Below are 110,183 nucleotides of genomic sequence, written 5' to 3'. Positions count from 1 at the left end.
TCGTCGGTGCCCAGCCAGTGCACGGCGTCCGGCGGCGAGGGCGCCGGGTGGCCGAGGCGCTGGTCCAGGGTGTCGTGGGCGAAGGGGATCGGCGGCCACAGCATCCAGCCCTCGGCCTCGATCGCCTCCCGGGTATAGGGATCGCGGTAGTCCGCCGGGGTGGGCAGGAAGCCGCCGAAGGCGGTATCCGGGTAGTCCACCAGCAGGGGGGCGTACCACTGCCCCTGGTAGTGCACCACCAGGGGCCGATCGTTGGCCACCAGCTCGGCGCCCAGGCTGATGACGAACAGCACCATGAAGACCCACAGCGAGACCCGGGCGCGGCGGTTGCCGCGGAACACCGCCAGGCGGCGGCGGGCGATGGGTGAGAGGCGATCGGCGAGGCGATTCATGCTCAGGACTCCCGGGTCGCGAAGTCGATGCGCGGGTCGACCCACACATAGGTCAGATCCGAGATCAGCTTCAGGATCAGGCCGATCAGGGTGTAGAGGTAGAGGGTGCCGAAGATCACCGGGTAGTCGCGCTGCATCACCGCCTCGAAGCCCAGCAGGCCCAGGCCGTTGAGCGAGAAGATCACCTCGATCAGCAGCGAGCCGGTGAAGAAGATCGCCACCAGCGCCGAGGGCAGCCCGGCGATGATGATCAGCATGGCGTTGCGGAAGACGTGGCCGTAGAGCACCCGGCGGTCGCCGGCGCCCTTGGCCCGGGCGGTGAGCACGTACTGCTTGTGGATCTCGTCGAGGAAGCTGTTCTTGGTCAGCATGGTCAGGGTGGCGAAGCTGCCGATGGCCGAGGCCAGCACCGGCAGGCTGATGTGCCAGAAGTAGTCCTTTACCTTGCCCCAGGCCGAGAGCTCGGCGAAGTCCGGCGAGGTCAGGCCGCGCAGCGGGAAGACCTCCCAGTAGCTGCCGCCGGCGAACAGCACGATCAGCAGGATGGCGAACAGGAAGCCGGGGATGGCATAGCCGACGATCACCAGGCCCGAGGTCCAGACGTCGAAGGGACTGCCGTGGCGCAGGGCCTTGCGGATGCCCAGGGGGATGGACACCAGGTAGACCAGCAGGGTGGTCCAGAGCCCCAGCGAGATCGACACCGGCAGGCGTTCCAGCATCAGGTCGGTGACCGGTTCGCCGCGGAAGAAGCTCTCGCCCAGGTCGAAGGTGGCGTAGTCGGCGAGCATGCCCAGGAAGCGCTCGTGGGCCGGCTCGTCGAAGCCGAACTGGGTCTCCAGCCGCTCGATGTAGGCCGCCGGCACGCCCCGGGCGCCTCGGGACTCGCCGCCGGCGGTGTCGCCGCCGCCGCTCTCGAGCCGGGTGCTGGCCTGGGTCGACAGGCCCTCGAAGCGGGCCAGCATCTGGTCGATGGGGCCGCCCGGGGCGGCCTGGACGATGATGAAGTTGAGCAGCATGATCCCCAGCAGGGTGGGGATCATCAGCAGGATGCGGCGCAGTACATAGGCGGCCACGGCGTGTCCTTAGCAATCATGTCCGGATGTCGTACGATCAGGGGGCGAGGAGAGGTGTAAGGGGTGAAGGGTAAGGCGTATGGAAGCCCGATCAAGGCTTACGCTCTGACACACCTCACACCTCACACCTCACACCTCACACCTCGCACCTCGCACCTCGCACCTCGCACCTCGCACCTCGCACCTCGCACCTCGCACCTCGCACCTAACACCTCGAGCCCCGCTCACCGATTGCGCTGGCGGGCCTCGATCGCCTCGGCGCGCTCGGGCTCGATCCACCAGGCGTCGAGATCCAGGTTGTACTCGGGGAAGGGCTCCCGCCAGCCGAACTTGTCCCAGAGGGCGATGCGGGTGCTGTCCAGGTGCCACTGGGGGATGACGTAGAAGCCCCAGCGCAGCACCCGGTCCAGGGCCCGGGCGGCGGTGTCCAGCGCATCGCGGGAATCGGCGGCGATCAGCTCGTCCACCAGGTCGTCGATCACCGGGCTTTCCAGGCCGATCAGGTTGCGGCTCTGGGGGGCGTCGGCGTACTCGCTGCCCCAGAACTCGCGCTGCTCGTTGCCGGGGTTGGCGGACTGGGGGAAGCTGCCCACCACGATGTCGAAGTCGAACTCGCGCAGCCGGTTCAGGTACTGGTTGACGTCGACGATGCGGATGTCGCCCTGCACGCCGAGCCGGGCCAGGTTGCGCAGCAGCGGCTGGACGACCCGCTCGAACTGGGTGTCGAACAGCAGTACCTCCAGGGTCAAGGGCTCGCCGGTCTCGGCGTCCACCAGGGTGCCGTCGTCGCGATGGGTGTAGCCGGCCTCGCGCAGCAGGGTCAGGGCCCGGCGCAGACGCGGGCGCATCGCCTCGGGGTGGTCCACCGGCAGGGGCTCGTCGAAGACCCGCTCGGGCAGGGCGTCGCGGTGCGGCTCGAGCAGCGCCAGCTCGTCCTCCCCGGGCAACCCCTCGGCGGCCATCGGCGAGTTCTCGAAGTAGCTGTGGGTGCGCTCGTAGGCGCCGTAGAAGAGGTGCTCGTTGAGCCAGTCGAAGTCGAAGGCCAGGTTCAGGGCCTCGCGCACCCGCACGTCCTGGAAGGTCTCGCGGCGCAGGTTCATGACATAGGCCTGCATCCCCGCGGGCTGGCCGTCGGGCACCGCCAGACGCTCGACGAAGCCGGCCTCGGCGGCGGGGAAGTCGTAGGCGGTGGCCCAGTTGCGGGCGCTGGTCTCGATGCGCAGGTCCAGGTTGCCGGCCTTGAAGGCCTCGAGCGCCACGGTCTGGTCGCGGTAGTAGTCGAAGACCAGCCGGGCGATGTTGTGGCGGCCGCGGTTCACCGGCAGGTCGCGGCCCCAGTAGTCGTCGACCCGCGCGTAGACGATCCGCCGCCCCGGGTCGACCCGCTCGATGCGATACGGCCCCGAGCCCAGCAGGGCGTCGCGGGTGGGCCGCTCGAAGTCCCGGTCCGCCCAGTAGTGGGCCGGCAGGATCGGCATCTGGCCGAGGATCAGCGGCAGCTCCCGGGACTCGCTGTCGGCGAGGTCGATATGCACGGTGTCGGCGTCCACCGCCCGCACCGCGCGGACATCGTCGTAGTAGGCGGCGTAGAAGGGCTGGCCCCGTTCGGTGAGGGTCTCGAAGCTGAACACCACGTCGTCGGCGTCGACCGGGTGGCCGTCGTGGAAGCGCGCCTCGGGGTGCAGGTCGAACTCGATCCACTGGCGTTCCGGATCCAGGCGGATGCCGGAGGCCAGCAGGCCGTACATGGTGAAGGGCTCGTCGGGGTTGGCGACCATCAGGGTGTCGTAGATGGCGTTCAGGCCCGAGGCCGGCGTGCCCTGGACGATGAAGGGGTTGGTGGAATCGAAGCTGCCGTTGGCGCCGCGGGCGAGGGTGCCGCCGACCGGTGCCTCGGGGTCGGCATGGGGAAAGTGCGCGAAGTCCGCCGGCAGGGCCGGCTCGCCGTAGAGCGCCAGGGCATGGCGGGTGGGGACCTCCGAGGGAGAGGCGGCCAGGACGGGGCTGGCCGCCAGGGCCGCCAGGGCCGCCAGCAGCGGGACGGTCACACGCATCGGTCGGATTCCTTGTGCCGAGGCGGAGCGGGCGCCTCGGGGCGCCCGTCCGGGGATCATCTACCGGAAAGTGTCAGCTGCTGGCCGGGTTGTAAAGCGTCGGGCCGGTCGATGTCGTTCCAGCGGGCCAGGTCGGCGACGGCCAGGGCATGGCGGGAGGCGATGCCCGAGAGGGTGTCGCCGCGCTGCACCACGTGCACCTCGGGCACCGCGCTGTCGGCGGGGGCCGGACGCGACAGGGCCGCCACCAGGCGCTCGGCGCGATCCGTCGGCACCAGCAGTTCGCGCACCTGCCCGGGGCGGGCGATGTCGCCGCGCAGGCCGGGGTTCAGTCGGCTCAGGGTCCCGGTCGAGACCCCGGCGTGGCGGGCGGCCTCGTCGAGGCGCACCGGGCGGGTCACCGGGACCCGGGCGAAGGCCGGGCCGCTGTCGATGGCCGGCAGCCGGACGCCGTAGCGCTCCGGGGCCTCGATGATGGCGGCGATGGCCAGCAGCTTGGGCACGTAGTCCATGGTCTCGTCGGGCAGGGCGAGGTCCCAGTAGTCGCCGTCGAGTCCCCGGGCCAGGGCTCGGCGCCGGGCCCGGTTCACGGTGCCGGCGCCGGCGTTGTAGGCGGCCAGCGACAGCTCGATGTCGCCCTCGTACCACTGGGCGGCCTGATCCTCGATGTAGTCCAGGGCCGCCCGGGTGGAGCGCACCACGTCGAGGCGGCCGTCCCAGCCGCGGCCGCGGCGCAGGCCCAGGGCATCGCCGGTGCGCGGCATGATCTGCCACAGGCCGGCGGCGCCGAAGCGGCTGCGCGCCTCGGGATCGAAGGCGCTCTCGACGAAGGGGATCAGGGCGATCTCGCCGGGCAGCCCGCGGGCCTCGACGCGCTCCAGGATCCAGGCCAGCCAGGGGCGCGCGCGTTCGGTGATCTCGCGGATGTTGTGGGGGCTTTCGCTGTATTCGTCGATCCAGTGCTGGACCCGCTCGTGGCCGGCGCCCTGGCGCCACTGGTCCTGCCAGCGGAAGTTGGCGCGCAGCCGGGACCAGGCGTCGGCGGATTCCAGGTCCAGCTGGTCCCAGAAGTGGCGCCCCCCGGCGGGCTCACCGCGCGAGCCGCTGGTGAAGGTCGGGGTGTCGGCGCCGAGCTGGCCGGCCGGCAGGCTCGACGCCTTGGTGTAGGCGCCGGCGAGCAGCGCGCCGGTCAGGGCGATCGTGCTGGCGAATCCGAGGAGTCGTCGGCGCGATGTGTGATAGGTCATGCAGGGCCTCCGAGGCGCATGCGCGGATGCCGACGCTCGGCGGAACGCTGCGCCCGACGGGTGGGTCTCAGAAGGAGTCTTTCCAGGCGCGCAGGGTGGCGAAGGTGGCCAGGGCGTCGTCGCTGTCGCCCCGAGCGGCGGCGGCGCGTCGCACCCCCGGCTCGTCGCAGCGCAGGAAAGGGTTGATGCGCCTTTCCCGCCCGATATGGCTGGGCAGGGTGGGGCGCTCGAGCTCCCGAGCCCGCCGGCACTCCTGCTCGGCGGCATCGATGTCGGGGTTGTCGGGATCCGCGGCCCGGGCGAAGGCGAGGTTCGCCAGGGTGTACTCGTGGGCCGCGAACACCAGGGTGTCCTCGGGCAGCGCCGCGAGACGCGTCAGCGAGGCATGCATCTGTTCGGGGGTCCCTTCGAACAGGCGACCGCAGCCGGCGCTGAACAGGGTGTCGCCGCAGAACAGCAGCGGCGGGATACCGGCGGTGAAGAAGGCGATGTGGTCCAGGGTGTGGCCGGGGACCTCCATCACCTCGAACAGGCGCCCCATCACCCGCACCTCGTCGCCGGCGCCGACGCGCTCGTCGATGCCCTCGATGGCCGGGTTGTGCGGGCCGATGACCCGGGGGGCATAGCGCGCGATCAGCTCGGGCAGGCCGCCGACGTGGTCGGGATGGTGATGGGTGATCATCACGCTGCCCAGCTTGAGGCCCTCGCGCTCGAGCGTCTCGATGACCGGGGCCGCATCGCCGGGATCGACCACGCAGACGTCGTCGCTCGTGTCCTGACGCAGCATCCAGATATAGTTGTCGCGAAAGGCGGGAATCGGTGTCACGCTCAACATGGGCTCGGGGTCCTCGCGCCTGGCTCGCTCGAGCCGGCGGGCGCCGTGAATCATCGGGGTTCCACAAAACGGGCTACTTTGGAGAGAAGCGCGGATCATGTCAAATTCGCAGGATGCGATGGCCATGGCGCGGCGGGTCCGGGAGGGTCGCCGCTTCTGGGCGACGCCGCCGGGGCGGGGGCTCTGGCATGCTCAGCGGGCCTGCCTGGGCCCGCTGTGCGAGCGCTGGTTCGGCGTGCACGGCCTGGAGATGAGCCTGGCGCCCACCCTCACCGATATGTGCCCGGTGCGCCATCCCATGCGCTGGGCGCCGACCCGGGAGCTCGCCGAGGCCGAGAGCACCCTGGTCTGCCCCCCCGATGCGCTGCCGTTGCCGGATGGCTGCCTGAGCCTGGTGGTGGTGCATCACCTGCTCGAGGTGGTCGCCGATCCCCACCACCTGCTCCAGGAGGCCGCGCGGGTCACCGCCCATGACGGCCATCTGCTGCTGTTCGGCTGGAATCCCCTCGGCCCCGGCGGCCTGGCCCGGCTGTGGCCCGGCCGGCGGCGCCACCTGCCCGGGCGGGGGCACTGGCGGACGCCGGGCCGGCTGGCCGACTGGCTGGCGTTTGTCGACTTCGAGTCGCAGCGGGTAGACTACTGCGGCTTTCGCCTGCCCGGCGGGCAGGCTCACAACGCCATGCTCGAGACCCTGGGCCGGCGGCACAACCTGCCGCTGGGCGAGAGCTTCATGATTCATGCCCGGCCCCGCGCCCAGCTGATCCAGCCCCGACGCGGCCGGGTGGTCTTCCCGGCGCCGCTGGCCGGCTCGACCCTGGGCAGCGCGTCCGGCCGGGCCCTGACCGGAGAGGGCGAGCGAGGGTGAGCGATACACCACAGGACGGGACAAGGCCCGAGGTGACCATCTACACCGATGGCGCCTGCCGGGGCAATCCGGGGCCGGGAGGCTGGGGCGCGCTGCTGATCAGCGGGCCCCACGAGAAGCCCCTCAAGGGCGCCGAGGCGCGGACCACCAACAACCGCATGGAGCTGATGGCCGCCATCATGGCGCTGCGCGAGCTCAAGCGGCCCTGCCGGGTGGCGCTGTGGACCGACTCGGAATACCTGCGCCGCGGCATCACCGAGTGGATCCATGGCTGGATCAAGCGGGGCTGGAAGACGGCCTCCCGCCAGCCGGTCAAGAACGCCGAGCTGTGGCGCGAGCTCCACGAGGAGACCCGCCGCCACGACATCGAGTGGCACTGGGTCAAGGGCCACAGCGGCCACCCCGGCAACGAGCGGGCCGACGGCCTGGCCAACGAGGCCATCGACGAGATGCAGGCCGGGGCCTGAGGTCCCGGCGCGACCCTGAACGCCGAGCAGGAGAGGCGAGCCCATGCGCCAGATCATTCTGGATACCGAGACCACCGGCATCGATCCCCGGGACGGTCACCGCCTGATCGAGATCGGCGCGGTGGAGATGGTCAATCGCCGGCTGACCGGCAACACCTATCACCAGTTCATCAATCCCCAGCGCGAGATCGACCCCGAGGCGATGGCGGTCCACGGCATCACCAACGAGCGGGTCGCCGACGAGCCGCTGTTCGCCGAGATCGCCGACGACTTCTGGGCCTTCATCGAGGGCGCCGAGCTGGTGATCCACAACGCACCCTTCGACGTGGGGTTCATCGATCACGAGCTGGGCCTGCTCAACGCCGCCCGCGGCGAACCCCGGCTGGGGCCGGTGGCCGAGCACTGCCGGATCCTGGACACCCTGGTGATGGCGCGGGACAAGCATCCCGGCCAGCGCAACAACCTGGACGCGCTGTGCAAGCGCTACGAGATCGAGAACGGCCACCGGGTGCTGCACGGCGCCCTGCTCGACGCCGAGATCCTCGCCGATGTCTACCTGGCGATGACCGGCGGCCAGACCGCCCTGACCCTGGACGCCTCGGCCGTCGATGACGGCGAGGCCGACGCCGGCGCCGGGCCCAGCCTGCGGCGGGTGTCGCTGTCCCCGGGACAGCTGCGCGTGCAGGCCCCGGACGAGGCCGAATGGCAGGCCCATCGCGACAAGCTGGCCCGGATCCGAGAGGCGGCGGGGGAGTGCCGCTGGGACGGCCTGGAGGGCTGGCCCGGCCGGGAGGCGCCCTGATGCTGCGCCGCGAGCTGCCGGTCGAGGCCGCGGCCGGCGCGGTCATCCGCCTGGCGGCGGGGCGCATCGCTCCGGGGCCGGACGGCGGCCCGCTGCAGCCCGAGCAGCCCTGGACGGCGGCCATGCAGCCGCTGTGCTGGTGGCGTGACCGGCCGGTGGCGCTGTCGGTGGAGGACGCCGCCGGCGACGACTGGCCGGACGGCCGGGCCTGGCTTGCGCGGCTGCCGGAGTCCTGGTTCGCCCTGGTCTCCACGGCCCTGCAGGTGGGGGCCTGGCTGCGCCATCATCGCTTCTGCGGCTGCTGCGGGGCCCCCGCCTCGCGGCTGGATCGCGAGTTCGCCATGCACTGCGCGCGCTGCGGGCACCGCAACTATCCGCGTATCTCGCCGTGCATCATCACCCTGGTGACCCATGGCGAGGCCATGCTGCTGGCGCGCAGCCCGCGCTTCCCGCCGGGGCGCTACTCGACCCTGGCCGGCTTCATCGAGCCGGGCGAGTCCGCCGAGGAGGCGGTGCGGCGCGAGGTCTTCGAGGAGGTCGGGCTGACGGTGGGGCGGCTGCGCTACTTCCAGAGCCAGGCCTGGCCCTTCCCGCATTCGCTGATGCTGGGCTTCTTCGCCGAGGCGGCGAGCCGGCGGATCCGCATCGACGAGCGGGAGATCAGCGACGCGGCCTGGTTCGCCCCGCGCCGCCTGCCCCGGCTGCCGCCGCCCTATTCCATCTCCCGGGCGTTGATCGAGACCCACCTGGCCGAGGTCGGCGCCCGGGCCTGAGCTCCGGCGGCGCTCAGGCTCCCGGGAAGAGGCTGCCCAGGCGGGTGGCCAGCATGACGTTGCCGGTGGCCTTGAGCCGGCCGCTCATGAAGGCACTCATGCCGCTGATCTCGCCGCGCATCACGCCCTTGAGGGTGTCGGTGCTGAGGCTCAGGCTGACCGACGGCTCCTCGTGGGCGCCCTCGTGGATCTCGAGCTCGCCGTCCCGCACCACCAGGTGGTAGTCCCCGGCGTCGCTGAAGTGGAACTGGAAGACCTCGTCCATGCCGCGGGCGGCCTGGGGGTCGAAGCGGGCATGCAGCTTGTCGAGGGTGGTGTCGGACATGGAGGGCTCCGGGAGTCGTCGGGGAATCGATCCGCGAGCGTAGGGAAAACCGCGGACGCGATCAAGCGCGCTTGTCGCCGCCGGTGGCGGGGGGCAGGATGGAGGCCCCAACCCCCGAAGGAGAGACGCGGTGAACGAATGGCTGACGGATTTCGGCATGTTTCTGGCGCAGCTGCTGGCGGTGGTGGTCGTGGTCGGGCTCGCCGCGGCGGCGCTGATCCGCGCCCGGGGCGGGGAGGGCGAGCGCAGCCGCCTGCGGCTCGAGGAGCTCAACGGCGAGCGCCGTCGCCGGCGTCGCCGCCTGCAGCTGGTCGCCAGCCCGCCCGGGGCGCGCAAGCGCCTGCGCAAGGCCTTCCGTCGCGATGACAAGGCTCGCGGCAAGGCCGGTGGCGGCGCGGAACGCACGCCGCTGGTCTGGGTCCTGGATTTCCACGGCGACCTCAAGGCCAGCGGGGCGGGACGCCTCGCCGAGGAGGTGTCGGCGCTGCTGGACGTCGCCGAGGCCGGCGACGAGGCGGTGATCCGGCTGGAGTCGCCGGGCGGGCTGGTCCACGCCTACGGCCACGCCGCCGCCGAGCTGGACCGGCTGCGCGAGGCGGGCATGCGGACCACGGTGTGCGTCGATCGGGTCGCCGCCAGCGGCGGTTACCTGATGGCCTGCGGGGCCGATCGGCTGCGGGTGGCGCCCTTCGCGGTGCTGGGCTCGATCGGCGTGGTGGCGCAGCTGCCCAACGTGCATCGCCTGCTCAAGCGCCACGACGTCGATGTCGAGGTGCTGACCGCGGGGCGCTACAAGCGCACCCTGACGGTGCTCGGCGAGAACACCGAGGAGGGCCGGGAGAAGTTCCTGGAGGACCTGGAGGCCGTGCACGGGCAGTTCAAGCGCCACGTGGCGGCGCGGCGCCCGGGGCTGGACATCGAGGCGGTGGCCACCGGCGAGGTCTGGTACGGCGAGGCGGCGGTCGAGAAGGGGCTGGCGGACGAGGTGGGGACCAGCGAGGCCTATCTCCGGGAGCGCCTCGACCAGGCCCGGGTGGTGTCGCTGCGCCTGGAGCGCCGGCGGAACCTGGCCGACCGGCTGGGGCTGGCGGTGTCCCGCGGCGTCGAGCAGGGCCTGGAGCGGGGGCTCGAGGCCCTGGAGGCCCGCGGCTGGCAGAAGCGCTGACGCCGCTCAGTCGTCGGGCAGGCCCAAGCGGTTCAGGGCCTCGAGGATGATGCGCGCCCGCTCACCCTGCAGCGAATAGTAGATGGTCTGGGAGGACCGCCGCGTGGTGACCAGCGCCTCCCGGCGCAGGATCGCCAGATGCTGGGACAGGGCGGACTGGCTCAGGGCCAGTCGCTGGTTGAGCTCGGTGACCGAGAGCTCCGTGCCGTCGAGCAGGCACAGGATTCGCAGCCGGTTGTCGTTGGCCATCGCCTTGAGCAGGGCGCTGGCCTGGTCGATGACCGGGTCTCCCCCCTCGAGCAGGCGTGCCGCCTGGCCGTGCGCATGGTTCATGGTGCTTCCCCCGCGCTGATGGGGCGGCTGGTGGCCCTCCCTCGCCGCGTTCAGGCCCCGGATGTCGTCTCGTGCCGGTCCCGTTCCCCTCCGGGGCCGGGCCCGTGCTGCTTTTCTGATTCAGTCATTACTCAATAATAGTCCACGCCGGCCGGCGTCACCGGCCGTGGGGCCCATTCGGCACTTCTTGTCGACAATGTTCGTGCGCCGTTCGTCCTTTTGTCGAAGATTAGCCCTTCGTCTGAGGTTTTTGCCTGTCTCGTGATCTAGAGTGTCAACAATTCGGCAAGCACACTCACACAACAAACAGGCAGGCGTGTCATGTCCGCATATCGCAGCGAATACCGGCGTTCCATCGAGCATCCCGAGGCCTTCTGGGCCGAGCAGGCCCGGCGGCTGCCCTGGGTGACGCCGCCCGGCACGGTGCTGACCTACGACGACCAGGGACATGCCCGCTGGTATCCCGACGGCGAGCTCAACCTCTGTTACGCCGCCCTGGATCACCACGTCGAGCAGGGGCGGGGCGAGCAGCCGGCGGTGTTGTGGGATTCCCCGGTCACCGGCGGGCGGTCGACCCTGAGCTACGCCGCACTGCGCGACCGGGTCGCGCGCTTCGCCGGGGCGCTGCGCGACCTGGGCGTGGAGAAGGGCGACCGGGTGGTCATCTACATGCCCATGGTGCCCGAGGCGCTGGTCGCCATGCTGGCCTGCGCCCGGCTCGGCGCGGTGCATTCGGTGGTCTTCGGCGGCTTCGCCCCCCACGAGCTGGCGGTGCGCATCGAGGACGCCGAGCCCCGGGTGGTGGTGGCGGCGTCCTGCGGCATCGAGGTCGACAAGGTGCTGCCCTACAAGCCGATCGTCGACGCCGCCGTCGAGCAGAGCGCCTATCGGCCCGAGGCCTGCGTGATCCTGCAGCGCGAGCAGTGCCAGGCCGAGCTCGGCGAACGCGACCACGACTGGGCGAGCCTGGAGGCATCCGCCGCGCCGGCCGAGTGCGTGCCGGTCAAGGCCACCGATCCCCTCTATATCCTCTATACCTCCGGCACCACCGGTAAGCCCAAGGGCGTGGTGCGCGACACCGGCGGCTACGGGGTGGCGCTGCACTATTCCATGGAGGCCGTCTACGACATGGCGCCCGGCGAGGTGTTCTTCTCGGCCTCGGACGTGGGCTGGGTCGTGGGCCATTCCTATATTGTCTACGGGCCCTTGCTGCGCGGCTGCACCACCCTGGTCTACGAGGGCAAGCCGGTGCGCACCCCGGACGCCGGCGCCTTCTGGCGGCTGATCGCCGAGTATCGCGTCAAGGCCTTCTTCACCGCGCCCACGGCCTTCCGGGCGATCAAGAAGGAGGACCCGGACGGGGCGCACCTGCGCGAGCACGACATCTCCTGCCTGAAGGCCCTGTATCTCGCCGGCGAGCGCCTGGACCCGCCGACCTTCCACTGGCTGGAGGACCTGCTGGCGCTGCCGGTGGTCGACCACTGGTGGCAGACCGAGACCGGCTGGCCGATCGCCGCCAACCTCCAGGGGCTGGAGCCGATGCCCACCAAGGCCGGCTCGGCCACGGTGCCGGTGCCGGGCTTCGACGTGCGGATCCTCGACCGCGAGGGGCGGGATGCCCCGGCGGGTGAGCAGGGCAGCGTGGTGATCCAGCAGCCGCTGCCGCCGGGCTGCCTGGCCGGGATCTGGCGCGATCCCCAGCGCTTCCACGGCGCCTACATGGCGGCCTTCCCGGGCTACTATCTGACCGGCGACGCGGGGTATCTGGACGAGGACGGCTACCTGTTCATCATGGGGCGCACCGACGACGTCATCAACGTGGCCGGCCACCGGCTGTCCACCGGCGAAATGGAGGAGGTCGTCGGCGGCCACCCGGCGGTGGCCGAGTGCGCGGTGATCGGCATCCACGACGCCCTCAAGGGCCAGGTCCCGGTGGGACTGGTGATCCCCAAGGACGGCTTCGACGGCGACGAGCTGGCGCTGGAGAACGAGCTGATCGCCCGGGTGCGCGAGCGCATCGGCCCGGTGGCCTGCTTCAAGCAGGTGCTGGTGGTGGACCGCCTGCCCAAGACTCGCTCGGGCAAGATCCTGCGCAAGCTGCTGCGCCATATCGCCGACGGCGAGGAGTTCGGCGTGCCCTCGACCATCGACGACCCGGCAAGCTTGACCGACGTCCACGAGGCGATGAAGGCGCGCTCCCTGGGCAGCGCCGAGCAGGCGCGCCACGTCTAGGCCGGCCGGCGGGGGACGTTTGGCGGGACTCGGGCGGGCGCGTATAATGCGCGCCCGTCCGCCGGAGCCCCGGCCTTGCGTTCGACGAGGGTTCCCTCACCCCTCCCGCCAAAAAGGTCTGCCATGTTCGAGCTGTCCCCCGCCCAGACCCGCCGCTGCCTGGCCTGGCTGGTCGCCTTCCACATCCTGGTGATCGCCGCCAGCAACTACCTGGTCCAGCTGCCGTTCACGCTGTTCGGGCTGCATACCACCTGGGGCGCCTTCAGCTTCCCCTTCATCTTCCTGGCCACCGACCTGACCGTGCGGCTGTTCGGCAAGGAGCCGGCGCGGGCCATCATCCTGCGCGTCATGTTCCCGGCGCTGGTCATCTCCTACGTGGTGTCGGTGGTCTTTCCCCGCGGCGACTTCGCCGGCCTGGGAGCGCTGGGCGAGGCCAACCTCTTCGTGGCGCGGATCGCCCTGGCCAGCTTCATGGCCTATGTGCTGGGTCAGCTGCTCGACGTGTCGGTGTTCGACCGGCTGCGACGGCTCAAGGCCTGGTGGGTGGCGCCGGCCATGTCGACCCTGCTGGGCAACCTGGCCGATACCTTCGCCTTCTTCTCCATCGCCTTCCACCGCGGGCCGGATGCCTTCATGGCGTCTCACTGGCCGGAGATCGCCTGGGTGGACTACGGCATCAAGCTGGTCATCAGCCTGGCCTTCTTCCTGCCGCTCTACGGCGTGCTGCTCAATACCCTGACCCGGCGCCTGGTGGATCTCACCGGCAATGACGACCTGGCCCCGGAGCCGGCCCGGGCCCGCCACTGACATCCCGACAAGGAGGCCGCAGATGCCCCTCGCCCTCAACCATCTCGACACCGGCGGCGACGGCGTGCCGCTGGTGGTGATCCATGGCCTGCTCGGCAGCGCCGACAACTGGCGCTCCCACCTCAAGCAGTGGCAGGCCGAGCGCCGGGTGATCGCGGTGGACCTGCGCAACCACGGCCGTTCGCCCCATGCCCCGGGGATGGCCTACGCCGACCAGGCCGCCGACGTGCTGGCGCTGCTCGATCGCCTGGAGATCCCCCGGGCGCACCTGCTGGGGCACTCCATGGGCGGCAAGGTGGCCATCAGCCTGGCGCGCCTGGCGCCGGACCGGGTCGCCTCGCTGATCGTCGCCGACATCGCCCCCCAGGCCTACGGCCATGGCCATGACAGCGTCTTCGCCGCCCTGCGGCGCGTCCGCGAGGGGCGCCCGGCCAGCCGCGGCGAGGCGGATGCGCTGATGGCCGAGCACGTCGACGAGCGCGCCACCCGGCTGTTCCTGGCCACCAACCTGGTGCGCGGGGAGGACGGCGCGCTGGCGCTGCGCATCGGGCTGGACGAGATCGAGGCCGACTATCCGGCCATCATGGCGCCGCCGGCCGGGGAGGGCGCCTACCAGGGGCCGACCCTGGTGGTGCGGGGCGCTCGCTCCGCCTACGTGACCGACGCCATGCTCCCGGCCCTGCGTGAGGTGCTGCCCCGGGCGGAGCTGGAGACCCTGGACGCCGGGCACTGGCTGCACGCCGAGCGCCCCGAGGCCTTCCAGGCGGCCGTCAACGGCTTCCTGGCCCGCCAGGCAGGCTGAGGGCTCAGCGGTTGGGGTCGATGGCCAGCCGCGCGACCGGGGTCGTCGCCGAGACCAGGCCCTGCTCGTTGAGGAAGCGCTCGAAGTCGGCGTAGCGGCGCGCGTGCAGGGCGGCCGGCGTCAGCGTCAGCCGCGCCAGGGCCGCCGGCCAGGCGGCCCGGTTGGTGGGCGTGTCCAGCGCCGGCTCGGTGGCCGCCAGCAGCGCCCAGCCCTGCTCCGGATGCTCGACGAGCCAGGCGGTGGCCTCCTCCAGGGCGTCCACCAGCCGCGTGATGGCGTCCCGCTGGCGGACCAGCCGCTCGCGGTTGGCGACCAGGATCAGGCCGTCGTGGCGCGGCACGCCCATGGCGTCGGTGGTGTAGGTGCGGGTGGCCAGGCCCTCGTCGGCGAGGGCTCGGGGCAGCAGGTAGCGCACCGCGCCGATGACCCCGTCGACCCGGCCCTCGCGCATGGCCTCCTCCAGCCGGAAGTGCAGGTCCGGGCTGTCCAGCGCCTCGCGGGGAATCTCGTGGCGAGCCAGCAGGCTCGCCAGCAGCACCGCCTCGTCGTCCAGGTCGGCGTGGCCCAGGCGGCTGCCGGCCAGCTGCCCCGGCCCCTCGATGCCGGCGTCCTCGCGCACCACCAGCGCCGCCAGCGGCACCCCGACCAGGGTCGCCACCCGCACCAGCGGCTGGCCGCGATCGACCATCAGGTGCAGCAGCGGCTGGCGGGTCAGCGCCAGGTCGACGCGCTCGGCGGCGAGCAGCTTGGTGGGGACGTCGGGGTCGGCGGGGGCGCGCAGCTCGACCTCGAGACCGCGGCTGGCGAACAGGTCCCGGGCCTGGGCCACGTAGAGGGCGGCATGCCGGGGGCTGGGATACCAGTCGAGCATCACGCTCAGGCGGTTGACCGGGGGCGGCGCGATGGGCTCGGCGGGCCCCACGGCCACCGCCGGCGCCGTGGGCCGGGTCGGGGTGTCCACCGCCGGGCCGCCGGTCAGGCCGTGGAAGGCCGCGATCGGGTCCGGCGTCGCCTCGGCGGGCGACAGGTCCGGCACCATGACCTCGGTGCCCAGGGGCGGGTAGCCCGCCTCGGGGGGCGTCGGGGCGTCGGCCAGCCCGTGGCCCGGCAGGGCCAGCAGGGCGACGAGGGCCAGCGAGGCCCGCACGCGGGGCGGGGCCGAATGACCGGAAGTTGCGCGCATGTGAATGACTCCAGCGACGCCCCGGCACGGCGGTGCCGGGGCGGGGGCAAGACGCGCCTAGTCTAGCGAGCCCCGCTCCCGCCTGGCCAGCGCGGCGATCAACGGGGCGTCGCCATCGCGAGCGCCCGCGCGGCGTGCGATACTCCCGACACTTCCTGAGGCAGGATGCCATGGACACGATCAACACCCTCTTCCTGCTCGGCGGCTTCCTGATCGCCCTGAGCGTGCTCGCCAGTCGGCTTTCCACCCTGGTCGGCGTGCCCCTGCTGCTGATCTTCCTGGGGCTCGGCATGCTGGCCGGCGAGGAGGGCGTGTTGGGCATCGAGTTCGACGACTACCCGCTGGCCTTCCTGATCGGCCACCTGGCGCTGGCGATGATCCTCCTCGACGGCGGCCTGCGCACCCGGCTCAAGACCTTCCGGGTCGGCTTCCGCCCGGCGCTGTCGCTGGCCACCCTGGGGGTCTTCGTGACCAGCGCGGTGGTGGGCGGCATCGCCATGTGGGTGTTCGGGCTCGGCCCGGTGGAGGGGCTGCTGGTGGGCGCCATCGTCGGCTCCACCGACGCCGCGGCGGTGTTCTCGATGCTCGGCGGTCGCGGCATCAACCTCAACGAGCGGGTCGGGGCCACCCTGGAGATCGAGTCCGGCACCAACGACCCCATGGCGATCTTCCTGACGCTGATGCTGGTGGAGGTGCTGGTCGGTGACATCGGCGGCTGGCTCTCCACCGGGCTGTTCTTCGTGCGCCAGTTCGGCCTGGGGATCGCCATCGGCCTCGGCGCGGGCTGGCTGATCGCCCGCCTGCTGGCCTGGCTGGACCTGGCGCCGGGGCTCTACTCGCTGCTGGCCCTGGCGCTGGGGCTGTGTGTCTTCGGCCTGACCAGCGTCCTGGGCGGCAGCGGCTTCCTGGCCATCTACCTGACCGGACTGATGATCGGCAATCGCCCCGGCCGCCACCTCAACTTCATCCTGCCGGTCCATGACGGCCTGGCCTGGCTCAGCCAGATCGGCCTGTTCCTGGTGCTGGGCCTGCTGGTCACGCCCAGCGAGATGATGGCCTATGCGCTGCCCGCGGCGGAGGTGGCCCTGGCGCTGATCTTCGTCGCCCGACCGCTGGCCGTGGTGGTCTCGCTGTGGCCCTTCTTCCGCTTTCGCTGGCGGGAGGTGGCCTTCATCGCCTGGGTGGGCCTGCGCGGGGCCGTGCCGATCGTGCTGGCCATCTTCCCGGTCATCGGCGGGGTCGAGAACGCCTCCCTGTACTTCAACGTGGCCTTTGCGGTGGTGCTGCTGTCGCTGCTGATCCAGGGCGGCACCCTGCCGTGGCTGTCCAGGCGGCTGCGGGTCGAGATCCCGCCGAGCGTCACGCCCAACCGGCGCGGGCCGCTGGGCATCCAGGCCGACAACGACTACGAGATGTTCGTCTACCGGGTCGAGAGCGCCGACCTGGAGGACGTGCCGATCCGCCTGCTGCGCTTTCCCTCCGGCGCCATGATCGCCGCGCTGTTCCGCGACGGCGTGATGCTGCATCCCCAGGGGGCCACGCGGCTGTGCCGCGACGACGTGGTCTGCGTGATCGGCCGCGGCGACGACCTGGCGGCGCTCAACCGGCTGTTCAACGGCGATGCCACCCTGCGCCGCCAGAGCGCCTTCTTCGGGGCCTTCAACTTCGACGGCGAGGCGCGGCTCGGCGACATCGCCGAGGCCTACGGCCTGACCCTGAGTCCCGGCGAGCAGGACATGACCCTTGCCGACTTCATCTCGCTGCGGGTGGGCGGCCATCCGGTGGTGGGGGACGACGTCGACTGGCACGGCATCCACTGGGTGGTCAACGAGATGGACGGCAACCGCATCACCCGGGTCGGCCTGCGCCTCTACTGAGCGCCGCGGCACGCATGGAACCCCCGGGCGCCTCCGGCCGCCTGAGGGAGAGGAGGAGCCATGATCCGACACGCGCCGAACCCCCGCGGGCGAGACTTCTTCGTCGGCGACCTGCACGGGGAGTACGATCGACTGATGGCCGCCCTCGAGGCCGTCGACTTCGATGTCGCCCGCGACCGCCTGTTCCCGGTGGGCGATCTGATCGATCGCGGCCCGCGCTCCCGGGACTGCCTGGGCCTGGCCCTGGCGCCCTGGTGCTTCGCGGTGCGCGGCAACCACGAGCAGCTGGCCCGGGAGGCGCTGTTCGGGGACGACGACGCCATGGCCCTGTGGGTGATCAACGGCGGCGGCTGGGCCCTGGAGGAGGATCGGGCGTCGCTCGCCGCGTTGCTGGAGGCCGCCCTGGCCCGACTGCCCCTGGCGCGCGAGATCGAGGTCGACGGCCGGCGCATCGGCCTGGTGCATGCCGAACCCCCGGCCGACTGGGCGGACATCGAACGCTGCGATCGCCACCGGCTGATCTGGGGGCGGGATCGGATCCGGCGGGGCGATACCACGCCGGTGCGCGGCATCGAGGCGGTGGTGGTGGGGCACACCATCCTCGAGGCCCCGATCACCCTGGGCAATGTCCATTACCTGGATACCGGGGCCTTCGCCACCGGGCGCCTGACGCTGGTCGAGGCGCGCGAGCTGCTGGCGACCGGGGACGCTACTCGCTGACGACGCGATTCCGGCCCTGCGCCTTGGCGGCGTAGAGGCGCGAATCGGCGGCCTCGAACAGCGTCTCGAAGTCCAGCGTGCAGGGGTCGCCGTCGGCGACGCCGGCGCTGATGGTGACCTCGATGCTGGCCCGTTCCACGGTTACCGGCGTACCCCCGACGGCCTGGCGCAACGCCTCGGCACGACGCCGGGCATCTCGGCCGTCGCAGCCGAGCAGGACGACGCAGAATTCCTCGCCGCCCATGCGCGCGACGATATCCTCCGGGCGCACCGCCGCGAGCAGGCGCCGGGTCACGGCGACGATCACCTGGTCGCCCGCGGCATGCCCATGGCTATCGTTGACGCGCTTGAAGTGATCGATATCGACAAGGATCAGGGAATACCGACCCTGCCCCCGACACAGCGCCTGCCGGGCTTCCTCGAAGCGTTGCCGGCAGTGGCGCCGGTTGGACAGGCCGGTCAGGCTGTCCCGGTTGGCCAGGGTTTCGATCCGGCGGTGGGCGGTCTCCCGGGAGTGCTCCTGATAGAAGGCCGCGGTGCCGAAGCCGGCCATGGCTCCCAGCAGGTTGACCAGGGCGGCGTTCGAGGCCAGGGCCGGCCAGGTGCCCCGATACAGCAGGATGATGGCCAGGATGATGCCGCAGAACCCGAGGTAGACCGGCAATCCTCGACGTGTGCCCAGCAGGAAGAAGTTGATCAGGGCGAAGAAGGTGACCCATACCATCGCGAAGGGCCTGGCCTCGACGTACCAGTAGAAGTAGGCCGATAGCCCGCCGCTGGCCAATACCGTGACCCAGGCCGAGCGTTCGACATTGAGGGTGATCCGGATGTCGACCAGCGCCAGGGCGACGAGGGCGAACACGCCGAGCTCCACCATGGCCAATGCCGTGGCGTCGAACACGAGGAGGTTCACCAGGGCAAAGGTCAGTGAGATCAGCGCGATGATCAGCAGGAAGCAGTTGGCGAGCTCGGCCCGGCGGGGGTCCGCTCCTCGTCGGGCATCGGCCTTCACCAGCAGCCAATCCCCCCAGTTTGCTATCTTCATCGGTTCCCCGTGTCGCCGCCGGTCGCGTATCTTGATGGCGGGGCGTCGGCCGTGCCCCCTGGTGCCGGCCGATCATGCCATGCTTTCGTGGCCGGGGCGAATCGGCCCCGGCGCGCTCGCCTGTCCCGCCGGGGCCATCGAGGCGCGACGGAAGGCGGCGTTCTGATACGCCGCATCGCATGCCGTCATCGGCCGGCCGGTGTCCCCAGGCGGGGGCGCTGGTAGGCTTCATGATCGAGGAGGTGCCGGTCATGGCTTGCCGTGCCACGGATTGGCGTCGATGATCGAGCGCTGTGAAGGATCCGCGCTCGACTGCCCGGACACGAGAAAGGGGATCAGCGAATTCGCTGATCCCCTTGGAAGAAGGTGGCGGAGGGACAGGGATTCGAACCCTGGGAAGGCGTTAACCTTCGCCGGTTTTCAAGACCGGTGCATTCAACCGCTCTGCCATCCCTCCGGCTCACGGCGGTGTACTTTACCAGCATTTGCCAAAAGGTCAAGACGATTGTGCGATCAAGATGTTAGCGACCCCGCTCCGCGTCCTTCCGCTTCCGCCGACGCCCGCCCGGTTGCGGCCGTGGCCGCGGCCGTCGTCCGCGACGGGCGGGTGCTGCTGGTGCGCCGCCGCCATCCGCCGCATGCCGGCCGGCTGGCGCTGCCCGGCGGCAAGGTGGCGTTCGGCGAGCCGCTGGACGACGCGGTGCTCCGGGAGCTGCGCGAGGAGACCGGCCTGGCGGGGGTATCCCGGGGCCCGCTGACGGCCCTGGACATCCTCGACCGCGGCGAGGATGGCGCGCTACGCAGCCACTATGTGCTGGTGGTGATGCGCGTCGACGCCGACGAGGGGGAGGCGGTGGCGGGGGACGACGCCGTCTCGGTCCACTGGCTGGGCCGCCATGACCTGGCGGTCGCCGGGGGCGACGTCACCGATACCACCCGCGCCCTGGGGCGGTGGCTGCTGGCCCCCGGCGAGGCGTGGACCTGACGTGGAACCCTGCCGGGGCCGCCACTTGCGTCGGGAACCCCCAGGCGGCATCCTGTGTCCATTGCCAGGATCAACCAAAGGGAGCACTGGATCGATGGCTTACCAAGATACCCGAGTGACCACTCAGCAGACCGGGGCGGTCAGCACCAACAAGGTGCTGCGCAACACCTACGGCCTGCTGGCGATGACCCTGCTGTTCTCCGCGGTAACCGCCGGCGCGGCGATGGCCATGGGCATTCAGCAGATCAACATCCTGGTCTTCTTCATCGGCGCCTACGGCCTGATGTTCCTCGTGCACAAGACCGCCAACTCCGCCATGGGCCTGCTGGCGACCTTCGCCTTCACCGGCTTCATGGGCTTCACCCTGGGGCCGATCCTCAGCGCCTACCTGACGCTGCCCAACGGCGCCCAGCTGATCATGACCGCCCTGGGGCTGACCGGCCTGACCTTCTTCGGCCTGTCCGCCGTGGCCCTGGTGACCCGCAAGGACTTCAGCTTCCTCGCCAACTTCCTGATGGCCGGCGCCATCGTGCTGATCCTCGCCATGGTCGCCGCCCTGATCTTCCAGATCCCGACCCTGTCGCTGATGGTCTCCGCGGGCTTCGTGCTCTTCGCCTCCGCGGCCATCCTCTACCAGACCAGCGAGATCGTTCACCGGGCCGGCGAGACCAACTACATCCTCGCCACCATCACCCTCTACGTGTCGATCTACAACCTCTTCGTCAGCCTGCTCTCCCTGCTGGGGATCATGAGCCAGGACTGACGACCGCGGCATCGAGCGCGACGGCTGGCCCCGCCCTGGCGGGGCCAGCCTCTTTGTACGAGGACTGTCATGCGATACGGGATCCTGCTGATGGGCGCCCCCTACAGCGACCAGGCCAGCCATTCGGCCCTGCGCTTCGCTCGGGCGCTGCTGGCCCGGGGGCACGCCCTGGAGGCGGTGTTCTTCTACCACGACGGGGTGTACAACGCCGCCCGGCTGGCGGCGCCCCCCCAGGACGAGCCGCACCTGGTGGACGCCTGGGCGGCCCTGCATGCCGAGCATGGGGTGAGCCTGGAGGTGTGCATCGCCGCGGCCCTGCGCCGCGGCCTGCTCGACGAGCGTGAGGCGGCGCGTCACGGCAAGGCCGGCCACAGCGTCGAGGCCCCCTTCGAGCTGACCGGGGTGGGGCAGCTGATCGACCTCGGCCGGCGCTGCGATCGCCTGGTGACCTTCGGCCCCTGAGGAGAGCGGCATGAGCCACGACCACGATAGCGCCGACGGCGAGCTGCTGGTGATCCTGCGCCATGCGCCGCACGGCAGCAGCTGGCTACGCGAAGGGCTGGACGCGGCCCTGGTGGCGGCGGCCTTCGGCCAGCGCGTCTCGCTGCTGTTCATGGGCGAGGGCGTCATGGCCCTGGTGGACGGCCAGGAGGCCGGCCCCCTGGGACAGAAGGGCACGGCGCCGACGCTGCGGATGCTGGAGATGTACGATATCGACGCCCTCTGGGTCGAGCGCGAGGCGTTGGCGGCCCGGGGCCTGGACGAGGCGGCGCTGATGCTCGCGCCGCGCTGCCTGGAGGCCCCGGGCATCGTCGAGCTGATCGATGCCCACGACCTGGTCCTGACCTTCTAGCCGTTTGCCGGAGCCGATGACCATGAAGCTGCATATCCTGAACCGTTCGCCGGGCGTCAGCCGGGTCCACGAGCAGGCGCTGGCCGCCATGGGCCCCGACGATCGGCTGCTGCTGATCGAGGATGGGGTCCAGGGGGCGCTGCCGGGGCTGGCCGGCGCGTTCGCCGCCATCCCCGGGCGGCTGTTCGCGCTGCACGAGGACCTGGCGTCGCGTGGCCTGCTGGCGCGCTGCGACGCCGCCGTGCAGACGGTCGACGCGGACGGCTTCGTGGCGCTGACCGAAGAGAGCGAGCAGACCCTGAGCTGGTACTGAGACATGGCAAGCACCGAAATATACCGTTATCTCGACCTGGAGGGTCATCGCGTGGGCCTGGATCCGGAGGGCTACCTGGTCGATCTCGCCCAGTGGTCGCCGGCGGTCGCCGAGGCGCTGGCCGAGGAGGAGGGGCTCGCCCTGGAGGCGGCCCACTGGGAAGTGCTCGAGGTGCTGCGCGACTTCTACGCCCGCTACGAGATGGCCCCGGCCATGCGCCCCCTGGTCAAGGCGGTGGGCCAGGCGCTGGGCCAGGACAAGGGGCGCTCGATCCACCTGATGCGGCTGTTCCCCGGCAGCCCCGCCAAGGTCGCGGCGCGCCTGGCGGGGCTGCCCAAGCCCGCCAACTGCCTGTGACATGAACTTCCTGGCGCACGGCTGGCTGGCCCGGGGCGGCAGCGACGACTTCCTCTACGGCAACCTGATCGCCGACGGCGTCAAGGGCGCGGACCTGTCGACCTGGGCGCCGGTCGTGGCGGCGGGCATTCGCCATCACCGCCGGGTGGATGCCGTGATCGATACCCATCCGCTGCTGCTGGCGACCCGAGCCCGGGCGCCGCGTGACGGCCGGCGCTTCGCCGGCATCGCCCTGGACCTGATGTGGGATCACTGCCTCGCCCGACGCCTGGCCCCGGCCGAGCGGGATGCCTTGGTGGAGCGCTGCTACGGGCTGCTTGCCACGCGTCCGGCCCCGGCGCGGCTGGCCGGCATGATGCCGGTGCTGGTGCGCCAGGACTGGCTGCGCGGCTACGCCGACTTCGCCTTCACCTGCCGGGCCGTGGCCGGCATCGGCCGGCGCCTTCGCGGTCCCAACCGGCTGGCCGCGCTGCTGCCCTGGCTGGAGCGCGACTACGATCGCCTGGTCGAGACCTTCGAGCGGCTGTGGCCGGAGCTGGAGGCCGAACTCGCCGTGCCCCCGAGCTCAATCCCCCCGCAGCCATAGGCAGTCGACGGCGTCCCCCGGGGCCACCCGGCTCGACGGCGGAATGTCCGCCAGGGCGTCGGCGCCGACGCAGGACGACAGCACCCCGGAGTTCTGGTCGGCGAAGGCGCGGGCGACGATGCCGTCCGCCCCGATATCGAGGCTCACCCGCATGTAGTGACGCCGCGGGCCGGTGGTGGTCGCGAAGTCCGCCCGGGCGCGCAGCCGTGGCAGGCTCGCCAGGGCCGGGCAGCCCAGCAGGGCGCCCATCAGGGGGCGCAGGAACAGCCAGGCGCCGACGAAGCCGGAGACCGGGTTGCCGGGCAGGCCGATGAAGCGCGCCTCGCCCTCGGCGCGCGGCAGCCGCCCCAGGGCGAGGGGCTTGCCGGGGCGAATCGCCAGCCGCCAGAGGTCCAGCCGGCCCAGCGCCTCCACGGCATGGCGCACATGATCCTCCTCGCCCACGCTGACGCCGCCGGTGGTGATCACCACGTCCGCCGCCGCGGCGGCCTCGCGGAGCAGCCGGCGGGTGGCCTCGGCCTCGTCGGGGACGGCCTCGACGAGCACCACCTCGGCCCCGAAGCGGTTCAGCAGGCTGCGCAGCATCGGCCGGTTGGAGTTGTAGATCTGGCCCGGGCCCAGCGGCTGGCCGGGTTCGACGATCTCGTCGCCGGTGGACAGCAGCGCCACCCGGGGGCGGCGTCGGACGGTGACCCGGGTGATGCCCTGGCCGGCCAGATGGCCGAGGGCCGCGGCGTCCAGGCGGGTGCCGGCGGCCAGCAGGCGCTGTCCGGCGGCCACGTCGCGCCCCCGGCGTCGCCGGTTGTCGCCGGCGGGCAGGTCCGGGGGCGTGCGCACGCGCTCGCCGTCGACCTCGACCCGCTCCTGCATCGCCACGCAGTCGGCGCCGGCGGGCAGCTCGCCGCCGGTGAAGATGCGCGCGCAGCTGCCGGGGGCCAGGGGCGCCGCCGGGGCGCCCGCCGCGATGCGTTGGCTCACCGGCAGCCAGCGGCCGGCATCGGCATGGTGCAGGGCATAGCCGTCCATGGCGCTGTTATCGAAGGGCGGCACGTTCAGGCGCGCCATGACGTCCTCGGCGAGCACCCGACCGTCGGCCCGCTCGGTGGCGAGCGGTTCGCCGTCGAGCGGGCCCACGTCCTCAAGCAGGGCGGCCAGCGCCGCCTCGACGGGTTCAAGCGTGGACATGCCGGCCTCGCTCGGGAATCACCAGGTTGGCGAAGTTGCAGGGCTTGTGCCGGCTGTCGAGCTGCTCGGCGAGGATGCCGTCCCAGGCGGTGCGGCAGGCCCCGGTGGAGCCCGGCAGGCAGAACACCACGGTGGCGTTGGCCAGCCCGCCCAGGCAACGGCTCTGCACCGTGGAGCTGCCCACCTCGTGCCAGGACAGCTGGCGGAACAGCTCGCCGAAGCCCTCGATGCGCTTGTCGAGGAGCACCGAGACGGCCTCGGGGGTGGAGTCGCGGCCGGTGAAGCCGGTGCCCCCGGTGGTGAGGATCACCTGGACGGCGGGGTCGGCGATCCAGGCGGCGACCACGGCGCGGATGCGGTAGACGTCGTCCGGCACGATGCGACGCTCGGCCAGTCGATGGCCGGCGGCCTCGAGCCGCTCCGCCAGCGCCTGGCCGCTGCGGTCGGTCTCCTCGGTGCGGGTGTCGGAGACCGTCAGCACCGCCGCCGTCAGGGGAATCATCGCCTCGCTCATCGTTCCTGGTCCTGCTTGGCGGCCTGGCGGGCCTCGAAGGCGGCCTTCTGCTCCGGCGTCGCCTCGGCCTGGTAGCGGGCCTTCCATTCCGGATAGGGCATGCCGTAGACGTACTCGCGGGCCGCCTCGTAGTCCAGCGACTCGCCGCGCTCCTCGGCGGCGGCGACCAGCCACTTGGAGAGGCAGTTGCGGCAGAAGTCGGCGAGGTTCATCAGCTCGATGTTCTGCACCTCCTTGTGCTCGTCCAGGTGGCGCAGCAGCCGGCGGAAGGCGGCGGCCTCGAGCTCGGTGCGGGTGGTGTCGTCGAGGTGTTGCATGGGGCTGGCTCCATGGTGGTTCTGTCCAGAGGGCTCCAGCTTAACAAAAGTCACGGGCGCGGGTCGGCCCGGGGCGACGTCAACGCGGGGGACGTGCCATCCTGAGGGCATCCCGCCCGAGGAGTATGCCGATGCCGCGGATCGCCCTGAGCCATGCCCGCCTGCCCGCGACCCTGGAGATCACCGTGGTCGACGAGTTCGGCCGACCGCGGGCCCAGCCGATCGCCGCGGAGCGGGCGCTGACCGTCTACCTCAATCGTCGCGAGATCGTCACCCTGATGACCCTGGGCGCCGATCCCGAGGCCCTGGTGGTGGGCTATCTGCGCAACCAGGGCCTGGTCGAGCGCCTCGAGGACCTCCAGGCGGTCCAGGTGGACTGGGAGGTGGAGGCCGCCGCGGTGGTCACCCGTCGCGAGCCCGCCGACCTCGCGACCCGGCTGGGGCAGCGCACCGTGACCACCGGCTGCGGCCAGGGCACGGTCTTCGGCCGCCTGCTGGAGGCCACGGACCTGTCGCGCCTGCCGGACACCACGCTGCGCCAGTCGGTGCTCTATGCGCTGCTGGAGAACCTTGGCGCCTACAACGAGACCTATCGCAGCGCCGGGGCGGTGCACGGCTGCGCCCTGTGCCGCCAGGCGGCGGTGCTGGACTTCGTGGAGGACGTGGGGCGCCACAACGCCGTGGACACCCTGGCCGGGCGCCAGTGGCTGGCCGCCGACCCGGGGCCGGCACCGGACATCTTCTACACCACCGGCCGGCTGACCTCGGAGATGGTGCTCAAGGTGGCCCAGATGGGCATCGCCGTGCTGGTGTCGCGTTCCGGGGTGACCCAGAAGGGAGTGGAGCTCGCCGAGCGCTTCGGCGTCCTGCTGGTCGCCCGGGCCAAGGGGAGACGCTTCCAGGCGATCGGCCCCGAGGGGCGCCTGCGCTGGGACGCCGTGCCGCCGCGGCGCCCGGGGGATCGGTGCTGAGGCTCTACTGGGCGTCCCGGGGCGTGCACACCGAGAGCACCACGGCATCCTCCTCGCTCACCGAGACCAGGGCGTGGCCCATGTCGCTGTCGAAGTAGATGCTGTCGCCCTTGACCAGGTGCAGCGGCTCGTAGAACTCGGAGAACAGCTGGATCTCGCCCTCCAGCACCATCAGGAACTCCTCGCCGTCGTGGCGCACCCATTCGCTGAACTCCTCGAAGCGCCGCGCCCGGACGATGGTCTTGAAGGGGATCATGCGCTTCTGGGCCAGCTCGCAGCTGAGCAGCTCGTGCTCGTAGGTGGGCGTGGGATGCTGCTGGCCGTCGCCGCGGCGGGTCAGGTCGCGCCGGCCCATGGTGCGTGACTGGGGGCGCGGCTGGGAGAGCAGCTGGGGCAGGTCGATGTCCAGGCCACTGATCAGCTTCTGCACGGCGCTGAAGGTCGGCGAGATCTGGTCGTTCTCGATCTTCGACAGGGTGGAGCGGGCCAGGCCCGTGCGCTCGCTGACGTCGCCGAGGGTCCACTGGTTGGCCAGGCGAATCTCCTTGAGACGCTCGCCCAGCCGCAGGGGCTCGACGAAGGGCTTGCGGCCGGAGGCGATGCGCAGCGCGGCCTCCTGGTCGTTGGTGGCGGACATGCGGGTTCACTATCGGAAACGGGGTTTCCCCCAGCCTACCATATCCGCGGGGGCGAGCGGCGCCATCGGCGACGCCGATCGTGCCGCGGGCGACATCCCGGTGACGGGCGGCGGAGTTTCCCGGGGGGCGGAAAACCTGACGGCCCGGTCAGTCGAAGGGCAGCCCCATCAGGGCCCGCAGGTGGGCCTCGACGCCGCGGCCCAGGGCCTCGGGATCGTAGCCGCCCTCGAGCACCGAGACCAGGCGGTTGTCGGCGTAGAGGGCGGCGATCTCCATGGCCAGGCGGGTGACCCAGTGGTAGTCGGCGTCGCCCAGGTTCAGCTCGGCGAGGGGATCCTCGCGATGGGCGTCGAAGCCCGCGGAGACCAGCACCAGCTCCGGCTTGAAGGCGTGCAGGGCCGGCAGCCAGTCGTCTTCCACGGCCCGGCGGAAGGCCGCGCCGTCGGTGCCCGCCTCGAGGGGGGTGTTGACCACGTTGCGGGCTTCGCTGCGCAGGTAGCGCCAGGGGTAGAAGGGGTACTGGAAGCTGGTGCAGACCAGTATCTCCGGGTCGTCCTTGAAGATGTCGATGGTGCCGTTGCACTGGTGGACGTCGAAGTCGAGGATGGCGATCCGCCGGGCGCCGTAGCGCGCCCGGGCGTGGGCGGCGCCCACCGCCACGTTGTTGTAGAAGCAGAAGCCCATGGCGTCGGTGGCCTCGGCGTGGTGCCCCGGGGGGCGCACCGCGCAGAAGACGTTGTCGGCCTGGCGGCGGAACACCTGGTCGACGCCACGCACCACCGCGCCGGCGGCGTGGCGGGCGGCCAGCAGGCTGTCCGGGTTCATCAGGGTGTCGCCGTCGAGGGGCACGATCCCGGCCTCGGGCAGGCATTTCTCCAGGGCGCGCAGGTGGCGCAGGGGATGCACCCGGGCGAGTTGCTCCTCGGAGGCCTCCGGGGCGTCGCCCTGCATGGCCTGCTGGAGCAGCCCGGCGCGCATCAGCCGGGCCCGGATGGCCTCCAGGCGATGCGGGCTCTCGGGGTGTTCCGGGCCCATGTGGTGCAGGTGGCAGTGGGGATGGGTGAGGTAGGCCGTGATCATGCGGGGGCTCCGGATTGACTGATCTCACCCTAAGCGCGGGCGGGCCTTGCAGGACAGTGTCAATAAGTCGTACACAGGGAGGTGTTCGAGCCACCCCATGGAGCCGTCCGATGAGCACCCGTTTCCTGCATCACTTCTTCGAGCCGCGCACCGTCGCCGTGATCGGCGCCTCGGAGAAGCCCCACTCCATGGGGGGGCTGGTGATCCGCAACCTTCAGGAGGGCGGCTTCCCCGGGCCGCTGTGGGCGGTCAACCCCAAGGGCTACGAGACGGTGTACGGGGCGCCCTGCGTGTCCCGGGTCTCGCGCCTGCCCGAGGTGCCGGACCTGGCGGTGATCTGTGCGCCGGTGGCGGCGGTGCCGCGGCTGATCGGCCAGCTCGGGCGCTTCGGGGCGCGGGCGGCCCTGGTGCTGTCCGGCGGGGCGCACCTGGACGACGAGCGGGACGGCGAGGACTCGATCCGCAGCCGCATGCTGGCGGCGGCGCGGGAATCGGGGATCCGGGTGCTGGGGCCGGAGTGCATGGGCCTCATCGTGCCCGGTCGCCGGCTCAACGCCTCCTACGCCAGCCAGCCGGTGCGGCGCGGACGGGTGGCCTACCTCGGCCAGTCGGGCATGCTGGGCAACGCCATGATCGACTGGGCCGCCGGGCGCGGCATCGGCTTCTCGCACCTGGTGACCCTGGGCGACAGCGTGGACGTCCTGCTGCCGGACCTCATCGACTACATCAACCAGTTCGCCCCGACCCAGGCGCTGCTGCTGCACCTGGAGCGGGTCCTCGATGCCCAGCACTTCATGACCGCGGTGCGCGAGGCCTCGCGGCACCGCCTGGTGCTGGCCATCAAGAGCGGGCGTACCGCGGCCTCGGACATCTCCGGGCTGCCGCCCACCCCGGGCATCGCCAATCGCGACCAGGTATTCGACGCGGCCTTCGCCCGGGCCGGGGTGGTGCGGGTGGACGACTCCGACGAGCTGTTCGATGCCCTGGAGACCCTGTCGCGGATGAAGCCCCTGAAGCGCGATCGCCTGGCGGTGGTGTCCAACGGGCTGGGGCCGGCGATGCTGGCCATCGACAAGCTGCTCAGCGCCGGCGGGCGCCTGGCCGAGTTCACCGCGGCGACCCGGGCCGCGCTGCGCCGCGACGACGTGGACGTCAGCAAGCCCGGCGAGAACCCGGTGGACCTGGGCGGCAACGCCGGGCCCGAACGCTTCGTCGAGGCCATCGAGCTGGTGGCCGCGGACCCGGGGGTGGATGCGGTGCTGGTGGTGCATGCCCCGACCCGCCTGGCGCCGTCGGTGGACACGGCCCGGGCGCTGATCGACGCCCGCAAGCGCTTCCGCCGCAACCTGCTGACCAGCTGGATGGGCCTGGAGGAGGCCCTGAAGGCGCGCCACGCCTGCAACGAGGCGGGCATCCCCACCTACCTGTCGCCGGAGAAGGCGGTCAAGGCCTTCATGCACATGGTCGACTACCAGCGCGTCCAGGCTCTGCTCCAGGAGACGCCGCCGAGCCTGCCCTTCGCCACCACCGGCGAGAGCCGCGCGGCCTGTCGGGCGCTGATCGAGACGGCGCGCGGCGAGGGGCGCGAATGCCTGCACCACTCCGAGGCGGCGCGGGTGCTCGAGGCCTACGGCATCCCGGTGGCGCCGAGCCGCTACGTGGCCGATCCCGAGCAGGCCGCCTCGGCGGCCGGCGAGTTCGCCGGGCCGCTGGCGCTGAAGGTGGTCCACGACGGCAACTGTCGCCCCTTCCGCTATCGCCAGCACCCGCACAAGCTCTCCGCCGGGCTGCTGCAGGACCTGGTCGGCCCCGAGCAGGTGGCCGAGGGCGTCACCCGCCTGGGCGACAAGGTGGCGGAGAAGTTTCCCGAGTTCCGGGTGCGCGAGTATTGCCTGCAGCCCATGCAGCGGGGCAAGCACTCCATGCAGCTGTGCGCCGGCATCACCCGGGACCCGGTCTTCGGCCCGGTGATCGTGTTCGGCATCGGCGGCTACAAGGTCAACATCCTCGCCGATCGCCAGGTGGCCCTGCCCCCGCTCAACATGAGCCTGGCGGCGGACCTGGTCGATCGCACCCATGCGGCGCGGCTGATCCGCGAGCACTCGCGGGACCCGGAGCGGGACCTGGCGCGCATCGGCGAGCTGCTGGTGACGCTGTCGCAGATGGCCACCGACCTGGTGGAGCTGCGGGGGCTGGAGCTCAACCCGCTGCTGCTCAACCGCGATGGCATGGTGGCGGTGGACTTCGCCATGGACCTGGGCCGGCCGGCGCGCTTCGCGATCATGCCCTACCCGGAGGAGCTGCGGGAATGGGTGACCCTGAACAACGGCTGGCGCGTCGAGGTGCGCCCGATCCGCGCCGAGGACGCCCCGCTGATCACCGGCTTCCACGAGCGGCTCTCCGAGGAGAGCATCCGCTTCCGCTACTTCCACAACAAGGCCGACCTCACCCAGCGCGACCTGTCGATGCTGTCGCACATCAACTACGACCGCCAGATGGCGTTCATCGCCGAGCGGCCGCTGGAGGCGGGGGGCAAGGAGATGCTCGGGGTGGTGCGGGTCTGGAACGATCCGGACAACATCCGCACCGAGTTCTCGATCATCGTCCGCGATGACCTCCAGGGGCTGGGCATCGGCAGCCTGCTGATGAACAAGATGATTCGCTACTGCCGTAGCGTGGGGACCCTGGAGATGGTCGGCAAGATCATGGTCGACAACCATCCGATGCGCACCCTGATGAAGCACCTGGGCTTCACCCAGCGCTTCAACATGGAGGAACAGGTGGTGGATGCGGTGCTGCGGCTCAACGAGCCGGAAAGCGAATGGCAGCGTCACCGCCTGGAGAGCCTGCCCGACTGAGCCGTCGGCGTGGCCGGCGGGCCGCCCCGAGCCGGCGGCGGCCCGGGGCCGGCATCCGGCGGGATCAGGGCGCCAGGCGGAAGCGCTGCCAGTGGCCGTCGCGGCGCTCGAAGCGGATGCGGTCGTGCAGCCGGCTGGGCTGGCCCTGCCAGAACTCGATCATCTCCGGCACCAGCCGGTAGCCCCCCCAGTGCACCGGCCGCGGGATCTCCTGGCCCTCGTAGGCCTGCTCGAAGCGGGCCTCGCGTTCCTCGAGCCAGTTGCGGTCGGGGATCACCACGCTCTGGGTGGCCACCCAGGCGCCCAGCTGGCTGGCGCGGGGGCGGCTGGCGAAGTAGGCGTCGGACTCCTCGGCGCTGACCTGCTCGACCACGCCCTCGACGCGGATCTGGCGCGACAGCGAGGGCCACCAGAAGACCAGCGCGGCCTGGGGCACGTTGGCCAGTTCGCTGCCCTTGTGGCTGTGGTAGTTGCTGTAGAAGACCATCCCCCGCTCGTCGGTGCCCTTGAGCAGTAGTACCCGGGCATGGGGGTGGCCCTGGCTGTCGACGGTGGCCAGGGTCATGACGTTGCCGTCGCTACCCTCGGCGTCCAGGGCCAGGGCCAGCCAGTCGTCGAACATGGGCATGGGCTGGTCGGGCAGCTCGGCCTCGTCCAGTCGGCCTCCCTCGTAGTCGCGCCGGATGTCGGCGATGTTGCGTGTCATGGCGTTCTCCTAGAATGGGGTGTCATGGTGGCCGGTTGTCGGGGCGAGCTCAACCGGCCGCTCGGCTCGACCAGGGGCATTCGTTTCATCTTACGGCATCCAGCCGACCTGGATCATCGCCATGTACAGGCCGGTGCCGCCGATGATCGACAGCAGGGCATGGCGACGCCACAGGTGCAGCCCGACCACGGTCAGGGCCGCGATCAGCATCGGCCAGCCGTCCGCGGCGACGTTGAGGCGCCCTTCGGCGAGCGGCCGGAAGTCGCGCAGGGCGTAGATGACCAGGATCATCATCACCGCCGGCGGCAGGTAGCGCCCCAGGTGCAGGATCAGCGGGTGATCGGCATGGCGCGACAGGGCGACGAAGGGCAGCACCCGGGTCGCGAAGGTCGCCAGGGCGCAGACGCCGATGAAGGTCAGCAGGGCGACGAGGCTCATGCGGTGCCCTCCCGGCGCGGCGTGACCGACCGATAGTGGGCCAGCAGCACCAGGCTCGCCGCGCCGATGGCGCCGAGCAGGAGGTGTCGCTCGGGCAGCAGCGCCAGGGCGCCGAGGCCGGTGGCCAGGGCGATCACGAAGGGCAGGGCGCGGCGCAGGCGGCGGGCCTGCTCCAGGGTCAGGACGATGAACAGCGCCGTCAGCGCAAACTCGATGCCGCGGCTGTCGAAGGTCAGGGTGGCCCCGGCCAGCGCCCCGGCCAGGGAGCCCAGCACCCACCAGGCCTGGTTGAGCAGGCTGACGCGAAAGGCCAGGGCGTGGTCCTGTCGCGCCTCGCCCGCCTGGCCGGTGAGCAGCGAGTAGGTCTCGTCGGTGAGCGCGAAGATCAGGTAGGGCTTGCGCCAGCCGGCGCCCTCGAAGCGCTTGAGCAGCGACAGGCCGTAGAAGAGGTGACGCGAGTTGAGCATCAGGGTAGCCACCGCCACCTCGGCGAGGCCGGCCCCCGCGCCCAGCAGCGCCACGGCGAGGAACTGGCCGGCGCCGGCATAGATGACCAGCGACATCAGCAGCGCCCCCCAGACCGGCACCCCGACCTCGATAGCCAGGATGCCGAAGGCCGCGCCCAGCGGCAGGTAGCCGAACATGACCGGCAGGGTGGCGCCGAACGCCTCCTGCCAGACCCGGCGATGTGGCATCGGTGACCTCCCTGTTGGCCGATGGTGAGGCCGCTAGTATAAGAGGATGCGACCGCGCATGTCCCTATGCGTAGCGAATATTGCTGCGAAAGATGGTGAGAGCAGGATGCCGGGCGGTCATGGCCGCCCGGCCGCTCAGCCCGCCCGGAGCTGGCGGCTGCGGAAGCGGGCGTAGCCCATGCAGCCGGTGAACAGGGCCAGCGAAACCAGCGCCTCCGCCAGCCCGCGCAGCCCCTGCCCGGGCAGGGTCGCCACCATCACCCCCTGAGTGAAGTAGAGCAGGCTGACGAAGGCCAGCCAGGCGTGCCCCCGGGCCCGGCGTGCCAGGATCGACGGCAGGAAGAGCACCAGCGGCAGCACGAAGGCCACCAGCGGCCCCACCGGGCTGCCGTCGCTCTGCACCGCCAGGCCGCGATAGAGCATCAGCGCCAGCAGCACCCCATAGCTGCCGATCACCAGGCGCCGGGCGCCGGCGGTCAGGGTGTCCAGGCCCCGGCGAGCCTCCAGATCCTCGAGCCAGCGTCTCATCGGGCGTCTCCTTGCGGTCGGGCCAGGGTCAGGGCCAGGTGCGCCAGCCGGCGTCCCTGGGCGTGGGCCAGGCGGCGCTCGGCGTCGTCCAGCGGCCGGTCGCTGCGCTTGCCCGCCAGGTGGCTGGCGCCGTAGGGGGTGCCGCCGCCCTGGGTCTCCATCAGGGCGGTCTCGCTGTAGGGCAGGCCGGCGTAGACCATGCCGTGGTGGAGCAGCGGCAGCAGCATGCTGATCAGGGTGGTCTCCTGGCCGCCGTGCAGGCTGGAGGTGGAGGTGAAGGCGGTGGCCGGCTTGTCGACCAGGGCGCCCCCCAGCCACAGCTCGCTGGTGGTGTCGAGGTAGTGCTTGAGCGGGGCGGCCATGTTGCCGAAGCGCGTGGGGCTGCCCAGCGCCAGGCCGGCGCAGTGGCGCAGGTCGTCGAGGTCGGCGTAGATCGCGCCCTGCTCGGGGATCTCGGGATCCACCGCCTCGCAGGTCGGCGAGACGGGGGGCACGGTGCGCAGGCGGGCCTCGATGCCGGGGCGCGACTCGACGCCGGCGGCCAGGCGCTCGGCCATGGCCCGGGTGGCGCCGGAACGCGAGTAGTAGAGGATCAGCACATAGGGTAGGGAGGCGGACATGGGGCTTCCTGAGGTCGGGGGAGATCAGTCGAGCAGGCCGAGCACGTCTTCCGGCGGGCGGCCGATCACGGCCCGTTCGCCGTCGTCGGCGATGGGGCGCTGCATGATCCGGGGGTGCGCGACGATGGCGCGAACCACCTGGTCGGGATCCGCGATGTCGGCGTCCAGCGCCTTCCACTCCGCCTCGTTGGTGCGCACCAGAGCGCGGCCATCGGCGTCGAGGCGGCCGAGCAGGTCGCGCAGCTCGGCCTCGTCCAGGGGGGCGTCGAGGTAGCGGCGGACGCGGACGTCGGCGCCGCGCTCCTCGAGCAGGGCCAGTGCCTGGCGGGACTTGGAGCAGCGGGGATTGTGGAGGAGGGTGATCATGGGCGAGTCCTTGTGTCGCGCGGGATGAACGCGGCTCATTGTAGGCCGCCGCCGAATCCCGTCACAACCGGGCCTGCTTAGTCCCCGCGGCGATGGCCGGGCAGGGGGCGCTCGATGGCGCCGACACCGACATGATCGCCAGCGCCATGCCGGTGACCATCACCGCCAGGGGGGGGGGACTGCCTGCAGAGTGGCAGATGCCCCGTCGACGGTTTTATACCGTTATCTATTGGTCGCCAACTCGTGTAGCGCCCCCGCTCAGGTATCCAGCCGGCGATAGGTCCAGGCACGACGGCCGTCGGCCAGGGTGACGCGGACGCGCTCGTAGCGCACGCCGAGGCGCTCGTAGCGATCCAGCCGGGCCAGCTCCTCGGCGTCGACGGTCAGGCGCAGGCCTTCCACCTCGCATCCGGCGCAGGGGACCAGATCGAGCCCGGTGCGGCGGAAGCCCGGCAGGGTCGCCGGCGCCGGATCGCCCGTGCGGCCGTAGACCAGCCAGCGAACCGGGGCATGGGTCAGGGTGCCGTAGACGAAGAGGGCGTGCGGCCCCTCGCCGACCGGCGCCAGGTGGTCGGGGCGGTCATAGGTCCAGGGGCTGAGCATCGTCAGCCATAGCCAGGCGGCGATCGCCGCCGGCATGGCGAGCAGGGGCAAGCCGATCAGCAGGCGCGCAGAGGGCATGGCGAGGGCTCCAGGGTGGAGAGGACAGGAGACCCTGCCCATGTCATCGCGACGGTGAGGTTCGCCATGGCTACCACTCCTGGTCCCAGCCTCCGTCTCCGACCGTCTCGCCGCCGGGCCGGTCGCGCTCGGTGACATGCAGTTCGAGGTCGAGGGCTGCCAGCAGCTTGAAGAGGGTCTCGAGCCGGCTGCGCTCCGGGTGGTGCTCGAAGCCGGACACCGTCGCCTGCTTGATGCCGATCCGCTCGGCGGCGGCCTGCTGGGTGAGGTGGCGACGCCTCCTGGCATCCTTCAGGGAATGCGCGAGCATCTCGGGGGAGGTGATCTTCATGATATCCTCTATAGCGGATATTCAAGCCTACCCCGGGCGGCAAGGGGCGTCCAGGCGGCGGGCCGCGGCGGCCAGGACGAGACGCCGGCATCGCCTCGACATGCGATGGTCTCGGTGTCCTGATGCGGGGCGTTGAGCCTCGGCGGGCGCATTGGCTCGGCCGGCAGGACGCCGCGCCCAGGCAGAGCGGCGCCCTGGCGAGCAGTGGCGACGCGGCCCGGCGGCCTCAAGGGGACGCCAGGGGGCTGCCGTCGCCCCCCCGATACAGGACACCGGGCACTTTGCTAGGATGAAGCCTCTCCCCAGCTGGCCAGGAGGTGTGCCATGACGAGCCCTCACGACGACGCCGACTTTCGGGCCCTGATGGGGGACGTGCGCCCCCTGACGAGGGGGCATGACCGGGTCCATGCCGGTCAGCCGCGGCGCACGCCCAGCGAGGCCCAGCTGGCCCGCCGGCGGAGCGCCGCCGGGGGCGGGGAGGCCGAGGACAGCCTCTCCGACGACTTCGTCGACCTGGTGCCGCCCTTCGATCCCCTGGACTTCCGCCGCGACGGCATCCAGCGGGGCGTGGTGGATCGCCTGCGCCAGGGCGGCTACCCGGTCCAGGCCAGCCTGCATCTGCTGCGCCGGCCCGTGGAGGAGGCCCGCCGCACGTTGCCCGCCTTCCTGCACGACGCCGTCGAGCACGACCTGCGCTCGGTGCTGATCGTCCATGGTCGGGGGCATGAGATCGACAGCGCCCCGAACGTGCTGCGCTCCTACCTGGCCAAGTGGCTGCCCGTCTTCGAGCCGGTCCAGGCCTTCGTCTCGGCGAGCCAGGCCGACGGCGGCCTGGGCGCCACCTGGGTGATGCTGCGCAAGAGCGAGCGGGCGAGGGCGGCCAATCGGGAGCGCCAGCAGAAGCGCCGCGGCTGATGATCGAGCCGCGCCGTCCTGACAGGCGACGTCGCGGCGGCTGGAAACGACGAAGCCGGCCCGAGGGCCGGCTTCGCGCGTTCGACGGGGCGATCGCGTCAGGCGGCGGCGGTCTTGTGAGCCTCGCGCAGGCGACGCCGGAACAGCGGTTCCTCCTGATCGGTGCCGGGCTGGTAGCTGCGGCTGAAGGTGTCCAGCGCCTTGAGGGCGTCCTCGGCGATCTGGTCCTCGCGCAGCGAGAAGGCATCGAAGCCGCAGCGCGACATGTAGAACAGCTGGTCGATCAGCACGTCGCCGATGGCGCGGATCTGGCCGCGGTAGCCGTGCCGCTCGCGGAGCAGCCGGGCGATGCTGTAGCCGCGGCCGTCGGTGAACTTGGGGAAGTCCACGGCGACCAGCGGCGCGGCCTCGAGCTCGCGGGCCAGCTCGGCGGTCATCTCGGTGTCGCTGGGCAGCCAGGGGGCGAGATCGTCGCCCTTGGAGGATGCCTGCCAGTCGGCGAGCGGGACCAGGGCCGGCCGGCCCTCGGGGCGCTCCGCGGCCGTCTCGCAGCGCTGCCATTCATCGCTGACGAGCTGGCGTCCGACGATCAGGGGGCGAGGGGTCGTCTCAGGCATAGACACGCTCCTTGAAGGGTTTGAGGCCGATGCGGCGATAGGTGTCGAGGAAGGTCTCGTCGGGGGTGCGCTCGCCGACATAGACCTGCAGCAGCTTGTCGATGACGTCCGGCACGTCCTCGCGGTAGAAGGAGGGGCCCAGGATCTTGCCCAGCGAGGAGGCGTTGCCCTGGCTGCCGCCCAGCGAGATCTGATAGTACTCCTCACCCTTCTTGTCGACGCCGAGGATGCCGATGTGGCCCACGTGATGGTGGCCGCAGGCGTTCATGCAGCCGGAGATGTTGAGCTCCAGCGGCCCCAGGTCATAGAGGAAGTCGAGATCCTCGAAGCGTTCCTGGATGGCATGGGCCACCGGGATCGACTTGGCGTTGGCCAGGCCACAGTAGTCGCCCCCCGGGCAGCAGATCAGGTCGGCCAGGGTGCCCACCGTGGGGTTGGCCATGCCCAGGGCGTCGAGGCGCTGCCAGAGCGCCTCCAGGCGATCCACCGGCACGTCGGTCAGCACCAGGTTCTGCTCGTGGGTCACGCGCAGCTCGCCATAGCCGAACTCGTCGGCCAGGTCGGCGATGGCGGCCATCTGTTCGGAGGTGACGTCGCCGGGCGAGTGTTCGCGGCGCTTCAGCGACAGGGTCACGGCCTTGTAGCCGGGCACCTTGTGATCGGTGACGTTGTTGGTCACGAAGCGGGCGAAGGCGCGGTTCTCGGCGCGCAGGGCCTCGTAGGCCTCGATCGCCTCCTGGTCGATCTCGCGGCGCTCCGGGTCGACGAAGTGCTCGGCCACGGCGGCCACGGCGTCCTCGGTGAGGGTCTGGGGGCCGTCCTTGAGGTGCGCCCACTCCTCCTCCACGCGGCGGCGGAATTCGTCGACGCCCAGCGCCTTGACCAGGATCTTGATGCGCGCCTTGAACTTGTTGTCCCGACGCCCGAACTGGTTGTAGACCCGGACCAGGGCCTCGAGGTAGGTCAGCAGATGCTGCCAGGGCAGGTCTTCGCAGACCACGCTGCCGATCATCGGCGTGCGGCCCAGCCCGCCGCCGGCCAGCACCTTGACGCGGACCTCGCCGGCCGCGTCGCGCCACAGGCGCAGGCCCACGTCATGCACCTGGATGGCCGCGCGGTCCTCGTCGGCGCCGGTCACGGCGATCTTGAACTTGCGCGGCAGGTAGGCGAATTCGGGGTGGAAGGTCGACCACTGGCGGATCAGCTCGCACCAGGGGCGCGGGTCCACGCTCTCGTCGGCGGCGATGCCGGAGAACTGGTCGGTGGTGGTGTTGCGGATATCGTTGCCGCTGGTCTGGATGGCGTGCATCTGCACGCTGGCCAGCTCGGCCAGGATGTCCGGCACGTCCTCGAGCGCGGGCCAGTTGAGCTGCAGGTTGGTGCGCGTGGTGAAGTGGCCGTAGCCGCGATCGTAGCGCGCGGCGATCTCGCCGAGCTTGCGCAGCTGGTAGGAGGCCAGCATGCCATAGGGGATGGCGATGCGCAGCATGGGCGCATAGCGCTGGATATACAGGCCGTTCTGCACGCGCAGGGGCAGGAATTCCTCGTCGCTGATCTTGCCCTCGAGGTAACGGCGCATCTGGTCACGGAACTGGGCGACGCGTTCGTCGACCAGGGTCTGATCATGATTATCGTAGCGGTACATTCAGCGCTTACCTGCAACTGGGAAGTGGTGAAGCTTGGCGACTACCTTAACGGGCCGCATTTATTCTATAAAAGAATAAATCTTCATAGTTTATATTCGAAATGGAATGAGCGCCGGGGCGCTCATACCGCGAGTCGCTGCCAGCGCCGGCGCTGCCAGATCGCCATGAAGCCGGCGGAGTTGAGGCAGCGGTAGCCCAGCTGGACCCACCAGATGCCCAGCAGGCCGGCCCCCTGGTGCACGCCGACCCACCAGGCCAGGGGCAGGAACACCAGCCACTGCAGCGCCAGGGTGATGGTCATCACGGTGCGCTGGGCGCCGGCCCCCAGCAGGGCCTGGGCGAACACCAGGGCCGCGGCGTCGAGCACGATCATCACCGCGGTGAGCTGCAGCGGCAGCCGGCCCAGGGCGATCAGCGCGGGGTCGTGCAGGAAGAGGCCCAGCACCGCCTCGGGGAGGGCAGTCATCGGCAGGGCGATCAGCGCCAGGCAGGGCCAGGCCAGGCGCACCACGTCCCAGCCCCAGCGATGGGCGTCGCGGTGGTCCCGGCGCCCCAGCGACTCGCCGACCAGGCTCATGGCCGCCATGCCCAGGCCCACGCCGGGCAGGATCAGCAGCAGCGAGAGGTTCACCAGCACATGGCCCACGGCCACGCTGGCGGTGTCGATGCGGCCCAGGATCCAGAACAGCACCGCATAGCCGGCGGCGAACCAGATCTGCTGGAAGGAGTGGGGCACGGCCAGGCGCAGGGTGACGGCGAAGGTCCGCGAGCGGGGTCGGCGGCCGAGGAAGCCGCTGTCCCGGGCGTGACGCAGGCTGAAGATCGCCCAGATGGCCAGGCCGACGAACAGCGACAGGCTGGTGCCGGCCCCGGCGCCGGCCGCCCCCATGGCGGGCAGGCCGGCCAGGCCGAAGATCAGCCCGACGCTGGCCACCACGTTGACCAGGTGCATGACCAGGATGATTCGCAGGTAGAGGCCGGTCTCCTGGACGCCGTTCCAGTAGCCGCGGAAGCAGAAGATCATCGCCACCGGGATCAGCGACACCACCCGCCAGCGGAAGTAGTCGACGGCCAGCGCGTTGACGGCCGGATCCTGATTGATCAGCCCCAGCAGGGCCGGCGCCTGCCACAGGCACAGCAGGGTCAGGGGGCCGGCCACCGCCAGCGCGATCGCGAGGCCGGCATTCAGCGCCAGGGCGCGGCGGCTCCAGTCGCCCTCGCCGTGACGCCGGGCGGTCTGGGCCTGCACCCCGGAGGACAGGCCGAAGACCACCGCGGTGATCAAAAAGATCGCGTAGCCGCCGATGCCCACGGCGGCCAGGGGCGCCTCGCCCAGCCGGCCCACCAGGGCGGCGTCGATCAGGTTCAGCAGGCTCTGGGTGAGCATGCCGCCGATGATCGGCAGGGCGAGGCGCAGGATGGTCTGGCGGCGAGCGGGATCAGGCAGCATGCCGGCTTCCGTCGTTCGGCAGGGCGTGGCGCAGGATGGCCTGGCGGCGAGCGGGATCGGGCCGCAGGCCGGTGTCCATCGATCGGCGGGAGGCGTCGGTCAGCATGCCGGTGTCCATGAGTGGCGGCGCCGGGCCCGCGAGGCGGGCCCGGGGCGAGATATCAGTCGGGGTCGTAGGAGAGCACCGGCGCGAGCCAGCGCTCCAGCTCGGCGAGCGTCATGCCCTTGCGGCCGGCCAGCGCCTCCACCTGGTCGCGGGTGATCTTGCCGGTGGAGAAGTACTTCGACTGCGGATGCGCGAAGTACCAGCCGGAGACCGCGGCGGCGGGCCACATGGCGAAGCTGTCGGTGAGCTCGAGGCCGGCGTTGGCCTCGGCCTCGAGCAGCCGGAACAGGGTGGCCTTCTCGGTATGGTCGGGGCAGGCCGGATAGCCCGGCGCCGGGCGGATGCCGCGGTACCGCTCGGCGATCAGCGCCTCGTTGTCCAGCGCCTCGTCGGCGGCGTAGCCCCAGAACTCCTTGCGCACCCGCTCGTGCATGTGCTCGGCGAAGGCCTCGGCGAGACGGTCGGCCAGCGCCTGGACCATGATGGCGTTGTAGTCGTCGCCGGCGGCCTTGTAGCGTTCGGCGAGCGCCTCCACGCCGTGCCCGGTGGTCACCGCGAAGCCGCCGATCCAGTCCGGCTTGCCGGAGTCCTTGGGGGCGATGAAGTCGGCCAGGCTGTAGCAGACGCCCTCGCGGTTCTTGGTGGTCTGCTGGCGAATGTGGTGCAGCCGCTCGATCACCTCGCTGCGCGACTCGTCGGCGTAGACCTCGATGACGTCGTCGTCGACGCTGTTGGCCGGCCACAGGCCGATCACCCCGCGGGCCTGGACGAGACGCTCGTCGATCAGCCTGGCGAGCATCGCCCGGGCGTCGGCGAACAGGCTGCGGGCGGCCTCGCCGACCACCTCGTCGTCGAGGATCTTCGGATACTTGCCGGCCAGCTCCCAGCTCATGAAGAAGGGCGTCCAGTCGATGCGCTCGACCAGGGCGTTCAGGTCGTAGTCGTCGAAGACCTTGAGCCCGGTGAAGCCTGGCGCCGGCGGCGTGTAGGCGTCCCAGTCGTAGGCCGGCTTGCGCTCCCGGGCCTGCGCGTAGCTGAGATCGGCCGCCTTGGGACGACGCTTGGCGTTGCGCTCGCGCACCTTGTCGTACTCGGCGCGGATCTCGGCCACATAGTCGTCCTTCAGCGCCGGGGAGAGCAGCTTGCCGGCCACGCCCACGGCCCGGGAGGCGTCGGTGACGTAGATCACCGGGTGCGCGTAGCCCGGCTCGATCTTCACCGCGGTGTGGGCCTTGGAGGTGGTGGCACCGCCGATCAGCAGCGGCAGCTCGAAGCCCTGGCGCTGCATCTCCTTGGCGACGTGGACCATCTCGTCCAGCGACGGGGTGATCAGCCCGGACAGGCCGATGATGTCGGCGTTCTCGTCCCGGGCGGTCTGCAGGATCTTCTCGGCGGGCACCATCACGCCGAGGTCGATCACCTCGTAGTTGTTGCACTGCAGGACCACGCCGACGATGTTCTTGCCGATGTCGTGGACGTCGCCCTTGACCGTGGCCATGACGATCTTGCCCTTGGCCTGGGTATCGGCGGTCTTCTCGGCCTCGATGTAGGGGATCAGGTAGGCCACCGCCTGCTTCATGACCCGCGCCGACTTGACCACCTGGGGCAGGAACATCTTGCCGGCGCCGAACAGATCGCCGACCACGTTCATGCCGTCCATCAGCGGCCCCTCGATCACCTCGATGGGGCGCGTGGCGCGCTGGCGGGCCAGCTCGGTGTCTTCCTCGATATAGGCGGTGATGCCCTTGATCAGGGCGTGTTCGATGCGCTTCTCGACCTCCCAGCTGCGCCACTCGAGGTCTTCCTTCTTGGCGCCGCCGGAGCCGTCGCCCTTGTATTCGTCGGCGATCTCCAGCAGCCGCTCGGTGCTGTCGCCGCGCCGGTTCAGGACCACGTCCTCCACCGCTTCGCGCAGCGCCTCGGGCAGGTCGTCGTAGACCGCCAACTGGCCGGCGTTGACGATGCCCATGGTCAGTCCGGCGCGGATGGCGTGGTAGAGGAACACCGAGTGGATCGCCTCGCGCACCGGGTTGTTGCCGCGGAACGAGAAGGACACGTTGGAGACCCCGCCGGAGACCATGGCGTGGGGCAGGTGCTCGCGGATCCAGCGGGTGGCCTCGATGAAGTCGACGGCGTAGTTGTCGTGCTCCTCGATGCCGGTGGCGATGGCGAAGATGTTGGGGTCGAAGATGATGTCTTCGGCGGGGAAGCCGATCTCGTCGACCAGCAGACGGTAGGCGCGCTGGCAGATCTCGGCCTTGCGGGCGAAGGTGTCGGCCTGGCCCTGCTCGTCGAAGGCCATCACCACCACGGCGGCCCCGTAGCGCATGCACTTGGTGGCCTGCTCGCGGAAGGCATCCTCGCCTTCCTTCATCGAGATGGAGTTGACCACCGCCTTGCCCTGGATGCACTTGAGGCCGGCCTCGACGATCTCCCACTTGGAGGAGTCGACCATGATCGGCACCCGGGCGATGTCGGGCTCGCCGGCGATCAGGTTGAGGAAGCGCACCATGGCCTCCTCGGATTCCAGCATGCCTTCGTCCATGTTGACGTCGATGACCTGGGCGCCGTTCTCGACCTGCTCCAGGGCCACCTCCAGGGCGGTGGTGTAGTCCTCTTCCTTGATCAGCCGCTTGAAGCGCGCCGAGCCGGTGACGTTGGTGCGCTCGCCGACGTTCACGAACAGCGAGTCGTGGGCGATGTTGAACGGCTCCAGACCCGACAGGCGGCAGGCCAGCGGGCGCTCGGGCACCTCGCGGGGTGCGGTGCCCGCGATCGCCCGGTGGATGGCGGCGATGTGCTCGGGGGTGGAGCCGCAGCAGCCGCCGATGATGTTGACCAGCCCGCTGTCGGCGAACTCGGCGACGATGGCGGCCATCTCCTCGGGAGTCTGGTCGTACTCGCCGAACTCGTTGGGCAGGCCGGCGTTGGGGTGCGCCGAGACGAAGGTGTCGGCCTTGTCGGAGAGCTCCTGCAGATAGGGGCGCAGCTCCTCGGCGCCCAGGGCGCAGTTGAGGCCCACGGAGAGCGGCCTGGCGTGGCGGATCGAGTTCCAGAACGCCTCGGTGGTCTGGCCAGAGAGGGTGCGGCCGGAGGCGTCGGTGATGGTGCCGGAGACCATCACCGGCAGGCGCTCGCCGCGATGCTCGAACAGCTCTTCCAGGGCGTAGATGGCGGCCTTGGCGTTCAGGGTGTCGAAGATGGTCTCGATCAGGATCAGGTCGCTGCCGCCGGCGATCAGCGCCTCGGCGGCTTCCCGATAGTTGTCGCGCAGCTCGTCGAAGGTGACGTTGCGCTTGGCCGGGTCGTTGACGTCCGGCGACAGCGAGGCGGTCCGCGAGGTCGGCCCCAGCACCCCGGCGACATAGCGCGGCACGCCGGTCTCCTCGGCCACGGCGTCGCACACCGCCCGGGCCAGGCGCGCCGACTCGCGGTTGAGCTCGGGCACCAGCGCCTCCATGCCGTAGTCGGACTGGGACAGCCGGGTGCTGTTGAAGGTGTTGGTCTCGACGATGTCGGCGCCGGCCTCGAGGTAGTCGCGATGGATGCGCGTCACCAGGTCCGGGCAGGTCAGCGCCAGCAGGTCGTTGTTGCCCTTGAGCTCGGTGGGCCAGTCGGCGAACCGCTCCCCGCGGAACTCCTCCTCCGACAGCGCGGCGTTCTGCAGCATGGTGCCCATGCCGCCGTCGAGCATCAGGATGCGCTGTCGAAGGCTGTCGGTGAGGGTGTCGGTCAGGGGAGTGGGAACGGCGGCCATGGGTCGGGTCAATCTCCAGCGTGAAAGCGTCGGGGCGCGGTGGACGGCGCGATCTCTTGTGGCGTGGGGCGTCCGTCGGGCCGGCGCGGGGCCGGGCAGGCCCCGTATCCTAGCAAAAGCCGCGCCGCCGCGGCAGGGGCGCGCGCCGCTAAAACCCAGCGCGGGGGTCGGGATTGTCAGGGCTCGGGCAGTCGCTTACCATGACCGCAAACCCTCATTCCGGCCGTGCCGGGCGCCGCCCGACGCGGCCCGATCAGCGAGAGCACCATGAGCGAGAGCATCCAGATCACCGACAGCGCCCAGGACTACCTTGCCGAGCTGCTGGCCAAGCAGAACGTCGAGGGCATCGCCGTGCGCATCTTCATCACCCAGCCCGGCACCCCCTATGCCGAGACCTGCCTGGCCTACTGCCGGCCCGGTGAGGAGGAGCCCAGCGACGAGCGCCTGGAGCTCGAGAAGATCGCCGTCTACCTGGAGAAGAACAGCATTCCCTTCCTCGAGGAGGCGGTGGTCGACTTCAACGCCGACCGCATGGGCGGGCAGCTGACCATCAAGGCGCCCAACGCCAAGATGCCCAAGGTCAATGCCGACAGCCCGCTGTCCGACCGCGTCAACTACGTGCTCTACAGCGAGATCAACCCCGGCCTGGCCGCCCACGGCGGCGAGATCAAGCTGATCGAGCTGACCGAGGACCAGGTCGCCGTGCTGGCCTTCGGCGGCGGTTGCCAGGGCTGCGCCGCGGTGGACCTGACCCTCAAGGAAGGTGTCGAGAAGACGCTGATGGAGCGGATCCCGGAGCTCGCCGGCATCCGCGACGTGACCGACCATACGGATACCACCAACGCCTACTACCGCTAGGCCATCCCGAGGCGGGCGCCGGCCGGCGCCTGCGCGCTCACCCCTCGGTTCGACCCGGGTCCTCGGGCCCCGCCTCGGCGGGGCCCGAGGCGTTCCGCGCCGCCTCCTCCAGCTGCGCCTGGGTGTCGCGGATGCTTTCCAGCGACGACCAGAGTTGATCCTCCAGGCGCGCCTCCAGGGTCTCGATCCGCGCCTGGCGTGACGCCAGGGCCTGGCGCGCCTCCTCCAGGCGGGCCGTCAGGCGCTCTCGCTCTTCCTCCAGCGCGCGGCGGGCCTGCTCGGCGTCCCGCGCCGACTGCTGCTCGCCACGGCGCCGCTGCTCTTCCCCCTTGAGCGCCTCGCGCAGCGCCTGCTGTTCCGCCTGTGACGCCTCGAGGCGCTTCTCGAGCTTGGCCTGGTGGGCGGCATGGGCCTTGTCCGCCGCCTGGCGCTCCTGGCGCGCCTCGTCGACCAGCCCCATCAGCCGGGCCTCCGCGGCCTCGTGGCGCTGCTCCTCCTGCTGGAGTCGCTGGCGGCCGGCTTCCTCCTCCTCGGCCAGCGCCTGGCGATGCGCCCGGGCCTGGGTCTCGAGCTGCTCCTGCAGCTCGTCCAGCCGCGCCGCCAGGCGCTCGCGTGCCTCGCGCTGACGCTGGGCGTCGGCCGTCAGGGTCTCGTGCTCCGCCTGCAGGCGCGCCAGCTCGGCGGTCCGCTCGGTGAGGCGCTCGTCGGTGCGCGCCAGGTGGGCCGAGAGGGCGGACTCGCGCTGTTCGGCGTCCTCGGCGCGGCGGGCGTCCTCGGCGGCCGACTCCCGCGCCTCGGCGACCTTGTCGTCGGCCTCCCGGCGGTAGTGGGCCAGGGCCTCGTTGGCGGCCTCCTGAGCCTGCTGCCAGAGCGTCTCGGCGAGCTCCTGGAGGGCGGCCGGCATGCCCCGGGGCGGCGGCACGTCGCGGTTCTCCTCGCGCCGCTTGCGCCACTCCCGCAGGTGCTCGCTGATGGTGGTAAAGCTGCCGGTGCCGAGCGCCTCGCGAATCTTCTGCACGCTGGGCGCCTCGCCCCGCGCCATCAGCTCGTCGATCGCCCGTTGCACATCCTCGTACCGCACCCCGCTGCGCGCCATGCCGTCCTCCTCGATCCGGGAATCGCCCCTCCGGGCGTGGTGGGCGCCACTATACCCCGGCAGGGCCGCCAGATAAAGATAATTACATAATACGTAAAACGTAAAATACATTATTTTTCTGGCAGGAAAGTCAAGATTACGCGGCTTATCTTGATTATCTGGCACGTAACGCCGATACTGGCGCCGGCCGAGGCAGGTGGTTGAAGGGAAAGGCCAAAATGACGGAGCGGCAGGGCGGGCACGGGCCGTCCGGCGCCCGTCGGGGACAGGCACAAGGCGCAGGCGGCGATGGACGACAGAGGCAACACCGACGAGGGCGACATGGGGCAGGGCGACCTGACGGCGCGGGTCCGGGCCCTCGACGTGGCGCTGGGCCACGGCGAGCTCGCGGCCGAGCCAGCGCAGCCGCCGTCCCCGGGGCGGGTGCATATCGCCGCGACCTCGGATGCCGAGGCGGTGGCCCAGTGGCTCGCCGAATATCGCGCCAGCCCGCATACCCGGCGAGCCTATCGACGCGAGGCGGAGCGGCTGCTGCTGTGGCTGGGCGAGCAGGGGAGGCGGCTGGCCGAGGTGCGTCGCCAGCATCTCGACGCCTTCGAGGCGTTTCTGGCCGACCCGCAGCCGCGGGCGCGCTGGACGGGGCCGACCCGGCCGCGTCACGACCCGCGCTGGCGGCCGTTCCGCGGGCCGCTGTCGCCGGCCAGCCGGCGACAGTGCCTGGTGATCCTCCAGGGGCTCTTCGCCTGGCTGGTCGAGGCCGGCTGGGTCGACCACAACCCCTTCCGGCTGATGCGCGACAAGCGCCGCCGCCTGGACAACCGCCAGGGCCGGGTCGAGCGCTACCTGGAGCGTCCGCTGTGGGACTGGCTGTGGGGCTGGCTGGATCGCGCGCCGCCGGCGGAGGCCGCGCCGCGGGAGCGCTTCGCCTACGAGCGCCGGCGCCTGGCCTTCGGCTTCGCCTACCTGCTCGCGCCGCGGATCGGCGAGATGGCGGCGGCGCGGATGAATGACTTCCACCGTCGCGAGGGGCGCTGGTGGTGGCACACGGTGGGGAAGGGCGGCAAGGCGGCGAGCGTGCCGGTGCCGCCGGACATGATGCGCCTGCTCGGCGAGTGGCGCTCGTCGCTGGGGCTGCCGCTCGAGCCGGCGCCGGACGAGGCGACCCCGGTGCTGCGCGGCCTCGACGGGCGGCGCGGGCTGGGCGAGAACCGCCTCTACCGGCTGATCCGCGAGGCCTTCGAGGCGGCCGCCGAGGCCCTGGAGGCGGCGCAGGGCCGGGAGAGCGCGCGCGAGGTGGCGCTGCTGCGCCGGGCCACGCCCCACTGGCTGCGCCATACGGCGCTGACCCACCAGGCTCAGGCCGGCGTCGAGCTGCGCTACCTGGCCGAGACGGCGCGGCATGCCCGGCTCGACACCACGGCCCGCTACCTGCATGCCGAGGATGCGGAGTGGCATCGCCAGCAATCGCGCCACGGCCTGTCGCCGGGGGCGGACGACGACGGCGACCAGCCGTTATAATGCCGGCAATCGTATCGAGGAGTGTTGCATGACCACCATGACCGCCGAACAGGCCCAGCAGGAACTCGTCGAAGAGTTCGAGATGTTCGACAACTGGATGGACCGCTACCAGTACATCATCGACCTGGGCAAGCAGCTGCCGGCCTTCCCCGAGGCGTGGAAGACCGACGAGCGCAAGATCCAGGGCTGCCAGTCCAACGTCTGGATGCATCATGCCCGCGACGGCGAGCGCCTGCAGTTCCAGGCGATCTCCGACGCGGCGATCGTCTCCGGGCTGATCGCCGTGCTGATGCGCATCTACAACGATCGCCGCCCCGAGGACATCCGCGCCACCAGCCCGCACTTCCTCAAGGACCTGGGGCTCGACAAGCACCTGTCGCCGACCCGCAGCAACGGCCTGAATGCCATGCTGGAGCGCATCTACCGGGTCGCCGAGCAGGAAGCCGCCTGACCCCAAAGGGCGCCGGCGCCGGGCCGGGCCCGTTTCGGCATGCGCTGCCGCGGCTTCAACCGGCCATGAAGGGCCCGCACGCATGACTCGATCGCGTGCGAGCCCTTTTCCGGCGGCAACGCCGGGACAGCGGACAGGGAAGGCCGGCGCTATCGCGACGGCGTGTCGCGCGGCTCGTCGTCGGGATCGCGACAGCGAAAATGCGCGTCGAGCTCGGGGTCCTCGCGGCACAGCCGTTCGCTGGGCCCGCCAGGGACCGGGTCGAGACCACCCGCGGCGCCGGGGTGGCAGCGGAGGATGCGCCGGGCGGCGAGCCCGCCGCCCTTGAGCGGGCCGTGGACCCGCAGCGCCTCCGCGGCGTAGTGGGAGCAGCTCGGCCAGTAGCGGCAGCGCGGGCCCAGCAGCGGGCTGAGCAGCAGCTGGTAGGCCTTGATCAGGCCGAGCAGGGGCGCGACCAGCAGCCGGGTCGCGCGCCGGGGGAGGGCGGCCACGGCTCAGGCCTTGCCGTACAGAGCCTCGGGGTCGACCAGCGGCGCCGAGGCGATGCGCGCCTGGCCGCCCTCCAGGGCCACGTAGAAGCAGCTGCGCCGGCCGGTGTGGCAGGCCGGGCCGGTCTGCTCGACCTGCAGCAGCAGGGTGTCGCCGTCGCAGTCCAGGGCCGCGCCGCGCAGGTGCTGCTGCTGCCCGGAGGACTCGCCCTTGCGCCACAGCTTGCCCCGCGAGCGGGACCAGTAGCAGACCCGGCCGCTGGCCAGGGTCTCCTCCAGGGCCTGACGGTTCATCCAGGCCATCATCAGCACCTCGCCGCTGTCATGCTGCTGGGCGATGGCCGGGATCAGGCCGTCGTCGTTGAAGCGCACCGCCTCGAGGATCGCCTCGAGGGGCCAGCGGCTGTCGCGGTCGGCGCCTTCCAGGCGCTTGAAGGTGTCGGTCATGGCGACTCCGGATCAGGAGGTGGCGGTCGCCGCCCGGCAGGCTTCGCAGCGGCCGAGCAGCTCGATGGTCTGGCGCTGCACCGCGAAGCCCAGCTCCCGGGCGCGGCGCCCCAGCTGATCGTTGATGTCGTCCAGGTGCAGCTCCTCGACGCGCCCGCAGTCGCGGCAGATCAGCAGCTGGAAGCCGTGGGCGTGCTCGGGGCAGGGGCAGGCCACGTAGGCGTTCAGCGACTCGATGCGATGCACCAGGCCCTGGTCGATCAGGAAATCCAGGGCGCGGTAGACCGTGGGCGGACGCGCCGAGGCGTGCTCGGCGGCCAGGCGGTCGAGCAGGTCGTAGGCCTTCAGGCCGCCCCGGGTGTCGGCGATCATCTGCAGCACCCGCTGGCGGATGGGGGTGAAGCGCACGCCGCGGCGACGGCACTGTCGCTCGGCCTGCTGCATCAGGGCGCGGGAATCGGTCATGCGGGCCATGCAGTCAGCGGAGTGAGCCCCGTATTCTACGCGCCCCGCCTCCGCGGAGCCAGCCGGCCCTCAGGCAGTGGCCGGGCTGGCGGTGCCCGGCAGCTCGCTGCGCCGGGCGAAGTGGTGGCGGGCGAAGGCGACACGCTCGGTCGGCGCGATCCCCTCGGGCTGGCGTTCGATCAGGTCCAGGCGCGGGCGCAGCCCCTCGCCGTTGGCCATCTGGATGGCCAGCCCCGGTCGGGCGTTGAGCTCCAGCAGCATGGGGCCATGCCGGCGATCCAGCACCATGTCGGTACCCAGGTAGCCCAGCGAGGTCATCTCGTAGCAGCTGGCGGCCAGGTTCAGCAGGGTGTCCCAGCCGGGAATCCGCAGGCTCGCCAGCTCGTGGCCGGTATCCGGGTGGTCGGCCCGGGCGCGGTCGAACTGCACGCCGCGGATCGCGGTGCCGCTGGCGATGTCGATGCCCACGCCCACGGCGCCCTGGTGGAGGTTGGCCTTGCCGTCGGAGGCGGCGGTGGACAGCCGCATCATGGCCATCACCGGGTAGCCCTTGAAGACGATGACCCTAATGTCGGGGACGCCCTCGTAGGTGTACTCGGCGAAGCTCGCGTCGAAGTCGATCAGCGCCTCGACGACGGCCACGTCCGGCGAGCCGCCCAGCGAGTAGAGCCCGGAGAGGATGTTGGAGACGTGGCGCTCGACGTCCTCCAGGCTCAGGTGCGCGCCGCTGGGCTTGACGAAGCGGTCGCCCTCCCGGCGCTCGATGACCAGGATGCCCTTGCCGCCGCTGCCCTTGGCCGGCTTGATCACGAAGCCGCCGTGGGCGGCCAGCATCTCGTGGAGGTGCTTGACGCCGAACTGGGTGGTCACCGTGCCGATCAGGTCCGGGGTGGTGATGGCATGGCGCTGGGCGAGCAGCTTGGTCTTGAGCTTGTCGTCCACCAGCGGGTAGAGGCGGCGATCGTTGTAGCGGCCGATATAGCGGATGTTGCGGCGGTTCATGCCGATGATGCCCTTGGCGCGCAGTCGGCCCGGCGAGGTCCACATGGGCTCAGTCCTCCGTCACCGGCTTGAAGCGACGCAGCTCCAGCAGCCGGTAGCCGGTGTAGTTGCCCAGCAGCAGGATCAGCGCCATCAGGATCAGCTGGACGCCCAGGAAGTTGAAGGTGATGTGGCGGATCCAGGGATTGTTCATCGCCAGATAGGCCAGCACCGCGGTGAGCAGGCTGCCGCCGCCCTGCACCAGCACCTCCTTGGGCCCTTCCTCCTCCCACAGGATCGACATCCTCTCGATGGTCCAGGAGAGGATGATCATCGGGAAGAAGGTGATCTGCAGCCCGGCGTTGAGGCCCATCCGGAAGGCCAGCACCGAGAACAGCGAGATGATCGCGATCACCGTGATGATCACCGCCGTGACCCGGGCCACCAGCAGCAGGTTGAGGTAGGAGAGGTAGTTGCGGATCACCAGGCCCACGGCCACCACCAGCAGGAAGCCGACCAGGCCGGTGATCAGGGTGGTCTGGATGAAGGCCAGGGCGATCAGCACCGGCATGAAGGTGCCCGAGGTCTTGATGCCGACCAGCACCCGCAGCAGCACCACCACCAGGGCGCCGATGGGCAGCAGCAGGATGGTCTGGAACAGCGCCTGCTCCTCGAGGGGCAGGCTGTGGATCGAGAAGTTGAGCAGGGTGCCGGCATCCTCGGCCAGCTGGCTGCGCACCGCGGCGGCGGCGGGCTGGTTGCGCGAAATCATCGAGAAGGTGACCCGCGAGCTGGTGCCGCCCTGGACCTCGAGCACCGACTGGCCGGCGCTCTCCCACAGCAGCAGGTTGTCCGGGCGGCCGCGGCGGCCGCTGGCGGGATCGAAGAGCGCGCTGTCGTCGCCGTCGTGGACCTGGATCCAGGAGGTCAGCGTCTGACGCCGGCGACCGTTCTCCAGCAGCAGGCCGCTGACCTCCCGGGCGGGCACGCCGGCCTGATCGAGCAGGCGCAGCAGCAGCGGCACGCGGTCGAACTGGGTGAGCAGCAGCCGGGCGTTCTCGCCCCGGCGCTCGTCGCTGAAGTCGCGGATCAGTTCCCGGGCGAAGGTGAAGGCATCGGCACTGCGCGCCCAGGCCCGGTCGATGACCTCCTGGGCGGCGGTGTCGTAGGGCGGTTCCCAGACCACGTTGCGCGCCGCCGTCGGCGGCGGCACCTCGGAGGCTCGGGCCTGGGGCGCCACCAGCACCTGGGCCCCGTAGTAGAGCTGCTGGTCGCCGCTGGCCTCGCGCACCGACCACAGCGCCCGCCGGGCGCCGTTCTCGTCCAGGTAGGTGAGCCCGTAGCCCGGCGAGGCGGTGTGTTCGGTAAGCACCCGGAAGCCGGGCTGGGTGGAGGGCAGGGCCATCTCGACCCGGGCGGGGCCGCCCTCGGCGCGGAAACTCACCTGGGCCTCGATCTCCCAGACCTGGCGCTGCTCGCCGGGCGTCCAGGGCACCTCGAACTGGACATGGCGATGCACGCTGAGCGCGATGCCGGCGACCAGCAGCAGGGCGACGATCAGGTAGAAGGGCAGTCGGGACATGGGGACTTCCTTGGCAGCGACGCGAGGCCGGGGGCTCAGGGCGCCGCGGTCTCGGCGTCTCGGGTCTCGGGGGCGTCGCCGGCGTCCGCTGCCGGCGGGGCGGAGAACTCGGGGCGGTCATGGACGTGGCGGCGGGCCACGTCGATGATGGCGATATCCATCAAAAAGCGTCGCCCCAGCAGGACCGGGTAGTCCAGGTGGGTGCGATCGCTGAGGGTGAACTCGACGCTCTCGCGCAGCGGGCCCAGGGCCATCAGCAGCCGGATCACCGGGCGCGACTGCTCGCCGGTGGCCTGGACGATCCGGACCCGGCGCTCGACCGGCGCCTCGATCCATTCGCCGCGCACGCGCTCGACGACGCTGTCGCCGTCGGTCAGCCCCAGCTTGAACCGCACCCAGTCCTCGCCGTCGCGCTCGAAGGGGGTGATCTCGGTGGCCGACAGCGAGGAGGTATTGGCGCCCGAATCGATGCGCGCCTCGAGGTGGGTGCCGACCTCGGGCAGGCCGATCCACTCGCTGCGTCCGACCAGGGTCTTGTTGTCGAGCCGGGCATCGGCGGTCGGGCAATCGCCGGCCGCGGCGGCCCGTGGGGTGTCCTCGCGCAGCCCGGCGACGTCGCGTCGCGCCTCGCGCAGCAGGTGGCCGAGCTCGCGCACATCGGCGGTCAGGGCCAGCTGATCCCGGCGATACTGGGCCAGGTCGGCGCGACGGGTATCGCAACGCTCGGCCAGTCGCCGCTCGAGACCATCGATGCGTGCCTCGAAGGCGCCGGGCGTCAGGGGCTCGACGGCCGGTTCGCGATCCCAGGGCGCCACGCTGCAACCTCCGAGCAGGAGCGAGCCGGCAAGCAGCGGAAGCAGCGAGAGACGAATCGGCATGTCGTGGACATCCTCGGGGGTGACGGGTGGGGAAACGCGAAGCGCGGCGACGAACTGCCGGGATGATAAGGAGCCGGGCGCGGCCTGTCCATGTCGCGCGAGGCCGACAGGGGGCGTCGCGACACGGCTTCGCCCACCCCTTATTTAACATAATATATATTCTACGAAATCCTGGGCGGCAGGCGGGGATGGCAATGTCCGATGCGCTGAGCTAACGTTCATTGGACAAATTCGATTCATGGCACATGGCAATGTACAAGAAACTCCGGTATCACCTGGCGGCCCTGCTGGCCGTGCTGTGGCTCGGCGGCTGCGGCAGCCTCGATCCCGCCCACTACGCCGGCACCACGCCGCGCCTGGACATCGCCGAGTACTTCGCCGGCCGGACGCGCGCCTGGGGCATGGTGCAGGACTATCGCGGCGAGGTGCGGCGCCGCTTCACGGTCGACATCGACGGCAGGCTCGAGGACGACACCCTGATCCTGGACGAACGCTTCCGCTACGCCGACGGCGCGACCGATCGCCGGCGGTGGACCTTCGAGCGCCGCGGCGACGGCCGCTGGCGGGGTCGCGCCGACGACGTCGAGGGCCCGGTCGAGGCGCGCCAGGTGGGCCATGTCTTCCATATGCGCTATCCCCTGGCGGTCGACGTCGACGGCCGCGCCATCACCTTCCAGATGGACGACTGGATGTACCTGCAGCCCGACGGCAGGCTGATCAACCGCACCGCGATGCGCAAGTTCGGCCTGACCCTGGCCGAGATCACCCTGGTCTTCGAACGCGGAGCCTCGACCAAGGAGTGATGGGCGCCGCGCCCGCGATCGGGCAGCCTGAATATCAGAGAACTACCATATAGTCATCGCCCACCCGTGACGCCCACGAGGACATGCCATGGACGACAAGGCTCGGATCAGTACCGGATGCGACGGCCTGGACCATATCCTGAACGGCGGCCTGCCGCCTCGTCAGGCCTACATGATCCGGGGCGGCCCGGGTCACGGCAAGACTACCCTCGGCCTGCAGTGCCTGGCCGCCGCCGGCGCCACCGGGACGCCGCTGTATATCGGCTTTCAGGAAACCGAGTCCCAGCTGCGCGACAATGCCGCTCGCCAGTCGCTGCCCCTCGAGGGCGTACGGCTGCTCAGCCTGGTGCCCGACGAGCGGCTGTTCGCCGAACAGCAGCACTATGACATCTTTCACCCGGCCGAGGTGGAATTCGAGCCGCTGGTCCAGCGGATCGTCGAGGCCATCGAAGCCCAGCCACCGTCGGTGGTGTTCATCGACTCGGTCAGCCACCTGCAGCTGCTGTTCAGCGATGCCTTCCAGTTCCGCGCCCAGATCCTGTCCTTCTTGCGCTACCTGCGCGGTCGCGGCTGCACGGTCCTGTTCTCCTCGGAGGCCGGCAACCCGTCGACGGACATCGACCTGCAGTTCCTTGCCGATGGGGTGATCGAGCTCGGCGAGGGCTATCTGCAGGTGTGCAAGCTGCGGGGAGCGCGATTCATGGCCGGGCGTCACCAGTGCCGGCTGGACGAGCGCGGCTTCCAGGCCTTTCCGCATCACCTGCCGCCGTCGCGCGCCGTGGCCGCGCCCGAGGGGGCGCCGCTGTCGTCCGGCTGTCCTGGCCTCGATGCCCTGCTGGGCGGCGGGCTCCCCGCCGGCAGCATCAGCCTGATCACCGGCCCCTCCGGCATCGGCAAGTCGACCCTGGGCGCGGCCTTCGCCCGGGAGGCCGGCCGGCGCGGGCGGGTGGCCATCTACCTGTTCGAGGAGGAACTGCCCGGCTACCTGCAGCGCGCCGAGGACCTGTCCCTGGACCTGGCGGCCCTGCATCGCGATGGCCAGCTGCATATCGAGCAGGTGGAACCCCTGCGCTACCTGGTGGACGAGTTCCTCGAGGGCGTGCGCCGCCATGTCGAGGCCACCGACACTCGGCTGGTGATCCTGGACAGCGTCTCCGGCTTCGAGCTGTCGCTGCGCGGCGAGCAGCTCAAGGATCGCGTGCATGCCTTCGCCAAGGGCCTGGCGCGTCGGGGCATCTCGGTGCTGCTGATCAATGAGATACAGGTCATCAGCGGCCCCATGACCCTGACCGACCGGGGGATCAGCTACCTCGCCGACAACGTCCTGCTGCTCAACTACCGGGAGGAGCGACAGCGCATGGGCAAGATGCTGGGGGTGCTGAAGAAGCGCACGGGCCAGTTCGATCCGCGGATCTGTGCCTACCGCATCGGCCCGGGCGGGCTGCAACTGCTCGAGGAATCGGCGGAGGCAAGCCTGCTCAACCGCGGGGACCCGACATGAGCCCCGAGGCGCCGGGCCGGCTGATGCTGCTGGTCGAGGCGGCCAGCAACCGGCGGCTGCTGGCGCGGGCCTTCGAGCAGCACTATCGGCTGGTCGATCCCGCCGACCTGACCTGGCAGTGCGACGATGTCGACCTGATCATCGCCGACCCGAAGGGCCTGGCGCGCTGGCAGTCGCGGGTCGGCGAGGCGCGGCGGGCGCAGTCCCCTACCCTCCTGCCGGTCATCCTGCTGCTGACCCGGGCCGAGCTGCGCCGGCCGCTCACGCGGTTTCGCGACCTGATCGACGAGTTCGCCGTGCTGCCGCTGGACCGCCTGGAGCTGACCACGCGCCTGCACCTCTGGATGCGGGCCCGGCGCCTGGCCTTGCGCCAGCGGGACGAGTTGGCCCACCTGGTCAATCATGACCGGCTCACCGGGCTGGCGACACGGCCTTTGATCTGTGAGCACCTGCGCCAGGCGCTGGCCGTGGCGAGCGAGGCGGATCAGCGCGTGTGCTTCCAGATCATCGAGGTGGCCGACGGCACCCTGCTGACCTCGCTCGGCCACTCGGGCCATCGCCAGGCCCTGGTCTCCCTCAGCGGGCGCCTGTCGGCCCTGCTCGATGCCTCGACTCGCCTGGCCCGGTTGGGCGATGCGCAATGGGGCTTGCTGCATCCGCCGGGGAGGCCCGTCGACCAGGTCCTGGACCTGGCCCACGCCACCCGCCGCCGCATGCTGGACCCCCTGGAGATCGACGGCGAGCGGCTGCACCTGTCGCCTCGCATGAGCGTCGCCGTGGCGCCCGACGACGCCCGGGAGGCCGAGGCGCTGATCGATCGCGCCCAGCAGGCGCTCTCGGCGGCCGGCGACGGCGCGCCCGCCTTCTTCTCGCCGGACATGCAGGCCAAGGCCACGACCTTCCTGAGGATGGAAGCCGAGCTGCGCCGGGCGCTCGACGACGGCGGCTTGGTGCTGTGGCTGCAACCCAAGGTGAGCCTCGACGGCCTTGGACTGACCGAGGCCGCCGAGGCCCTGGTGCGGCTGCAATGCCCGGATGGCAAGCTGCTGCCGCCGGGGGCCTTCATCGGGGTGGCCGAGACCACCGGGCTGATCCGCGAGCTGTCCCGCTGGGTGGTCGAGGAGGCCTGCCGGCTGCTCGCGCGCTGGCGGGACGCCGGCACGGGGCTTCCCCGGCTGGCCGTGAACGTCTCGGCACACGACCTGGAGGAAGACGATTTCGCCGACGCCCTGCTGGCGGCGCTGGCCCGCCACTCGCTGCCGGGGAACGCCCTGGAGCTGGAGCTCACCGAGACCACCCTGTTCGCCATGACCGATCGCGGGCTGGCGACGCTGACGCGTCTGCGCGAGCGCGGCATGCGCATCGCCATGGACGATTTCGGCACCGGCTACTCGACGCTGAGCTACCTGCACCGCCTGCCCATCGACGTGCTCAAGATCGATCGCGCCTTCGTGCAGGAGGTGCATGCCCATCCGGATCGGGCCGGCATCACCCGGGCGATCATCTCGCTGGCCACGACCCTGGGCCTGGAGCTGGTGGCCGAGGGCATCGAGGCAGAAGCGGAAGCGGCCTTTCTCGCCGACCTGGGGGTGGCGATCGGCCAGGGCTATCTCTATGCGCGGCCCATGCCCGAGGCCGAGCTGATGGCCTGGCTGGACGCGACGAGGCCCCGGTCGATGACCGGGGCCTCGTGAGCCAGGAGCGTCGATCGCGGCAATGCCGCGAGGCCCGACGCCTTACAGCGGCTGGCTGTCGTCGGCCTCGTCGGCCGGCGCGTAGGAGCCGTCCTCGCGATGCACTTCCTTGCCGGTCAGGCCCGGGGTGAACACGCACGCCAGGTGCATGGTCTTGCTGGCCCGCAGCAGGTGCTCGTCGTGCTGGTCGAGGATGTAGATGTCGCCCGGCTTGATCGGCCAGATCTTGCCGTCGGCCAGGGTCTCGACCTCGCCTTCCCCTTCCATGCAGAACACCGCCTCGAAGTGGTGCTTGTAATGGATATGGGTCTCGGTGCCCTCGTAGATCCGGGTGACGTGGAAGGAACAGTTGCCGCCGTCGTCGGCCAGCGACAGCCGGGTGCTGTCCCAGTTGCCGTTCTCGGCGGTGACCAGGCGATCGGTCTGGCGCGCTTCCTCGAGGTTGCGAACGATCATGACGCTCTCCGTGATGGTCGATGGAAGGGCCGGTCGCGGGGGACCGGCCGGGCATTCAGCCTATCAGGCCAGGGCCTGCTTGGCGCTGGCTTCGAGGATATCCAGGCCCTCGATCAGGTCCTCGTCGGGGATGGTCAGCGGGCACAGGCACTTGACCACCTCGCCGTCCTGACCGCTGGTCTCGATCACCAGGCCGTTCTCGAAGGCCTGAGCGGTGATCTTGTCGGCGATGTCGCCGCTGCCGACGTCGATGCCGCGCATCAGGCCACGGCCGCGCTCGGAGGCCTCGATGCCCTTCTCCTCGCTGAGCCAGGCGGCGATCTTGGCGAAGCGCTCCTCAACGATGCGCGCCTTGCGCTGGACATCGCGCTCGAAGGTGTCGTCGCTCCAGTACTTGCGCATGGCGGCGGCGGCGGTGGCGAAGGCCAGGTTGAAGCCGCGGAAGGTGCCGTTGTACTGGCCCGGCTTCCACTTGTCGAGCTCGGGACGCATCAGCACGTGGGCGAACGGCAGGCCGAAGCCGGACAGCGACTTGGAGTTGGTGACGATGTCCGGGGTGACGCCGGCGTGCTCGAAGCTGAAGAACTTGCCGGTGCGGCCGCAGCCGGCCTGGATGTCGTCGACGATCAGCAGGATGTCGTGGGCGCGGCAGATGCCTTCCAGGCGCTTGAGCCACTCCAGCCCGGAGACGTTGATGCCGCCCTCGCCCTGCACGGTCTCGACGATCACCGCGGCGGGCACGTCCAGGCCGCTGGAATTGTCGCCGAGCAGCTTCTCGAAGTAGTCCAGGGTGTCGGCGCCCTCGCCCAGGTAGCCGTCGTAGGGCATGAAGGCCGCGCCCTGGGTGGGCACGCCACCGGTGGCCTCGCGGAACTTGCGGTTGCCGGTGGTGGCCAGCGCGCCCATGGTCACGCCGTGGAAGCCGTTGGTGAAGGTCACGATGTTGTGGCGGCCCTTGGCGACGCGGGCCAGGCGGATGGCCGCCTCGACGGCGTTGGTGCCGGTCGGCCCCGGGAAGTGGACCTTGTAGTCCAGGCCGCGCGGCTTGAGGATCACCTCTTCCAGGGTCTCCAGGTAGTCGCGCTTGGCGGCGGTCCAGAAGTCCAGGCCGTGGACGATGCCGTCTTCGGCCAGGTAGTCGACCAGCGCCTGCTTGAGGTGCGGGTTGTTGTGGCCGTAGTTCAGGGTGCCGGCGCCGGCCAGGAAGTCGATGTATTCGCGACCGGTCTCGTCGGTCAGGCGGGCGTTCTGGGCCTTGGTGAAGACGACCGGAAAGGAGCGGGAATAGGTCCGGACGTCGGATTCCATGCGTTCGAGGGTCTGGGTCTGCATTGCGACCTCCTGTCGGATGAAGGGAAAAAGGATCACGAGGGTGCCGCGCCGTCCGCGAGGGGCCGGCGCGCGAGTGAGACGTGGATCAGATGTCGGCGGTCTGGAAGGGACCGATGCGCACGAGGTTCTCGGGATCGTGCTCGCCACCGAGCTGGTCGGTGGAGAAGTATTCGCGACTGTTCAGGGGCGCCTGCCAGCGATCGGCGAGGCGCCGGAACAGCCCCCAGGACGCCTGGTTGTCCGGGGTGATGGTGGTCTCGAGGTGATGCACCTCGGCCATCTCGGCGCGGGTCATCACGGCCTCGACCAGGCGCCGGGCCAGGCCGGTGCCGCGGGCCTTCTCGCCCACCGCGACCTGCCACAGGAAGTAGGTGTCGGGCGCGTTGTTCTTCACGTAGCCGGAAACGAAGCCGACGATCTCGCCTTCCTCGTTGGTGGCCACCGCGCAGCTGTCGCGGAACTGGGTCGCCAGCAGCAGGTAGGCATAGGCGGAATTGACGTCCAGCGGGGGGCAGGACTTGACCAGTTCGTAGATGCCCCAGCCGTCGTCGGGGTTGGGCTTGCGGATGAACAGCGGCGTGGCCTGGTGGCCGACCACGGCGTCGGCCACGCTGGGCCGGGCGAGGTCGGCGGAGGGAATGAAGGGCTCGGAAGTTGCGTTCATTGTCGTGTTCGCTGTAGCGAATTTGAGAAGCATCATAACAGCGCTTCGGCGGCTTTTCAAAAACCATATTATCCACCCGCCGAAAAACCATAAATCGACATTATAGTACTGCCGCGGATGCCCGCGACACGCGCATCTTACAGCATAGTCCGTTCCCGCCGAGGCGTTGCGCCGACCCGAACGACAACGGGCCACCCCGATCAGGGTGGCCCGCTGGCATGGCATCGTGGTGACGCCGGGATGACAGGCGTCGCGGCCCTCAGCGACGAGACGGCGTGCGCATGGTCACGAACTCCTCGGCGCCGGTGGGATGGATGCCCACGGTCTGGTCGAACTGGGCCTTGGTCAGGCCGGCGCGGACCGCGATGGCGATGCCCTGGATCACCTCGCCGGCCTCCTCGCCGACCATGTGCGCGCCCACCACCACGTCGCTCTCGTCGTCGACGATCAGCTTCATCAGGCAACGCTCGCCGCTGCCGGACAGGGTGTGCTTCATTGGCCGGAAGTCGGCGCTGTAGACGCGGATCGCCGCGTAGCGCTCGCGGGCCGCCTCCTCGGAGAGCCCCACTGTGCCGATGTTGGGATGGCAGAACACCGCGGTGGCGATGCGCTCGTAGTCCAGCGGCTCGGGCGTGGTGTCGCCGAAGTGGTGCTCGACCAGCTTCATGGCCTCCTCCAGGGCCACCGGGGTCAGCTCGGGGCCGCCGGTGACGTCGCCCAGCGCCAGGATCGAGGGCACCGAGGTCTCGAAGCGCTCGTTGACGGCCAGGGTGCCGTCGTCGTGGGTGGCGATGTCGAACTGGTCGAGCCCCAGCCCCGCCAGGTTGGGGCGCCGGCCGGTGGCGGCCAGCACCGCGTCCACCTCGAGGGTCTCGCCGCTGGTCAGGGTCACCTTGAGGCCGCCCTCGACCTTCTCGATGGCCTCGATGTTGGTCTCGAAGTGCAGGTTGACGCCCTTCTTGGCCATCTCGTCCCGGGTGAACTCGCGGACCTCGCGGTCGAAGCCGCGCAGGAACAGCTCGCCGCGATACACCAGGTGGGTGTCGCTGCCCAGGCCGTTGAAGATGCTGGCGAACTCCACGGCGATGTAGCCGCCGCCGAGCACCAGGAAGCGCTCGGGGAAGCTGTCGAGGTCGAAGACGCGGTTGGAGTCGAGGGTGTGCTCCTTGCCGGGGAAGTCCGGCACCCAGGGCCAGCCGCCCACGGCCACCAGGATCTTCTCGGCACTGATGGTCTCGCCGTCGACGCTGACGTGGTGGCGATCCAGCACCTTGGCGCGGCCGTTGATCAGCCGCACGCCGGCGTTGTCCAGCAGGCGGCCGTAGATGCCGTTGAGCCGCTTGATCTCGCCGATCTTGTTGTCGCGCAGGGTGGCCCAGTCGAAGCGCGGCGCCTCGGCCAGCTGCCAGCCGAAGCCGCCGGCGTCCTCGAAGGCCTCGTGGAAGTGGGCGGCATAGGAATACAGCTTCTTGGGCACGCAGCCCACGTTGACGCAGGTGCCGCCCAGGTAGCGGTCCTCGGCCACGGCGACCCGGGCGCCGGTGGCGGCGGCGGTGCGGGCGGCGCGAACGCCGCCGGAGCCGGCGCCGATGACGAAGAGGTCGTAGTCGAACTCGGACACAGTGTTCTCCTGATGGTGGTATCGTCCTGGATCGGCGTGATCATACCAGTCGCGCCGGATGCCAGGGAGGGCCGCTCCATTGACCCTGGCTATGCGGGTAATAAAGAATGCTTGGCGTCCCATGGCCCGACCATCAGAGAAGCCTTCCATGAAAACCGAGATGAAACAGCTGCTGGAGCGCAACCGCGACTGGGCCGACGGCGTCCGGCGTCAGGATCCCGACTTCTTCGCCCGGCTGTCGCAGCAGCAGAACCCCGATTACCTGTGGATCGGCTGCTCCGATTCCCGGGTGCCCGCCAACCAGATCATCGACCTGCCCCCCGGCGAGGTCTTCGTCCACCGCAACGTGGCCAACCTGCTGCACCACAACGACATGAACGCCCTCTCGGTGGTCCAGTTCGCCGTCGACGTGCTGCAGGTGAAGCACATCATGGTGGTCGGCCACTACGGCTGCGGCGGCGTCAAGGCCGCGGTGACCGGCGGCGAGTGCGGCATCGTCGACTACTGGCTGCACTCGGTGCGGGAGCTCTACAGTCGCCATCGCGGCGACCTCGAGCACCTGCCGCTGGACGCCCAGGTCGATCGCATGTGCGAGCTCAACGTCCAGGCCCAGGTCAACAACCTGTGCCGCACCAAGATCATCCAGCGCGCCTGGCAGCGCGGCCAGCCGCTGGCGGTACACGGCTGGGTCTACGGCCTGAGCGACGGCCGGGTGACCGACCTCGACTGCAGCGTCGAAGGCCTGGACCAGGTCGCGACCCTCTACCGGATCGACCGCCTGGCGCCCGCCGGCGACGACTGACGCCCCGCCCGCCCGATGGCCTCATTCGCCGGGCGCATGAGGCCTGTCACATTTTCGATTGTCTTCCTGCCGCCGAACTCTCTATGTTGAGGGCCGGACCAGAACAAACGGTCGTTCGCCGCCCGGAGCGGAACCCGGGCGACGACACACAACAATCCATCCGGCATGGAACGACACATGACAATCAAGAAGACTCTGCTGGCCAGCGCCATCGGCGCCGCCATGACGACCGCTGCCATCGCCCCGGCCGCCCAGGCCGAGAACACCCTGCGCATGGCCTATGACGCCGACCCGGTCTCGCTCGACATCCACGAGCAGCTCTCCGGCGGCATCCTGCAGCTCTCCCACATGACCTTCGACCCGCTGGTGCGCTGGACCCAGGACCTCGAGTTCGAGCCGCGCCTGGCTACCGCCTGGGAGCAGGTCGACGACACCACCATGCGCATGAGCCTGCGCGAGGGCGTCGAGTTCCACAGCGGCAACGCCTTCACCGCCGAGGACGTGGTGTGGACCGTCGAGCGCCTCAAGCGCAGCCCGGACTTCAAGGCGATCTTCGAGCCGATCGCCTCGGTCACCGCCGTCGACGAGCTCACCGTGGAGTTCACCACCGAGAAGCCCTACCCGCTGCTGCTCAACTTGGCCACCTACATCTTCCCGATGGACAGCCGGTTCTACAGCGGCGAGGACGCCGACGGGGACCCCAAGGACGAGATCGTCAAGAACGGCAACTCCTACGCCTCGCGCCACCTGTCCGGCACCGGGCCCTTCGAGGTCACCGAGCGTCAGCAGGGCGTGCGCATCGCCTTCGAGCGCAACGACGACTACTGGGACCAGGCCTCGCCGGGCAACGTCGACGAGATCGTCATGACGCCGATCAGCGAGAACGCCACCCGCGTGGCCGCCCTGCTGTCCGGCGACGTCGACTTCATCGCCCCGGTGCCGCCCAACGACCTGGAGCGCATCCGCAACGACGAGGACACCCAGCTGGTCACCATGTCCGGCACCCGGATCATCCTCTTCCACATGAACCAGGAACGCGTCGAGGCCTTCCAGGACCCGCGCGTGCGCCAGGCCTTCGCCTACGCCATCAACCAGGAAGGCATCGCCGACCGGCTGATGAAGGGCTTCGCCACCCCGGCCGCCCAGTTCTCGCCGGAGGGCTATGCCGGCCACGTGGAGAGCCTCGAGCCGCGCTACGACATCGAGCGGGCCCAGCAGCTGATGGCCGAGGCCGGCTTTGAAGACGGCTTCGAGATCACCATGATGGCGCCCAACAACCGCTACGTGAACGACGCCAAGATCGCCCAGGCGGTGGCCGCCATGCTGGCGCGCATCAACGTGACCGTGGATCTCAAGACCCTGCCCAAGGCCCAGTACTGGGGCGAGTACGACGATCGCGTCGCCGACATGATGATGATCGGCTGGCACGCCGACACCGAGGACTCGGCGAACTTCCACGAGTACCTCACCCAGTGCCCGGACGCCGACACCGGGGCCGGCCAGTACAACGCCGGCAACTACTGCAACCCGGAACTCGACGCCCTGGTGGCCGAGGCCAACCTGGAGGTCGACCGCGAGGCGCGGGCCGAGATGCTCCAGCAAGTCGAACAGACCCTGTACGACGAGGCGGCCTTCATCCCGCTGCACTGGCAGGACCTGGCCTGGGCCTCCGCCGACCACGTCGACATCGAGCCGGTCCTCAACGTGATGAACTTCCCCTACCTCGGGGACCTGGTCATGACCGAAGAGTGACCCCTTCTCGCCGGCGGCCTGGCCGGCGAGTCTTCCCACCCTGACCCGGTGGCACGCTCGGGACGAGCGTGCCGCCCTGTGCTGCACACGGGACGCCACCCATGATCGCCTTTCTGATCAAGCGCCTCTTCCATGCGCTGCTGGTGATGTTCGTCATCAGCGTGATCGCCTTCGCCATCCAGGACAACCTGGGCGACCCCATCCAGCAGATGGTCGGCCAGTCGGTGCCGGAGAGCGAGCGCGAGGCCCTGCGCGAGGAGCTCGGCCTCAACGACCCCTTCGCGGTCCAGTACCTGCGCTTCGCCGCCAACGCGGTGCAGTTCGACTTCGGTTACTCCTACGTCTTCAACGAGCCGACCACCGACGTCATCCTGCGCCACCTGCCCGCCACCCTGGAGCTGGTCGCCGCCTCGACCTTCCTGATCATCGCCCTGTCGATCCCCATCGGGGTCTACAGCGCCATCAAGCCGCGCGCCTGGCTGTCGCGGTTCTTCATGGGGGTGTCGATCATCGGCATCTCCATCCCGGTGTTCCTCACCGCCATCGTGCTGATCCAGCTGTTCGCCATCGGCGTGTCCTGGTCGCCCTTCCCCGCCGACACCGGCTGGGGCGCCTGGCTCAATGACCTCCTGACCACCGAGGGTGGCATGCCGGCCTACGGCCGCGGAGACCCGGTGCCCGTCTTCGGCACCTGGGAGACCAACTTCGCCTCCCTGGAGGGGCTGACCTACCTGGTGCTGCCGGCCATCTCGCTGGCCTCGATCATGCTGCCGCTGTTCATCCGCCTGATCCGCGCCGAGATGCTCGAGGTGCTGCAGTCCGACTACGTCAAGTTCGCCCGGGCCAAGGGCATCTCGCCGCGTCGCATCTACTTCCTGCACGCCCTGAAGAACACCATGCTGCCGGTGATCACCGTGGGCGGGGTGCAGATCGGCACCCTGGTCGCCTACACCATCCTCACCGAGACGGTGTTCCAGTGGCCCGGCATGGGATTGATGTTCCTCGACGCCATCGAGCGCTCCGACATTCCGCTGATCGTCACCTACCTGATGATCGTGGGGCTGATCTTCGTGATCACCAACACCCTGGTCGACCTGATCTACGGCCTGGTCAACCCGACCGTCAAGCTGACAGGAAAGCCCGCATGACCACCGATACCTCCTCCGTCGCGAGCTCGCCCACGGCGAGCCGCTGGGAGCGCCTGCGCGACTCCTACCTGCTCTACAGCTTCAAGCGCGACCTGATCGCCCAGGTCAGTCTCGCGGTGTTCATCGCCCTGGTGGCGTGCGCCGTGCTGGCCCCCTGGCTGGCGCCGATGAACCCCTACGACCTGGCGCAGATCGACATCCTGGCCTCGGAGCTGCCGCCCTTCTGGGTCGACGGCAGCGACCCGGCCTACACCATGGGCACCGACGCCCAGGGCCGCGACCTGCTGTCGACCATCCTCTACGGCCTGCGGGTCTCGCTGATCATCGGCTTCGGCGCGGTGGCCATGCAGGCCACCCTCGGGGTGTGCTTCGGCCTGCTGGCCGGCTACCTGGGCGGGCGCGTCGACGCCTTCCTGATGCGCCTGGCCGACATCCAGCTGTCCTTCTCCACCCTGATGGTGGCGATCGTGGTCGGCGCCCTGTTCAAGGCGATCTTCGGCGGCGCCACCTTCAGCGCCTATGCGGTGCCGCTGCTGGTGCTGATCATCGGCCTGGCCGAGTGGCCCCAGTACGCGCGCACCGTGCGCGCCTCGGTGCTGGCCGAGAAGGGCAAGGAGTACGTCGACGCCGCCCGGGTGATGGGCCTGCCCAGCCGGCGCATCATGTTCCGGCACATCCTGCCCAACACCCTGTCGCCGATCTTCGTCATCTCCACCGTGCAGGTGGCCAACGCCATCATCTCCGAGGCGGCGCTGTCCTTCCTGGGCCTGGGCATGCCCGAGACCCAGCCGTCGCTGGGCTCGCTGATCAAGTCCGGCTTCGACTACATCCAGTCCGGCTCCTGGTGGATCACCCTGATCCCGGGCCTGGTGCTGGTGGTGCTGGTGCTGGTCATCAACCTGCTCGGCGACTGGCTGCGCGATGTCCTCAACCCCCGGCTCTACAAGGGCTGAGGTCAAGGAGTTCCCATGTCACTTCTCGAAGTCAACAACCTCGACGTACGCTTCGCCCTGCGCCGCGGCGACGTCAAGGCCCTGCGCGACGTCTGCTTCAGCCTGGATCGCGGCGAGCGCTTAGGGATCGTCGGCGAGTCCGGCGCCGGCAAGTCGGTGGCCGCCTTCACCCTGCTCAACCTGATCGCCAAGCCCGGCTACATCGCCGGCGGCAGCATCCGCTTCGACGGCCAGGAGCTCATCGGCCTGGGCGACCGCGCCCTGCGCAAGATCCGCGGGCATCGCATCTCGATGATCTTCCAGGACCCGATGATGACCCTCAATCCGGTGCTGACCATCGGCGAGCAGATGGTCGAGTGCCTCAAGGCCCACCGCCGCATCACGACCCGCGACGCCCGGGCGATCGCCCTGCGCAAGCTGCAGCAGGTGCAGATCCCCTCCCCCGAGGCGCGGCTCGACCAGTACCCCCACGAGCTGTCCGGCGGCATGCGCCAACGGGTGATCATCGCCATCGCGTTGCTGCTCGACCCGGACATCATCATCGCCGACGAGCCGACCACGGCCCTGGACGTGACCATCCAGGCGGAGATCATGGCACTGTTGCTGGAGCTGTGCGAGGAGCACAACGTCGGCCTGATCCTGATCACCCACGACCTGGGCGTGGTCAGCCAGGTCACCCAGCGCATGCTGGTGATGTACGCCGGCCGGGTCATCGAGCAGGGGCCGACCCGGGAGATCATCAACGATCCCCAGCACCCCTATACCCAGGGGCTGATCAACGCCCTGCCCCAGATGGCCACCCCCGGCGAGCGGCTCAACCAGATCCCCGGCAGCATGCCGTCGCTGGACAACCTGCCCAGCGGCTGCGCCTTCCATCCGCGCTGCGGCTTCGTGACCCGCCCCGACGGCTCGCCGCGCCAGGCTTGCCATGACGAGGTCCCCGGCTTCGTGACCTCCGGCAACTGCCAGGCGGCCTGCCACATGGTCGCCGAGATGATCGAACGCGAACGCATTCCGGCCGAGGAGCAAGACTCATGAGTTCGACCGCCACATCTACCGCGCCGGAGCAGGCCGAGCCGCTGCTGTCGCTGCGCGGCCTGGAGAAGCGCTTCTCGCTGTCCGGCGACTTCCTGGAGCAGCTCAAGTTCAAGGGCGGCAAGCTGGTCCGCGAGCAGGAGCACGTGCATGCCATCAACGGCGTCGACCTGGACATCCGGCGCGGCGAGGCGCTGTGCGTGGTCGGCGAGTCCGGCTGCGGCAAGTCCACGGTGGCGCGCACCGTGATGGGCCTGATCAGCCCCAGCGGCGGCGAGATCCACTACGACGGCGAGCGCATCGACGACCGCTCCACCAAGGAGCTGCTGCCCTATCGCCGGCGCATGCAGATGATCTTCCAGAACCCCTATGCGTCGCTGAACCCGCGCATGACCATCCAGCAGACCCTGGAGGAGCCGATCCGGCTGCACCATCCGGACTGGCCGGCCCAGCGGGTCAAGGACAAGGTCGCCGAGGTGATGACCTCGGTGGGCATCGCCCCGGACTGGGGGGCGCGCTACGGCCACGAGTTCTCCGGCGGCCAGCGGCAGCGGATCGCCATCGCCCGGGCGCTGGCCGTGGACCCGGAGTTCATCGTCGCCGACGAGCCGATCTCGGCGCTGGACGTGTCGATCCAGGCCCAGGTGCTGAACCTGCTGATGGAGGCCCAGCAACAGCGCAACCTCACCTACCTGTTCATCACCCACGACCTGGCGGTGGTCGAACACTTCGGCACCCGGGTGGCGGTGATGTACCTGGGGCGGGTCTGCGAGGTGGCGCCCACGGCGACCCTGTTCGCCACCCCCCGCCACCCCTACACCCAGGCGCTGATGTCCGCCATCCCGCGGCTCGAGGACGACCGTCCCCAGCACCTGCGCCTGCAGGGCGAGGTGCCCACCCCGGTGAACCTGCCCTCGGGCTGCGTCTTCCATGGCCGCTGCCCGCACGCCAACGCGCGCTGCCGGGAGGAGGTGCCGACGCTGATCGCCACCGACGAGGGCGGCCAGGTGGCCTGTCACGGCGTGGAGGAGGGCCGGATCTGAGCCCGCCGCGGCGCCTGCCCGAGCGGCGGGCGCCACGGGCGGCTGGCCGGGGCCCCGATGAGGTCGGCATAATGGCCTCATCGGCCCCGGCCGTCCGGCATGAGGGACATCTATGGAACTACGCTGGCTGGACGACTTCATCGCCCTGGCGCGCACGCGCCATTTCTCCCGGGCGGCGGAGGCCCAGAACGTCACCCAGCCGACCTTCTCGCGGCGCATCAAGCTGCTCGAGGAGGAAATGGGCGCCACCTTGATCAACCGCCAGACCCTGCCGCTGTCGCTGACGCCGGCGGGCGAGGAGTTCCTGGCCCTGTGCCAGGACGTGACTCGGCGGATCGCCACCACCCGCGAGCGCCTCGGTCAGCTGGCCGAGGCCGACGCCAACCGCATCCGCCTGGCCGCGCCCCAGAGCCTGCTGGCCAACTTCCTGCCGGAGTGGCTGGAGAGCCTGGCGCCGGCGCCGCCGATCACGCCCTACCTGCGGGCGACCGCCTGGCTGGTGGAGGACTTCTTCGAGGCCCTGGGGCGCCAGGAGTGCGACCTGGCCCTGTGCTACTGGCCCGCCGCCAGCGCCCCGCTCGGCTTCGCGACCGAGGGGCTCGACATCCTCCGCCTCGGCGAGGAGCGGCTGGTGCCGGTATCGCTGCCGGATGGCCGGGGCCGGCCGCGCTTCTCCCTGGAGGGCGCGGGCAAGGCGCCCCTGCCGCTGATCGCCTATCACCCGCGGGGACTGATCGATCAGAGCATCCGCGCCCACCTGGAGGCCCTCGGCGAGATGCCGACCTTCAGCGTGCTCAACGAGAGCGTGCACAGCGGCAACATCCACGAGCTGGTGGCGCTGGGCTACGGCCTGGGCTGGCTGCCCGCCCGTTCGGTGCGCGCCGCGCTCGAGGCGGGCGAGCTGGTGCCCGCCGGCGGGCGCCGCTGGGAGGTGCCGATGGAGATCCGCCTGCACCGGCATCGCCGCAATCCGCACCCGGCGGTGGAGGCGCTCTGGGCGCGGCTGGCCGACCCGGCGGCGGCCGGGGCATGATCCCCGGGCGTCATGCGGCGGCCTTCCGGCCGCCGTCGGGCCTGGCCAACCGCCATGTCCAGACCCTGCTGCCCCGCCTGCTGCCCGGGCCATCGCTGTCGCTGAGCCGCGAGGAACTGCCGCTACCCGACGGCGACGTCGTCGAGCTGGCCTGGGTCGAGCCGGCCCCGGCGGATCCGGCCGCCCCGCTCTTCGTGCTGTTCCACGGCCTCGAGGGGTCGGTGGACTCGCCCTACGCGCGCCACCTGCTGGCCGCCGCCCGCGAGCGTGGCTATCGCGCGCTGCTGATGCACTTCCGAGGCTGCGGACGGCGGCCCAACCGGCGTCCCCGGGCCTATCACAGCGGCGACACCGCCGATGCCCACTGGCTGCTGACCCGGCTGGCGCGCCGCTATCCCCGGGCGCCCCGGGTGGCCTGCGGCGTATCGCTGGGCGCCAACATGCTGCTCAAGCTGATCGCCGAGGACGCCGACGACGCCCTGAGCCTGGTCGGGGCCATCGCCATCGCCCCGCCGGTGGACCTGGCCGCCTGCGCCGACACCCTGACGCATGGCGTCGCGCGCCTCTATCAGCGCCACCTGCTGGGAGCCCTCAAGGCCAAGGTGGCACCGCGGCTGGCCGCCGGGGAGCTGCCGCTGGCGCTCACCCCGTCGCGGCTGGCCCGGCTCTCGACCCTGCGCGACTACGACGACGCGGTGACCGCCCCGCTGCACGGCTTCCGGGACGCGGCGGACTACTATCGCCGGGCCTCGGCGGGCCCGCGGCTCGCCGAGATCACCACCCCGACCCTCGTGCTGCACGCCGACGACGATCCCTTTATGCCGCCAGGCTTGTTCGACGATCTCGAGCTTGGCGTCGGCATTCGCCTGGAGACCGCCCGGCATGGCGGCCATGTGGGCTTCGTGGAGCGCCGCGACGGCCGCTTCGCCAGCTGGCTCGCCCGCCGGGTCGCGGCGCAGCTCGACGGCTGGCGCACGACCCTGGTGCCCGACCCGCGGCGGGTCAGCCCCTCCGGCGACTGACCCCGGGCGTCAGCCGATCGGGCAGCCGACGCCGGTGCCCTTGAGCCCGCAGTAGCCGCCGGGGTTCTTGTGCAGGTACTGCTGGTGGTACTCCTCGGCGTAGTAGAAGGCCTCCAGGGGCGCGATCTCGGTGGTGATCGGTCCCCGGCCGGCCCGGGCCAGGGCCTCGCCGTAGGCGGCCCGGCTGCGCTCGGCGGCCTCGCGCTGGGCCTCGTCGGTGACCAGGATGATGGAGCGGTACTGGGGGCCGATGTCGTTGCCCTGGCGATCGCCCTGGGTGGGATCGTGGGCCTCCCAGAAGTGGCGCAGCAGCGTCTCGAGATCGACGGTCTCGGGGTCGTAGACCACCCGCACCACCTCGGCATGGCCGGTGCGGCCGGTGCAGGTCTCCCGATAGGTCGGGTGGGGCGTCACGCCGCCGGCGTAGCCCACGGCGGTGACATGCACGCCGGGCAGCTGCCAGAACAGGCGCTCGGCGCCCCAGAAGCAGCCCAGCCCGAGCACGATCTCCGCCATGCCCTCGGGCCAGGGCGGCGTCATGGCCCGGTCGGTGACCGCGTGGCGGCCGCTGATGGCCATGGGGGTGTCGCGGCCCTCGGGGGCCGCATCGGGTTGGATGGGCATCGCGTGATCCTCCGTGGTGTGGTTCAGGGCGCGGGCGGGCGGCCCGGCAGGCTGAAGGTGTAGATCAGGTCCACCGCCTGGGAGGCGCCCGAGACGGCCTCCAGGTAGAGGTTGCGCCACAGCTTGTAGCGCAGGCTCAGTTCGGCGATGGGCGAGAAGACCCCTACCCCATAGCCGACGCTCAAGCGGTCGGTCAGGTTCCCGGTCACCACCACCTGGCTGTCCTCGCCGCTGCCGGCGGTGTCCAGGGTCAGGTCCTGGACGCCGAAGGCCTCGCCGATGGCGCCCACGGCGCCGCCGGCCTGCCCCAGGGTCACGCCGATCAGCGCCGAGGTCAGGGCGCCGTCGGCGCCGCCGCTGTCGTCCGGGGCCCGGCCGCGCAGCACGTAGGACAGGGCGCGGGCCTCGTCCATCGCCGGCTCGGAGAAGATCTCCAGGCTGGGCCCCGCCGCGGGCCCGGTGACCCGCAGGCCGGCGATGACGCCGTCCTGGGTGCTGTCCGGGTTGCGGATGGCCTCGAAGTCCAGCAGCGGCTGGCCGGGCGGGCCGCTGAAGTAGAGGATGCCCTCGCGGATGATCAGGTCCTGGCCGAAGGCGCGGAAGCGCCCGTCCTCCAGGTTGACGTTGCCGAACAGCTGGACGGGGCCGTCGGCCTGACGCACCTCCAGCCGGCCGGCCAGTTCGGTCTTCAGGCCATAGGCCGCCAGCCGCATGTCGGGCCCCAGGCGCAGGTCGACCCGCACGTCCAGGGCCATGCCCGCCTCCTGCAGCGCCGCCGCGGTGGACGGCCCCTGCTCGCCGGAGGCGCGGCGGGCCGCGGCCTCGGCCTGCTCGCGGGTGACGATCACCTCGTCGGGGCTCGGCGAGACCGCCGAGGCCGGCACTTGGCCGACCTCCAGGCGGGCCCAGGGGATGCCCACCTCGCCGCGCACCCGCAGGCGTTCGGGGCTGGCCTGGATCGCCAGGTCCGGCGCCAGGCGCAGCTGACCGAAGCCCGGCAGCGAGGCCTCGAGGGGGCTGTCGCGGCCCTCCAGGTCGATGGCGGCGCGCCAGGCGGTCGCCGAGGGCCAGCGGGCATCGCCGCGGACATCCAGCCGGCCCTGCTCGCCGGCCAGATAGCCGCTGATGTCGGCGCGATCGCCGCTCAGCGCGAGCGCCAGGCGACCGTCGGCCACCGTCAGCGGCAGGCCGAGCCCCGCCGCCTCGAGATCCGCGAGCTCCAGGCGTCCGTCGAGACGCGGCCGCTCGCGGGTGCCGCCGATGCCGATGTCGCCGTCGAGGGCGCCTTCCAGGGTGTCCAGGTCGGCGACCAGCGGGCGATAGGGCGCGAGCCGCATGCGATCCGCCTCGAGCCGTCCGCCGAGGCGGCCGGCGCCCAGGGGGTCCTCGATGCCCAGGTCGAGGGTCAGGGCCCCCTGGTCGGCGAAGCTCAGGCCCAGGGCGAGGTCGGCGCGGGCCTGGTCGGCGCGCAGGTCGACGCTGAGCCCGGTGCCGGGCACCGACCAGGGCTCGCCGTAGGCGTCCTCGCCGGCGATCTCGAGGCGGCTGTCCAGCGTCGCCGTGGCCTGCCAGGCGCCGCCGCCGTCGGACCACTCGGCCGCCAGGCGGCCCTCGCTGTCGCCGTCGATGCGCCAGCCCGGCGGCATGGCGTCGCTGGCCAGGTCCATGGGCAGCTCGCGGATCGCCAGCTCGGCCCGGCCTCGCTCCGGCGAGGCCGCCAGGGGGCGGGTCAGGCACAGCCGGCCGCCCTCGTCACGCACCAGGCAGAAGGGCTGGACCGCCACCTCGCCGGCGTCCAGGTCGGCCTCGAAGGCCAGCGCCTGGTCGAGGCCCAGCCGGCCGTAGGCGGATTCGGCGTCGAATGGCGTCAGGCGGCCGCGGTAGCGCCTGCGGGCGTCGTCGAGCCCGCCCGCCAGGGCCAGGTCCAGGGATGCCAGCGGCCCCTCCGGCGCCCCCGCCACCTCGAGAGTCAGGCGGTGCTCGGAGAGGCGGCCGTTAAGGGCCAGGTCGATCGCCTCGAGCGTCTGTCCGCCGGCCGCGACACCGGCGGCGGACAGGTCCAGGTCCAGCCTCGGGTCGTCGAGGCCGGCGACCTCGCCCGCCAGGCGCAGCCGGTCGAGCCGGCTGTCGGCGAAGGCCAGCGACTCGCCGTCCAGGGCCAGCGTCAGCTCGGGGCTGGCGAAGCTGCCGGCGGCCCGGATGTCGCCGGACAGCGCCCCGGCGAGGCCCGGGTAGAGGCTGTCCAGGCGCGGCATGTCGAGCCGGGCGTCCAGGTCCAGGGTGCGCGGCGCCACCCGGCCCTGGGCCTCCAGCCGGTTATCGCCCTGGCGCAGGCGCAGAGTGGCGATCTCCCAGTTCATGGCATGGTCGCCGGCGAGCCGGCCCTCCAGCGCGAAGGGCTGGTCGGCCAGCTCCCCCGTCATCGTCAGGGCCGGCACGCCCAGCCGCCAGCCGTCGGCGGTCCGGGCGAAGGCCAGCTCGGCCTCGCCGTCCAGATGGCCGGCGAGGCCCTCGACGAAGGGCTCGGGATCGACGCCGTCGGCGTCCAGCCGTGCCGAGACCGACAGCGCCTCGGACCAGTCGATGCGGCCCTCGCTGGCCAGCGTGCCGGTGGGCGGGGCCAGGCGCAGCGGCGCCCAGGTGAAGCCTTGCAGGTTGCCCCGCCCGCTCAGCTCGAGGCCGGTGCGCGGCAGGGACGGCCCCTGGGCGGCCAGGGCCAGCTCGACTCGGTAGTCACTGAGCCGCCCCTCGGCCCGCAGCGCCAGGTCCTCGACGCGCCAGGGGGGTGTGTCGCCCTCCTCCGCCGTCTCGTCCGCCGTGGGCGCGCCGGGCAGTGGCCATTGGACGCCGGGACTCTCCAGACGGGCGGAGAACGGTAGCGCCGGATCCAGGGCGTCGACCCGGGCGGCCAGCTCGGCCTCCACCGGGCCGGTGGCGGAGAGGGTCGCCTGGAGATCGGCCAGGCTGCCGGTCAGCGCCAGTTCCAGGCGCTGGCCGGCCAGGGCCGGCAGGCGGTCGGGCAGGTAGAAGTCGGCGCCCAGCTGCGCGTCGAGGGGGTAGTCGCCGCTCAGGGTGATGGCCGCCTCGAGCTCGGCGTCGGCCTCCCGCGAGGCCACCGCGAGGGGGCGGATGGCGATCCGCTGGCCGCGGGCGCTGACGCTGAGGTCGAGGCGGTCGATGACGTAGGCCTGGGGCCCCTCCAGGGCGGCGTCCTCGAGGGTCAGGCTCGGGACCTCCACCGCCAGCGGCAGGGTGATTTCGGGCAGCGTCAGCCGCTCGGGCGTCTCGCTGCCGCCATCGCGGTCCCGGGGATCACGCACGCCCGCGGCGGCCGGCGCGACGCTGGCCGGCAGCGGCGAGCGCACCGCCAAAGCGGCATCGATCGCGGCGGCGGCGAGCACCGGCTCGAGGCGCTCGGCCTCGCTCAGGGCCAGCCGCTGGCCCGGCGAGAGCGGCAGGGTCAGGCGCAGCCCGGCGAGCCGGGTCGGCGACACGGTCAGGGTGTCGCCCGCGGCATCGAAGCCGCTTTCGAAGTGCGCCCAGCGCAGGCGGGTGCCGTCGGCGAGGCGCACCTCGACGTCGTCCAGCCGCAGCTCGCGCAGGGCGACCGGGAAAGGCAGCCGGAACTGGCCCGGCGGCGCGCCCTCGGCGCGCTCGTCGGGCGCCGCCTCGGCGGGACCCTGGCCGGGGGCGAGGCGAATCCGTGCGCCCTCCACCGCCAGGCGATCCAGGCACAGGCGGCCGTCGAGCAGGCAGTCCTCGGCCCAGGCCAGTTCCAGGCGCGCCACCGCGATGCGCGCGGGCCCGGCGTCGAGGCGCAGCCCGGTCATGGACAGCGCGTCCAGGGGGGCGCCCTCGACGCTGTCGACCTCGACCAGGCCCAGGCGCTGAGCCTGGTCGACCAGCAGGCCGGTGCCCCAGGGCGAGAGGGCCAGGCCCAGGACCAGCAGCAGCAGCCCCAGGCACCACAGCGGCAGGAAGATCAGCAGGCGGGCCAGCGGCCCGATCAGGCGACGGATGTGCATGATGACGATGCTCAGAACTCGGGGCCGATGGCGAAGTGGAGGCGGAAGGCGTCGTCGTGATCCAGGGGATGGGCGACGTCCAGGCGGATCGGGCCGACCGGCGAGATCCAGCGGACCCCCAGGCCGACCCCGGTGTTCAGCGCCTCGGGCCACCAGTCGGTGAAGGCGTCGCCGGTGTCGACGAAGCCCGCCAGCCACCACTTGCCGACCAGCCGGCGCTGGGCCTCGACGCTGGCCACCAGGCGCTGCTCGCCGCCGATCAGCTGGCCCTCCGCGTCTTCCGGGGCGAGGGACTCGTAGCCATAGCCGCGAACGCTGTTGTCGCCGCCGGTGAAGAAGCGCAGCGAGGGCGGCACGTCCTCGAAGTCGTCGGTGACCACGCTGCCCAGCCCCAGCCGCCCGACGAAGCGATTGGCCTCGCCCAGGGTGCGGATCCACTGGGTGTCGGCATCGAGGCGCAGGAACTCGGCGGACGAGCCCCAGGCCTCGCTGGCGTATTGCAGGTCGATGCGCTGGCGGTCTCCCCAGGTGGGAAAGGTGGGGTTACGCGAGCGGGTGCGGGTCCAGCGCACGCCGGGGTACAGCAGCACCACCTGGTTGTCCTCGTCGGCCTGGGTGAAGTCCTCGTAGGTGCCGCGTACGTAGATCAGCTGCTCCCAGGCGTTGTCGAACCGCCAGCGGCGGCCGAACTCGACGCTGGCCTCCAGGGCCCGGGTGTCCTCGCTGTCCTTGTTGCGCAGGCCGTACTGCAGCCGGTAGCTGTCACGCCGCGGATTCGCCAGGGGCATCTCGTAGACGCCGCTGAACTGCTGCTCCGGCCCCGAGACGTAGAGGTCGTGATCCAGGCTGTGGCCGTAGCGGTTGATCCAGGGCTGATCCCAGGACAGCCGGGCCCGGGGGCCGACATCGGTGGCGAAGCCCAGGCCGGTCTCGAACTGGTGGCGATCGGCGGGGGTCACCCTGACCTCGATGGGCACCGCGGGGGGATCGGCGGCCGTCAGCTCGGCGGCCGCGGCGATCGCCCCGGCGGAGAGCCGCGGCGCCGGGGGCGGGGTCGGCGGCCGGTCGGGGATCGCCAGGGCGTTCCAGAAGCCGAGCCGCGGCGGCGGCAGGGCCAGTTCGCCGGGTCCGGCGTCGAGGCGCGGTCGCACGCTGACCGAGCCGAACCATTCGGTCTGGCCCAGCCGCTGGTTGTAGGTGGCCACCCGCGAGGCCAGGTACGGTTCCCCCGTCTCGAAGGGCGCCAGGGCCGCCAGCCGGGCCGGCTCGATGTGCTGGCCGTGGAAGCGGATGTCGCCGAAGCGGTGCCGGGGCCCGCTGTCCAGGCCCAGCGAGAGCCGGGCGCTGTGGGCCCAGGGCCGCACCTCCAGGCGCCGCTCGGTGAAGCGCCAGTCGAAGTAGCCGCGCTCCAGGGCGAGCCCGGCGAGGCGGCCGCGCAGGGCGTCGAAGGGGGCATGGCGCAGGATGTCGCCCTCCCGCTGGGGGTAGGCCGCGATGGCCTCCCGGAAGGGAGCGTCCTCGGCGGCCTCGCCGGCGAGCCCCAGGTCGAGTCGTTCGATGCGCACCGGCTCCCCCGCCTCCACGGCCAGGACGACCTCGGAGGGCGCGTCGGGGTCGTCGAAGCGCAGCCTCAGCGCGGGATCGTAGTAGCCGTAGACCCGCAGCGCCTCCCGGGCCAGGCGCCGGACCTCGTGGGCCAGGCGCTCGGGGCCGTAGCGGGAGGCGTCCAGGCCGTCCAGGTAGGTGACGACGTTATCGGCGGGCTCGCCCTCGAGGCCCTCGATCTCGGCGTCGAGGGCCCGGGCGGGGCCGGCCAGGCCGACGGTCAGCAGCGCCGCGGCGAGGCATGGAAGGGAAAGGCGCTTGGGCATGCCGGGGTGACGTCCTGTCATGGCTGCAGGGCTTCGAGGCGGGCGCTCATGGCGAGCTGCGCCTGGCGCAGCTCGCGCACCTCGGCGCGCATCGAGGCGAGGCGCTCGTCCAGTGCCGCCAGCCGCTGGGTCTCAGCATCGCCCGCTTCGCGCAGACCTTCAACGTCGTCGGCGATATCGCCCCGCGCGGCCGCGGCCGCCTCCAGCCGGGTCTCCAGGCGCTCGGCGAGCCCCTCGAGGCGGCCGGCCAGGGTCTCCCGGGCGGTCTCCAGCGCGGCCAGCCGCTCGTCCAGGGCGACGCGGCCCTCGCGGTCGGTGGCCTCCAGGGCCGTCATGGACTCGCGGACGGCGCTCAGGGTGGCGTCGCGTACCTCGGCGTCCTCCGCCAGGGCCGCGATTCGCCGGGCCTGGGCGTCCTGGGTCGCCGTCAGGGGCGACAGCCGCTCGTCCAGGCGGGAAGCCAGCGCGTCGTCCAGTGTCTCGAGGCGCTCGCGCAGCGTCGACAGCGCCTCGCCGCGGCCGGACTGGGCCTCGAAGCGGGCATGCAGGTTGGAGATCTCGCCGTCCAGGCGCGCCAGGCGTTCTTCGAGGCGCTGGCGCTCGAGCCAGCCAGCGGTGGCCAGGCCCGCCAGCGAGGCGCCAAGCAGCCCGACCAGCAGCCACAGGGGCCAGAGGCGCGGGCGCGGTGCGGAAGGCGGCCGGTGATGTCCGGCCAGGCTGGCCTCCGGGTCCGGCACGATCGGTCGGGGGGGCCGGCGGTCTTCCGGGCGCTCTGCCATGGCGATCTCCTTGCTCTCTGCGTGGCGGCTTCCAGCACCGAATACCCGCAAGTCCGAGTGCCGCGATCGGAATTGGCGGACCCGGAAGCGGGTGATATGATGCCGTGACCTGACTGGTACAGCATCCTGATAGTGTACGGTTTTTTGTCGAGGGAGCGAACGGGGCGCGGCCGATCGGTGCCGCACCAGACCTTGCACTCCCCTCGCGCACTGCCACACCATGGGTCGCCGACCCGACGACACTGACGACGAGGAGAACCGAGATGGCATTCGAACTGCCCGCACTGCCGTACGAGAAGAACGCCCTGGAGCCGCACATCTCCGCCGAGACCCTGGAGTATCACTACGGCAAGCACCACCAGACCTACGTCAACAAGCTCAACGAGCTGACCGACGGCACCGAGGACGCCAACAAGTCCCTGGAGGAGATCATCAAGTCCTCCTCCGGCGGCCTCTTCAACCAGGCGGCCCAGGTGTGGAACCACACCTTCTATTGGCACTGCCTGTCCCCGAACGGCGGCGGCGAGCCCACCGGTGCCCTGGCCGAGGCCATCAACGCCAAGTTCGGCTCCTTCGAGAAGTTCAAGGAGACCTTCAACGCCCAGGCCGCGGGCAACTTCGGCTCCGGCTGGACCTGGCTGATCAAGACCGACGACGGCGGCGTGGACATCGTCAACACCAGCAACGCCGACACCCCGGTCGCCCATGGCCAGACCCCGCTGCTGACCATCGACGTGTGGGAGCACGCCTACTACATCGACTATCGCAACGCTCGTCCCAAGTACCTCGAGAACGTCTGGAAGGTGCTGAACTGGGACTTCGTCGCCCAGAACTTCGCCTGATCCGACCCGGACGCGCGAACGAGAACGGCCCCGCCTTCCGGCGGGGCCGTTCTCGTTTCAGGCCATCATCTAGGTCGCGGGCGGGGATGGGCCGATCGCCGCCGGAGCGCAAGAACCGGCGTGCAGCCCGGGACATGGGGATTCCGGTCGGACCGGCACCGCCGGCGGCCTGGATCGCCAGCTGCGCTCCCGACCAACCGGCGCCCTTCATTCCTCCCTGTGGGCGTCCAGCGCAGCCGCCAATCGCGCCGACTCAGGGATCGGCGCGACGGCCGATGCCCCGATAGTGCAGCCCCATGCCGGCGACATGGGCCGGGTCGTAGATGTTGCGGCCGTCGAGCAGCAGCCGCCCCGCCAGCGCCGACGCCAGGCGCGGCCAGTCGGGATTCCAGTAGGCCTTCCACTCGGTGACCAGCATCAGCGCGTCGGCGCCCTCCAGGGCCTGGTCGGGATCGCCCTCGAACAGCTCCAGCAGCGGGTGGTCGCCCAGCCGCTCGCGCAGCGCGGGCACCGCGGCCGGGTCGTGCAGCCGCACCCGCACCCCCTGAGCCCAGAGCGCCCGCAGCAGCGTCAGCACCGGGGCATGGTCGATGCGCGCCGTGCCCGGCTTGAAGGCGGCGCCCCAGATCGCCACGGTCCGCCCCTCCAGGCGGCCGTGGTAGTGGGCCCACAGCTTGCGGAACAGCGTCTCCTTCTTCTGCTCGTTGATGTCGAGCACCTGGTCGAGCAATGCCGAGTGGCGGCCGCTGGCGGACTGGACGTCGGCCAGGCGCATCAGGTCCCGGGAGAAACTGGGCCCGCCGAAGCCGCAGCCCGGATAGAGGTACTCGTAGCCGATCCGGGTATCCGCGCCCATGCCCCGGCGCACGTGCTCCACGTCCACGCCCAGGGTGTCGGCGAGGCCGGCGATCTCGTTCATGTAGCTGATGCGCGTGGCCAGCATGCCGTTGATGGCCAGCTTGGTGAGCTCCGCGGCGCGGCGCGGCATGCGCTGGAACACCTCCTGGCGGCGGTTGAAGGCACGCAGCAGCTCGCGCACGCGGCGCTCGGCGGCGGCGTCGTCGCAGCCCAGCAGCCAGCGGCCGGGACGGGTGAAGGCCTCCCAGGCGCGCCCCTCCTCGAGCAGGTCGGCGAGGGCCACGGCGCGACGCCCGTTGCCCAGGCGCTCGGCGAGCCGCTCGGTCTCGCCCACCGGGAAGGTCGAGTTGTTGACCAGCACGGCATCGGCGGCCAGGCAGGCGGACAGCCCGCTCACGGCATGCCCGGCATCCTCGCGCTGCTCCGGGGACAGGGCCAGCCACAGCACCTCGAAGGCCGCGTCGCCGTCCGGCGCCTCGCCCGGGCCGAGCACCCTCAGGTGGCCCTGGGCCCTGCCCTCCTCGAGGCGCGCCATCAGCTGAGGCTCGCGGTTGACCCAGCCGCTGGCCGTCAGGGCGTCGCGGTCGGCGCTGGCGTGCGGCCACCACACCACCCGATGGCCCACCCAGGCCAGGGCCGCCGCCGCCGTGGCCGCCGCCAGCTCGCTGCCGTGCACCAGGACCCGCATGGCTCAGGCCTCGCCGGCGTAGCGGGACAGCAGCGAGCGGAAGCCCTCGCCGTAGCGGGCATGGCGGCGGCCGTAGGCGAGGATCGCCTCCAGGTAGCCGAGCTGGTGGCCGCAGTCGTAGGTGCGACCGCGCATCCGCCAGGCGTCCACGCCGGCCTCCCGCCGGAGGGCCTCGATGGCGTCGGTGAGCTGGATCTCGTCACCGGCCCCGGGGGGCGTCTCGGCGAGCAGCGGGAAGATCGCCCCGGGTAGCAGGTAGCGGCCGATCACCGCCAGGTCGGAGGGCGCGGCCTCCACGGCCGGCTTCTCCACCACGCCGGCCAGGGGCGCGGCCTGCCCCGCCACCGGGGGTGCCCCCTCGGGGTCGACGATGCCGTACTTGTGGACCAGCTCGTGGGGGACTTCCTCGACCATCAGCTGGCTGCGCCCGGTGGCCTCGAAGGCCTCGATCATGCCGGCCAGGTCGTTGCGCTCGAGACCGGCGTCGTCGACCAGCACGTCGGGCAGCAGCACCGCGAAGGGCTCGTCGTCGCCGATCACCGGCCGGGCGCAGAGCACGGCGTGGCCCAGCCCCAGGGGCTCGGACTGGCGCACGCTGATGATGTTGACGTCGTCCGGGACGATCGAGCGCAGCTCCTCGAGCAGCTCGTGCTTGCCCTTGGCCTCCAGGCTGGCCTCCAGCTCAAAGTGCTTGTCGAAGTGGTTCTCGATGGCGACCTTGCTGCCGTGGGTGACCAGCACGATATCGCGAATGCCGGCCTCGACGGCTTCCTGCACCACATACTGGATCACCGGGCGATCGACGATGGTGATCATTTCCTTGGGAATCGCCTTGGAGGCGGGCAGGCAGCGGGTGCCGAAGCCGGCGACGGGCAGTACGGCCTTGCGGATCATGGTGCGGTCCCTGTGGTGTCACGTGTGTCCCCGGCCGCGGGCATGGGCCGGCGCGGCGGGAAGGAGTAGAATGCGCATGATACCGAACCAGGCCGCGTCTGCCACGGGGGCGGGCCGGCGAACCAACGGAGACGACAGATGACGGCAAGCCAGTCGCAAGCGGGCAACGTCGACCGGGCGGAGATCGCCAAGTTCGAGGCCCTGGCCGACCGCTGGTGGGACCCCGAGGGCGAATTCAAGCCGCTGCACGACATCAACCCGCTGCGCCTCGACTTCATCGATGCCCGTTCGGGGCTGGCCGGCCATCGCGTGCTCGACGTCGGCTGCGGCGGCGGCATCCTCGCCGAGGCCATGGCCCATCGCGGCGCCGAGGTCACCGGGATCGACCTGGGCGAGGCGCCGCTGGCCGTGGCCCGGCTGCACGCCGAGGCGAGCGGCGCGCGGGTCAACTATCGCTGCATCAGTGTGGAGGACATGGCCGAGGCGCATGCCGGCGAGTTCGACATCGTCACCTGCCTGGAGATGCTCGAGCACGTGCCGGACCCGGCCTCGGTGGTGCGCGCCTGCGCCCGGCTGGTTCGCCCCGGGGGGCAGGTGTTCTTCTCCACCCTGAACCGCCACCCCAAGGCCTACGCCCTGGCGGTGGTGGGCGCCGAGTACCTGCTGCGCATGCTGCCCCGGGGCACCCACGACTACGCCAAGTTCATCCGCCCCTCGGAACTGGCCGCCTGGTGCCGCGAGGCCGGCCTGTCGGTCCGCGAGCAGAGCGGGCTGACCTACCAGCCGCTGACCCGGCGCTACCGGCTCTCGGCCACCGATGTCTCGGTCAACTACCTGATGCACTGCCGGCGGGAGGCGTCGTGAGCGAGTCGCTGCCCGCCCCGGAGGCACTGCTGTTCGACCTGGACGGTACCCTGGTGGACACCGCCCCGGACCTGGCTCGGGCCACCAATGCCCTGCGCGCCCATCACGGGCTGCCTCCCCTGCCCTATCCGGCGATCCGCGCCCAGGTCTCCAACGGCGGCAGCGCCCTGGTCAGCCTGGCGCTCGGCCTGGCGCGCGAGCATCCCGAGCATGACGCGGCCCGGGCCTTCCTGCTGGCCGCCTACGGCGAGGCGGTGGCGGTGGATAGCCGGGTCTTCCCGCCGCTGGATGGCCTGCTCGCCGACTGGGAGCGGGAGGGTCGCCCCTGGGGCATCGTCACCAACAAGCCGCGGGCCTACGCGGCGCCGCTGGTGGAGGCGTTGGGCCTGGCCCCGGGGGCGCTGCTGTGCGCCGACGACCTGCCGGTGAAGAAGCCGGATCCGGCCCCGCTGCTGGAGGCCGCCCGGCGGCTCGGCGTGCCGGCGCCGCGCTGCTGGTACATCGGCGATCACCGGCGCGACATGGAGGCGGCCCGGGCCGCGGCGATGCCGGCCGTGGCGGTGGGCTACGGCTATATCGTCGAGGAGGACGACTACCGGGACTGGCCCGCCGATCGCCGCTTCGCCACCGCCGAGGCGCTCCGCCAGGCCCTGCGGGCGTCCTGAACGGCTGCGGGCTGCGGGAGGAGTGTCACTCGTCGCGTTTAGCCCGCAACGCCTTCCTTACGCCTTTACGCCTCACGCCTTACTCCTCGCCGCTCGCCCGGGGCGGCTGGGCGTCGAACTGCTCGCCGTTGTGGCCGCGGCTGTCCGGGCCCATCAGCCACAGGTAGCCGGGCATGATGTCCTCGGGGCCGCGCAGGGCCATGGGATCCTCCGCCGGGTAGGCGGCCTTGCGCATGGCGGTGCGGGTGGCGCCGGGATTGAGGCTGTTCACCCGCAGGCTGCCCAGGTGATCCACCTCGTCGGCCAGCACCTGGACGAAGCCTTCGGTGGCCGCCTTGGACACCGCGTAGGCGCCCCAGTAGGCGCGGCCGCGGCGGCCCACCGAGGACGAGGTGAAGATCACCGAGGCGTCCGGCGAGGCCTGGAGCAGCGGCAGCAGCGCCTGGGTCATCCAGATCGGCCCGTTGACGTTGACCTGCATCACCTGCTCCCAGAGCTCCGGGTTGTACTGCTCGAAGGGGGTGATGCGCCCGAGCAGCCCGGCGTTGTGCAGCAGGCCGTCGAGCCGGCCGAACTCCTTGTCCAGGGTCTCGGCCATGTCGTGGAAGTCCTTGAGGGTGGCGCCCTCGAAGTTCAGCGGGAAGATCGCCGGCTGGGGCAGCCCCTCGGCCTCGATCTCGTCGTAGACCGCCTCCAGCTTGGCGATGGTGCGCCCCAGCAGGATGACGGTGGCGCCGTGCCGGGCATAGCTCAGGGCGGCGGTGCGACCGATGCCGTCGCCGGCCCCGGTCACCAGGATCACGCGGCCCGCGAGCAGGGCCTCGGGAGGTCGGTAGTCGATCAAGCGGCTCATCGCGGCTCCTCAGGGATCAGTTGCCCGACTGGCGCAGGAAGTCGGCGGCGAGGTTCGCCGCGCTGCTGTCGGGATAGTCGTCGCGAACCCGCTCGAGCAGCTCGCGGCTGGCCTCGGTCTCGCCCTGGCGGGCCTTGAGCAGGCCCAGCTTGTAGAGGGCGTCGGGGACCTTGTTGCTGTCGGGGTAGTCCTCGAGGACGTGACGGAAGGCGGCCTCGGCGGCCTCGGCGGCCTCGCCCGCGGCATGCAGCTCGCCGAGCCAGTAGTGGGCGTTGGCGGCCAGCGGGCTGGCCGGATAGTCGCCCACGAAGGCCTCGAAGGCCTCGGTGGCGGCCTCGAACTCCCGAGCCTGCACCTTGGCGAAGGCCGCCTGGTAGGCCGAGCGCGCCTCACCGGCGTCGGCCGGGGCCGACTCGCCGGGCGCCGAGGCGGCGTCGGACGGCTCGCCGGCGGGGACGTCCTCGCCGGCCTGGGCCGTCTCGTCGGCGCTCGCCGGGCCGGCGGCCGCCAGGCGCTGGTCCAGGTCCAGGTACTGCTGACGGGTCTGGCGCCTCAGCTGCTCGAGCTGGTGGCGCAGCTCCTCGACCTCGCCGCGCAGGCGGCGGATCTCCTCCTGGTGGCGCTGCAGCTGGTTGAAGAGCACCAGGCTGCCGCCGGCCTCCTCGCGGGTGGCGGCCTGGTCGTAGAAGCTGCCGGCGCCGGCGGAGAGGTCCTCCACCACCGGCTGCTGGGCCTGGGCGGGCAACGCGCCCAGGCCCAGGGCGCCGGCCAGCGCCCATGCGGCGAGACGGGGTCTCATCGCGTCCTCCCTTGCTCTGGTTGGCGCCGGGGTCAGTAGGCGAAGACTACCCGGCGATTCTGGGCGTAGGCTTCCTCGTTGCTGCCGCGGGCGGCGGGCCGCTCCTCGCCGTAGCTGACCACCTCGACCTGGGACGGCGACACGCCCTGGACGTTGAGGAAGCGCTCCACGGCGCCGGCACGGCGCTCGCCGAGGGCCAGGTTGTACTCGCGGGTGCCGCGCTCGTCGGTGTGGCCCTGGAGGATGACCTCGGCGCCGGGGTTGGCGCGCAGGAAGCCGGCATGGGCCTCGAGCACGGACTGGAACTCGGGACGAATGGCGTCGCTGTCGAAGGCGAAGTAGATGGTGCGCACCTCGGGGATCCGCGAGCTGGCCATCTGGGCGGCGCCCTCGCCGAGGCCGCTGCCGCTGACCTGACCGCTGCCGGCGGTCCCGGTACCCACGCCGCCGGAGCCGGCGGTACCGTCCATGGTACCGTCCTGGGTGCCGCCGGTGCTGGAGCAGCCGGCCATCACGGCCAGCGACGCGGCGACGGCCAGGGAGCGGACATAAGGCTTGAGTTGCATCGTTTGTCTCCTTGCTGGATACAGTCAGTTCAGGAACGGGGACCAGGCGGGTTCGCGCACGTCGCCCTGGGCCGCGGGCAGGCGGAACGAGGCCCGACCGTCGGCCGATACCGCCCCCAGCACGCCATTGCTGCCCTGCTGGGTGGCGAAGATTACCATGGTGCCGTTGGGGGCGACACTGGGGGATTCGGCGTGGCGGGCGTCGCCGAGCTCCACCAGGCGGCCGCTCTCCAGGTCCTGGCGGGCGACCCGGTAGCCGTTGGCCCCGCGATGGATCAGGAAGATGGCCTCGCCATCCGGGCCGAAGCGCCCCCGGGCGTTGTAGGCGCCGGTGTAGGTGAGGCGCTCGACCTCGCCGCTGGCCAGGTCATGGCGATACAGCTGCGGCCCGCCGCTGCGATCCGAGGTGTAGAGCAGGCTGTCGCCGTCCGGGGCCCAGGCCGGCTCGGTCTCGATGCTGGGGCTGCGGGTGATCCGCTGGAGCTGGCGCGAGCCGATGTCCATGACGTAGATCTCCGGCTGGCCGTCCCGGGACAGCGCCATGGCCAGGCGGCGGCCGTCCGGCGACCAGGCCGGGGCGCTGTTGAGGCCCTCGAACGAGGTCAGGCGGGCCCGCCGGCCGCTGGCGACCTCCTGGACATAGATCGCCGGTCGGCCGGTCTCGAAGGAGACATAGGCCAGCTTGCCGCCGTCCGGCGACCAGGTGGGGGACATGATCGGCTGGTCGGAGCTCAGCACCTGCTGGCTGTTGCGGCCGTCGGCGTCGGCCACGTAGAGCTGGTAGGCGGTGTCCTCGCCCACGCCCTGGGAGGTCACATAGGCGATCCGCGTGGAGAAGGCGCCGCGGATGCCGGTGATGGCCTCGAACACCTGGTCGCTGATGCGGTGGGCGGCGGCTCGCAGCTGGTCGGCCCCGGCGGTGATGCGCTCGCCGAGCATGCGCGACTCGCCGGTGACGTCCAGCAGCTCGTAGCGGATCTCGACGCCGTCGCCCTGGCGGGCGACCCGGGCCACCACCAGGTAGCGTGCGTCCAGGGCCTGCCAGTCGCCGAAGGTGACGTCCTCGGCGCGGCTCGGACGGGCGAACATGGCCTCGCGCTCCAGGGGGGCGAAGTAGCCGCTGCGCTCCAGGTCGTCGGCGACCACCCGGGCCAGGTCCACCGGCAGGGCCGCGCCCTCGGCGGCGAAGGGCACCACGGCGATGGGCGTGGCCCGCTCGTTGCCGCGGGTGATGTCGATGGTCAGGTCGGCCTGGGCGAGCGGCGCGCACAGCAGCAGCGCGACCAGCCAGACGGTCATCAAGGCTCTCATCAGCGTATGTCCCCCGGTCGGAATCTGAGGTTGAACTCACGGTACTGGCGTTGCACCGAGGCGGGGAGCTCCCGCAGCTCGGCGAAGGGCGCGGCGCTCTCCACGGCCTGCAGCGCGGAGCGGTCGAAGGCGCCGTCGCCACTGCTACGACCCACGCGCGCGGCGAAAAGCTCACCCGAAGGCCCCAGCCGCACGGCGATCTCGGCGGTGGCGCCGTCCCGCACATTGGGCGGGATGACCCAGGCCTGCTCCACCGCCCGGCGCACCAGGGCGATGAAGCCGTTGGCGGCCTCCTGGGCCTGGCGGGCGTTGGCCACCGCCTCGGCCTCCCCGGCGATGGCCTGGTCCAGGCTCTGCTGGGCGGCCTCCGAGGCCCGGCGGGCGGCCTCCTCCTGGCGGCGTCGCTGCTCCGCCTCGCGCCGGCGACGCGCCTCTTCCTCAGCCTGGCGCCGGGCCTCTTCCTCGGCTTCCCGACGGCGTCGCTCCTCGGCCTCGCGTTGCCGGCGAGCCTCTTCCTCCGCCTGGCGCTGGCGTTCGGCCTCGGCCTCGCGCTGGCGGCGCTCTTCCGCCTCCCGCGCCTCGCGGGCCGCTTCCTCGGCCTCGCGGCGACGCTGCTCCTCGGCTTCCCGCTGCCGACGGGCCTCCTCCTGGCGGCGGCGCTGCGCCGCCTGGCGTTCGGCCTCCTGGCGAGCCGCTTCCTCGGCGCGGCGCTCGGCCTCGGCCGCCGCCCGTTCGGCGTCCCGGCGCGCCTGCTCACGGGCGGCCTCCTCGGCCTGACGTTGGCGTTCGGCCTCGGCCTGCCGCTCGGCTTCCTCCTGGGCGGCCTGTTGCGCCTGGCGCTGGGCCTCGGCCTGCTGGGCGCGATCGGTGGCGGTCTCGGCGCGCACCAGGGTGGCCTGGACGATGGCCTGGCTGGGCGGCGCGTCCTCCGCGGCCGGGAAGCGGATCACGCTGATCACCAGCAGCCCCAGGTGGAGGCCGATCGCCAAGAGCAGCGGCAGGCCGTAGCCGTCGCGACGGTGATGTCTGGCCATGCGCCCTCCTCAGGCCTCCCCGGGGGGCGGCTCGGAGATCAAGCCGACGTTGGCGACCCCGGCGCCCTGCAGGGTGCTCATCAGGGTGACGATCTGGCCGTAGGCCGCGTTGCGATCGCCGCGCACCAGCACCGGGGTGCCGGGCTGGCGTTCCAGCAGGATCGCGACCCGCTGGCCGAGCTCGTCCAGGGCCACGGCGGTGTCGTCGCCGCCCAGGGTGACGAAGATCTGGCCCTCGCGGTCCACCGAGACGATGATCGGGTCGCGGGTGTCGCTCTCGTCGATCGGCTCCGAGGTGACCTGCGGCAGGTCGACCTGGACGCCCTGGGTCAGCATCGGCGCGGTGATCATGAAGATCACCAGCAGCACCAGCATGACGTCGATGAAGGGCACGACGTTGATCTCGTTCATCGGCTTGCGCCGGCCCGCGCGGTTGAAGGGTCCGTGCATGGAATGCCCTCCTCAGCCGGCGGCGTCGCCGCGACCCTGCAGGTTGCGGTGCAGGATGGAATGGAACTCCTCGGCGAAGTCCTCGTACTTGCCGAGCATCCGCGACGACTCGGCGGACAGCCGGTTGTAGAAGATCACCGCGGGGATGGCCGCGAACAGGCCCATGGCCGTGGCGATCAGCGCCTCGGCGATCCAGGGCGCCACCGTGGCCAGCGTCGCCTGCTGGGCCATGGACAGCGACTGGAAGGAGCCCATGATGCCCCAGACGGTGCCGAACAGCCCGATATAGGGGCTGGACGAGGCCACCGTGGCCAGGAACACCAGGTGCAGGTTCAGGCGATCCTCCTCCCGGGACCAGGCCACGCGCATGCTGCGCTGCACGCCGTCGAGGATCGCCTGGGGGCTCTTGGCCTTGGGCAGCAGGCGGTTGAATTCGCGGAAGCCGGAGCGGAACAGGTGCTCGGCGCCCTGGCTGTCCTTCTCGGCGGGAATGTCGCGATACAGCTCGTTGAGGTCGACCCCGGACCAGAAGCGATCCTCGAACTCGCGGTGGGCCTTGCGGGCCCGGCGCATCACGAAGGTGCGCTGGAAGATCACCACCCAGGACAGCAGCGAGCCGACCAGCAGCAGCAGCATCACCGCCTGGACCACGCCGCTGGCGTTCATGATCAGGTGGGGAATGGACATGGCGTCGTTCACGGGATTCCTCGTCTCGTCGATCGTGACTGGGTAAGGCGTCAGGAGGTCGGGGCCTGGTCGTCGGGAGCCAGGCCGAAGTGCTGCCAGGCCTGGCGGGTCACCACCCGTCCCCGGGCGGTGCGCATCATCAGGCCCTGCTGGATCAGGTAGGGCTCGATGACGTCCTCGATGGTATCGCGTTCCTCGCCGATCGCCGCGGCCAGGGAGTCCACGCCCACCGGGCCGCCGTCGAACTTCTCGATCATCGCCATCAGCAGCCGGCGATCCATGTGATCCAGGCCGTGATGGTCGACGTGCAGCATGTCCAGGGCCCGGTCGGCGATCGCGGCGTCCACCTGGCCCGTGCCGCGCACCTCGGCGAAGTCGCGGACGCGGCGCAGCAGGCGATTGGCGATGCGCGGCGTGCCCCGGGCGCGGCGCGCCACCTCCCGGGCCCCCGCGTCGTCGGCGGTCACGTCGAGCAGGCGCGCCGAGCGGGCGACGATCTCGCTGAGCTCGTCGACGCCGTAGAACTCCAGGCGCTGGACGATGCCGAAGCGGTCGCGCAGCGGTGAGGTCAACAGGCCGGCGCGGGTGGTCGCCCCCACCAGGGTGAAGGGCGGCAGGTCGAGCTTGATCGAGCGGGCCGCGGGGCCCTCGCCGATCACGATGTCGAGCTGGAAGTCCTCCATGGCGGGATACAGGACTTCCTCGACTACCGCCGAGAGGCGATGGATCTCGTCGATGAACAGCACGTCGCCGGGCTGCAGGTTGGTGAGCATGGCGGCGAGGTCGCCCGGGCGCTCCAGCACCGGCCCGGAGGTGGACTTGAGCCCGACGCCCATCTCGGTGGCGATGATATGTGCCAGGGTGGTCTTGCCGAGCCCCGGAGGGCCGAAGACCAGGGTGTGGTCCAGGCTCTCGCCGCGGCCCCGGGCGGCGCCGATGAAGATCTCGAGCTGCTCGCGGACGCGGGGCTGGCCGATGTAGTCAGCGAGGCGCTTGGGGCGGATGGCATGGTCCAGGGGGGCTTCCCCCTCGCGGGTATCGGCGCCGATCAGGCGATCAGTCTCCAGCATGGTATCCCTCCGCCGGCATCGGGGAATGGCAGGACGGCCGCGGCATGGCTAGCCCGCCATGCGACGCGCGAGCGCCGCCTTGATGATGGCCTCGGTGCTGCCTTCCTCTTCCAGGCCGGTCAGCATCCGCGAGGCCTCGGCGGGCTTGTAGCCCAGGCTGACCAGGGCGGCCTCGGCGTCGGCCAGCGGATCGGGGCCGCTCGGGGCCGCCGGCGCCGGCGATGCTGGGCTCGCGGCGGTCGGGTCGTCGGGGCGCTCCCAGTGGGGGAAGCGGTCGCGCATCTCGACGATCAGCCGCTCGGCGGTCTTCTTGCCGACCCCGGGCAGCCGCGTCAGCGCCTTGACGTCGTCGTCCATCACGCAGCGGATGAAGGCGTCCTCGTCCATGCCCGAGAGGATCGCCAGGGCCAGCTTGGGCCCGACGCCGTTGACCCGGATCAGGGCCCGGAACAGCGCCCGTTCCTGCTCCCGGGCGAAGCCGTAGAGCAGGTGGGCGTCGTCGCGGACGGTGAGGTGGGTGTGCAGCGCCACCTCCTCGCCGAGGCCGGGCAGCGCCACCAGGGTGGTCATGGACGCCTCCAGCTCGTAGCCGACGCCGGCCACGTCCACCATCAGCCAGGGCGGCTGCTTGTCCACCAGGGTGCCTCGCAAGCGTCCGATCATGGTATGTCACTGTCCTTGAAGATGATTCCGGCGTGGCGTCACTATACTGGTCCCCCCGGCGGCATGCCAGCCCGTCAAACGCCGTTCGAAAACCGCCCCGTCGTCGCCGCCGGGCGACATCACTCCGGCCGGAAATCCCGCCAGCTGCCCCGCCGCCCCCGGCGGCGACCGTAGCCGCCCTCCTGGATCAGCCCCAGCCGCGCGTGGGCGTGGGTCAGGGCGATGGCCAGGGCGTCGGCGGCGTCGGCCTGGGGCGTGCCGGACAGTCCCAGGATGGCGGTCACCATGTGCTGCACCTGGGCCTTGTCCGCGGCGCCGCCGCCGGTGACCGCCTGCTTGATCTGGCGCGGCCCGTACTCGCTGACCGGCAGTCCGTGGTTGGCGGCGCAGACGATGGCGGTGCCCCGGGCCTGGCCGAGCTTGAGCGCCGAGTCGGCGTTCTTGGACATGAACACCTGCTCGATGGCGAACTCCCCCGGCCCGTGCATGCCGATGACCTCACCGATGCCGGCATAGACCTGGGCCAGCCGCTGCGCCAGGTCGTCGCCGCGGGTGCGGATGCAGCCGCTGGCCACGTAGCGCGGCGTGGATGCGGTGACGTCCAGCACTCCGTAGCCGGTGATCCGCGACCCCGGGTCGATGCCCAGGATCAGCATGCGGGGCGCCCGGTGGCGGGGGTGGCGCCTCCCCGCGACGACGCCTGAACGGAACGGTTCATGGTTGCCCTCGATTCTCAGTCATCGTGCAGTTGCTCGAGGATGGCATCTTCGAAGTCGGCATTGGTGTAAACATTCTGCACATCGTCGAGATCCTCGAGCCGGTCGACCAGCTTGACGATGCGTCGGCCCAGCTCGGCGTCGCCGATGCGGGTGTAGGTGTCCGGAAACAGACCCACGTCGCTGGCGTCCGGCGCGATCCCGGCCTCGGCCAGGGCATCCTTGACCGCGCCGAAGGTATCGGGCGTGGTGACCACCTCCAGCCGGCCGTCCTCCAGGGCCTCGATGTCCTCCGGCTCGGCGGCCAGGGTGGCCTCCATGGCGGCCTCCTCGGACACGCCCTCGGGCAGGGTGATGCGGCCCTGGCGCCGGAACATGAAGGCCACCGAACCGGAGGTGCCGAGGTTGCCCCCGTGCTTGCCGAAGGCGTGTCGCACCTCGGAGACAGTCCGATTGCGATTGTCGGTCATCGCCTCCACCAGCATCGCCACGCCCTCGGGGCCGTAGCCCTCGTAGACGACCTCCTCCATGTCGTCGCCTTCGCTGTTGCCGGCGCCGCGGTCGATGGCCCGCTGCACGGTGTCCTTGGGCATGTTGCTGCCCAGCGCCTTGTCCACGGCGGCGCGCAGGCGCGGGTTGTCATCGGGGTCGGCCCCGCCCTGGCGCGCGGCCACGGTCAGCTCGCGGATCAGCTTGTTGAAGATCTTGCCGCGCTTGGCGTCCTGGGCCGCCTTGCGGTGCTTGATGTTGGACCATTTGCTATGGCCGGCCATATCGCTTCTCCTTTTTCCGACAAAGCCTGCTCTGTGATGAGCGAAGCGGAGCGCAGAAACGACACCGGCGCCACAGGGGCGCCGGTGCGATGACGGTCGAGCCGGCGGCTTACTCGCCGGCGGTCTCCGCCTTGGCCTTCTGGCGCAGGCGAATGTTGAGCTCCTTGAGCTGCTCGCCGCTGACCTCGCCCGGGGCGTCGGTCATCAGGCAGGCGGCGCTCTGGGTCTTCGGGAAGGCGATCACCTCGCGGATGGTGCGGGCGCCGCTCATCAGCATCACCAGGCGGTCGAGGCCGAAGGCCAGGCCGCCGTGGGGCGGCGCGCCGTACTGCAGGGCGTCGAGCAGGAAGCCGAACTTCTCGCGGGCCTCGTCCTGGTCGATGCCCAGCACCTCGAGCACGGTCTGCTGCATGGCCTGATCGTGGATACGGATCGAGCCGCCGCCCAGCTCGGTGCCGTTGAGCACCATGTCATAGGCGCGCGACAGCGCCTCGGCCGGCTTGGCCTTGAGGGTCTCGGCGTCGCAGGACGGCGCGGTGAACGGGTGGTGCAGGGCCTGCAGGCGGGCGCTGCCGTCGTCCTCGAACATCGGGAAGTCGACCACCCACAGCGGCGCCCACTCGGCGGTGTAGAGATCCAGGTCCTCGCCCAGCTTGACGCGCAGCGCGCCCAGCGCCTCGTTGACGATGCGCGCCTTGTCGGCGCCGAAGAAGATGATGTCGCCGTCCTCGGCCTCGACGCGATCCAGCAGCGACTCGACCACGCCCTCCATGAACTTGACGATCGGCGACTGCAGGCCATCGAGGCCGCGGGCGCGCTCGTTGACCTTGATCCAGGCCAGGCCGCGGGCGCCGTAGATGCCGACGAACTTGGTGTACTCGTCGATCTCCTTGCGGGTCAGGCTGGCACCGCCCTTGACCTTGAGCGCGGCCACGCGGCCGTCGCCGGCGTTGGCCGGGCCGGAGAACACCTTGAAGTCGACGTCCTTCATCAGGTCGTCGACATCGGTGAGCTCCAGCGGGATGCGCAGGTCCGGCTTGTCGGAGCCGAAGCGCTGCATGGCCTCGGCGTAGGGCATGCGCGGGAAGTCGGGCAGGTCGACGTCCAGCACGTCCCGGAAGAGGTTGCGCACCATGCCCTCGGTGATGGCCATGATGTCCTCCTCCTCGACGAAGGAGGCCTCCAGGTCGATCTGGGTGAACTCGGGCTGGCGGTCGGCGCGCAGGTCCTCGTCGCGGAAGCACTTGGCGATCTGGTAGTAGCGATCGAAGCCGGACACCATCAGCAGTTGCTTGAACAGCTGCGGCGACTGCGGCAGCGCGAAGAAGCTGCCCGCGTGGGTGCGGCTCGGCACCAGGTAGTCGCGGGCGCCCTCCGGGGTCGCTCGGGTCAGGATCGGCGTCTCGATGTCCAGGAAGCCCTGGTTCTCGAGATAGGCGCGCACGCTGTGGGAGATGCGCGAACGCAGGCGCAGCTTGTCGATCATCTCCGGACGGCGCAGGTCGATGTAGCGATGCTTGAGACGCACCTCCTCGCCGACCTTGCCGTGCTCGTCGAGCTGGAACGGCGGGGTGGCGGCGGTGTTGAGCACCTCCACGTCCTTGGCCAGCACCTCGATCAGCCCGGTGGGCATGTTGGGGTTCTGGGTGCCCTCGGGGCGCAGCCGTACGCGACCCTGGATGCGCAGCACGAACTCGCTGCGGGCGCGGTCGGCGTTGGCGAAGGCCTCGGCGGTGTCGGGGTCGACCACGACCTGGGCGATGCCGTCCCGGTCGCGCATGTCGAGGAAGATGACCCCGCCATGGTCACGGCGGCGATGGACCCAGCCGCACAGGGTGACCGTCTGATCCACCATGGTCTCGTTCAACTGGCCGCAATAATGGCTGCGCATGTCGTATCCTGTTCTGTTGCGTGAAAGTGGAATAGCGTGGCGGCGGGCGCGGTCAGGCCGCGGCCCCGTCCTTGCCCGACGACCCGGCGGCCCCCTCGCTACCGCCGGCCAGGTTCTTCTTGCTGCCGGTCTTGAAGTCGGTCTCGTACCAGCCGCCGCCGGCCAGCCGGAAGCCGGCCGCCGAGACCAGGCGGTCGAGCTCGGCCCGCTCGCAGGCCGGGCAGTCGGTGAGCGGCGCGGCGCTCAGCTTCTGCAGTTTCTCCAGGCGATGGCCGCAGGCCTTGCACTCGTATTCGTAGATGGGCATGGTCTGATTTCTCCCGGTAACGACGTCCCAAGGGGCGGGCGACGACGCAACCTCGCTCGGTCGCGATGCGCGTTCTGCGATATAAGGTCGGGCTGCGGATATTCCAAGCCTGCCTCGAAAGCCGTCCATTATAGCCTGCCGCCGGGCGCCAGGCCCAGCCCCGGGGACCTGTCCAGCGATCAGGAAAGCCGCCATGCATGCCGTGATTCTCGATGCCGCCAGCCTCGGCCCCGATGTCGATCTCGCGCCGATCCGCGAGCGCGTCGCACGACTCGACGTCCACGACCACACCCCGCCGGAGGCGATCGTCGAGCGACTGGCCGGCGCCGACACGGCCATCGTCAACAAGGTGGTGCTGGACGCCGACGCCCTGGCCGCCCTGCCCGACCTGCGGCGGATCTGCGTGCTGGCGACCGGCACCAACAACATCGACATGGCCGAGGCCGAGAGCCGCGGCATCGCTGTCCGCAACGTCACCGCCTACGGCACGGCCAGCGTGGCCCAGCACACCCTGATGCTGCTGCTCGCCCTGGCCGGGCGACTGCCCCGCTACCAGCGCGACGTCGCCGCCGGCCGCTGGGGACGCAGCGCCTTCTTCTGCCTGCTCGACCACACCACCCTGGAGCTGGAGGGCAAGCGGCTGGCGATCGTCGGCCACGGCGAACTGGGGAGCCGGGTCGGGCGGCTCGCCGAGGCCTTCGGCATGCACGTGGTCTACGCCGCCCGCCCCGGGGCCGCGCAGGACACGCGGCCCACGCTCGCCGCGCTCGCCCCCACCGTCGACGCGATCAGCCTGCACTGCCCGCTGACCGAGGCCAGCCACCACCTGGTGGATGCCGAGCTGCTGACGCGCCTCAGGCCCGGAGCATTGCTGGTGAACTGCGCCCGAGGCGGCATCGTCGACGAGCTCGCCGCCCTGGACGCCCTGCGCGACGGCCGGCTCGGCGGCCTGGCGGTGGATGTGCTGCCCGAGGAGCCGCCCCGCCACGGGCACCCCCTGCTCGAGGCCCTGGACGAGGACGACCTGAACCTGATCGTCACGCCCCACAACGCCTGGATCAGCCCCGAGGCCCGCCAGCGAATCGTGCGGCTGACGGCGGACAACCTGTCGACCTGAGATAATGGGAGTTCTCGAGGCGGCGCTCGCTGTTCGGGCACGGAAGATAACGGTATAAAACGTATCCCGGCTTGCACCCTTGGCCCGGGGCTTGGATACTCACGCCGACATCCTCCACGCCCCAGCGGACGACGGCATGCTGCACAATTTCGGGTCGATCAACCTCGACCATTTCTATCGTGTTCCCCACCTGGTTCGGCCCGGCGAGACCCTGGCCAGCCGCGACTATCGCGTCGGCCTCGGCGGCAAGGGCGCCAACCAGTCCCTGGCCATGGCCCGGGCCGGTGGCCGCGTGCGACACTGGGGCCGGCTCGGCCGGCATGACGCCTGGGCCCGCGACCTGCTGGACCGCGACGGCGTCGATGTCGAGACCATCGAGCTGGTCGACGAGCCCGGCGGCCATGCCATCATCCAGGTCGACGACGATGGCGAGAACGCCATCCTGCTCTTCCCCGGCGCCAACCACGGCTTCACCCGCCAGGCCCTGGCGGCGCTGGTCGAGGGGGCCGCGCCCGGCGACTGGGTGCTGGCCCAGAACGAGTGCAACGCCCTCCCCGACCTGCTCGAGCTGGCCGCCGTCCGCGGGCTGCACATCGCCTTCAATCCCGCGCCGATGACCGCGGACGTGGCCGCCCTGCCCCTGGAGCGCTGCCGGCTGCTGTTCGTCAACCGCGGCGAGGCGGAAACCCTGGCCGAGCTGCCCGCCGGCACCCCGGCGGAGGCCCTGCTCGACGCCCTGCGCCGGCGCCTGCCGGTCACCGAGACGGTGCTGACCCTGGGCGGCGAAGGCGCCTGGTACCAGCACGGCGACACCCGCCTGTTCCAGGCGCCGCGCCCGGTCACCCCGGTGGACACCACCGCCGCCGGCGACACCTTCATCGGCTACTACCTGGCGGCGCTGCAGGACGGCCAGCCCCCGGCGACCTGCCTGCAGCGGGCCGCCGCGGCCGCGGCCCTGGGCGTGCAGCGCCCCGGCGCGGCCGAGAGCATTCCCGACGTCGCCGAGGTGGAGCCGCTGCTGGCCGACGCCCCCGACGCCCCGTGAGCCCCGATCAGGAGAACCCCATGTCCGAAGCGATCATCTTCGACACCGACCCGGGCGTCGACGACGCCCAGGCCATCGCCATCGCCCTGCGCCACCCGGACATCGAGCTGCTGGGGATGACCACCACCTTCGGCAACGTCGACGCCGACACCGCCACCCACAACGCCCTGCTGCTGGCCGAGCTGGCCGGCCACGAGATCCCCGTCGCCCAGGGCGCCGCCGCGCCCATGGTCAAGCCGCGCCACCCGGCCCCCGCCCACATCCACGGCGCCAACGGCCTGGGCGATATCGCGCTGCCGGCGGTGCAGGGGCGCGCCGATCCCCGGGACGCCGCCCGCTTCATCGTCGACACCGTCAATGCCCGTCCCGGCGAGGTGACCCTGGTGGCGGTGGGGCCGCTGGGCAACCTGGCCGCGGCCCTGCAGCTGGAACCGGCGCTGATCGATCGGGTCAAGCGGGTGGTGGTGATGGGCGGCTCGATCCGCGAGGGCGGCAACGTCACCCCGGTGGCCGAGGCCAACATCTTCAACGACCCCCACGCCGCGCGCCGCGTGCTCACCGCCGGCTGGCCGCTGACCCTGGTGGGGCTGGACGCGACCCACCGCTGCGTGCTGGATCCGGCGCGCATGGCCCGCATCGCCGCCGGCCAGGGACGGCTGGGCGAGGTGCTGGCCGACAGCTATGCCTTCTATCGCGACTTCTATCGCGAGATGCTGGGCATCGACGGCTGCTGCCCCCACGACAGCTGCGCCCTGGCGTGGCTGCTGCGCCCGGAGCTGTTCACCACCGCCCGCGGCCACCTGACCGTGGCTACCGAGGGTGAGGCCGAGGGCCAGACCGTCTTCGCCCCGGAGAACCGCGGCTACATCGAGCCGCGCTGGTCGCGCACGCCCCTGGTCGACGTCTGCCTGGGCGCCGACGGCGAGGGCGTCGTGGAGTGGATCGCCGAGACCCTGGCCTAGCGTTCGCTGCGCCGGGCGGCCATGGTCACCCGGTGGTGAACCCGTCTGGCTCGTGGACCTCCACGACCTCCATCTCGACATGGGTGACCCGGGCGCCCGGCGGCCCCTTCCACAGCCACTGGCCGACGTCGCGGACCGCCTCGCGCGGTCCGCACAGCAGCACCTCCACCCGGCCGTCGACCCGATTGATCGCGTACCCGGTGAGCCCGGCCTGCAGGGCCTGCTCCTGGGTGGCGCGCCGGAACCACACGCCCTGGACCTTGCCGGTCACCAGCGCCTTCACGCAGCAGTGTTCCATAGACTCCCCCTTTCGGTGGCGGCGGCCCGCTGCCCGCCGCGACATGGCCTGTCCTTCCTTTCTAGCATCGCCGCGGGGCCACCACCAAGGGCAGGCTTCCCGGAGCCGGTGCGATGCTCTAGGCTTTAAGCTGTCACCCAGGCGTTCGCTCGGCCACAAGCCATGGCGATAGCGCCTTTCGCCCATCCACGGCGAATCCCACAACAAGCATCCTCAAAAGGGAGAATCCCATGCCGGTCTTCGATCACCCCGAGTTCGACCACCATCAGCAGGTGGTCCATGGCTGCGACGAGGCGAGCGGCCTGCGCGCCATCATCGCCATCCACGACACCCGACGCGGCCCGGCCCTGGGTGGCCTGCGGATCTACCCCTATGCCGACGAGGCGGAAGCGCTCACCGACGTGCTGCGGCTGTCCCGGGGCATGACCTACAAGTCGGCGCTGGCCGACCTGCCGCTGGGCGGCGGCAAGGCGGTGATCATCGCCGACCCGCGTCGCGACAAGACCCCCGAGCTGCTGCGCGCCATGGGCCGGCTGGTGGACTCGCTGAGCGGCCGCTACATCACCGCCGAGGACTCGGGCTCCAGCGAGGCCGACATGCGCGTCATCGCCGAGGCCACCGATCACGTGGGCGGGCTCGGCCACGCGGGCCGCTCCGGCGATCCCTCCCCCTTTACCGCCCACGGGGTCTTCTGCGCCCTGCGCAGCGCCGTGCGCCACGGCCTCGGCCGGGAGGACCTGGCGGGCCTGCGGGTCGCCGTGCAGGGGGTCGGCCACGTGGGCGCGCACCTGGCGCGTCGCCTGCACGCCGCCGGCGCCCGGCTGGTGCTCACCGACGTCGACCGCGACGCCCTGGCGCGCCTCGGCGAGGAGCTGGAGGCCGAGATCGTCCGCCCCGAGGCCATCGTCGACGCCGAGGTCGACGTCTTCGCCCCCTGCGCCATGGGCGCGGCGCTGAGCGCCGAGGTGGTGGAGCGCCTCAAGGCCAGGGTCGTCTGCGGGGCGGCCAACAACCAGCTGGCCAGCCCCGAGATCGCCGACCGGCTCCACGCCCGCGGCATCCTCTATACCCCGGACTACGTGGCCAACGCCGGCGGGGTCATCGAGATCGCCTGGCAGCGCCGGCCCGACTATCGCCGCGAGGCGGTGATGGCCCATATCGAGGGCATCGGCGCCACCCTGGACGAGATCTTCGCCCGGGCCGCCCGGGAGGGCCGCAGCCCGGCCCCGGTGGCCGACGACCTGGCCCGGGAACGCTTCCGCCCGACGCCCTGAGGCCGCTCAGCCCCCGTCGCCGGACGACCCGGCGGCGTCCGTCCGTCGCCGGGTCCGCGGGCCCGGCGACGCCTCCTCCATGAGCTCCTGCTTGACCCGCACCGCCAGGTTGCGCGGCACCACCTCGCGGCCGCGGGCCAGCAGGTGGCACTTGGTGAAGGCCGCGCCGAACAGCAGGATCAGCGACGAGTAGTAGACCCACAGCAGCACCACCACGATCGAGCCCGCCGCGCCGTAGGTGGAGGCCGTGGCGGTGTAGGCCAGGTAGGTGGCGATGGCGCTGCGCCCCACCGCGAACAGCAGGGCCGTGACCAGCGCGCCCACCAGCACGTCCCGCCAGCTCAGCACCACGTCGGGCAGCACCCGGAAGATGGTCGCGAACAGCGCCGTCACCAGGGCCAGCGAGATCAGGAACTCGACGCCGGTGGTCAGGAAGCCGACGAACGGCAGCAGGTCGTCGGCGGCGCGCAGCAGCGACTTGACGGCCACGCCCAGCACCAGCGACACCAGCAGGATGAAGCCGATGGCCAGCACCACCGCCAGCGACAGGGTGCGCTTCTTGAGGAAGATCAGCAGGCTGTTGCGGCCGGGATGGGCGGTGACCCCCCACAGGGTGTTGAGGGAATACTGCATCTGGCCGAAGACGGTGGTGGCGCCGACCAGCAGGGCGCCGATCCCCATCAGGGTCGGCCACAGCCCCGAGGCCTCGATGCGCGACTGGGCCACGGCGCTCTGGATCGCCTCGGCCGCCCCGCTGCCCATGGTGCCCTCCAGCCGGGTGACGATCTGGCCATGGGCGGCCTCCTCCCCGAGCACCAGGCCGATGACGGTGACCGCGATGATGATGGTGGGCGCCAGGGAAAACAGGGTGTAGAAGGCCAGCGATCCGGCATAGCTGAAGGCGTTGCGCTCGATCCACAGCTTCACCGCATCGCGCATCACGCCCCACCAGAAGCCCGCCTCGCGCCTGATCGACATCCACATCGTCCCGCTCCTCGCCTGTCCTTGGGGCCTCCAGCATACCCGAGCCCGGGCACCGCTGCCGAGCCGGCCGATTGCACGCCCCCGCTGCCCTCACCATAATGGAGGCTTTGCCCGCCTGGAGCCCTGCCCATGAGCCCGACGCTGGACGCCGACCCGGCCGCCCCCGATTTCGACTGCCTGGTCTTCATCGGTCGCTTCCAGCCCCCCCACCTCGGACACCTGGCGGTGATCCACGAGGCCCTCAAGCGGGCCCGACAGGTCATCGTGCTGGTGGGCTCGGCCTGGCAGGCGCGCTCGCTACGCAACCCCTGGCGCTTCGAGGAGCGCCGGCGCATGCTGACCAGCGCCTTCGACGACCAGGACAACGCGCGGCTGGAGATCGTGCCGCTGCTCGATGCCCTCTACAACAACGACGTCTGGGTGCGCGACGTCCAGCGCAAGGTGCGCGACCTGGCCTCCCCCAGCCAGGCCCGCCTGCCGCGCATCGGCCTGATCGGGGCCAGCCGCGGCCAGTCCAGCTACTACCTGTCGCTCTTCCCTCAGTGGGAGTCGGTGAGCGTGCCCATGGTCGAGGGCATCTCCGCCAGCCAGATCCGCGAGCGGCTGTTCCGCTCGCCGATGGCCGCCGCCGACTACGCCAGCGCCGGGGCCTGCCACGACCTGCCCCCGGGGGTGGTCGACGAGATCAAGGCCTTCCTGGAGACCGAGCCCTTCCAGCAGCTGGTCGAGGAACAGGGGCTGCTCGACCAGTACCGGCAGGCCTGGGCCCAGGCCCCCTACCCGCCGGTCTTCGTCACCGTCAGCGCGGTGGTGGTGCAATCCGGGCACGTACTGCTGGTCAAGCGCACCGCCGCGCCGGGCAAGGGGCTCTACGCCCTCCCCGGGGGCTTCATCAATCCCCACGAGCGCCTGCTGGACGCCTGCCTGCGGGAGCTGCGCGAGCGGGTCCGCCTCAAGGTCCCCGAGCCGGTGCTCAAGGGCTCGCTGCGCGGCCAGCGGCTATTCGACGAGCCCCACCGCAGCTGGCGGGGCCGCACCCTGGCCGAGGCCTTCTACTTCGCGCTGCGCCCGGAGCAGCAGCTGCCCCGCCTCAAGCCGGTCCGGGGCGGCGACCACGCGCGCTGGGTGCCGCTCGCCGATCTGGAGCCGGACGCCCTGTTCGAGGACCACTTCTTCATCATCCAGAACTTCCTGGGGCTGCCCGCCGACCTCGGCGGCCCCTGACAGGCGCCGGCGAGTACCTGTAACCCCAGCAGTGATGCTTGAACGCTAAAAAAGTCGAGATTTCCGTAACGAGCGAAGATTAGGTCGGTCACCGCCGCAGCGCAGCTACCGGAGTGTAGCCTGCTACATGAGGATAGCGAGCAGCGCCGGTGGCCGAGCTATCGCGCGCAGTAGGAAATCCCGCCTTTTTCAGGCCTGGAGGAAGTCCCGCGGCAACTTCATCATCTGCCGCCAGAGCTTCTCGACGCCGGGCTTGTGCACCAGCGAGCAGCGATACAGGCGGATCTCCAGCGGCACGTCGTGCTGCTCGCCCCCGGCGCGCACCAGCCGGCCGCTGCGGAGCTCCTCGCGGATGCAGAAGTCCGGGATCCAGGCCATGCCCAGGCCCTGCATGACCATGCCCTTGAGGCCCTCGGCCATGGCCGTCTCGTAGACGATGCGCAGGCGCATGCGCAGCGGGTCGTTCTTGAGCAGCATGCGCACGCTGCGGCCCAGGAAGGCGCCCTGGGTGTAGGCCAGATAGGGCACCGACTCGCCGCCCTCCAGCGGGAAGCGCGGCCGCCCCTGCTCATCGGGCAGGCAGACCGGCAGCATCTTGACCTGGCCGATGGAGAAGGAGGGAAAGACCTCGGCGTCGAGCTGCATGCTGGCGTAGGGGTCGTAGTAGGCCAGCATCAGGTCGCAGTTGCCCTCGCGCAGCACATGGATGGCATCGCCCACGTTCATCGCCACCAGGCGCGTGGGCAGCTCGCCCAGCCCCTTCTGCAGGCGCGAGATCCACTGCGGGTAGAAGCTCAGCGCCAGGGAGTGGGCGGCGACGATGTCCAGGGCCTCGTTGGCCATGGACAGGCCGCGCAGGTGGCCGAGGCTCTCGTTGAGCTGCTCGACCATGTTGCGGGCGGTGACCAGGAACAGCTGCCCCTCCGGGGTCAGGTCCACGGGCGTGGTGGAGCGGTCGACCAGGGTCACCCCGACGGCCTGCTCCAGGGAGCGGATGCGCCGGCTGAAGGCCGGCTGGGTCACGTGGCGCTGCCGCGCCGAGGCGGAAAAGCTGCGGGTATTGGCCAGGGCGACGAAGTCTTCCAGCCACTTGGTCTCGAGGTTCACCACGACTCCCGATCACGAATGCATGAGCGGCCCGGGACGCGGGCCCATCAAGGCGGCTAATGTACCCCAGCCGGGCGGTCGACCCAAGCGGATCACTGCACCGGGGCGAAGAGATAGGCGGCCCGGGACATCAGCTTGCGCCACAGCGGGCGCCGGGTGATCTCCTCCAGGGTCACCCGGCGGCAGGCGCCGAAGTCGCGCTCCAGCATCACCCGCACCTCCCCGGCGAAGCGCCGATCCGGCACGAAGGCGGTGATCTCGAAGTTCAGGCGGAACGAGCGGTTGTCCAGGTTGACGGTGCCCACGCAGGCCGCCTCGTCGTCGATGAGGATCACCTTCTGGTGCAGAAAGCCCGGCTGGTAGCGGTAGACCTTCACGCCGGCCCGCAGCATGTCGGGCAGGAAGGAGAAGGCCGAGAGGAAGACCAGCAGGTGATCCGGGCGCTCCGGCATCATGATGCGCACGTCCACCCCGCGCATGGCGGCCAGGCGCAGGGCGTCCTGGACGCTGCGGTCCGGCACGAAGTAGGGACTGGTGATCCACAGCCGCTCCCGGGCGCTGTGGATCACGTGCTGCACCAGCAGGCTGGCGGTCTCCAGCGGGTCCGCGGGCCCGGAGGGCACGATGACCACATTCTGGCAGGTCTCGCAGGTCACCACCGGCGACCAGTCCAGGCGGATGACCTCGCCGGTGGCCCAGTGCCAGTCCTCCCAGAAGGCCTCCTGCAGGCCCAGCACGCTGGGCCCGGTGAGCTTGAGATGGGTATCCCGCCAGTGGCCGTGGCGGGGATCGTCACCCAGGTACTCGACGCCGACGTTGTGGCCGCCGACCCAGCCCTCCCGGCCATCGACAACCAGAATCTTGCGGTGGTTGCGGAAGTTGAGCTGGAAGCGATGGCGCAGCCCCCGGGAGGAGTGGAAGGCGCTGACCGCCACGCCGGCGTCGCGCAGGGTGCGCAGGTAGCCCTCGGGCAGGGCGTGGCAGCCGATCTCGTCATACAGCAGCCGCACCCACACCCCGCGCGCCGCGGCGGCCTCGAGGCCATCGCGGAGGCGCCGGCCCAGGGCGTCGTCGCGGATGATGAAGAACTGCACCAGGATGTAGTCCTCGGCGGCGTCGATGCCGGCGAACAGGCTGTCGAAGGTCGCCCGACCGTCGACCAGCAGCTCGGCCCGGTTGCCGCTGGTCAGCGGCATCATGGCCAGCTTCTCCACCGCCCGCACGTCGGCCGGTCCGGCGTGGGCCAGGTAGGGCGCCATGCGATCGCGGTAGCGGGCCAGGACTCGGCGCAGCACGGTGTCGCGCTCGCCCCGGGCCGAGACGTAGCCGTAGAAGCGCGGCCGGCCGAAGACCCAGAAGGCGGGCACCGCCAGATAGGGCATGGCGACCAGCGAGATGATCCAGGCGATGGCGCCCTGGGAGGTGCGCGCCGACAGCAGCGCCTGCACCGCCGACAGGGCGCCGAGCACATGGGTCAGCAGGATCAGCAGGCCGAGCAGCCAGGAGGTCATGGTCTCTCCCTGTCCGTGGGATGGGGCGGCGGCGGGCCTCGCCGCCGCTCCCAGCATACCCACAACGACGACGGCCCCGCCAGATGGCGGGGCCGTGGCGTCGGAGCGGCGCTCCGGGACCCGTCGGCGGAGCGGGCCCGTCGCGTCGATCAGGCGCGCTCGGCGATGATCTCCTTCCACTTCGCCGGGCCGGTCTGGTGCACCGAGGTCCCCTCGCTGTCCACGGCCACGGTCACCGGCATGTCCTCCACCTCGAACTCGTAGATGGCCTCCATGCCCAGGTCCTCGAAGCCGACCACCCGCGCCTGCTTGATCGCCTGCGCCACCAGGTAGGCGGAGCCGCCCACGGCCATCAGGTAGACGGCCCGATTGTCGCGGATCGCCTCGATGGCGGCGGGGCCGCGCTCGGCCTTGCCGACCATGCCCAGCAGGCCGGTCTCCTCCAGCATGGTGCGGGTGAACTTGTCCATGCGGGTCGCGGTGGTGGGACCGGCCGGGCCGACCACCTCGTCGCCGACCGGATCCACCGGACCGACGTAGTAGATGAAGCGGCCCTTGAGGTCGACGGGCAGCGCCTCGCCCTTGGCGAGCATATCGACCATGCGCTTGTGGGCGGCGTCGCGGCCGGTGAGCAGCTTGCCGTTGAGCAGCAGGGTGTCGCCGGGCTGCCAGCTCCTCACCTCTTCCGGGGTGATCGCGTCCAGGTCGACGCGCTTGACGTCGCCGCCCGCCTCGCGGGTGATCTCCGGCCAGTCCTCGAGCTTCGGCGCCGGCAGGGCCGCGGGCCCGGAGCCGTCCAGGGTGAAGTGGGCATGGCGGGTGGCCGCGCAGTTGGGGATGATCGCCACCGGCTTGTTGGCGGCATGGGTCGGGTAGTCCTTGACCTTGATGTCGAGCACCGTGGTCAGCCCGCCCAGGCCCTGGGCGCCGATGCCGGTCCTGTTGACCTTGTCATAGAGCTCCAGGCGCAGCTCCTCGGCGCGATTGGCCGCGCCGCGGGCCTGCAGGTCCTGGATGTCGATGGGGTCGAGCAGCGATTCCTTGGCCAGCTCCATGGCCTTCTCGGCGGTCCCGCCGATGCCGATCCCCAGCATCCCGGGCGGACACCAGCCGGCGCCCATCTTGGGCAGCTGCTCGAGCACCCAGTCGACCACGCTGTCGGAGGGGTTGAGCATGGCGAACTTCGACTTGGCCTCGCTGCCGCCGCCCTTGGCCGCCACATGCACCTCGACGCTGTCGCCGGGCACCAGCTTGTGATGGATGATCGCCGGGGTGTTGTCGCGAGTGTTCTGGCGCTTGCCGTCCGGGTCGGCCAGCACCGAGGCGCGCAGGATGTTGTCGGGCAGCTGGTAGGCCCGGCGCACCCCCTCGTTGATCATGTCGTCGAGGCTCATCTCGGTCTCGAAGCGCACGTTCATGCCCACGTGGACGAAGACGGTGACGATACCGGTGTCCTGGCAGATCGGCCGATGGCCGGTGGCGCACATCCGCGAGTTGATCAGGATCTGGGCGATGGCGTCCCGGGCCGCGGGGTTCTCCTCGCGCTCGTAGGCGGCCGCCATGGCGTCGATGAAGTCCTTGGGATGGTAGTAGGAGATGTACTGCAGGGCATCGGCGACGCTCTGGATGAGGTCATCCTGGCGGATCACGGTCATGGGCAAGACGCTCCTTGGTGGGTCGACACGCCCGCTTCTGGTCGGCCGGCGGCCGGCGGCGGGCTCGAACGGGGCCGGATTATAGCGCACTTGCCCTGCCCTCGGCAGCGGTCGCCGCCGCGGCCTTGGTCGTAAGGCCTGCCATGAAGATAACGGTATAAAGCCCAGCAAGGGCATCGCCCAAGGCTGGGCCGTTAGGCGTTAGGGAGGGGCATGGTCGGCCGAGGGGCGGGAGCAGCGATACCGCCCCCGCGAGGCCACGCCAGCGCGCTCGATGAGGATGCCGCAGGTGCGACGGGCCAATCGACCGCTCCCGTTTGCCGGCCCGCGGCGGCTCATTCGTCGCGATGGGCCATCCCGCCCGTCTCGTAGCTACGCCGCGTCATGGCGTGCATCTGAGCGGCCAGTCGCGCCGGCGCCTCGGATCTCGGGGCCTTACGGCGTCCCGCCCTCCCGATCCCGGGCCGCGACTAGGCCTGCCCCAGCGCCAGCCGGCGCTCCCGGAGCGCCAGCAGCCGGTCGCGCAGCCGGGCGGCCTCCTCGAACTCGAGGTTCTGGGCCGCCTCGCCCATGGCGTCCTCGACGCGGGTGATCTCGCGCATCAGCGCCTCCGGCCCCAGCTCGTCGGGATCGTAGACCGCGGCACCCTCGGCCACCCTGCGCTCGCCCTTGCGGCCCTTGCCCTTGCGCCCCGGGGCCTCGCCGGCCTCGAGGATGTCGGCCACCGAGCGGCTGACCGTCTCCGGCACGATGCCGTGGGCCTCGTTGTGGGCGAGCTGCTTGGCCCGCCGACGCTCGGTCTCGTCCATGGCCCGGCGCATGGAGTCGGTGATGCGATCGGCGTAGAGCACCGCCTTGCCGTGGGCGTTGCGCGCCGCGCGGCCGATGGTCTGGATCAGCGAGCGCTCGTTGCGCAGGAAGCCTTCCTTGTCGGCATCGAGGATCGCCACCAGCGAGACCTCGGGAATGTCCAGGCCCTCGCGCAGCAGGTTGATGCCCACCAGGACGTCGAAGGCGCCGAGCCGCAGGTCGCGGATGATCTCCACCCGCTCCACGGTGTCGATGTCGGAGTGCAGGTAGCGCACCCGCACCCCGTGCTCGTCCAGGTACTCGGTGAGGTCCTCGGCCATGCGCTTGGTCAGGGTGGTGACCAGCACCCGCTCCTGGGCCTCGGCCCGGGCACGAATCTCGGAGAGCAGGTCGTCGACCTGGGTGGTGGCCGGGCGCACCTCGAGCTCGGGATCCAGCAGCCCGGTGGGGCGCACCACCTGCTCCACCACCCGGCCGGCGTGCTCCGCCTCGTAGGGGCCCGGGGTGGCCGAGACGAAGACCGTCTGCGGGCAGATGCGCTCCCACTCCTGAAAGGTCATCGGCCGGTTGTCCAGCGCCGAAGGCAGGCGGAAGCCGTACTCCACCAGGGTCTCCTTGCGCGAGCGGTCACCCTTGTACATGCCGCCCACCTGGGGAACGCTGACGTGGGACTCGTCGATGAACAGCAGGGCATCGGCCGGCAGGTAGTCGAAGAAGGTCGGCGGCGGCTCGCCGGGCTCGCGGCCGGAGAGGTAGCGGGAGTAGTTCTCGATGCCGTTGCAGTAGCCGAGCTCGAGCATCATCTCGATGTCGTACAGCGAGCGCTGCTCCAGCCGCTGGGCCTCCACCAGCTTGTCGTGCTGGCGCATCCAGGCCAGGCGCTCGGCCAGCTCCTCCTTGATGGCGTCGATGGCGCCGAGGATGGTCTCCCGGGGCGTGACGTAGTGGGACTTGGGGTAGATGGTCATGCGCGGGACCTTGCCGCGCACCTCCCCGGTCAGCGGATCGAACAGGCTGATGCCGTCGATCTCGTCGTCGAACAGCTCCACCCGCACCGCCTCGTCCTCGGCGTCCGCCGGGAAGATGTCGATCACGTCGCCGCGCACCCGATAGGTGCCGCGCTTGAAGTCCAGGTCGTTGCGGGTGTACTGCAGCTCCGCCAGGCGGCGCAGGAAGGCTCGCTGGTCGATCAGCTCGCCGCGAGTGAAGTGCAGGCGCATCTTCAGGTACTGATCGGGGTCGCCCAGGCCGTAGATGGCCGACACCGAGACCACGATCAGGGCGTCGCGGCGCTCGAGCAGCGCCTTGGTCGCCGAGAGGCGCATCTGCTCTATGTGGTCGTTGATCGAGGCGTCCTTCTCGATGAAGGTGTCCGAGGACGGCACATAGGCCTCGGGCTGGTAGTAGTCGTAGTAGGAGACGAAGTACTCGACGGCGTTGTCGGGGAAGAAGGCCTTGAACTCGCCGTAGAGCTGCGCGGCCAGGGTCTTGTTGGGCGCCATGACGATGGTCGGGCGCTGCAGGCGCTCCACCACGTTGGCCATGGTGTAGGTCTTGCCCGAGCCGGTGACCCCCAGCAGGGTCTGGTGGGCCAGCCCGGCCTCGATCCCCTCGACCAGGCCCTGGATGGCCGTGGGCTGGTCGCCGGCGGGCCGGTACTTGGACGCGAGTCGGAACGGCTTGCTCATCGATTCTCCTGGTCGAACGGGGACGCGGGGGCCGGCGCGCTGCCTCACCCCGACTGGCGGGTGGTGATCTCCACGGTGGCGGCGGTCATCAGGCGATGGAGCGGGCACTTGTCGCTGATTTCCTCGAGTCGGGCGCGCTGGGCCTCGTCGAGGTCCCCGTGGAAGGTCATCGTCACCTCGAAGCGATAGACGCCGCGGCGCTCGTCGCGTTCATCGCGATCCACCACCACGCTCACCCCCTCCAGGGGCCAGTCCTTGCGGCGGGCGTACATCTGGGCGGTGATCGCCTTGCAGCCGCCCAGGGAGATCGCGAAGTAATCATGGGGGTCCGGCGCCGAGCCCTCGCCGCCGAAGGCCTCGGGGACGTCCACGAACAGCGACTCGGCATCCTCGAGCTCGACCCGCTGGCGCAGCACCCGGTTGCGCTCGCTGGTGATCCGCACCGGCGCCCTCATCCGTCGACCTCGATGCCGAGGCCGAGTTCGCGGATCGCCCGGATCAGCGTCTCGCGCTTCACGCGCCCCTCGACCTCGGCGCCGTGGCGTCCCACCTCGACACTCTCCACGCCGTCGAGCATCATCAGGGCGGAGGTGATGCGGTTGACCTGGTCGGCGCTCTCGACGCCGCGGAAACTGAGAGTCTGCTGGGCCATGGGGGCTCCCGGTCGGCTGGAAGGAAACGGCGTCGAGTCTAGCATGCCGCCACACGTCCCGGCAGCGGTTGCAAAGCCGCCGGATCGCCCGCACCTGCCCCCTATGCCCTCATGGATCGATCAAGGAACCCCGCACATGACTGACTGGATCGCCCCCCTCGGCGCCCGCCGGGAAAGCGACGACCGCGTCGCCTTCGACACTCCCGCCCCGGCCCGGCAGGCCATGGATGCCACCGTGCTGGTCCCGCTGGCCCATCTGGGCGTGCTCGACGTCCGGGGCGAGGGCGCCGAGCGCTTCCTGCAGGGCCAGGCCAGCGCCCAGGTGGCGCTGGCGGACGGCGACTTCGCGCCCCTGGCCTGCTTCTGCACGCCCAAGGGGCGGGTGCTGGCCAACGCCCAGCTGTGGCGGGTCGCGGAGGGGCATTATCGACTGCTGATGCGGCGCAGCCTGGTGCCCAGCCTGCGGGCCCACCTGGAGAAGTTCGCCCCCTTCTACCGCATCGAGCTGACGCCCCGTGACGACCTGGCGCTGATCGGCCTGATCGGCCGCGAGGCCCCGGCGGTGGCCGAGGCCCGGCTGGACCTGACGCCGCCGGCGGTCTGGCACCAGGCCGGCGACGACAGCCAGCAGCTGCTGACCCATCCGGGCCCCCGCCCCCGCCTGCTGCTCTGCCTGCCGGCCGGCGATCTCGAGGCCACCTGGCAGCGGCTCGCCGACCAGGCCACCCCGGTGGGCAACGCGGTCTGGTGCCTGCACGACATCCAGGCCGGCCTGGGCTGGCTCGGCGCCGACCAGGCCGACGCCTACCTCCCCCAGATGCTCAACTGGGAGGCCCTGGGCGGCATCAGCTTCAAGAAGGGCTGCTACACCGGCCAGGAGGTGGTCGCCCGGGCGCATTTCCGCGGCCAGGTGAAGAAGCGCCTGGTGCGCGGCCAGCTGGAGGGCGACCGGCTCCCCGCCCCGGGCAGCGCCGTGGAGGACGCCGACGGCAAGCGCCTGGGCGAGGTGCTCGGCGCCGAGCTCGATGCCTACGACCAGGCCGAGGTGCTGGCGGTGCTCGGCACCCGCGAGGCCGCCGAGCCGCTGACCGTCGACGGCCAGCAGTTCAAGCGCCTGCAACTGCCCTACCCGCTGGAGCGCGTCGACCCGGAGATCCTGGCGACCCGGGCCTGACGGTCGCGCCTCGGCACTGTTTGCAAACACAACCTCATGGATTTAGTATTTGCAGAAACAGCGTCGAGGCGCACTGCCATGCTCGATCCCCATTCCCTCGCCGACGACCGGCTCGCCGCCGCCACCGGACTCAAGACCGCGGTGCGGATCCTCGATCGCTGGGGCGCCAGCGGCGATCAGGTCGAGGCGATCCTGCGGGTGTCGCACAGCACCTGCGCCCGGGCGCGCAACGGCAGCCTCGAGGCGATCAAGCTCGATCGCGACCAGCTGGCGCGCCTCAGCTATGTCCTCAACATCCATGCCGCCCTGAGGATCGTGTTCGACAACCCGGAGAACCTCTACGGCTTCATGGGCATGGCCAACCACAACGCCTTCTTCGGCGGGCGCCCCCCGCTCGAGGTCCTCGGCGGCGGCGATTTCGCGGCCCTCTACGAGAGCTTCAAGCGCATCGATGCCCTGCGCGGAGGCGGCTGGTGAGCCCCGAGGCCTTCCCTCGCCTGCCGCGACGCGAGGCGATCGGCTACCGGCTCGTCAACAGCAAGCTTCCGCCCATCCACCTGTTCGACGACGTCGCCGACGAGGCGGAGTTCGAGGCGCTGTACGCCCTGCAGGCGATGACCAACCCGCGCCTGCTGGCCGAAGCCGGCGACCTGAGCCTGCTGCCCCGCGAGGCGATCCCCTTCGGCATCCCCGGCTGCTCCTACGCGACCGCCCCCTTCACCCACGTGAATCCGGAGGGCTCACGCTTCGGCGACGGCAGCTTCGGCGTGCTGTATCTGGCGGACAGCCTGACCACCGCCATCGGGGAGGTCCGCCACCACCAGCAACGCTACTGGCAGAACGTGCCCGACCTTCACTACGAGCGCTTCACCTTCCGCGGGCTGCGGGGGCGCTTCGACGAGCACGGCGTGCGCGACGCCCTGGGGCTGGCCGGCGACGATCCGCTGCTGTCACCGGACGATTACACGGCCTCGCGTGCCCTGGGCCGGGCGATGGTCGAGGCGGGCGAGACCGGGATCCGCTATCCGTCGGTGCGCCAGCCGGGCGCGGCCTGCTGGGCCCTGATGACCCCACGCCCGGTGCGGGAGCTCATCCAGACGCAGCATTACGAGATGATCTGGAACGGGCGGCTCACCGAGGTCAACCGGCTGTCGAGCCGCTGATCCCGTCCCCGCCGGGCGCCAGCCCGAACAGTCGGGCGGCGTTGGCGCGACTGTCCGCCGCCACCCGCTCGGCGGACTGGCCGCGCAGCTCGGCGACCCGCCGACACACCTCCGCCACCCGGGCCGGCTCGTTGCGCTCGCCCCGGTGACCCGCCGGGGGCATGTCGGGACTGTCGGTCTCCAGCACATAGCCGTCGTCCGGCAACGCCGCCACGGTGCGCTGCAGGCGCTGGGCGCGATCATGGGTCAGCGCGCCGCCGAGCCCGACCAGACAGCCGAGGTCGAGGAAGGCCTTCGCCTGCTCGGGCGAGCCGGCGAAGGCATGGATCAGGCCGCCGGCGGGGGGCGCCAGCTGGCGCAGCCGCTTGGCGACCCGGTCGTTGGCGCGCACGCAGTGGATCACCGGCGGCAGGCGGCGCTCCCGGGCCAGGCGCAGCTGGGCGTCGAACAGCATCCACTGAGCGTCCAGGGTCTCCGGAAAGCGCGCGTCGATGCCGCACTCCCCCACCGCCACCACCTCCGGATGGGCCGTCAGGGCCCGCGCCAGCGCCTCCACGTCGCCCTCGCCATGCTCGGTCATGAAGCAGGGGTGCAGGCCCAGGCAGACGTCGACCTCGGCGCGCTCGCCCAGCGCCAGCACCCGCTCCCAGTGGCGCCGCACGGTGCCCGGCACCACGAAGCGGCCGACGCCGGCCGCCCGGGCCCGGGCGAAGACCGCCTCGCGGTCGGCGTCGAAGGCGGGGAAGTCCAGATGGCAGTGGGCGTCGATCAACATAGGGAAGGGGAAGAAGGAAGAAGGAAGAAGGAAGATAGAATATCTCGGACGATCTTGCCTCTTCCAGGCGCGACGCGCCGTTCTTCCCTCTTCGAGCGGCGTAGCCGCGTCTTCGGTCAGTGTTCCCGGGTCGGGTTGAAGCGAATCTCCGGCCAACGCTCCTGGGTCATCTGCAGGTTGACCCGGGTCGGGGCGATATAGGTCAGGTAGCCGCCGCCGTCGATGGCGAGGTTGGCGCTGGCCTTGCGCTTGAACTCCTCGAGCATCTTGGGATCGTCGCAGTAGACCCAGCGGGCGGTATGGACGTTGACCCCCTCGTAGAGGCAGTCGACCTTGTACTCCTGCTTGAGGCGATGCGCCACCACGTCGAACTGCAGCGTCCCCACGGCCCCCAGGATCAGGTCGTTGTTGTCCATGGGCATGAACACCTGGGTGGCGCCCTCCTCGGAGAGCTGCTGCAGGCCCTTCTGCAGCGCCTTCATCTTCAGCGGGTCCTTGAGGCGCACGCGCTTGAACAGCTCCGGGGCGAAGTGCGGGATGCCGGTGAAGCGCATGTCCTCGCCCTGGGTGAAGGTGTCGCCGATCTGGATGGTGCCGTGGTTGTGCAGGCCGATGATG

Annotated in this window: 111 protein-coding genes and 1 tRNA gene (2 of these 112 only partly in view); 45 read left to right on the top strand and 67 right to left on the bottom strand. The window is 71.0% G+C overall.

Translation table 11 applies throughout. The features are described from left to right. From QC818_RS03480 to gloB, 5 genes are all read right to left on the bottom strand, one after another. On the bottom strand, positions 1–392 hold the beginning of the coding sequence (locus QC818_RS03480; RefSeq protein ID WP_309651454.1) for an ABC transporter permease. Its footprint begins 670 nt before the window's first position; the window shows 392 of its 1,062 coding nt (coding positions 1–392); its start codon is at positions 390–392; the stop codon falls past the left edge of the window. Positions 393–394: 2 nt separating this feature from the next. Further along, complete coding sequence (locus tag QC818_RS03475; RefSeq protein WP_309651453.1) at positions 395–1,465, bottom strand: microcin C ABC transporter permease YejB; 1,071 nt, start codon at positions 1,463–1,465, stop codon at positions 395–397. Between the two features lie 224 nt (positions 1,466–1,689). After that, positions 1,690–3,519 (bottom strand): extracellular solute-binding protein, encoded by a 1,830-nt coding sequence (locus QC818_RS03470; protein WP_309651452.1) that lies wholly within the window; start codon positions 3,517–3,519, stop codon positions 1,690–1,692. A gap of 56 nt (positions 3,520–3,575) precedes the next feature. Next, on the bottom strand, positions 3,576–4,766 hold the full coding sequence (locus QC818_RS03465) for a transglycosylase SLT domain-containing protein (protein ID WP_309651451.1): 1,191 nt from the start codon (positions 4,764–4,766) through the stop codon (positions 3,576–3,578). Positions 4,767–4,833: 67 nt separating this feature from the next. Continuing rightward, complete coding sequence (gloB, locus tag QC818_RS03460; RefSeq protein WP_309651607.1) at positions 4,834–5,601, bottom strand: hydroxyacylglutathione hydrolase; 768 nt, start codon at positions 5,599–5,601, stop codon at positions 4,834–4,836. Between the two features lie 97 nt (positions 5,602–5,698). Here gloB and QC818_RS03455 point away from each other — a divergent pair, with 97 nt between their 5' ends. Genes QC818_RS03455 through nudC form a run of 4 tightly spaced genes read left to right on the top strand, consistent with a single transcriptional unit; the run spans position 5,699 to position 8,508 of the window. Beyond that, on the top strand, positions 5,699–6,466 hold the full coding sequence (locus QC818_RS03455; protein ID WP_309651450.1) for a methyltransferase domain-containing protein: 768 nt from the start codon (positions 5,699–5,701) through the stop codon (positions 6,464–6,466). Between the two features lie 32 nt (positions 6,467–6,498). Further along, the gene (gene rnhA / locus QC818_RS03450) at positions 6,499–6,933 is read left to right on the top strand and encodes a ribonuclease HI (protein WP_374710049.1); all 435 of its coding nucleotides are present in this window, start codon (positions 6,499–6,501) and stop codon (positions 6,931–6,933) included. Between the two features lie 43 nt (positions 6,934–6,976). Further along, complete coding sequence (gene dnaQ, locus QC818_RS03445; RefSeq protein ID WP_309651448.1) at positions 6,977–7,735, top strand: DNA polymerase III subunit epsilon; 759 nt, start codon at positions 6,977–6,979, stop codon at positions 7,733–7,735. Beyond that, entirely contained in the window at positions 7,735–8,508 is a 774-nt protein-coding gene (nudC, locus tag QC818_RS03440; RefSeq protein ID WP_309651447.1) for an NAD(+) diphosphatase, read from the top strand. Before dnaQ ends, nudC begins: the two co-directional genes overlap by 1 nt. 13 nt (positions 8,509–8,521) lie before the next feature. Here nudC and QC818_RS03435 read toward each other — a convergent pair whose 3' ends face one another. Continuing rightward, positions 8,522–8,833 carry an SCP2 sterol-binding domain-containing protein gene (locus QC818_RS03435; RefSeq protein ID WP_309651446.1) on the bottom strand — a complete coding sequence of 104 codons (312 nt, stop codon included), beginning with the start codon at positions 8,831–8,833 and terminating at the stop codon, positions 8,522–8,524. A 130-nt stretch (positions 8,834–8,963) separates the two neighbouring features. Here QC818_RS03435 and sohB point away from each other — a divergent pair, with 130 nt between their 5' ends. Continuing rightward, entirely contained in the window at positions 8,964–9,998 is a 1,035-nt protein-coding gene (gene sohB / locus QC818_RS03430; protein ID WP_309651445.1) for a protease SohB, read from the top strand. 6 nt (positions 9,999–10,004) lie between these two features. Here sohB and QC818_RS03425 read toward each other — a convergent pair whose 3' ends face one another. Further along, the gene (locus QC818_RS03425; protein ID WP_309651444.1) at positions 10,005–10,331 is read right to left on the bottom strand and encodes an ArsR/SmtB family transcription factor; all 327 of its coding nucleotides are present in this window, start codon (positions 10,329–10,331) and stop codon (positions 10,005–10,007) included. A 321-nt stretch (positions 10,332–10,652) separates the two neighbouring features. Here QC818_RS03425 and QC818_RS03420 point away from each other — a divergent pair, with 321 nt between their 5' ends. From QC818_RS03420 to QC818_RS03410, 3 genes are all read left to right on the top strand, one after another. Beyond that, on the top strand, positions 10,653–12,563 hold the full coding sequence (locus QC818_RS03420; RefSeq protein WP_309651443.1) for a propionyl-CoA synthetase: 1,911 nt from the start codon (positions 10,653–10,655) through the stop codon (positions 12,561–12,563). A gap of 123 nt (positions 12,564–12,686) precedes the next feature. After that, complete coding sequence (locus tag QC818_RS03415) at positions 12,687–13,370, top strand: 7-cyano-7-deazaguanine/7-aminomethyl-7-deazaguanine transporter (protein WP_309651442.1); 684 nt, start codon at positions 12,687–12,689, stop codon at positions 13,368–13,370. A 22-nt stretch (positions 13,371–13,392) separates the two neighbouring features. Continuing rightward, positions 13,393–14,172 carry an alpha/beta fold hydrolase gene (locus tag QC818_RS03410; protein WP_309651441.1) on the top strand — a complete coding sequence of 260 codons (780 nt, stop codon included), beginning with the start codon at positions 13,393–13,395 and terminating at the stop codon, positions 14,170–14,172. 4 nt (positions 14,173–14,176) lie between these two features. Here QC818_RS03410 and QC818_RS03405 read toward each other — a convergent pair whose 3' ends face one another. Next, on the bottom strand, positions 14,177–15,355 hold the full coding sequence (locus QC818_RS03405; RefSeq protein WP_309651440.1) for an ABC transporter substrate-binding protein: 1,179 nt from the start codon (positions 15,353–15,355) through the stop codon (positions 14,177–14,179). 170 nt (positions 15,356–15,525) lie between these two features. Here QC818_RS03405 and QC818_RS03400 point away from each other — a divergent pair, with 170 nt between their 5' ends. Both QC818_RS03400 and QC818_RS03395 read left to right on the top strand, forming a co-directional pair. Then, positions 15,526–17,232 (top strand): potassium/proton antiporter, encoded by a 1,707-nt coding sequence (locus tag QC818_RS03400; RefSeq protein ID WP_309651439.1) that lies wholly within the window; start codon positions 15,526–15,528, stop codon positions 17,230–17,232. 60 nt (positions 17,233–17,292) lie between these two features. Continuing rightward, the gene (locus QC818_RS03395; protein WP_309651438.1) at positions 17,293–17,952 is read left to right on the top strand and encodes a metallophosphoesterase; all 660 of its coding nucleotides are present in this window, start codon (positions 17,293–17,295) and stop codon (positions 17,950–17,952) included. On the opposite strand, the gene QC818_RS03390 is transcribed toward QC818_RS03395, so the two are convergent. Both QC818_RS03390 and QC818_RS03385 read right to left on the bottom strand, forming a co-directional pair. Further along, positions 17,942–18,997: a GGDEF domain-containing protein gene (locus QC818_RS03390; protein ID WP_309651437.1), complete on the bottom strand. Its 1,056-nt coding sequence runs from the start codon at positions 18,995–18,997 to the stop codon at positions 17,942–17,944. The two genes, QC818_RS03395 and QC818_RS03390, sit on opposite strands and share 11 nt — an antisense overlap. A 367-nt stretch (positions 18,998–19,364) precedes the next feature. Continuing rightward, positions 19,365–19,454: transfer RNA gene (locus QC818_RS03385), tRNA-Ser, on the bottom strand. A gap of 120 nt (positions 19,455–19,574) precedes the next feature. Here QC818_RS03385 and QC818_RS03380 point away from each other — a divergent pair. From QC818_RS03380 to QC818_RS03350, 7 genes are all read left to right on the top strand, one after another. Continuing rightward, positions 19,575–19,982 carry an NUDIX hydrolase gene (locus QC818_RS03380; protein WP_309651436.1) on the top strand — a complete coding sequence of 136 codons (408 nt, stop codon included), beginning with the start codon at positions 19,575–19,577 and terminating at the stop codon, positions 19,980–19,982. 94 nt (positions 19,983–20,076) lie between these two features. Then, entirely contained in the window at positions 20,077–20,745 is a 669-nt protein-coding gene (locus QC818_RS03375) for a Bax inhibitor-1/YccA family protein (RefSeq protein ID WP_309651435.1), read from the top strand. A gap of 69 nt (positions 20,746–20,814) precedes the next feature. Next, on the top strand, positions 20,815–21,207 hold the full coding sequence (tusD, locus tag QC818_RS03370; protein ID WP_309651434.1) for a sulfurtransferase complex subunit TusD: 393 nt from the start codon (positions 20,815–20,817) through the stop codon (positions 21,205–21,207). Positions 21,208–21,217: 10 nt separating this feature from the next. Next, positions 21,218–21,598: a sulfurtransferase complex subunit TusC gene (tusC, locus tag QC818_RS03365; protein WP_309651433.1), complete on the top strand. Its 381-nt coding sequence runs from the start codon at positions 21,218–21,220 to the stop codon at positions 21,596–21,598. 22 nt (positions 21,599–21,620) lie between these two features. Continuing rightward, on the top strand, positions 21,621–21,911 hold the full coding sequence (gene tusB / locus QC818_RS03360) for a sulfurtransferase complex subunit TusB (protein WP_309651432.1): 291 nt from the start codon (positions 21,621–21,623) through the stop codon (positions 21,909–21,911). A 3-nt stretch (positions 21,912–21,914) separates the two neighbouring features. Beyond that, complete coding sequence (locus tag QC818_RS03355) at positions 21,915–22,268, top strand: TusE/DsrC/DsvC family sulfur relay protein (protein ID WP_309651431.1); 354 nt, start codon at positions 21,915–21,917, stop codon at positions 22,266–22,268. A 1-nt stretch (position 22,269) separates the two neighbouring features. Then, positions 22,270–22,854, top strand: a complete 585-nt coding sequence (locus tag QC818_RS03350) for an acyl carrier protein phosphodiesterase (protein ID WP_309651430.1) — start codon at positions 22,270–22,272, stop codon at positions 22,852–22,854. Here QC818_RS03350 and QC818_RS03345 read toward each other — a convergent pair. The 3 genes from QC818_RS03345 to QC818_RS03335 are packed head-to-tail and all read right to left on the bottom strand — an operon-like array spanning position 22,834 to position 24,870. Next, on the bottom strand, positions 22,834–24,039 hold the full coding sequence (locus tag QC818_RS03345) for a molybdopterin molybdotransferase MoeA (protein WP_309651429.1): 1,206 nt from the start codon (positions 24,037–24,039) through the stop codon (positions 22,834–22,836). The genes QC818_RS03350 and QC818_RS03345 overlap by 21 nt on opposite strands. After that, positions 24,026–24,553 (bottom strand): molybdenum cofactor biosynthesis protein B, encoded by a 528-nt coding sequence (gene moaB / locus QC818_RS03340; protein WP_309651428.1) that lies wholly within the window; start codon positions 24,551–24,553, stop codon positions 24,026–24,028. Before moaB ends, QC818_RS03345 begins: the two co-directional genes overlap by 14 nt. After that, positions 24,550–24,870, bottom strand: a complete 321-nt coding sequence (locus QC818_RS03335; RefSeq protein WP_309651427.1) for a DUF1244 domain-containing protein — start codon at positions 24,868–24,870, stop codon at positions 24,550–24,552. The genes moaB and QC818_RS03335 overlap by 4 nt, the downstream gene beginning before the upstream one ends. A gap of 131 nt (positions 24,871–25,001) precedes the next feature. Here QC818_RS03335 and QC818_RS03330 point away from each other — a divergent pair, with 131 nt between their 5' ends. Then, a complete protein-coding gene (locus tag QC818_RS03330) occupies positions 25,002–25,841 on the top strand; it encodes a formate dehydrogenase accessory sulfurtransferase FdhD (protein WP_309651426.1) in 840 nt (279 codons plus the stop codon). 4 nt (positions 25,842–25,845) lie between these two features. Here QC818_RS03330 and QC818_RS03325 read toward each other — a convergent pair whose 3' ends face one another. Together QC818_RS03325 and QC818_RS03320 are read right to left on the bottom strand one after the other, a co-directional pair. Then, on the bottom strand, positions 25,846–26,478 hold the full coding sequence (locus tag QC818_RS03325) for a helix-turn-helix domain-containing protein (RefSeq protein WP_309651425.1): 633 nt from the start codon (positions 26,476–26,478) through the stop codon (positions 25,846–25,848). Between the two features lie 148 nt (positions 26,479–26,626). Continuing rightward, complete coding sequence (locus tag QC818_RS03320) at positions 26,627–27,559, bottom strand: histone deacetylase family protein (RefSeq protein ID WP_309651424.1); 933 nt, start codon at positions 27,557–27,559, stop codon at positions 26,627–26,629. Between the two features lie 110 nt (positions 27,560–27,669). On the opposite strand from QC818_RS03320, the gene QC818_RS03315 reads away from it, so the two are divergent. Beyond that, entirely contained in the window at positions 27,670–30,417 is a 2,748-nt protein-coding gene (locus QC818_RS03315; RefSeq protein WP_309651423.1) for a bifunctional acetate--CoA ligase family protein/GNAT family N-acetyltransferase, read from the top strand. Between the two features lie 64 nt (positions 30,418–30,481). Here QC818_RS03315 and pdxH read toward each other — a convergent pair whose 3' ends face one another. The 8 genes from pdxH to QC818_RS03275 form a co-directional block, all read right to left on the bottom strand. After that, a complete protein-coding gene (gene pdxH, locus QC818_RS03310; RefSeq protein WP_309651422.1) occupies positions 30,482–31,123 on the bottom strand; it encodes a pyridoxamine 5'-phosphate oxidase in 642 nt (213 codons plus the stop codon). Between the two features lie 90 nt (positions 31,124–31,213). Next, positions 31,214–31,561, bottom strand: a complete 348-nt coding sequence (locus tag QC818_RS03305; protein WP_309651421.1) for a branched-chain amino acid transporter permease — start codon at positions 31,559–31,561, stop codon at positions 31,214–31,216. After that, positions 31,558–32,256 (bottom strand): AzlC family ABC transporter permease, encoded by a 699-nt coding sequence (locus tag QC818_RS03300; RefSeq protein ID WP_309651420.1) that lies wholly within the window; start codon positions 32,254–32,256, stop codon positions 31,558–31,560. Before QC818_RS03300 ends, QC818_RS03305 begins: the two co-directional genes overlap by 4 nt. Positions 32,257–32,391: 135 nt before the next feature. Beyond that, on the bottom strand, positions 32,392–32,784 hold the full coding sequence (locus QC818_RS03295) for a DUF2069 domain-containing protein (RefSeq protein WP_309651419.1): 393 nt from the start codon (positions 32,782–32,784) through the stop codon (positions 32,392–32,394). After that, positions 32,781–33,404 carry an NAD(P)H:quinone oxidoreductase gene (wrbA, locus tag QC818_RS03290; RefSeq protein WP_309651418.1) on the bottom strand — a complete coding sequence of 208 codons (624 nt, stop codon included), beginning with the start codon at positions 33,402–33,404 and terminating at the stop codon, positions 32,781–32,783. The genes QC818_RS03295 and wrbA overlap by 4 nt, the downstream gene beginning before the upstream one ends. A 24-nt stretch (positions 33,405–33,428) precedes the next feature. Further along, positions 33,429–33,770: an arsenate reductase (glutaredoxin) gene (gene arsC, locus QC818_RS03285; protein ID WP_309651417.1), complete on the bottom strand. Its 342-nt coding sequence runs from the start codon at positions 33,768–33,770 to the stop codon at positions 33,429–33,431. Positions 33,771–34,028: 258 nt separating this feature from the next. Then, a complete protein-coding gene (locus tag QC818_RS03280; protein WP_309651416.1) occupies positions 34,029–34,451 on the bottom strand; it encodes a gamma-glutamylcyclotransferase family protein in 423 nt (140 codons plus the stop codon). Between the two features lie 70 nt (positions 34,452–34,521). Further along, positions 34,522–34,782: a helix-turn-helix domain-containing protein gene (locus QC818_RS03275; RefSeq protein ID WP_309651415.1), complete on the bottom strand. Its 261-nt coding sequence runs from the start codon at positions 34,780–34,782 to the stop codon at positions 34,522–34,524. 324 nt (positions 34,783–35,106) lie between these two features. On the opposite strand from QC818_RS03275, the gene smrA reads away from it, so the two are divergent. Beyond that, positions 35,107–35,697, top strand: coding sequence for a DNA endonuclease SmrA (smrA, locus tag QC818_RS03270; RefSeq protein WP_309651414.1), 591 nt, complete (start codon positions 35,107–35,109; stop codon positions 35,695–35,697). A gap of 98 nt (positions 35,698–35,795) precedes the next feature. Here the strand turns inward: smrA and QC818_RS03265 are convergent, their stop codons facing one another. The 4 genes from QC818_RS03265 to metH all read right to left on the bottom strand — a co-directional run bounded on the left by QC818_RS03265 (position 35,796) and on the right by metH (position 43,273). Further along, entirely contained in the window at positions 35,796–36,314 is a 519-nt protein-coding gene (locus QC818_RS03265) for a DUF934 domain-containing protein (RefSeq protein ID WP_309651413.1), read from the bottom strand. Then, positions 36,307–37,959, bottom strand: a complete 1,653-nt coding sequence (locus QC818_RS03260; protein WP_309651412.1) for a nitrite/sulfite reductase — start codon at positions 37,957–37,959, stop codon at positions 36,307–36,309. The genes QC818_RS03265 and QC818_RS03260 overlap by 8 nt, the downstream gene beginning before the upstream one ends. 122 nt (positions 37,960–38,081) lie before the next feature. Beyond that, complete coding sequence (locus QC818_RS03255) at positions 38,082–39,410, bottom strand: MATE family efflux transporter (RefSeq protein WP_309651411.1); 1,329 nt, start codon at positions 39,408–39,410, stop codon at positions 38,082–38,084. 161 nt (positions 39,411–39,571) lie between these two features. Next, a complete protein-coding gene (metH, locus tag QC818_RS03250; RefSeq protein ID WP_309651410.1) occupies positions 39,572–43,273 on the bottom strand; it encodes a methionine synthase in 3,702 nt (1,233 codons plus the stop codon). Positions 43,274–43,540: 267 nt separating this feature from the next. On the opposite strand from metH, the gene nfuA reads away from it, so the two are divergent. Then, positions 43,541–44,131, top strand: a complete 591-nt coding sequence (nfuA, locus tag QC818_RS03245; protein ID WP_309651409.1) for a Fe-S biogenesis protein NfuA — start codon at positions 43,541–43,543, stop codon at positions 44,129–44,131. Positions 44,132–44,168: 37 nt separating this feature from the next. Here the strand turns inward: nfuA and QC818_RS03240 are convergent, their stop codons facing one another. After that, positions 44,169–45,227 carry a DNA-binding protein gene (locus tag QC818_RS03240; protein WP_309651408.1) on the bottom strand — a complete coding sequence of 353 codons (1,059 nt, stop codon included), beginning with the start codon at positions 45,225–45,227 and terminating at the stop codon, positions 44,169–44,171. A 288-nt stretch (positions 45,228–45,515) separates the two neighbouring features. On the opposite strand from QC818_RS03240, the gene QC818_RS03235 reads away from it, so the two are divergent. After that, positions 45,516–46,745 (top strand): tyrosine-type recombinase/integrase, encoded by a 1,230-nt coding sequence (locus QC818_RS03235; protein ID WP_309651407.1) that lies wholly within the window; start codon positions 45,516–45,518, stop codon positions 46,743–46,745. 28 nt (positions 46,746–46,773) lie between these two features. After that, the gene (locus QC818_RS03230; RefSeq protein WP_309651406.1) at positions 46,774–47,196 is read left to right on the top strand and encodes a SufE family protein; all 423 of its coding nucleotides are present in this window, start codon (positions 46,774–46,776) and stop codon (positions 47,194–47,196) included. 149 nt (positions 47,197–47,345) lie between these two features. On the opposite strand, the gene yidD is transcribed toward QC818_RS03230, so the two are convergent. The 6 genes from yidD to QC818_RS03200 all read right to left on the bottom strand — a co-directional run bounded on the left by yidD (position 47,346) and on the right by QC818_RS03200 (position 52,037). After that, positions 47,346–47,687, bottom strand: a complete 342-nt coding sequence (gene yidD / locus QC818_RS03225) for a membrane protein insertion efficiency factor YidD (RefSeq protein WP_309651405.1) — start codon at positions 47,685–47,687, stop codon at positions 47,346–47,348. Positions 47,688–47,690: 3 nt separating this feature from the next. Further along, complete coding sequence (gene hisI / locus QC818_RS03220; RefSeq protein ID WP_309651404.1) at positions 47,691–48,131, bottom strand: phosphoribosyl-AMP cyclohydrolase; 441 nt, start codon at positions 48,129–48,131, stop codon at positions 47,691–47,693. Positions 48,132–48,143: 12 nt separating this feature from the next. Beyond that, positions 48,144–48,596, bottom strand: a complete 453-nt coding sequence (locus tag QC818_RS03215) for a Fur family transcriptional regulator (protein WP_309651403.1) — start codon at positions 48,594–48,596, stop codon at positions 48,144–48,146. Between the two features lie 69 nt (positions 48,597–48,665). Then, positions 48,666–49,643 carry an alpha-L-glutamate ligase-like protein gene (locus QC818_RS03210; RefSeq protein ID WP_309651402.1) on the bottom strand — a complete coding sequence of 326 codons (978 nt, stop codon included), beginning with the start codon at positions 49,641–49,643 and terminating at the stop codon, positions 48,666–48,668. Between the two features lie 4 nt (positions 49,644–49,647). Beyond that, the gene (locus tag QC818_RS03205; RefSeq protein WP_309651401.1) at positions 49,648–51,159 is read right to left on the bottom strand and encodes an inactive transglutaminase family protein; all 1,512 of its coding nucleotides are present in this window, start codon (positions 51,157–51,159) and stop codon (positions 49,648–49,650) included. Between the two features lie 35 nt (positions 51,160–51,194). Beyond that, positions 51,195–52,037: an ATP-dependent zinc protease family protein gene (locus QC818_RS03200; protein WP_309651400.1), complete on the bottom strand. Its 843-nt coding sequence runs from the start codon at positions 52,035–52,037 to the stop codon at positions 51,195–51,197. 251 nt (positions 52,038–52,288) lie between these two features. Between QC818_RS03200 and QC818_RS03195 the strand changes: the two genes are divergently transcribed. From QC818_RS03195 to QC818_RS03185, 3 genes are all read left to right on the top strand, one after another. Continuing rightward, positions 52,289–52,840: a DUF3833 domain-containing protein gene (locus QC818_RS03195; RefSeq protein WP_309651399.1), complete on the top strand. Its 552-nt coding sequence runs from the start codon at positions 52,289–52,291 to the stop codon at positions 52,838–52,840. 88 nt (positions 52,841–52,928) lie between these two features. Continuing rightward, positions 52,929–54,341, top strand: a complete 1,413-nt coding sequence (locus tag QC818_RS03190) for an ATPase domain-containing protein (RefSeq protein WP_309651398.1) — start codon at positions 52,929–52,931, stop codon at positions 54,339–54,341. Then, positions 54,338–56,035, top strand: a complete 1,698-nt coding sequence (locus tag QC818_RS03185; protein WP_309651397.1) for a putative bifunctional diguanylate cyclase/phosphodiesterase — start codon at positions 54,338–54,340, stop codon at positions 56,033–56,035. Before QC818_RS03190 ends, QC818_RS03185 begins: the two co-directional genes overlap by 4 nt. A 42-nt stretch (positions 56,036–56,077) precedes the next feature. Here QC818_RS03185 and QC818_RS03180 read toward each other — a convergent pair whose 3' ends face one another. The 4 genes from QC818_RS03180 to gorA all read right to left on the bottom strand — a co-directional run bounded on the left by QC818_RS03180 (position 56,078) and on the right by gorA (position 60,108). Further along, on the bottom strand, positions 56,078–56,491 hold the full coding sequence (locus tag QC818_RS03180; protein ID WP_309651396.1) for an ectoine synthase: 414 nt from the start codon (positions 56,489–56,491) through the stop codon (positions 56,078–56,080). A gap of 63 nt (positions 56,492–56,554) precedes the next feature. Further along, the gene (ectB, locus tag QC818_RS03175; RefSeq protein ID WP_309651395.1) at positions 56,555–57,823 is read right to left on the bottom strand and encodes a diaminobutyrate--2-oxoglutarate transaminase; all 1,269 of its coding nucleotides are present in this window, start codon (positions 57,821–57,823) and stop codon (positions 56,555–56,557) included. Positions 57,824–57,908: 85 nt separating this feature from the next. Further along, positions 57,909–58,487: a diaminobutyrate acetyltransferase gene (ectA, locus tag QC818_RS03170; RefSeq protein ID WP_309651394.1), complete on the bottom strand. Its 579-nt coding sequence runs from the start codon at positions 58,485–58,487 to the stop codon at positions 57,909–57,911. 259 nt (positions 58,488–58,746) lie between these two features. Further along, the gene (gene gorA, locus QC818_RS03165; protein ID WP_309651393.1) at positions 58,747–60,108 is read right to left on the bottom strand and encodes a glutathione-disulfide reductase; all 1,362 of its coding nucleotides are present in this window, start codon (positions 60,106–60,108) and stop codon (positions 58,747–58,749) included. Positions 60,109–60,268: 160 nt separating this feature from the next. On the opposite strand from gorA, the gene can reads away from it, so the two are divergent. The 8 genes from can to QC818_RS03125 all read left to right on the top strand — a co-directional run bounded on the left by can (position 60,269) and on the right by QC818_RS03125 (position 68,896). Then, on the top strand, positions 60,269–60,910 hold the full coding sequence (gene can, locus QC818_RS03160; RefSeq protein WP_374710048.1) for a carbonate dehydratase: 642 nt from the start codon (positions 60,269–60,271) through the stop codon (positions 60,908–60,910). Positions 60,911–61,087: 177 nt separating this feature from the next. Continuing rightward, positions 61,088–62,662: an ABC transporter substrate-binding protein gene (locus tag QC818_RS03155; protein ID WP_309651391.1), complete on the top strand. Its 1,575-nt coding sequence runs from the start codon at positions 61,088–61,090 to the stop codon at positions 62,660–62,662. Positions 62,663–62,763: 101 nt separating this feature from the next. Continuing rightward, positions 62,764–63,810 (top strand): ABC transporter permease, encoded by a 1,047-nt coding sequence (locus tag QC818_RS03150; RefSeq protein WP_309651390.1) that lies wholly within the window; start codon positions 62,764–62,766, stop codon positions 63,808–63,810. Next, positions 63,807–64,763 carry an ABC transporter permease gene (locus QC818_RS03145; RefSeq protein WP_309651389.1) on the top strand — a complete coding sequence of 319 codons (957 nt, stop codon included), beginning with the start codon at positions 63,807–63,809 and terminating at the stop codon, positions 64,761–64,763. The genes QC818_RS03150 and QC818_RS03145 overlap by 4 nt, the downstream gene beginning before the upstream one ends. A 15-nt stretch (positions 64,764–64,778) precedes the next feature. Beyond that, a complete protein-coding gene (locus QC818_RS03140; protein ID WP_309651388.1) occupies positions 64,779–65,801 on the top strand; it encodes an ABC transporter ATP-binding protein in 1,023 nt (340 codons plus the stop codon). After that, positions 65,798–66,841 carry an ABC transporter ATP-binding protein gene (locus QC818_RS03135; protein ID WP_309651387.1) on the top strand — a complete coding sequence of 348 codons (1,044 nt, stop codon included), beginning with the start codon at positions 65,798–65,800 and terminating at the stop codon, positions 66,839–66,841. Before QC818_RS03140 ends, QC818_RS03135 begins: the two co-directional genes overlap by 4 nt. 112 nt (positions 66,842–66,953) lie before the next feature. Further along, on the top strand, positions 66,954–67,874 hold the full coding sequence (locus QC818_RS03130) for a LysR family transcriptional regulator (protein ID WP_309651386.1): 921 nt from the start codon (positions 66,954–66,956) through the stop codon (positions 67,872–67,874). After that, on the top strand, positions 67,871–68,896 hold the full coding sequence (locus tag QC818_RS03125) for a hydrolase (RefSeq protein WP_309651385.1): 1,026 nt from the start codon (positions 67,871–67,873) through the stop codon (positions 68,894–68,896). Before QC818_RS03130 ends, QC818_RS03125 begins: the two co-directional genes overlap by 4 nt. A 9-nt stretch (positions 68,897–68,905) precedes the next feature. Here the strand turns inward: QC818_RS03125 and msrA are convergent, their stop codons facing one another. Genes msrA through QC818_RS03105 form a run of 4 tightly spaced genes read right to left on the bottom strand, consistent with a single transcriptional unit; the run spans position 68,906 to position 76,195 of the window. Beyond that, positions 68,906–69,520: a peptide-methionine (S)-S-oxide reductase MsrA gene (msrA, locus tag QC818_RS03120; RefSeq protein ID WP_309651384.1), complete on the bottom strand. Its 615-nt coding sequence runs from the start codon at positions 69,518–69,520 to the stop codon at positions 68,906–68,908. 23 nt (positions 69,521–69,543) lie between these two features. Beyond that, the gene (gene tamB / locus QC818_RS03115; RefSeq protein WP_309651383.1) at positions 69,544–73,545 is read right to left on the bottom strand and encodes an autotransporter assembly complex protein TamB; all 4,002 of its coding nucleotides are present in this window, start codon (positions 73,543–73,545) and stop codon (positions 69,544–69,546) included. 11 nt (positions 73,546–73,556) lie between these two features. Then, entirely contained in the window at positions 73,557–75,416 is a 1,860-nt protein-coding gene (gene tamA / locus QC818_RS03110) for an autotransporter assembly complex protein TamA (protein ID WP_309651382.1), read from the bottom strand. A gap of 17 nt (positions 75,417–75,433) precedes the next feature. Beyond that, positions 75,434–76,195 carry a hypothetical protein gene (locus tag QC818_RS03105; protein WP_309651381.1) on the bottom strand — a complete coding sequence of 254 codons (762 nt, stop codon included), beginning with the start codon at positions 76,193–76,195 and terminating at the stop codon, positions 75,434–75,436. A 263-nt stretch (positions 76,196–76,458) separates the two neighbouring features. Between QC818_RS03105 and QC818_RS03100 the strand changes: the two genes are divergently transcribed. Then, positions 76,459–77,037: a superoxide dismutase gene (locus QC818_RS03100; protein ID WP_309651380.1), complete on the top strand. Its 579-nt coding sequence runs from the start codon at positions 76,459–76,461 to the stop codon at positions 77,035–77,037. A 253-nt stretch (positions 77,038–77,290) separates the two neighbouring features. On the opposite strand, the gene QC818_RS03095 is transcribed toward QC818_RS03100, so the two are convergent. Together QC818_RS03095 and galU are read right to left on the bottom strand one after the other, a co-directional pair. After that, positions 77,291–78,583: a nucleotide sugar dehydrogenase gene (locus tag QC818_RS03095; protein WP_309651379.1), complete on the bottom strand. Its 1,293-nt coding sequence runs from the start codon at positions 78,581–78,583 to the stop codon at positions 77,291–77,293. Between the two features lie 3 nt (positions 78,584–78,586). Further along, positions 78,587–79,477, bottom strand: coding sequence for a UTP--glucose-1-phosphate uridylyltransferase GalU (gene galU / locus QC818_RS03090; protein ID WP_309651378.1), 891 nt, complete (start codon positions 79,475–79,477; stop codon positions 78,587–78,589). 138 nt (positions 79,478–79,615) lie between these two features. Here galU and ubiG point away from each other — a divergent pair, with 138 nt between their 5' ends. Next, the gene (gene ubiG / locus QC818_RS03085; protein WP_309651377.1) at positions 79,616–80,341 is read left to right on the top strand and encodes a bifunctional 2-polyprenyl-6-hydroxyphenol methylase/3-demethylubiquinol 3-O-methyltransferase UbiG; all 726 of its coding nucleotides are present in this window, start codon (positions 79,616–79,618) and stop codon (positions 80,339–80,341) included. Beyond that, a complete protein-coding gene (locus QC818_RS03080; RefSeq protein ID WP_309651376.1) occupies positions 80,338–81,006 on the top strand; it encodes an HAD-IA family hydrolase in 669 nt (222 codons plus the stop codon). The genes ubiG and QC818_RS03080 overlap by 4 nt, the downstream gene beginning before the upstream one ends. 79 nt (positions 81,007–81,085) lie before the next feature. Here the strand turns inward: QC818_RS03080 and QC818_RS03075 are convergent, their stop codons facing one another. The 13 genes from QC818_RS03075 to QC818_RS03015 form a co-directional block, all read right to left on the bottom strand. Then, entirely contained in the window at positions 81,086–81,859 is a 774-nt protein-coding gene (locus QC818_RS03075) for a YciK family oxidoreductase (protein ID WP_309651375.1), read from the bottom strand. Positions 81,860–81,875: 16 nt separating this feature from the next. Further along, the gene (gene ybgF / locus QC818_RS03070; protein WP_309651374.1) at positions 81,876–82,658 is read right to left on the bottom strand and encodes a tol-pal system protein YbgF; all 783 of its coding nucleotides are present in this window, start codon (positions 82,656–82,658) and stop codon (positions 81,876–81,878) included. 32 nt (positions 82,659–82,690) lie between these two features. Beyond that, entirely contained in the window at positions 82,691–83,224 is a 534-nt protein-coding gene (gene pal / locus QC818_RS03065) for a peptidoglycan-associated lipoprotein Pal (protein ID WP_309651373.1), read from the bottom strand. A 24-nt stretch (positions 83,225–83,248) separates the two neighbouring features. After that, complete coding sequence (gene tolB, locus QC818_RS03060) at positions 83,249–84,535, bottom strand: Tol-Pal system beta propeller repeat protein TolB (protein WP_309651372.1); 1,287 nt, start codon at positions 84,533–84,535, stop codon at positions 83,249–83,251. After that, entirely contained in the window at positions 84,535–85,569 is a 1,035-nt protein-coding gene (tolA, locus tag QC818_RS03055) for a cell envelope integrity protein TolA (RefSeq protein ID WP_309651371.1), read from the bottom strand. Before tolA ends, tolB begins: the two co-directional genes overlap by 1 nt. A 9-nt stretch (positions 85,570–85,578) precedes the next feature. Beyond that, positions 85,579–86,019 carry a protein TolR gene (gene tolR / locus QC818_RS03050; RefSeq protein WP_309651370.1) on the bottom strand — a complete coding sequence of 147 codons (441 nt, stop codon included), beginning with the start codon at positions 86,017–86,019 and terminating at the stop codon, positions 85,579–85,581. A 12-nt stretch (positions 86,020–86,031) separates the two neighbouring features. After that, positions 86,032–86,718, bottom strand: coding sequence for a protein TolQ (tolQ, locus tag QC818_RS03045; protein WP_309651369.1), 687 nt, complete (start codon positions 86,716–86,718; stop codon positions 86,032–86,034). Between the two features lie 38 nt (positions 86,719–86,756). After that, positions 86,757–87,776, bottom strand: a complete 1,020-nt coding sequence (gene ruvB / locus QC818_RS03040; protein ID WP_309651368.1) for a Holliday junction branch migration DNA helicase RuvB — start codon at positions 87,774–87,776, stop codon at positions 86,757–86,759. 48 nt (positions 87,777–87,824) lie between these two features. Further along, positions 87,825–88,439, bottom strand: a complete 615-nt coding sequence (ruvA, locus tag QC818_RS03035) for a Holliday junction branch migration protein RuvA (protein ID WP_309651367.1) — start codon at positions 88,437–88,439, stop codon at positions 87,825–87,827. A 119-nt stretch (positions 88,440–88,558) separates the two neighbouring features. Beyond that, positions 88,559–89,095 carry a crossover junction endodeoxyribonuclease RuvC gene (ruvC, locus tag QC818_RS03030; protein ID WP_309651366.1) on the bottom strand — a complete coding sequence of 179 codons (537 nt, stop codon included), beginning with the start codon at positions 89,093–89,095 and terminating at the stop codon, positions 88,559–88,561. Between the two features lie 77 nt (positions 89,096–89,172). After that, a complete protein-coding gene (locus QC818_RS03025) occupies positions 89,173–89,928 on the bottom strand; it encodes a YebC/PmpR family DNA-binding transcriptional regulator (protein ID WP_309651365.1) in 756 nt (251 codons plus the stop codon). Positions 89,929–90,037: 109 nt separating this feature from the next. Continuing rightward, a complete protein-coding gene (gene aspS / locus QC818_RS03020) occupies positions 90,038–91,819 on the bottom strand; it encodes an aspartate--tRNA ligase (RefSeq protein WP_309651364.1) in 1,782 nt (593 codons plus the stop codon). 52 nt (positions 91,820–91,871) lie between these two features. Continuing rightward, positions 91,872–92,126 (bottom strand): FmdB family zinc ribbon protein, encoded by a 255-nt coding sequence (locus tag QC818_RS03015; protein WP_309651363.1) that lies wholly within the window; start codon positions 92,124–92,126, stop codon positions 91,872–91,874. 193 nt (positions 92,127–92,319) lie between these two features. Here QC818_RS03015 and QC818_RS03010 point away from each other — a divergent pair, with 193 nt between their 5' ends. From QC818_RS03010 to QC818_RS03000, 3 genes are all read left to right on the top strand, one after another. Continuing rightward, a complete protein-coding gene (locus QC818_RS03010; RefSeq protein ID WP_309651362.1) occupies positions 92,320–93,243 on the top strand; it encodes a D-2-hydroxyacid dehydrogenase in 924 nt (307 codons plus the stop codon). Between the two features lie 136 nt (positions 93,244–93,379). Beyond that, entirely contained in the window at positions 93,380–94,288 is a 909-nt protein-coding gene (locus QC818_RS03005) for a ribokinase (RefSeq protein WP_309651361.1), read from the top strand. Between the two features lie 20 nt (positions 94,289–94,308). After that, positions 94,309–95,250, top strand: a complete 942-nt coding sequence (locus QC818_RS03000; protein WP_309651360.1) for a nucleoside hydrolase — start codon at positions 94,309–94,311, stop codon at positions 95,248–95,250. 25 nt (positions 95,251–95,275) lie between these two features. Here QC818_RS03000 and QC818_RS02995 read toward each other — a convergent pair whose 3' ends face one another. After that, positions 95,276–95,548, bottom strand: coding sequence for an acylphosphatase (locus QC818_RS02995; RefSeq protein WP_309651359.1), 273 nt, complete (start codon positions 95,546–95,548; stop codon positions 95,276–95,278). Between the two features lie 230 nt (positions 95,549–95,778). Here QC818_RS02995 and QC818_RS02990 point away from each other — a divergent pair, with 230 nt between their 5' ends. Beyond that, positions 95,779–96,822, top strand: a complete 1,044-nt coding sequence (locus QC818_RS02990; protein ID WP_309651358.1) for a Glu/Leu/Phe/Val family dehydrogenase — start codon at positions 95,779–95,781, stop codon at positions 96,820–96,822. Between the two features lie 6 nt (positions 96,823–96,828). Here QC818_RS02990 and QC818_RS02985 read toward each other — a convergent pair whose 3' ends face one another. Then, positions 96,829–97,806, bottom strand: a complete 978-nt coding sequence (locus QC818_RS02985; RefSeq protein ID WP_309651357.1) for a YihY/virulence factor BrkB family protein — start codon at positions 97,804–97,806, stop codon at positions 96,829–96,831. Between the two features lie 129 nt (positions 97,807–97,935). Between QC818_RS02985 and QC818_RS02980 the strand changes: the two genes are divergently transcribed. After that, positions 97,936–99,030 carry a bifunctional nicotinamide-nucleotide adenylyltransferase/Nudix hydroxylase gene (locus QC818_RS02980; protein WP_309651356.1) on the top strand — a complete coding sequence of 365 codons (1,095 nt, stop codon included), beginning with the start codon at positions 97,936–97,938 and terminating at the stop codon, positions 99,028–99,030. A gap of 189 nt (positions 99,031–99,219) precedes the next feature. On the opposite strand, the gene QC818_RS02975 is transcribed toward QC818_RS02980, so the two are convergent. From QC818_RS02975 to QC818_RS02950, 6 genes are all read right to left on the bottom strand, one after another. After that, positions 99,220–100,137, bottom strand: a complete 918-nt coding sequence (locus QC818_RS02975) for a LysR substrate-binding domain-containing protein (RefSeq protein ID WP_309651355.1) — start codon at positions 100,135–100,137, stop codon at positions 99,220–99,222. A 92-nt stretch (positions 100,138–100,229) separates the two neighbouring features. Continuing rightward, positions 100,230–101,648, bottom strand: a complete 1,419-nt coding sequence (cls, locus tag QC818_RS02970; RefSeq protein ID WP_309651354.1) for a cardiolipin synthase — start codon at positions 101,646–101,648, stop codon at positions 100,230–100,232. Between the two features lie 149 nt (positions 101,649–101,797). After that, positions 101,798–103,303 carry a fumarate hydratase gene (locus QC818_RS02965; RefSeq protein WP_309651353.1) on the bottom strand — a complete coding sequence of 502 codons (1,506 nt, stop codon included), beginning with the start codon at positions 103,301–103,303 and terminating at the stop codon, positions 101,798–101,800. A gap of 470 nt (positions 103,304–103,773) precedes the next feature. Next, positions 103,774–105,801 (bottom strand): excinuclease ABC subunit UvrB, encoded by a 2,028-nt coding sequence (gene uvrB / locus QC818_RS02960; protein ID WP_309651352.1) that lies wholly within the window; start codon positions 105,799–105,801, stop codon positions 103,774–103,776. Positions 105,802–105,845: 44 nt separating this feature from the next. Next, positions 105,846–106,256, bottom strand: a complete 411-nt coding sequence (locus tag QC818_RS02955) for an OsmC family protein (RefSeq protein WP_309651351.1) — start codon at positions 106,254–106,256, stop codon at positions 105,846–105,848. Then, complete coding sequence (locus tag QC818_RS02950) at positions 106,253–106,453, bottom strand: hypothetical protein (RefSeq protein ID WP_309651350.1); 201 nt, start codon at positions 106,451–106,453, stop codon at positions 106,253–106,255. The genes QC818_RS02955 and QC818_RS02950 overlap by 4 nt, the downstream gene beginning before the upstream one ends. A 136-nt stretch (positions 106,454–106,589) precedes the next feature. On the opposite strand from QC818_RS02950, the gene ygfZ reads away from it, so the two are divergent. The 3 genes from ygfZ to QC818_RS02935 all read left to right on the top strand — a co-directional run bounded on the left by ygfZ (position 106,590) and on the right by QC818_RS02935 (position 108,790). Continuing rightward, positions 106,590–107,627: a CAF17-like 4Fe-4S cluster assembly/insertion protein YgfZ gene (ygfZ, locus tag QC818_RS02945; RefSeq protein ID WP_309651349.1), complete on the top strand. Its 1,038-nt coding sequence runs from the start codon at positions 106,590–106,592 to the stop codon at positions 107,625–107,627. Positions 107,628–107,705: 78 nt separating this feature from the next. After that, the gene (locus tag QC818_RS02940; protein WP_309651348.1) at positions 107,706–108,104 is read left to right on the top strand and encodes an antitoxin Xre-like helix-turn-helix domain-containing protein; all 399 of its coding nucleotides are present in this window, start codon (positions 107,706–107,708) and stop codon (positions 108,102–108,104) included. Further along, positions 108,101–108,790 carry an RES family NAD+ phosphorylase gene (locus tag QC818_RS02935; protein ID WP_309651347.1) on the top strand — a complete coding sequence of 230 codons (690 nt, stop codon included), beginning with the start codon at positions 108,101–108,103 and terminating at the stop codon, positions 108,788–108,790. Before QC818_RS02940 ends, QC818_RS02935 begins: the two co-directional genes overlap by 4 nt. Here QC818_RS02935 and QC818_RS02930 read toward each other — a convergent pair. Next, complete coding sequence (locus QC818_RS02930) at positions 108,768–109,565, bottom strand: TatD family hydrolase (protein WP_309651346.1); 798 nt, start codon at positions 109,563–109,565, stop codon at positions 108,768–108,770. The genes QC818_RS02935 and QC818_RS02930 overlap by 23 nt on opposite strands. 116 nt (positions 109,566–109,681) lie before the next feature. After that, positions 109,682–110,183: the final stretch of a peptide chain release factor 3 gene (locus tag QC818_RS02925; RefSeq protein ID WP_309651345.1), read on the bottom strand. Its footprint extends 1,088 nt past the window's final position; only the last 502 of its 1,590 coding nucleotides appear in the window; the start codon falls outside the window, past its right edge — the gene reads right to left on this strand; its stop codon occupies positions 109,682–109,684.

It is taken from the genome of Halomonas koreensis, from assembly GCF_031451675.1.
Taxonomy (GTDB): Bacteria; Pseudomonadota; Gammaproteobacteria; order Pseudomonadales; family Halomonadaceae; genus Halomonas; species Halomonas koreensis.
This window is presented reverse-complemented; position numbering and strand designations above follow the sequence as displayed.

Coding starts and splice junctions, on each gene's coding strand:
- QC818_RS03470 (WP_309651452.1), bottom strand. CDS start 3,519: ATGCGTGTGACCGTCCCGCTGCTGGCGGCCCTGGCGGCCCTGGCGGCC.
- QC818_RS03465 (WP_309651451.1), bottom strand. CDS start 4,766: ATGACCTATCACACATCGCGCCGACGACTCCTCGGATTCGCCAGCACG.
- gloB (WP_309651607.1), bottom strand. CDS start 5,601: ATGTTGAGCGTGACACCGATTCCCGCCTTTCGCGACAACTATATCTGG.
- QC818_RS03455 (WP_309651450.1), top strand. CDS start 5,699: ATGTCAAATTCGCAGGATGCGATGGCCATGGCGCGGCGGGTCCGGGAG.
- dnaQ (WP_309651448.1), top strand. CDS start 6,977: ATGCGCCAGATCATTCTGGATACCGAGACCACCGGCATCGATCCCCGG.
- nudC (WP_309651447.1), top strand. CDS start 7,735: ATGCTGCGCCGCGAGCTGCCGGTCGAGGCCGCGGCCGGCGCGGTCATC.
- QC818_RS03435 (WP_309651446.1), bottom strand. CDS start 8,833: ATGTCCGACACCACCCTCGACAAGCTGCATGCCCGCTTCGACCCCCAG.
- QC818_RS03425 (WP_309651444.1), bottom strand. CDS start 10,331: ATGAACCATGCGCACGGCCAGGCGGCACGCCTGCTCGAGGGGGGAGAC.
- QC818_RS03420 (WP_309651443.1), top strand. CDS start 10,653: ATGTCCGCATATCGCAGCGAATACCGGCGTTCCATCGAGCATCCCGAG.
- QC818_RS03415 (WP_309651442.1), top strand. CDS start 12,687: ATGTTCGAGCTGTCCCCCGCCCAGACCCGCCGCTGCCTGGCCTGGCTG.
- QC818_RS03410 (WP_309651441.1), top strand. CDS start 13,393: ATGCCCCTCGCCCTCAACCATCTCGACACCGGCGGCGACGGCGTGCCG.
- QC818_RS03405 (WP_309651440.1), bottom strand. CDS start 15,355: ATGCGCGCAACTTCCGGTCATTCGGCCCCGCCCCGCGTGCGGGCCTCG.
- QC818_RS03400 (WP_309651439.1), top strand. CDS start 15,526: ATGGACACGATCAACACCCTCTTCCTGCTCGGCGGCTTCCTGATCGCC.
- QC818_RS03395 (WP_309651438.1), top strand. CDS start 17,293: ATGATCCGACACGCGCCGAACCCCCGCGGGCGAGACTTCTTCGTCGGC.
- QC818_RS03390 (WP_309651437.1), bottom strand. CDS start 18,997: ATGAAGATAGCAAACTGGGGGGATTGGCTGCTGGTGAAGGCCGATGCC.
- QC818_RS03375 (WP_309651435.1), top strand. CDS start 20,077: ATGGCTTACCAAGATACCCGAGTGACCACTCAGCAGACCGGGGCGGTC.
- tusD (WP_309651434.1), top strand. CDS start 20,815: ATGCGATACGGGATCCTGCTGATGGGCGCCCCCTACAGCGACCAGGCC.
- tusC (WP_309651433.1), top strand. CDS start 21,218: ATGAGCCACGACCACGATAGCGCCGACGGCGAGCTGCTGGTGATCCTG.
- tusB (WP_309651432.1), top strand. CDS start 21,621: ATGAAGCTGCATATCCTGAACCGTTCGCCGGGCGTCAGCCGGGTCCAC.
- QC818_RS03355 (WP_309651431.1), top strand. CDS start 21,915: ATGGCAAGCACCGAAATATACCGTTATCTCGACCTGGAGGGTCATCGC.
- QC818_RS03350 (WP_309651430.1), top strand. CDS start 22,270: ATGAACTTCCTGGCGCACGGCTGGCTGGCCCGGGGCGGCAGCGACGAC.
- QC818_RS03345 (WP_309651429.1), bottom strand. CDS start 24,039: ATGTCCACGCTTGAACCCGTCGAGGCGGCGCTGGCCGCCCTGCTTGAG.
- moaB (WP_309651428.1), bottom strand. CDS start 24,553: ATGAGCGAGGCGATGATTCCCCTGACGGCGGCGGTGCTGACGGTCTCC.
- QC818_RS03335 (WP_309651427.1), bottom strand. CDS start 24,870: ATGCAACACCTCGACGACACCACCCGCACCGAGCTCGAGGCCGCCGCC.
- QC818_RS03330 (WP_309651426.1), top strand. CDS start 25,002: ATGCCGCGGATCGCCCTGAGCCATGCCCGCCTGCCCGCGACCCTGGAG.
- QC818_RS03325 (WP_309651425.1), bottom strand. CDS start 26,478: ATGTCCGCCACCAACGACCAGGAGGCCGCGCTGCGCATCGCCTCCGGC.
- QC818_RS03320 (WP_309651424.1), bottom strand. CDS start 27,559: ATGATCACGGCCTACCTCACCCATCCCCACTGCCACCTGCACCACATG.
- QC818_RS03315 (WP_309651423.1), top strand. CDS start 27,670: ATGAGCACCCGTTTCCTGCATCACTTCTTCGAGCCGCGCACCGTCGCC.
- pdxH (WP_309651422.1), bottom strand. CDS start 31,123: ATGACACGCAACATCGCCGACATCCGGCGCGACTACGAGGGAGGCCGA.
- QC818_RS03305 (WP_309651421.1), bottom strand. CDS start 31,561: ATGAGCCTCGTCGCCCTGCTGACCTTCATCGGCGTCTGCGCCCTGGCG.
- QC818_RS03300 (WP_309651420.1), bottom strand. CDS start 32,256: ATGCCACATCGCCGGGTCTGGCAGGAGGCGTTCGGCGCCACCCTGCCG.
- QC818_RS03295 (WP_309651419.1), bottom strand. CDS start 32,784: ATGAGACGCTGGCTCGAGGATCTGGAGGCTCGCCGGGGCCTGGACACC.
- wrbA (WP_309651418.1), bottom strand. CDS start 33,404: ATGTCCGCCTCCCTACCCTATGTGCTGATCCTCTACTACTCGCGTTCC.
- arsC (WP_309651417.1), bottom strand. CDS start 33,770: ATGATCACCCTCCTCCACAATCCCCGCTGCTCCAAGTCCCGCCAGGCA.
- QC818_RS03280 (WP_309651416.1), bottom strand. CDS start 34,451: ATGCCCTCTGCGCGCCTGCTGATCGGCTTGCCCCTGCTCGCCATGCCG.
- QC818_RS03275 (WP_309651415.1), bottom strand. CDS start 34,782: ATGAAGATCACCTCCCCCGAGATGCTCGCGCATTCCCTGAAGGATGCC.
- smrA (WP_309651414.1), top strand. CDS start 35,107: ATGACGAGCCCTCACGACGACGCCGACTTTCGGGCCCTGATGGGGGAC.
- QC818_RS03265 (WP_309651413.1), bottom strand. CDS start 36,314: ATGCCTGAGACGACCCCTCGCCCCCTGATCGTCGGACGCCAGCTCGTC.
- QC818_RS03260 (WP_309651412.1), bottom strand. CDS start 37,959: ATGTACCGCTACGATAATCATGATCAGACCCTGGTCGACGAACGCGTC.
- QC818_RS03255 (WP_309651411.1), bottom strand. CDS start 39,410: ATGCTGCCTGATCCCGCTCGCCGCCAGACCATCCTGCGCCTCGCCCTG.
- metH (WP_309651410.1), bottom strand. CDS start 43,273: ATGGCCGCCGTTCCCACTCCCCTGACCGACACCCTCACCGACAGCCTT.
- nfuA (WP_309651409.1), top strand. CDS start 43,541: ATGAGCGAGAGCATCCAGATCACCGACAGCGCCCAGGACTACCTTGCC.
- QC818_RS03240 (WP_309651408.1), bottom strand. CDS start 45,227: ATGGCGCGCAGCGGGGTGCGGTACGAGGATGTGCAACGGGCGATCGAC.
- QC818_RS03235 (WP_309651407.1), top strand. CDS start 45,516: ATGGACGACAGAGGCAACACCGACGAGGGCGACATGGGGCAGGGCGAC.
- QC818_RS03230 (WP_309651406.1), top strand. CDS start 46,774: ATGACCACCATGACCGCCGAACAGGCCCAGCAGGAACTCGTCGAAGAG.
- hisI (WP_309651404.1), bottom strand. CDS start 48,131: ATGACCGACACCTTCAAGCGCCTGGAAGGCGCCGACCGCGACAGCCGC.
- QC818_RS03215 (WP_309651403.1), bottom strand. CDS start 48,596: ATGACCGATTCCCGCGCCCTGATGCAGCAGGCCGAGCGACAGTGCCGT.
- QC818_RS03210 (WP_309651402.1), bottom strand. CDS start 49,643: ATGTGGACCTCGCCGGGCCGACTGCGCGCCAAGGGCATCATCGGCATG.
- QC818_RS03205 (WP_309651401.1), bottom strand. CDS start 51,159: ATGTCCCGACTGCCCTTCTACCTGATCGTCGCCCTGCTGCTGGTCGCC.
- QC818_RS03200 (WP_309651400.1), bottom strand. CDS start 52,037: ATGCCGATTCGTCTCTCGCTGCTTCCGCTGCTTGCCGGCTCGCTCCTG.
- QC818_RS03195 (WP_309651399.1), top strand. CDS start 52,289: ATGTACAAGAAACTCCGGTATCACCTGGCGGCCCTGCTGGCCGTGCTG.
- QC818_RS03190 (WP_309651398.1), top strand. CDS start 52,929: ATGGACGACAAGGCTCGGATCAGTACCGGATGCGACGGCCTGGACCAT.
- QC818_RS03185 (WP_309651397.1), top strand. CDS start 54,338: ATGAGCCCCGAGGCGCCGGGCCGGCTGATGCTGCTGGTCGAGGCGGCC.
- QC818_RS03180 (WP_309651396.1), bottom strand. CDS start 56,491: ATGATCGTTCGCAACCTCGAGGAAGCGCGCCAGACCGATCGCCTGGTC.
- ectB (WP_309651395.1), bottom strand. CDS start 57,823: ATGCAGACCCAGACCCTCGAACGCATGGAATCCGACGTCCGGACCTAT.
- ectA (WP_309651394.1), bottom strand. CDS start 58,487: ATGAACGCAACTTCCGAGCCCTTCATTCCCTCCGCCGACCTCGCCCGG.
- can (WP_374710048.1), top strand. CDS start 60,269: ATGAAACAGCTGCTGGAGCGCAACCGCGACTGGGCCGACGGCGTCCGG.
- QC818_RS03155 (WP_309651391.1), top strand. CDS start 61,088: ATGACAATCAAGAAGACTCTGCTGGCCAGCGCCATCGGCGCCGCCATG.
- QC818_RS03150 (WP_309651390.1), top strand. CDS start 62,764: ATGATCGCCTTTCTGATCAAGCGCCTCTTCCATGCGCTGCTGGTGATG.
- QC818_RS03145 (WP_309651389.1), top strand. CDS start 63,807: ATGACCACCGATACCTCCTCCGTCGCGAGCTCGCCCACGGCGAGCCGC.
- QC818_RS03140 (WP_309651388.1), top strand. CDS start 64,779: ATGTCACTTCTCGAAGTCAACAACCTCGACGTACGCTTCGCCCTGCGC.
- QC818_RS03135 (WP_309651387.1), top strand. CDS start 65,798: ATGAGTTCGACCGCCACATCTACCGCGCCGGAGCAGGCCGAGCCGCTG.
- QC818_RS03130 (WP_309651386.1), top strand. CDS start 66,954: ATGGAACTACGCTGGCTGGACGACTTCATCGCCCTGGCGCGCACGCGC.
- QC818_RS03125 (WP_309651385.1), top strand. CDS start 67,871: ATGATCCCCGGGCGTCATGCGGCGGCCTTCCGGCCGCCGTCGGGCCTG.
- msrA (WP_309651384.1), bottom strand. CDS start 69,520: ATGCCCATCCAACCCGATGCGGCCCCCGAGGGCCGCGACACCCCCATG.
- tamB (WP_309651383.1), bottom strand. CDS start 73,545: ATGCACATCCGTCGCCTGATCGGGCCGCTGGCCCGCCTGCTGATCTTC.
- tamA (WP_309651382.1), bottom strand. CDS start 75,416: ATGCCCAAGCGCCTTTCCCTTCCATGCCTCGCCGCGGCGCTGCTGACC.
- QC818_RS03105 (WP_309651381.1), bottom strand. CDS start 76,195: ATGGCAGAGCGCCCGGAAGACCGCCGGCCCCCCCGACCGATCGTGCCG.
- QC818_RS03100 (WP_309651380.1), top strand. CDS start 76,459: ATGGCATTCGAACTGCCCGCACTGCCGTACGAGAAGAACGCCCTGGAG.
- QC818_RS03095 (WP_309651379.1), bottom strand. CDS start 78,583: ATGCGGGTCCTGGTGCACGGCAGCGAGCTGGCGGCGGCCACGGCGGCG.
- galU (WP_309651378.1), bottom strand. CDS start 79,477: ATGATCCGCAAGGCCGTACTGCCCGTCGCCGGCTTCGGCACCCGCTGC.
- ubiG (WP_309651377.1), top strand. CDS start 79,616: ATGACGGCAAGCCAGTCGCAAGCGGGCAACGTCGACCGGGCGGAGATC.
- QC818_RS03075 (WP_309651375.1), bottom strand. CDS start 81,859: ATGAGCCGCTTGATCGACTACCGACCTCCCGAGGCCCTGCTCGCGGGC.
- ybgF (WP_309651374.1), bottom strand. CDS start 82,658: ATGAGACCCCGTCTCGCCGCATGGGCGCTGGCCGGCGCCCTGGGCCTG.
- pal (WP_309651373.1), bottom strand. CDS start 83,224: ATGCAACTCAAGCCTTATGTCCGCTCCCTGGCCGTCGCCGCGTCGCTG.
- tolB (WP_309651372.1), bottom strand. CDS start 84,535: ATGAGAGCCTTGATGACCGTCTGGCTGGTCGCGCTGCTGCTGTGCGCG.
- tolA (WP_309651371.1), bottom strand. CDS start 85,569: ATGGCCAGACATCACCGTCGCGACGGCTACGGCCTGCCGCTGCTCTTG.
- tolR (WP_309651370.1), bottom strand. CDS start 86,019: ATGCACGGACCCTTCAACCGCGCGGGCCGGCGCAAGCCGATGAACGAG.
- ruvB (WP_309651368.1), bottom strand. CDS start 87,776: ATGCTGGAGACTGATCGCCTGATCGGCGCCGATACCCGCGAGGGGGAA.
- ruvA (WP_309651367.1), bottom strand. CDS start 88,439: ATGATCGGACGCTTGCGAGGCACCCTGGTGGACAAGCAGCCGCCCTGG.
- ruvC (WP_309651366.1), bottom strand. CDS start 89,095: ATGCTGATCCTGGGCATCGACCCGGGGTCGCGGATCACCGGCTACGGA.
- QC818_RS03025 (WP_309651365.1), bottom strand. CDS start 89,928: ATGGCCGGCCATAGCAAATGGTCCAACATCAAGCACCGCAAGGCGGCC.
- aspS (WP_309651364.1), bottom strand. CDS start 91,819: ATGCGCAGCCATTATTGCGGCCAGTTGAACGAGACCATGGTGGATCAG.
- QC818_RS03015 (WP_309651363.1), bottom strand. CDS start 92,126: ATGCCCATCTACGAATACGAGTGCAAGGCCTGCGGCCATCGCCTGGAG.
- QC818_RS03010 (WP_309651362.1), top strand. CDS start 92,320: ATGCATGCCGTGATTCTCGATGCCGCCAGCCTCGGCCCCGATGTCGAT.
- QC818_RS03005 (WP_309651361.1), top strand. CDS start 93,380: ATGCTGCACAATTTCGGGTCGATCAACCTCGACCATTTCTATCGTGTT.
- QC818_RS03000 (WP_309651360.1), top strand. CDS start 94,309: ATGTCCGAAGCGATCATCTTCGACACCGACCCGGGCGTCGACGACGCC.
- QC818_RS02995 (WP_309651359.1), bottom strand. CDS start 95,548: ATGGAACACTGCTGCGTGAAGGCGCTGGTGACCGGCAAGGTCCAGGGC.
- QC818_RS02990 (WP_309651358.1), top strand. CDS start 95,779: ATGCCGGTCTTCGATCACCCCGAGTTCGACCACCATCAGCAGGTGGTC.
- QC818_RS02985 (WP_309651357.1), bottom strand. CDS start 97,806: ATGTGGATGTCGATCAGGCGCGAGGCGGGCTTCTGGTGGGGCGTGATG.
- QC818_RS02980 (WP_309651356.1), top strand. CDS start 97,936: ATGAGCCCGACGCTGGACGCCGACCCGGCCGCCCCCGATTTCGACTGC.
- cls (WP_309651354.1), bottom strand. CDS start 101,648: ATGACCTCCTGGCTGCTCGGCCTGCTGATCCTGCTGACCCATGTGCTC.
- QC818_RS02965 (WP_309651353.1), bottom strand. CDS start 103,303: ATGACCGTGATCCGCCAGGATGACCTCATCCAGAGCGTCGCCGATGCC.
- uvrB (WP_309651352.1), bottom strand. CDS start 105,801: ATGAGCAAGCCGTTCCGACTCGCGTCCAAGTACCGGCCCGCCGGCGAC.
- QC818_RS02955 (WP_309651351.1), bottom strand. CDS start 106,256: ATGAGGGCGCCGGTGCGGATCACCAGCGAGCGCAACCGGGTGCTGCGC.
- QC818_RS02950 (WP_309651350.1), bottom strand. CDS start 106,453: ATGGCCCAGCAGACTCTCAGTTTCCGCGGCGTCGAGAGCGCCGACCAG.
- ygfZ (WP_309651349.1), top strand. CDS start 106,590: ATGACTGACTGGATCGCCCCCCTCGGCGCCCGCCGGGAAAGCGACGAC.
- QC818_RS02940 (WP_309651348.1), top strand. CDS start 107,706: ATGCTCGATCCCCATTCCCTCGCCGACGACCGGCTCGCCGCCGCCACC.
- QC818_RS02930 (WP_309651346.1), bottom strand. CDS start 109,565: ATGTTGATCGACGCCCACTGCCATCTGGACTTCCCCGCCTTCGACGCC.